The sequence below is a fragment of the Brevibacillus sp. NPDC003359 genome, from assembly GCF_042878995.1.
GTDB lineage: Bacteria > Bacillota > Bacilli > Brevibacillales > Brevibacillaceae > Brevibacillus.
The window spans coordinates 1-115,343 of sequence record NZ_JBIAOR010000016.1; the positions used below are offsets into that span (position 1 = coordinate 1).

A 115,343-nucleotide genomic window follows, 5' to 3' on the forward strand; every position below is an offset into this window, starting at 1 on the left:
GCTCTCAGATCGAGTATTCAAATGTGTTTGTGGGCTAGAGATAGATAGAGATGTAAACGCTTCTATTAACCTAGCAAAATTAGCGAGCTAACCCCCATAAGTTACCGCTAATCTGTAGGATTCGTTGTATCCGAATATACGCCTGCGGAGTGTCCTATCAAATGCGAGTAGCTTCGGCCAAAGCAGACACAGAGAAGCAGGAAGCAAACAAAAGAGGTGTAGACTTTTACAATCTTTTGGCAACGGGACGAGAATGACAAACCGATTTGAAAAGGTCGTCTCCCTGTCCGAAGCACTCACCCATTTTCACGATGGGATGTCGTTGTTGGCAGGGGGATTCGGTGGAGTAGGCAACCCGCCTACATTGATTCAGGGGATTTTGGATTTGGGAGTACGTGATCTGACGTTGATCAGTAACGATACGGCATTTCCGCATATCGGAATTGGTAAGCTGGTGACCGAAAAGCGCGTGAAAAAAGTTATTGCTTCGCATATTGGCTCAAATCCGAACGCAGGGGCCCAAATGACGGCTGGAGAGCTGGAAGTAGAGTTCTGCCCGCAGGGGATACTTGCAGAGCGTGTACGGGCAGGTGGAGTCGGTCTGGGCGGCATTCTATCGGATGTGGGCATCGGGACGATCGCGGAAAAAGGGAAGCAGAAGGTCGTTCTGGAGGGGAAGGAATACTTGTTGGAAACACCACTGACTGCAGAAGTGGCTATCGTACATGCGAAAAAAGCGGATCGCTTTGGCAATTTGGTGTTTGATACAAGTGCACGCAATTTCAATCCGTTAGTAGCGATGGCGGGCGATATTACCATCGTAGAAGCGGATGAGATTGTCGAGGTAGGCATGCTCGACCCGGAAGAAATCGTCACCCCGGGTGTTTTCGTGAACTTTATTGTCCAAAGTGAAGGGGTGAATTGGCAATGGGCATGGGAGAAGTAAAAGAAACCGAGAGCTATCGTGAACGTATTGTACGCCGCGCAGCATTGGAAGTGGAAGACGGCATGATTATTAACTTGGGTATCGGCATTCCAACGTTAGTGGCGGATTTTATCCCAGCTGACAAACGGGTCATGTTTCATGCGGAGAACGGCATTCTCGGTACAGGACCAAGCCCTGCAAAAGGTGAAGAGAACGCCATGCTTTGCAATGCGGGCGGTTTTCCTGTCACGCTCGCCACAGGGGCCTCCTTTTTCGATAGCGCGACTGCTTTTGCCATCATCCGCCGTGGACTTTTGGACATGACGATATTAGGAGTCTTGGAAGTAAGCCAAAATGGTGACATTGCGAACTGGATCGTTCCAGGCAAACGTGTCCCAGGCATGGGAGGAGCCATGGAGCTGGCACAAAAGGCCAAGAAGGTCATGGTTGTGACTACGCATCTGGATAAAAACGGACGTTCGAAAATCGTTCGGGAATGCTCGCTGCCTTTAACCGCGATTAAAGCTGCTGATCTGATCATCACGGACATGGCAGTAATGGAGGTCATGCCAGATGGTTTGTATCTGCGAGAGGTCATGTATCCATACAGTGTCGCTGACGTGATTGGAGCAACGGAAGCCGAACTCAAGATGCACGGAGAGGTTGGCGTTTTCCGCTAAGCAAAGACAAAAACCATGAACGGGGGAAAAACATGGCAAACTGGCAGGTGCTTATACGGGAGCAGTTGGAAAAGGATCGCGAGGCCGCTGTTCAACTGTTGCAGCAATGGGTAAAAAGCCCGAGTGTTCAAGGAGAAGAGCAAACCATCCAGCAAAGTATTGCAGAGCTTTTGGGGCAGATGGGGCTGGACGTTGACTTATGGGTCATGGAAGGCGAAGAGCTGGTGTCACATCCGTATTTTGTCTCCCCACGAACTGCGTTTGAGGGCAGCCCGAACGTCGTTGGTGTTTGGAAGGGACAAGGAGATGGGCGTTCCATCATACTAAACGGACATGTTGATGTGGTACCTGCAGGTGATTTGTCACAGTGGAGCGAGAATCCGTTTAGCGGGAAGGTGGAAGACGGCAAGCTTTATGGACGCGGAGCAACTGACATGAAGGGTGGAAACTTATCTTCGCTGTTGGCGATCCAGGTTCTACAGAAGTTGGGTGTTCAACTGAAAGGCGACGTCATTTTTCAGAGCGTCGTAGAAGAAGAAAGCGGTGGTGCAGGAACATTGGCGACAATCATTCGCGGTTACAAAGCGGATGCTGCCCTGATTCCAGAGCCGACCAATATGAAAATTTTCCCGAAGCAGCAAGGCTCCATGTGGTTCAGATTGAACGTCAAAGGGCGTTCTGCTCACGGAGGGACCCGCTACGAGGGAGTCAGTGCCATCGAAAAGAGCATGCTCGTGGTGCAAGCCATTGGCCAATTGGAAAAAGAGCGTAACGATCGACTCGACGATCCGCTCTACGCCAAGCTGCCCATTCCGATCCCGATTAATCTGGGGGTGATTGAGGGTGGCAAGTGGCCATCGTCTGTAGCTGACCTCGTCAAACTCGAAGGAAGGATGGGAGTTGCCCCAGGAGAGCAGATGGACGATGCCAAAGCAGAAATGGCAGCAGCCCTCAAAAAGCTGGCAGAGGTCGACACGTGGTTTGCAGAACAGCCTGTCGAGCTGGAGTGGTTCGGTGCTCGCTGGGTTCCAGGAGCAGTGGAGCTCGATCATCCGTTGATGGATATTCTGCAAGCTCAGTTTGAAGCTGTGACAGGAGATCGAGCCATGGTGGAAGCGTCGCCATGGGGAACAGATGGCGGCTTGTTGACTGCTTTGGCCAATACGCCAGCGATTGTTGTCGGACCTGGAGTCACACAGGTTGCACACTACCCGAATGAATACATCGTTCTGGATGAGGTATTCCGTTGTGCGGAGATCTTTGCGCTTACGTTACTGGAATGGTGTGGTGTGGCTGAAAGTGTGAAAGAGTAATCAGATATCCAAATATTTCAAAAAGATGACAGGAAGGCACGCGCATGAGGGAGAATGATTGGAAGGAGAACTCCAATCCATGAGAGTGGGGATATGCCGATGAAAAAAACGTGCTATATCGGGGGAGAGTGGGTGTCAGCCGCTGTTCATGCACCGCTATTCTCTCCATGTACGGGTCAAGAGATTGCACAAATTTCGCAAGCAGACTCAGCATTGGTTGAAAGAGCAATTGCCGCGGCCCACGAAGCAACAGCCGTCATGCGGCGCCTTCCTGCCTATCAACGCGCCTTCCTACTTGAAAAAATCTCGATTCTGATGAATGAACGTTTGGAGGAAGCGGCTCGGATCATCGCAATAGAAGCGGGGAAACCAATCAAAACAGCTCGCGGTGAAGTGATTCGAACCATTCAGACGTATAAATTTGCGGCGGAGGAAGCCAAACGCCTTCACGGAGAAACCGTACCACTCGATGCAGCTATCGGGGGAGAGGGGCGCTTGGCTTATACCGTGCGTGAACCACTGGGAGTCATCGGGGCAATTACACCATTTAATTTTCCGATGAATCTTGTCGCGCATAAGGTCGGACCTGCTCTCGCTGCTGGCAATACCGTTGTTCTCAAGCCTGCATCGCAGACACCGCTTAGCGCATTGTTTCTTGCAGAGCTCGCAGAGCAAGCTGGTGTGCCTGCAGGTGCCTTAAATGTGATCACAGGCAGTGGAGCGAGTGTTGGCGATAAAATCGTGTCTGACCCGAGAGTCAGGGCTGTGACGTTTACAGGGAGCCTAAGTGTTGGGCTGGATATACGCAATCGAGCGGGCATGAAAAGAGTCACGCTCGAGCTGGGATCGAATTCGGCAGTGATCGTTGATCGTGACGTGCAGCTGAATGAAGTGATACCCAGATGCGTTTTTGGCGCCTTTGCCTACTCAGGGCAGGTATGTATCTCTGTGCAAAGAATTTATGTGGCCAAAGAGATCTATCAAGATTTCGTCCAACGTTTTGTTGAACAAACACAAGCACTTCGCGGTGGTGATTCGCTCTCTGAGGACTCGGACTATTCCGCCATGATCAATCCACGCGAAACAGAACGTGCGATGGAGTGGATTCATGAGGCGCTTCAGCAGGGGGCACATTTGGAGTGTGGGGGACAGATCGTGGATCAGATGCTCCAACCTACGGTGTTGACGGGTGTTCCGGCAGATGCAAAAGTATCTTGTCAGGAAGTATTCGGCCCTGTCGTTCTGATTAATCCAGTAGAGTCCGTCCGGCATGGCATTACGTTGGTCAACGATTCACGCTACGGATTGCAGGCTGGTGTCTATACCAACAATCTGTCGTTGGCTCTGGAAGCGGCAGAAGAGCTGCGCGTGGGTGGTGTGATGGTGAATGATATTCCGACTTTTCGCGCGGATCATATGCCCTACGGTGGCGTAAAGGAAAGCGGGCTTGGTCGGGAAGGGGTCAAATACGCGATAGAAGAAATGACGGAATTGAAACTCGTTGCCATCAAGCGATAAAGGAAATGGATACAGGGCTCTTGCAAAAAATAAGAGAACTATGATATAGTAGATATTGTTGAAATACGGAGGGATACCGAAGTGGTCATAACGGGGCGGTCTTGAAAACCGTTAGAGTGCAAGCTCACGCGGGTTCGAATCCTGCTCCCTCCGCCATATCTTGCTCAGTCTCGTCATATCAACGTTTGTTTAACGGTTGGTGTCACGCTAGGATAGCGTAGTAATGGAAACGTATGTAGCGTATTCGGCGGATATCGACCGAACACGTAAAACGAAAATAAGCGAACGAACTCGTCAACCTCACGTTATAAAACGGAGGTTGTTTTTATTATGCGCAAAGGTCACAGGTGAAGCCCAAATTTAGTTGGACTAAACTAATCTGGCCTAATAAAGAGTGAGACGATAGTCCACCGTAAACACGCGATATTTATGGTATAATTAGGAAATTAATGTGGGTGGGGGGCGAAATGAAACGGTCATTGTACATAATCGCATCACTCGCGATACTAGCGGGATGTAGCGAGTTTAAGGACACGAACGGAAACTTGGAATCTATACCGGACAGTGTTAAGAAGAGTATAGAGGCAGGGGACGCTCCTTCAAAGACAGATACGCCTGCGCCGAGTAATGAGTCCTCCTTCGATCTAAAAGCCATCGCAAGTAAGCCGGAAGCCGACGTTACAGCACTCCTCGGCAAGCCTATCGCGACAGAAAACGGAGAGTGGACGTCACTTTCGACGGAAGAGAAGACGCCATTCGTGCGGCATACGTACAAAACGGACATGGGCGAGATGAGCGTCATGTTCATCGAGGGAATCGCGGCTAGGATAGAAGTTAAACCGGCAGGGACGTTCAAGTACCCGGATGACGTTATTAAAGCGATGCGTGCGGCTGGGCTGGCGGTAGAGGACGGACTCGAGCCAAAGAGTAATGCACCACACTTTCTTGACTTCAGCGGGAGTGACGGAGTTTATGCGGTTCGTGTGGTTAAAGACCTAGAAGGAAATCTGGAGAACATCGGGCACGTGAAGATTGTTACGGAGAGTAGGTTCAAATAACACGTAAAAATTAACGGAGAATCTGGCGAAAAGAGTTACATAGGACATACGGAGGTTCCGATAACGGTGGGCATCATACGCAGCTTAACACTGGTGAGCGCATCAGTCAGTCACTACGTTCCTTCAATCGCGTTGTCACTTTATATAAAAGATAGATACACAGGGAAGACAGATAAACGCGACTTAAGTATAGTAAGTACATCTGATCGCATAGGTACTTGAAAGTATATTCGAGGAAGTATGTAAAAGGGGCAACAGTATATTAAGAACTGCCCCTATTTATCTTAGTGTGATTCAGTCTCCTCCGTAAATCTGTTGACAATCTACAAACTCCTCCTCACACCTCTGGTTACACAAGACGTTTTCATAGCCAGTCATGAAGGAACAACGCCTTTGACACCGTTTTCGTTCCGTGACGCATATGTCAAAGTTTGAAAACCAGCGATACGGAAAACGTGGATAAGGTAGGAAATAAGGATCGTATGGATTCGGATACCAGTCGTACTGTACGTGTCGAATGGTTTTCTTATTACCCTTTCGTTTCATGTCTTCACTCCCTCATTAAAGTAACGCATTTTTTATAGTAAATGACTATATGTCCCGTCCTGATTGGACGAATCGACTAGACGTTTCACCCAAATACACCCGCGGCGCCGTCCTGGTACCGCGTGTTTCGATTATCTCAACGAAAGGAGCTCGAACATGCCCGTTTATATCGGAATGCGAATACTCACGAACACACAGGCGGAAGCAGACGCTATCAATACGGAGAATGGCGTTAAGATGTCGGATTTCTCTGCGAAAGTATGGGCGAACTTGGAACGTTAGAGGAGGCATGGGGCGTGGTTCGCGAGATCGATGCGGTTAGAAAGCGGTTTAAACTCGTATGCGATTGGGATGCGCAATGGATTAATGTCGAGGACCTCGGGGCAGTGACGAAGTGATTGCGGATGGTGGCGAGATTATTACCGTTGTAAACACAAGCCTCCGTGATATAATGGTGGCAGCGTATGAATACGCTCTAGGTTGACGAGTTCGCTGCGTATGTTTACGTTTGGTGAACGGTTAGGATGCCGTCAAATTACGCTACATTATACGGAGGGATACCGAAGTGGTCATAACGGGGCGGTCTTGAAAACCGTTAGAGTGCAAGCTCACGCGGGTTCGAATCCTGCTCCCTCCGCCATATATACAAATGAACCGACTCCAGTTGAGAAGCTGGGGTCTTTTTTATGGATCGAGGGTTGTGAGAGTAAGTTGTCGTTCCTTGTTTGTGAAAATATCAGAAAATAAAGAAAGCTATTATATAATGGAGATGAGACTATAAGTGATGGGGGAATTTGCATGCTCGAAGCGCAAAGGGTTAGTAGAAATGCACTTGGCGATATTTTACGAAGAAGTCGTGGGCGAAATCCTGATAAGCCTGCCCTGTACTTTGAGGAAGAAGTATTGACCTATAAGCAGCTTGATCAGCTTGCAAACAAGACGGCTCATACGCTTCTTTCAAAAGGTTTGCAAAAAGGGGAGCGGGTAGCAGTACTATCACGCAACTCGATAGATTTTGCGATTCTGAACTTTGGGCTAGCAAAAGCAGGAGTCATCATGGTGCCGATTAACTTCATGCTGAATAAGGAAGATGTCGCCTATATTTTCGGGCATGCTGAAGTGAGTGCGTGCTTCGTAGCTCCTGAATTCCAACAGCTCGCTCAAGAAGGACTCCAAATAGCTGGAATTTCCCCCAAGCTGCTTTCGCTTATGTCCAAACCAGCAGCACAAGCAGGGGAATGGTTGGCTTTTCGCACGCTGATTGAAGCGGCAGACGACCAAGAGCCTGAAGTAGATATAGAGGACGAAGATGTTGTACAAATTTTGTATACCAGTGGAACGGAATCAAAGCCAAAGGGCGTTATGCTCACGCATAAAAGCATCCTATCTGAATATGTCAGCACGATTATCGAAGGCGGGATGACGCAGGATGATGTGGCTGTTCACGCACTTCCCTTATTCCATAGTGCGCAGCTTCATTGCTTTTTGGGACCATACGTGTACTTAGGTGGGAGCGGTATTATTTTGGAACAGGCAACACCCGCGTTGATGCTTCAGACGGTAGAGGCGTACAAAGCTACTCAGTTGTTTTGCCCGCCAACCGTGTGGATTGCTTTACTACGTTCTCCCGATTTTGCCTCGCGTAATTTGAGTTCTTTGCAAAAGTGCTACTATGGCGCAGCGATCATGCCAGTAGAAGTGTTAAAAGAGCTCGGTCAACGCCTCCCAAACGCACAGTTTTACAATTTTTACGGGCAGACGGAAGTGGCGCCATTGGCGACTGTTTTGCCACCGAAGGATCAAATGAGAAAAGCAGGCTCTGCAGGCAAGCCAGCGTTAAATGTGGAAACGAAAATCGTCGATGATGATGGGAATGAAGTTCCTCGGGGAAGTGTTGGTGAAATTGTTCACAGGACCAGCCATGCGATGCTGGGTTATTTCCGTGATGAGGAAAAGACACAGGCTGCCTTCCAGGGAGGGTGGTTTCACAGTGGGGATTTAGGCATCATGGATGACGAAGGCTATATCACGGTTGTTGATCGGAAGAAGGATATGATTAAATCGGGGGGAGAGAATGTAGCAAGCAGGGAGATTGAAGAGCTTATTTATCAACATCCGAAAGTGTCTGAGGTCGCAGTGATTGGAGTTCCCCATCCGTACTGGATCGAAGCAGTGACGGCTGTCATTGTGCCAAAAACAGGTGAGTTACTGACTGCTGACGAGATGCTTGCTTTTTGCAAAGACCGTCTTTCCTCCTTCAAAGCACCCAAATATGTAGTGATTGCCGACAATCTTCCAAGAAACCCCAGCGGAAAAATTTTGAAAAGAGAGCTGCGCCTCCGATACGAAACGCTGACGACTTAGCCTGTCACAAGATCCGAAGCGCAGAAAAACCCGCTCTGTTATGGAGCGGGCTTTTTGCTGCTGCGATTATTTTACATTGGAAACAGTAGGATGATCGGCTTGAATAACTTCAAAACGATAGCCTTTTTCTTTCAAAAACGAAATGATTTCTGGGAGAGCTTCAGCCGTTGGTGACTTCGTGCTTGAATCATGCATCAAGACGACGATTTCTTTTTGTGACTTGACCTGCTGCTTTATATTTGCCAATGTTTGAGCGGCTGTGTATTTGTTGCTTCTTGCATCACCATTTGTTACATTCCAGTCGATAAACGTATCGCCACGTTGGTTCGCCTCTGCTTTGATCGCATGCATGACTGTATGTTGCTTGTTATAACGTTTGGGATCTTGATATTTTAAGCTGACGGTATTCGTACTGCCACCAGGATAGCGGAACACAGTTGGTTTTACGCCTGTTGCTTTTTCAATCATTTGACTGCCTTTTTCCAGGTCTGCGAAAAAGCCCTCCATGTTTTTATAAACAAGCTGATAATTATGGGAATACGAATGTCCTCCCACCGAATGTCCTTCAGCTACAATCCTTTTGAGAATGGCCTCATGACCAGCTACCTCACGACCAACAATAAAGAAGGTGGCTTTGACCTGATGCTCCTTCAGCGTATCCAAAACGCGTAGCGTCACAGGAGAAGGTCCATCGTCAAAGGTTAAATATGCGATCTTCTCAGAAGTCTTCGGTGTCTGAGGGATCGGTTGTGTTGTTGGTTCAGGTTTCTTCGTTTGATTGGTTGTTCCATCTTTGCTAGGCTTCGGTGGAGTAGGTGTCTTTGGTTTCTCTGGCTTGGATGGAGCAGGCTTGTTGGGCTGTTTTGGCTGTTTCTGTTGAATCGGCTGCAACGGGATAAATGGTTCATCGCCATAGATCAAATATTTTTGCCGCAGCTCTGCAAATTTCTTAAGATCCGCTTCATAGGAAGAAACAATCTCCTGTGGAGATTTGCCTTGTTCCAGAAGCAAACCGATTTTATTGGTACCCATCACCTTGTCAAACATGGCGATTTGTTTACTCGTACTTTTTGGCACGGAGAATGGCTGCAACTGTTTTGCATAGGCCAGCGCATAAATACCTGTTTTCGCTGGGTTAAACTGATGCAGGTCGTTGATCTGAAGTCGTACGCCCCCAGCAGTTCCTTTATTCTCAGGGATAAAGATAACACCAGGTAGAAGGCTCCCATTTAACAGATCGGCGTACTTATATGAATCTAGACCCTCTGCCCCGATCCAAGTGAAATTGTTGCCTTGACGGATGGGTGTACCCTCACCCAATCCAGTTGCCATATACCCGAAAACCGAAGTCAAGTTAGGGATGTGCGGAGAACTCGGGATCCAGGCCAAACCCGTCTGCTGATAAATCATGTTGCGTGTATATCCTTGCATCGGAATGACGGTAAGATCTACACCGATGGTACGATTGAAAAACAATGCCAGCTCTCCGATGGTCATGCCATGTGCAAGCGGGAGGGTATCCACACCGATAAAGGAGCGGTAAGGCATTTCAACGACAGGACCCTCGACAATCGTTCCGCCCAGAGGATTCGGTCGATCCAGTACAAGTACTTCTTTTCCTTGCTCCTTTGCAGCTGTCATGGCGTAATGCAGGGTAGATATGTACGTGTAGGTTCTTGATCCGATATCTTGCAAATCGACAAGAAGGATATCAATGTCTTTGAACATTTCTGGTGTCGGCTTGCGAGTTGATCCAGACAAGCCGTAGACCGGTATAGCGTAGACGGGATGGACAAAGCTGGTTACTTGTTTTCCTGCGACCGTTTTTCCGTCGAGGCCGTGTTCAGGTGCATACAGAGTGGTTAAATGGACGGAGCGATCGCGTCGTAACACATCGATCGTGCTAACCATTTGACTGTTCATACCTGTTTGATTCGTAATCAACCCAACTTTTTTGCCTTCAATGAGATGGTGGAACTGATTGAACAGTACATCACTTCCCAATTGGATGGCAGTCGTATTGGCAGAGCTTCCAACTGGAGGAATTAACGTTAAGATAAGTGCCAGGATGAGGAAAGGGAGAAATTTATTCATCAATCATTGCCTCTTTCAAGATAAAATACTGTCGCTTCTTGTCTATTGTAACGGTTTTGGAAAGCAAGATGGTTGCATTTTTGTAACAATTTGAAATTAGGTCAAAAGGAGGAGGGAAAAGTAACGTGATGGAGGACAACTACTAGGAAAGAACGATCTTTTGAAAGGGAGTTTGCAGGAAATTCTTGAAACAGTCTTCATCCTATAGTAGATTAGGAAACGTGTGAACCTTTTTGGAAATGGAGTGAATGTTTTGCTGAAAAAAGTAACATCATTACTGCTAGCGATCGCCCTGGTACCCATGGCAGCATTTTCTGCAGCGGCAGCGCCTGCAACTGTTGCACCTAAAGCAGCACAGACTGCTGTTAAAGTCGAGTACAATAAAAAACAAATTGCGTTTCCTGACCAAGCACCTATTATCAGCCAGGGGCGTACACTGGTTCCGATTCGTCCTATTGCAGAGAGCCTTGGATTTGAAGTGAACTGGAATGAAAAAACCCGTACCGTTACCATCAACAAAGGGAAAGATAATATCAGACTGGTCGTTACTCAAAAAATTGCCAACAAAAATGGACAAACCATCAATTTGGACGTACCCGCACAGATTGTGAACAAGCGTACTGTAGTACCTGTTCGTTTCATTGCAGAAGCGCTGAGTTACAAAGTGGATTGGGATCCGAAAACACAGACCGTATTGATTGCGGATAATGTAAACGGCAACGAAGTTGGACAACAGGAGAAGCCAAAAGATCCGGTGAAACCTGGTACAGATGAGAAAAAGCCTGAGCAGGTAGCTTTGATTGATAAAGAAAGCATTGAGGGAAAAACAGTCAGTGTCTTAACAATTGGACTGTACGGTGTAACAGGAAAGGTTGACCCTCAAGCATCGCTCGTAGTCGTTATGGAAGATCAGACGTATGAAGTTGATGTAAATTCAGATGGAACTTTCAATTTTGAAATGCACACCAATGATGGTATCCGTACATATACACTAAAAGCTGAAAAAGCTGGTAAACAAGATGTATTCGAAGGCGAATTTATTTCCAATAATCTAGGGGTTTAATGTATGAGTAAGAACACCTCCTGCACAACACACTAAGTGCATGGAGGTGTTTTTGTTGTGAGACGAATGAGTAGGAGTATCATCGCTGTGATCCTGTTTGCCGGTTTGCTGACAGGGTGTTCGCCTAACAAAGAACAGGGCACCGAAGATCAGAACGGAAACCAGGCCAAATTTGAATCTCTCGGAATTAACTTCCAGAATGATAACGTCGGTAGGGACAAAGGACCGGCAGCCATGATTAGCCAAAAGATGGTTCATCAGCGAGAGCCGCAGCTCGTGGCACACTTGGAAAATCATGCGGAAAAGCTTCCCGGTGTAGCCAACATCAAGGTGTTAGCGTACAAGGATAACCTGATTGTAGGTGTGCTGCCAGTAGATACGCCAAAGCCTGATGAGGTCAATCCGCGGACTTCGATTCCTTATACGCCTGGAAAAATTGTGCGAGTCGATAATGGACATCCAGATTCCCTGCATAAACGTGTTGTGGATCGGATGAGGACACGCTTGCAGTCAGAAACACGCTTCAACATTTTGTACGTGACTACCAATCGAGCTATTTATGACCGAATTGCAGATTTACATTCACGAATTACGAACGGAGAGCACGTCAGCGACGAAGAATTCCAAGTCCTGTTAAATGATATTGGATATACAGTCACTGGCTATAATTTAGTTGACTGAAAAAGCACCACCTGGACTCCCGGGTGGGCTTTTTGTCGATTAAGGGGCAAATGGCAGGAGAATAGTTAGAAATGGGGAAATAGTCAAAGAAGCGCAGGAGAACGGTAAGGAGTGCACATTTTATGATTCCAATCCACATCCCTATATCCAAAATAACTCCTCCAGGACAGAAGCCTTATGTCTTACGGCGACCTGCTTTGGCAAAAAAATTACGCCTGTTGAAATATACGCAGCTTTGTCTCATTCATGCAGGCACAGGCTATGGCAAAACGACTTCTTTTGCTACATTTCTGCATGATGAAGCACTGGCTGCGTCCTGGTATACCATCCAGGATGGAGACGATTCCCTTCTTGCGTTTGTCATCTGTCTAGTCGAAAGCGTTCGTCAGGTTCATTCTGATTTTGGGCAGTTACTGCGAGAGCAGCTCATACGTATCACAGAGCAAAGTCCAGTGCCCTCCATAGATAGTAAGGTACTCGTCGACTGGTTCATCGAAGAGTGTGTCCAGCTTCCGGCAGACCACATACTTGTTTTGGACCAATACCAACGAATTGATAATGGTAGTGCCGTCGATCGATTTGTTCAACTGTTGGCTGAAGCTCTCCCACAAAAAGTCAAACTGGTGTTATTAACGCGCTCTCGACCGAAATGGTCCAATCTCGACTTGTTGTCCGCAAGAGGAGAGTGTCTGGAACTCGCAACAAATGACCTGTCTTTTACGCTGGAGGAGAGCGAAGCCTTTTATTCCGATCAATACGACATCACGCTTTCCGAAGACGATTGGGGCCGAGTGGAAGAAGTGGCACGAGGCTGGGTGATGGCACTTCGGACTTTTGGTGAAATGGTAACGAGAGGGCAGACGGTTTCTGACAGTCTGCGTGAGCTATCGCGATTGCTGCATTTGCTGGAAGTGGAAGTCTGGACGCAGCTGAATGCGGGTATGCAGCAATTCTTGATGGAGGCAGCGGTTCTCGAACAATTCGATCTGGAGGATTGTAAGCAAATACTCGGGGAAGGATGCATGGAGCACCTGCTGGAAGCACAGCGTTGTAATCTTTTTATTCATGTCCATACAGGATCTCATCATACCTTTCACCCGCTTTTCCAGCGTCTCTTGTCTAGCAAGCTGGCTGCCAATCAAGCGACGTACGTGCATGTCAATCAAAAGGCGGCAGGATGGTACAGACGTAAAGGAGACGAGGCAAAAGCTTTTGGGCGTTTGCGTCTCGTCGAGCAGTGGGAGGTGCTGGGTGAATGGCTGTGCCAAGCCTCGGAAAGGTTGTTGCAAGCAGGGAAGCTGGACTTTTTATACGAGTGGATAACGCAGTTACCAGAGCCCATCAAGAGCGAACAGCATTGGCTGTTGTTTTATCAGGGAGAAGTAGAACGCTATCGGTGTCTATATGCGAAGGCATTTTCTTCGTATGAGCAGTTTTTGAAACAATGTGAACAAAAGCAAGATCAAATCGGATTGTGCCGCGGGTTGGAAGGGCAAGCACGCGTCCATCTCGACAGCGTACAAGGCGTCCGGGCAGAAGAACTGCTCAAGAGGGCGATTCAACTTTTGCCCCCATTGGAGCAAGAGCATGAAATGGCGCCGAGGCTATACCGCTTACTGGCGGAAATTTATACGAATCGCGGGGATGCCAAGCAGGCGGCAAACTGGTATGAACGGAGTCAGGAATTAGAGCAGCAGACGGAGGTTGAGCTGGAATCGCGTCTTTTGTTCCGTACGGGCCGATTGCAGTCCTCCATACAGCTCTTGGAAAGTAAGTGGCAGGTCGAACAGATGAAGCATCCTCCGCTGACCAGATCGTATCGGGAAACCTCTTTGCTGTTATCTTTTGTCTATGCATTGAATGGCGAATGGGAGCGAGGGTGGGAATCTGCAGAAACTGCCATACAACTCGGACGTGCAGCACATTCACCTTTTGTAGAAGCAAATGGCTATGTCCGAAAAGCCCATGCAGCCCTCATCAGCCAAACATTACCTACGGAGGAGATTCGCCAGCTTTATGAAAAAGGTTTACAAATCATGGAGGAGCTCCAGTCGACACGTGGAAAGTCAGAAACGCTTCTTGGACTAACCTTGCTTCACGCAAAAGAAAAGGCACTCGAACAAGCCCTTCTGTATGGCAACAGGGGGATACAAGAGACAGAGGCAATGCGCGACGACTGGTTAGGCAGCCTGGTACGCATGGCTATCGGGATTGCTTACGCCAAATGCGGTAAAGAAGAGGAAGCGTGGGCTACCTTTGTCGATTGTGCCGATCAGCTTAGTCACTGCGGGGACAGCTACAGTGTTGTCATTTGCCAATTATGGCTGAGCTTCTTGGCCTATCGAAAAAAACAATGGGATTTGTTCGTTCCTGCGGTGACGCAAGCTCTGTCCTTGATGAAGTCCGGTGAATATCAATTCCTTCTGCAGCGGCCTACCCTGCTTACACCGCATGATGTCCAGCAGCTTATGCCGATTCTGATTGAGGCAGAGCGTCGAAAGGTATCGCCGGATTACGTCTCTCAGCTGTTAAATGATTTGGGCTTGCAAAACGTGACGTTCCACCCCGGGTATACCCTTCGCATTCAGACGCTGGGTGCATTCCGTGTATGGCTGGGAGAGCGGGAGTTGAGCGAAAAGGCATGGCAGCGTGGGACAGCCAAGCTGTTGTTTCAGCTTTTATTAACAAAGAGACATCATTTGTTAGCGCGGGAAGAAATCATGAACCGACTCTGGCCAGACAATATCGAAGAAGCGGCAATCCGCGATTTTAAAGTGTCACTGAATGCGTTGAACAAAGCCCTCGAACCAGATCGTGCTGCCAGAACAGATACTTTCTTCATTCAGCGCCACGGCAGCTCTTACGGTTTCAATCTGGCATCGGGCTACCATATGGACGTTGAGGAGTTCGAGAAGCTCGTCACACTGGGCTTGGCAGAATCAGACCGGCGTCAGGGGGCCATCCTTTTGGAAAAAGGGCTCGCGTATTACTTGGGCGATTACATGCCGGAATGTCGTTATGAGGATTGGTGTGTAGAAGAGCGTGAGAGAGTGCAGGCGCTGTTTTTACGCGGAGCAGAGAGGGTAGCCAAAATTATGCTAGAGGATGGGCAATTGGAAAAAACGATTCGTTGGTGCGAAGCTATTCTGCGGGTGGACGATTGCTGGGAGGAGTCATATCGGTTACTCATGACTGCGTATTATCAGCAAAATAATCGGACACAGGCTATCCGTTGGTACGAAAAATGTGTAGCAAAACTGAGGGAAAATCTCGGTGTTGCGCCAATGCCTGCAACCATGGAGACCTACCTTCAAATTATAGAGAAGTAAAAGATCGCCCACAAAGCGATCTTTTTTTGTACATAGAAGCAATGGCTGCTTGACAAAACTAGGAAGTATTCGTAATATAATCTTTGTACTGACCAGTCAGTTCAAAAAAATCGAAAGGGGACAGGAGTGATGGCACCATCAAAAAAAGATCAAATTGCGAATGGAGCTTTAACCGCATTTGCCCAACTGGGATATAGCGAAACGACCATGGATGCAATCGCGGAAATGGCGCAGGTGGCAAAAGGAACACTCTATTATCACTTTTCCACAAAGGAAGAGCTGTTTTTGTACGTGATAGAAAAAGGCGTGAAGATGCTGATTTACCATGTAGATAGTGTCATGCAAAATGAAGAGCTTTCCTTGGAGGATCGCATTCTGAATGTGCTGGATGAGCATCTTCGCTTCTTTTCCGAGAATCAAGATTTGTGTTTCCTATTGCTGAGTGCGTTCTCCGGAGATGGACAGCGTGACAGGATGGTTGGCAATCTGCTGGGTGGCTATTTCAGCACGATGGAGTCACACTTGCTGGAACTGCAGCAGCAAGGGTATATCCGAGCAGATATTGATATTCGCACACTCGCTTCCGCGTTGTTTGGCATGGTTGGCTTTACCGTGCTTCGCAAGCAATTTCGCAAAGAGCCAGTAAACAGTGCAGCAGATAAACAGACACTTCGTTATATGCTTTCAGGAATGTTTCAAACCAATTAATTTCTAGAGATACGTAAACAAGAGGAGAAGACAGATGAATAAACGTGCATGGATCGGTGTAGGTAGCTTTGTAGTCAGCATTGCAGTACTTGGAACCATATTGTTTGGTTCAAATGTAAGTAGCATGGCTGGTCAGAATAAAGCGAAATTAGCAGGTGTGATCGAGGGAACAGAGGTAGACCTCTCTTTTAAAATGGGCGGTTCAATCGAACAGCTCGCGCTAATAGAAGGAGACGAAGTAAAAGCAGGGCAAGTGGTTGCCACGTTAAACAGCGCGGAGATTCTCGCGAAGAAAGAGCAGGCTGAAGCAGCTTACAAGCTCTCTACCGTCAAACTTGATCAGGCGAAAAAAGGAGTATCAGTGACCGATAACTCCAGCAATGCCCAAGTCGACCAAGCAAAAGCAGCAGTCAGCTCGGCGCAAGCGCAGCTTGACGCGAACAAAAATGGAGCGCGTTCAGAAGAAATTACGCAGCTCAAAGCGAAATTACAAGCAGCACAAACTTCGAATCAAATTGCCGCGACGAATCTAGAGCGAATGAAAAAATTAATGGCAGAAGGTGCTGTTCCACAAGTGAAAGTGGAAGAGGCGCAGATGCAAGCAGAGAAGGCGCAAGCTGAGTTTAAAGCAGCAGAAGAACAGTTGAAAATGGCTCAAACTGGCTCACGCAAAGAACAGGTCGATGCCGCACAAGCCCAACTGGATCAAGCAAAAGCTGCATACAACCAAGCTGTAGCTGGGAGAGGTCAAGTAGGCTTGAAGGAGCTGGATGTTAAATCCGCAGAAGCGAACGTCATGCAGGCAAAAGGTGCGCTGGCAGAAATGGAAGCCTATGTGAACAACACCAAGCTGACAGCTCCAGTAGACGGTATTGTAAAATCCGTTGCGGTTCAAAAGGGAGAGCTGGTTTCGCAAGGCTTCACCGTTTTGACGATCCAAACGAAATCAGACAACTATGTCAAATTTTATGTGAATGAATATATGCTCGCGAATGTGAAAACGGGCGATCAGGTGAAATTGTTTGTTCCAGCCCTGAACAGAGAAGTAGACGCCAAAGTGGTTACTGTAGCTCCTGCTGCTGACTTTGCCGTGAAAAAAGCGACACAAGAACTCGGCGATCGTGACATTCGATCCTTCCAAGTGAAGCTGCTCGTGTCCGATCCGGAATTGCGTCCAGGCCTGACGGTTGAGTGGCAACTTGAAGGAGCTGGTAATGGTGAATAATTTCTCTCACCTGTTCTGGAGCGAATGGAAAAATATTTTTGCCAACAAAACCATTCGTAATATTCTCTTCCTTGTTCCACTCATTTATCTGACGATGTTCGGTTTTCTGTACAGTGAGAAAAAAGTGATGGAGATCCCTACTGTGATGGTGGATGCCGATCAAACCGAATTGAGTCGTGAGCTCTATCGTGCCTTTGAGGTCGATCATACATTTCGGATCACGTCAATTGTAGGAACAGAAGAAGAAGCAATGAAATTGGTTGACAAGGGCGAGGCAAATATCGCCCTGATCATTCCAGCTGGATTAGAAAAGGATGTGAAGGCTGGGAGAGAGGCAGAGGTACTGACTGTTATCGACGGCAGTAACATCATGATTTCGAATACGGCAGTTCGAGCAGCGAATACAGCGATTAAGTCAGTTTCAGCAGGAACCACGCTAAAAAAGATGGAAGCACTTGGCGGCTGGGGAGAAGAAGGGAAAAATATGTTTACGGGTATCGACTACCGATACAGAGTGTTGTATAACCCGACCTTCAGCTATCTGTCCTTCATGGTATTTGGACTTGCAGGTACAGTTCTTCAGCAAGTGTTATTCCTCGGAATCGTATTGTCGGTTGCCCAACAAAAAGAAGAGGGGACCTGGAGGGATACGCTATCTCGCCATAGCTTCTTCGCGATCACTGCGAGCAAATTGTTGCCGTACTTTTTAGCTGGAATCCTCAACATGTTCCTGGCGTTTACACTAATGTTAAAAGGTTTTGATATCCCTTATTACGGAAGCACGTTCGACTTGATGCTACTGGCTACCATGTTTAACCTGGCGGTGTTGGCTATTGGTTATGCCATCTCCTTTGTGTCCAGCAGCCAGCTCCAAGCTACTCAGATCGGGATGATGATTGCAGTACCTTCGTTCATGTTATCTGGCTATACATGGCCACTCATGTCGATGCCGACCGGGATTGTCGCGATTGCAAAATCATTGCCGCTGACGTATTTCTTGAACGGTGTCAGAGAAATCTTGACGAAGGGACATGGTCTTTCAGCTGTCAGGAATGACTTTGTAGTTCTTGGCTTCATGACACTCATCGGGTTGTTCGCAGCCTATCTCATTTATTTGTTGCAGATAAGGAAAATTAAGGGAAAAGCAAGTGAGCAAACGGCGGTATAATAAACAATAATTTGGCTGCGCCAAAGCTTTGGCGTAGCCTTATTTGTGCTTATACGATTCTTGTAAAGCACTCTAGTTGTATAAAAATAACCCTTGTGTAATAAATAATCTTTCCTTTATACTTATTATAAAAAAGGCAGATTCTTCAACACTAGGGGGACTTTATGTCAGCGACTCATCTAAAGCAATTGTGCGAGGAGACGTACACCAAGTTGAAAAAGGTCAGCATGGAAGTGGAACGTTTTTTGAATCAGGTTACCCTAGCTGGTCTTGTATCCGCATCAGGTGATCCTGAAGAATTTGAAACGTATTACCGTACCTATCTTTCCGACTTGCGCCACCTTTTGGTTTACTGCGAAAATGCATACGAAAGGCTGGGAGTATCGCTCCGACGCGCACGATTTCATGAGGAGTTTGCCGAGGAAGTATTGTATCAGGTCTACCATACCTGTATAAATAACTTCTATTATCCCAAAGGTGAGGTTTACGAAGAAGATGGGCGATTGGCCTATACGGGTCAGGACTGTATCGTTTTCCGCAAGCAGGTCGTCCCTGAATTGCAGCAGTTGACCTTGTCCCTGTCCAGAGTGTTTGAACAGATGCGTAATGATTTGCAATATTACGAGTCAGACTATATCGCGAAAAAGCAGATGCAAAATGAAAAAGCACAGGTCTAATAAACCTGTGCTTTTTCCATGATTTTCGAATTAGTAAGGAACCCTGTAGGAAGTCCTATTATAATCATTTTTCTCCTCCTCTAAAGAAAGAGGAGCGTTCACGAGAAAAAAACGAATTTCCTCAATAGATATCCCCATTTTGCGTGCAGTAAATATAAGATCAATCCATTCTTTATCCAGGAGATCTTTAGGAGACGGAGTGGTTTTCATGTTAGTTCCCCTTTTACCCTCCTTTTGTAAAAACAAATAAAATGCCCAAAAAACGTTTGGAAAAGATAGGAAAAAAGCTTATATCAGAAATGATACTTAATTCAGTTTCATATGTAAATCTAGTATTTGTGACTTTTGTTTTAAATTATTGCAAAAAATAAAGAGCCAGCACTATACCAGTGCTGGCACTAATTTTATTTATCTCGATTGATTCGCCATTTATTGTACTCCAAAAACTCTCGAAACTGTTCCTTACTTACCCCGGATTTCATAGCCTCTTCGATCAGCTCATACCATTCTTCATCAACATTCTCAATGGAAGGAATCTCTTTATCCTGAAGCAATGTGTCTACCGTCACATTTAATACTAGTGCAATTTTCTCAAGAAATTGAATCGAAGGATTACGCTGAATGCCGCGCTCGATTGAGCTTAGATAAGACTTGGCGACACCAGCGCGCTCAGCTAAATCAGAAAGAGAAAGGCTTTTGTCTATTCTAAGCTGCTGGATACGCGAGCCGATCATGTCATAGCCACCCCTTTAAATCTCTTCGTTTATTATAACGGCAAAATAACTGGAACACAACTTTTTATGGGACTAGTCCTGTGTCGTTTGGCTCATTTATACAGTATAAGTTTACTTGAAATGCCAAAAAATTACTTTTCTACTAGATGAAACTATGGGTCGGTATGGCTTAGTATCTATATCTTTGATTGTTCTTTATAAGAAACGCAATGTTCGCTATTAATGTCGAGAAAACACGAGATATTCAGACGATATTCTACAATAAAGTCGATTTTTGGCTATTTTCGGCCTATTTTTAGAGGAAATTGATATTTTACATTCCGTTGTCCGTACAGGATACTAATCCCAAGATGTTCTTTATATAGAACGAAACACAAGGTTTGTTCTTTATAAAGAAAGGGAGAAGGGCGAAAAAACAAGCCGTAACTACGTTTGTACCTGCCAATTTTACAAGCAACATGGATAGGAATGCACAGAAAAACTTACAAAAAATTGGAGAGGAGAGATCTATTCTGCAAGCCAATTTGTCTGAAGCAGTCGCGGTAATCTGTCTGTTATTTGTAATAATTATACTATTTTTTCTGGCAATCTTGGTGATGAAATCAAGGAACTTGTGGTTGGACAGGAAAACGAACGTTTATGTGGGACAGTTTCAAGACTACTTCACCTATATCCAGTCGCACATGGACTCGCCGGAGAGATTGAACCCGCCTTACTGGCAATTAAATCGCTTGGAATTGCGCGTTCTGCAACAAAAACTCATTGAATGGATCGAATCCCTTACAGGGAGCCACCAAAAGAAAATCATCGCACTTTGTGAGGATACGGGGCTCGTCAATCAAAATATCCAAAGGCTGTACAGTCGCTTCCATTGGATAAGAATTGACGCTGCCTATCATGTAGGAGCCATGCGATCTGGGGAAGCCGTACCAAGATTACTGCAATTGCTGCATACAAAAAAACTCGATCCCACCCATTTTATCATCGCGAGATCTATCTCGAAGTGTGCGAGAAATCTGGACGATGTAAGGAACATGTTATTGCTCCTCGTAAAGCATCGAAAAAGTCATTGCCATCTTGTCGTTGACATCATGAAAGAGACAGAGCTGGATTGTACTCCTTTATTGCTTGATTGTTTGCGAAGTACGGACAAGGATTTGATCAAAATTGCTTTGATTGGATGGACTGCTCCTTTAACTGCGGAGATTGCAGATTTGGTATATCGACAGATCGTTTCGGAAGACAGGGAAGTACGGATCCAGGCAGTAAAGCTGCTATTCAAATATGATCCTGTATTGGCAGCCGAAGTGATCGAGTCCTTGATGAAGGCTAACGATACGGAAGTTTGTCAGAATGCTGAAATTGTTGAGATGTATACCGTGAACCAGGTGCGGTACAAAAAGCGGATGAATGAGGAAGAGCAGTTGAACAAGAAAAATCGTTACGTTCATGCAGTGTAACTATAGCTGAAAGGAGACAAACATGAGGGACTTTTTGCAAGCATACGGGATCTTTGCTATTTATTACGTGATCGTTATTGAGACGCTCTATTTAACGATTCTATCCTTGTCCGTCAAAAATATATTTTCCATCATAAAAAGCTCTATGTATTCTCGCTTTCAGTCACTCTCTGGATCAGAGTATGTTCCGCAGATTTCGATTCTTGTTCCTGCTTATAACGAGGAATTGACTATCATCGAAAACGTTCGTTCCCTTCTTGCTCTGGATTATCCCAAGTACGAGGTCGTTGTTATTAATGACGGTTCAAAAGACGAAACGTTGCAAGTTATGCTAAATGAATTCCAGTTGACGAGAACGGAGCATGCGAAGGGTTCCGGAGTATTGGAAACATCTAAGGTACGAGGCGTTTATTACAATCCGCAGTATCCCAATTTATATATGATTGATAAGGAAAACGGAGGAAAAGCAGACTCGCTAAACGCCGGAATTAATCTTTCCCATTATCCTTTGATTGCTTCCATCGATGCTGATTCGTTATTGGAAAAGGACGCATTGATCCGTATCGCCAAGGTGTACATGGAAAACCCAGATGAAACAGTCGCGATTGGTGGCATCGTCCGAATTGCAAACGGCTGTGAAATTGAAGATGGAATGGTAAAAAAAGTGAACCTCCCCAACAAAATATTGCCCATGTTTCAATGTGTCGAATACTTAAAGGCATTCCTCGGGGGAAGGATCGGTTGGAGTTCGATCAATGGACTGATTATTGTGTCGGGTGCCTTTGGCGTATTTCGAAAAGATTTCGTTGTCCAAGCCGGTGGTTATCGAGGGGGATATCCCGGTGAGGACATGAACATTATCATCAAGCTTCATAAATATATGCTCGAAAAAAAACTTCCGTATCGTGTGGCTTTTTGTCCGGATGCCGTATGCTGGACGCAGGCTCCTGATACGCTGAAAATACTGGGCAGCCAGCGAAGGAGATGGGGACGTGGTAACCTAAAAAACATGCTGGAGTATGGCATTCATATAGTCGGCCGACCCAAGTATAAAGTGATTGGATTGATTACTTTTCCCTATAACATTATCTTCGAAACTTTGAATCCTTATTTCAGGTTTACCGGTTTTTTAGCTCTGCTGGGGTATACAGTCATGGACATGACCCAGTGGAGGCTCCTGGCTATCTATGCGTTGCTGAATCTCTTGTTTGGTGTGTTGCTCGGGATCGGTTCCCTTTTTATCGAAGAGCTGGCCTTCAAACGTTACACAAGAGTTCGCGATAATTTCAAAATGTTGGCCTTTCTCTTCTTCATGTTTTTGGGGTATCAGCAGTTAGGAGTCATTTGGAGATTTTTGGGACATATCGAATTTATGCGTAACAACAACACATGGGGGACCATGACGAGAACAAGCTGGAAAACATAGAGAAAAGGGCATAGGAGGGAGATAGTGTGAGTCAGATTGCAAAAGCATATTCGTTTCCTTTATTTCAAGCCTTTGAACATGTACTTACCTTCTATGAATCGAGTCAGTTGCCGTGCGGGATTATTTTGGCTGTAACGAATGGAAGCAATGAAGAAAAGGTTCAGAATTTGAAAATGTCTTTGGCAAAAGCAGAGGGACTTACCGATATCCATTGTTTTTACGACAAGCAAAGCAGCACGTTGGGAATCCTGTTAGGCGATCAAATGCTAGGTAATACTCACTTTCATTCTCTTTTCATCAAGGAACATTTACAGGCCCGACATATGTTGGCAGGTCCTGTATTCATCGCAAGCTTTCCTGAACAGGGGGAATCAGCAGCACAAATCCTAAGTGGTATGGTACAGGAGATTACTGCTGGTAAGGGAATCGCTGGTGACATTCACATATACGGCAGTAAAAGATCATCTGAAGCAAAGAAAAGTCTTTTGCTTGTTTCGCAAGATGAGACCGTGAATGAGTTTTTGCGCATCTATTTACAAAGAAAAGGTTACTGCATTTATTTGGCTGAAAACGGAAGAGAAGCACTGGAGCAATACCAGCGATTTTTACCAGACGCTGTCATCACCGATTTAAATTTGGCCATTGAGGACGGTTACCAGCTCATCAGCAAAATCAAGAAGAGCAATACGGTTGAGCATAGTACGAAAATCGTGGTGTTAACCCACAAACGGTTGGAAGACGACAAGAAAAGATCATTCGAGCTAGGAGTCTCAGATTATATAGGAAAGCCATTTTCACCCGTAGACTTGGAAGCACGAGTGAGAAATCTATTGTTTTAAACACAGAGAAAAGGGAGGAACAAAAAATGAGCTACTTCACAAAGTTGAAGCAAAAAATGGAATCAAAAACCGTAAAAGTTGGGGTAATCGGGCTAGGATATGTTGGTCTGCCCTTGGCTATGGAAATGGCAAAAAGCGGGTTCTCTGTTTATGGCATTGATTTGGACCAACGGAAGGTGGAAACTTTGCAAGTAGGCAGGTCGTATATTCAGGATGTTCCGGACGATTTGGTCCAATCAAGTCTTTCTGCTCAACGATTCTTCCCGACCACTGATTACCGGGTGCTCAAGGAGCTGGATGCGGTCAGCATATGTGTTCCGACACCACTCAGTGAAAATCAAGACCCGGATACGTCCTTTATTAAGGGAGTCGTCCGAGAAATAATCAAATACAAAAAGAAAAACCTTTTGATCACCTTAGAAAGTACAACGTACCCAGGAACGACAGAAGAATTGATTCAATGGGAGTTCGAAAAGCTGGGCCTAACAGTCGGAAAAGATTTCTTCCTTTGCTTCTCTCCTGAGCGTGTAGATCCAGGTAATCATTCATTCAATACACATAATACGCCAAAAGTAATCGGGGGAACCACACCGAAGTGCTTGGAGCTGGGTGCCCTGCTGTATGGAAATCTGGTTACAAATGTAGTAACGGTTTCTTCACCAAAGGTAGCCGAAATGTCGAAATTATTAGAAAATACATTCCGGAGTGTAAATATTGCCTTTATCAATGAGATGGCTTTAATGTGCGACAAAATGGGGATCAATGTGTGGGAGGTTATTAAAGCGGCTTCTACCAAACCGTTTGGCTATATGCCGTTTTATCCAGGCCCTGGAATTGGTGGACATTGCATTCCTCTTGACCCGATGTATCTCTCCTGGAAAGCAAAAGGATTCCGCTTTCATAGTAAATTCATCGAACTGGCGCAATCGATTAACGACAATATGCCGGACTATGTCATCAACAAGACTGCACAAGTACTGAATCTCTATGCAAAATCGATTAAAAACTCACGAATTCTTATTTTGGGGATGGCTTACAAACCTGATATCGATGATCTTCGTGAATCTCCGGGTTTACATATATACGAGTTGTTCCAGGAAAATGGGGCACATGTAGATTACTACGATCCGTATGCACTAAGCTTTGCGGACAAACGTGGGAATACGGTCCGTTCCATTTCATATGACGTGGATCAAATGAAAAATTACGATTGCATGGTGCTCGTGACGAATCATAAGAGCTTTGATTACCAGAAGTTTGCTGACTTGGGAGTAGCCATCATTGATACACGAAATGCTTTTGACAGCATAACGGGTCAACACATTTACAAGCTGGGGAATCCGGCAAAGATGCACGTCGAGGAAGAACGATTCGTACTTCTGGCTTAACTTGAGAGACTAGCTGAAGATTACGTAACAGGGGAGGCAATCGTATGTGCGGAATTGTTGGATACATTGGTGAGGGGCAAGCCCAAAAAATCCTGACAAATGGTTTGCAGAAGTTGGAGTACCGCGGCTATGACTCGGCTGGTGTCGCGATATTTACCGGTGAAAAAATGAAGATTTGCAAATCGAAAGGACGACTGGCCGTTTTGGAAGAGCGGCTCGACCATTCTCCGATTCAAGGTTCTTTGGGAATTGGACATACGCGATGGGCCACACATGGTCGACCATCAGACGAAAACTCACATCCGCATGCGGATGAATCGGGCAAGTTTTCTGTTGTTCACAACGGTATTATCGAAAACTATCTGGAAATCAAACAAGATCTTTTGGATCATGGGGTCACGTTTACATCGGAGACCGATACAGAAGTCATTGCTCATCTCATTGCTGTATTATACGAAGGCGATCTCGTCACCGCGGTTCGAAATGCAGTACTTCGGATGCGAGGGGCATATGCTCTCGGCGTCGTTTGCGAGTACGAACCAGATAAAATAGTGGCAGTCCGATTAGCAAGTCCATTAATTATCGGGGTAGGCAAAGGAGAAAACTTCATTGGCTCGGATATCTCAGCCGTTCTTGAGCACACGCGTGATATTGTCATCTTGGAAGATGGGGAAATGGCAGTTCTTAAAAAAGACAGCGTTTCTCTCTTGAAAGTGGAAACAAACGAACCGCTTCAACGTGATTTATTCCGTGTAGATTGGAATGTGGAACAGACGGAGAAGGACGGTTTTGAGCACTTCATGCTAAAAGAAATTTACGAACAGCCAAATGCATTCCGAAATACCCTGGTCAACCGGATTGACGAGGACGGAAAGCGTATTGTTTTGAAAGAGTTGCAATTGCAGCCAGAACAAATCAAAGGCTTTGAGAAAATATTCATCGTAGCGTGCGGTACCGCTTATCATGCAGGGCTGATTGGTAAGCATGTGATTGAAGAATTGGCAAGGATACCGGTAGAGGTCGATGTCGCTTCAGAATTCAGATATCGCCGCCCTATATTATCTGAAAAAACGCTGGTCATCGTCGTGAGTCAGTCGGGTGAAACGGCTGATACACTCGCAGCCTTGCGGGAAGGTCAGCGACTAGGAGCAAAGGTTTTGGCTATCACTAATGTTCAGGGCAGCTCTATTGCCCGTGAAGCTGATCATGTGCTTGCTACCTTTGCTGGACCGGAAATTGCTGTCGCTTCGACGAAGGCGTACACCTCACAGGCAATCGTTTTCTATCTGCTTGGATTGTACCTGGCTCAAGTGAAGAAGACTCTTGCGGAAAACGAGAGAGAATTCATGATTGCCCATCTGAGACAGTTGCCGGAACAGGCTGAAAAGGCACTCCTGCATGCGGATGAGATTCGTGTTTATGCCGAATCCATAAAAAATCACACCAGTCTGTTCTTTATCGGTCGAGGCATTGATTATGCTGTGGCGCTGGAAGGGTCCCTAAAGCTGAAGGAAATTTCCTACCTTCACTCAGAGGCATACGCTGCGGGGGAATTGAAGCATGGTACGCTGGCTTTGATTGAAGAAGGGACTCCTGTCATTGCCTTGGTGACACAAAAAGAGCTGGAAGAAAAAATGGTTAGCAATATCACAGAAATCAAAGCACGAGGTGGGCAAGTGTTAGCAATCACGCTGGAAGGGAATGTCGAGCTGCACAGAAATGTAGATGAGGTATGCTTTGTGCCTGCTACCTTGTCAGTGTTTACCCCCATCTTGTCCGTTATTCCGTTGCAATTGATCTCGTATTACACTTCACTGGCATTAGGCAATGATGTTGACAAACCACGGAATCTTGCCAAAAGTGTAACCGTTGAATAAGCAAATCTGATTTGGAAGAATCCCGGAACCGTCTGCTTATAGAGAGGTCGGGATTCTTTCCCCATTTCGACTTGTTGGATCTATATGCATTCCGTAAGGGGCTGAAGTGTCCATGATGGATTCCACTGACCAAATTCTTGATCAAAAAACTTTGATAGAGATCATGCTTCAGGTTTACGAGAAAGGTCAACAGACAACAACAATGGGAACGCGAGATATTGTTCAGGATATTGTTAACAGAGTAAAGCCGTACTTCAATGAAAGCAAATAAGGGGATCGGATGGGAGGATCATATGAGTAGTCGTTATGCAATCGTATTGGCAGCAGGAAAAGGAACACGCATGAAATCTACGCGTTGCAAAGTGCTCCATGAGGTTTGTGGAAAACCGATGATTCAGCATATTGTCGACCGATTACATGCTCTTGGAATCCACGAGATTATTTTGGTTGTCGGTCATGGAGCCGAGCAAGTAGAAAAGCAGATTGGTGCTTCGGTGCGTTATGCATACCAACAAGAGCAATTAGGAACTGCCCACGCAGTGTTGATGGCGGCTGACCTGCTGCATAACAAACAGGGGACAATGATCGTGTTGAGCGGGGATACGCCATTGGTGAGGGAGAAAACGCTGGTGCAACTGCTTGAGCAGCATGAAACCCAACATGCAGCCGCAACTGTAATAACTGCACGAGTAGACGACCCGGCAGGCTATGGACGATTGATCCGCGACGCAAAAGGCTTTGTGAACCGGATTGTGGAGCATAAGGATGCAACGGCAGAAGAACGGCAAGTGTGCGAAATTAATACAGGCATGTATTGTTTCGACAACCAGAAGCTGTTTCAAGCTCTTTCCCGTGTGAAAAATGATAACGCTCAGAAAGAGTACTATTTGCCTGATGTTTTAACCATTTTAAAGGAGCAAAACGAACGCATTGCCGCTTACATGACAGATGATGCGGCAGAGGGAAGCGGCGTAAATGACAGAATCCAGTTAGCTGCTGCTGAGAGAGTGCTCCGTATGCGAATCAATGAGCATCATATGCAAAACGGGGTGACGATCATTGATCCAGCCACTACCTATATTGATGCAGATGTGAGTATCGAACCTGATACGGTTCTTCATCCGGGAACGTACCTCCGCGGGAAAACAATAATTGGACACGCTTGTGTCATCGGACCGAATGCAGACTTAAGTGATTGCGCCGTAGGATGTAAGGTAGAATTTCGTTACTCAAATGCATGTAATAGCACGATTCGTGACGGTGCAACGGTTGGTCCTTATGCCTATATTCGTCCGGGTTCAGATGTAGGTGAGGAGGCGAAGGTTGGAGATTTTGTCGAACTGAAAAATTCGCGTCTCGGGAAAGGCTCAAAGGTTGCTCATCTCTCGTATATTGGTGATTCTGATATTGGTGAACATGTAAATGTAGGGTGCGGAACAATCACTGTCAACTATGATGGCGTCCGTAAGCATAAAACGACCGTTGGAAATCACGCTTTTATTGGTTGCAATGCAAATTTGATAGCTCCGGTTACTATCGGAGAGGGCGCCTATGTAGCCGCAGGCTCTACGATTACAGATGATGTTCCGAACAACGCTTTGGCCATCGCCAGAGAACGCCAGAGTATTAAAGAGCAGTATGCCAAACGGTTGATGGCAACCCGCATATAATCTCAGTCAGTAGGGGGATGTCTTATTTTTACAGCTAGCTCAGAACCAGAACAACATCGATCAAGCAAAAAAAAGCTGCTGCTTGGTTTTTTGATCATCATCATCCCAGTCATTGCAATCATTGCTTATTTGTATAGAACTCCGCCGATGATAGCTACCTGGATTTGGAATACACAGCTTATTGTTACAGAAAGAGAAGAAATCATTGCGTTTGCCAAACAACATGATGTCAATCTCATTTACTTGCATATTGATCAACAAAATGTCGTCGATCAAGATTATCGTTCCTTTATTAAGGAAGCAAAGGCATCCGGCATTCGCGTAGATGCACTTGCAGGTGATCCGGTATGGTCCCTCGTTTCCAATCGGAAAAGTATTACCTCCTTTTTAAACTGGGTTCAGGCCTATAACAAATCAGTTGGAGAAGAAGAAAGATTTAGCGGTGTCCATCTCGATATAGAACCTCATGTATTACCTGAATGGAATGATAATAAGGAAGAAATTAAAAACGAATGGGTAGCCAACATCGAATACTTGTCCACGGAAATCAACAAGGACCCTGCTTTGGAGCTAAGTGTTGATATTCCGTTTTGGATGTACGAACTGTCGCTGGCAGACAAATCGGAAAGCGTCAGCAAATGGCTGGTCAGAACGCTCGATCATGTTACATTAATGGCCTATCGCGACATGGTAGAAGGACCGAACGGGGTATTGGAAATTGTGATCCCGATCATGAACGAAGCGAGCCAATACAAGAACAAAGTGGTTGTAGGGGTGAACCTACTGCAAAGCGCAGAAGGGGAAAACACAACCTTTTATGAAGAAGGGCATGGCGGATTGGAGGAACAACTGGCTATTCTCGAAAATAACCTGGGAAAATTTTCGGGCTATGCAGGATACGCCGTCCATGATTACGAGAAGTGGAAGGAACTCGTCGAAAAAAGCAAAGTCCAAAAGGGCGCAAGCAAAAATGCAAAACCCATGCCTGTATTCGAGGACGGTGGCAAGAAGCTAGTTGCCAAAGTAGACGGTGGGGATATTGCCCTCTATAACGGACAAGTATGGGACCCTGTGTTTTGGGCGGGAATAAACCTGGGGGCAACGACACCAGGGCACTATCCAGGCGAACTCTCCCCGACACGAGAGGATTACTTGCGTTGGTTTTCACAAATGAAGGAAATGAATAACAAAGTGGTTCGCATTTATACGATCCTACCTCCAATTTTTTATGAAGCCTTATACGAGTTTAACGAAAAGCAGGAAGAGCCTCTACTTCTCTTGCAAGGCATCTGGTCACCGGATGAAGCCTTGGCGGGTGAAGATCGAAAAGGCCGGGATGCGTTCACTCCCGAGATCACGAGTGATTTTCGCCAAGAGATTAAAGACGCTGTTCAAGCCGTCCATGGAGACTTGACTCTCCAAGAGCGATACGGTCGTGCCAGTGGTGCATATCGAACTGATGTATCGCCATACTTGGTGGGGTGGATACTCGGTACAGAGTGGCATCCGTATACGGTACAGGTGACGAATGCATTACATCCAAACATGCCCCCTTACCAGGGAAAATATATCATGGCAACGGAAAAAGCTTCTCCTTTCGAAAATTGGCTTGCCTTTATGCTTGATTATTTGGCCGAGGAAGAGATGAGATACGGCTGGCAGCATCCGGTATCGTTCACAAACTGGCTGACGACGGATCCGCTGTCGCATCCCAATGAGCCACTTGCGCAAGAGGATATGGTTTCTATAGATCCGATGAATCTGAAATCATCAGCGGAATGGACAGCTGGTTACTTTGCGGCTTATCATATCTACCCGTACTACCCGGACTTCTTGCGATATGAGGAGAAGTACCAAACGTATCGGGATTCTAGTGGCAAAATAGACCCGTATGCAGGATACTTGCGTGATCTGCGAGCCCACCATAAAGGAATCCCGTTGTTGGTTGCCGAATATGGTGTACCCAGTTCACGAGGGATGACTCATTATGGACCTTCTGGACGGAATCAGGGAATGCATACGGAAAAAGAACAAGGCGAGATCAATGCCGATATGCTGCGCAATATTTATGAAGAAGGCTACGATGGAGCACTTTTGTTTGCGTGGCAGGATGAGTGGTTCAAATTTACCTGGAATACGATTGACCTAGAACTGCCTTGGGAGCGGAGGGCAATGTGGAACAATCCGTTGACGAACGAGGAAAAATTCGGCGTCATCGCTGTGGAACCAGGTAATTATGCCTCTGATCAGATCATGCTCGATGGGAAAACAAATGATTGGGAAAAAAGATTTCAGCGCGTCAAACGTTCTTATCCGGGATTCGATCTCTCTGTTTCACACGATGAGGCGTATTTGTTTCTTATGCTTAAGAAGAATGAAGGAGATTGGGATTTTTCGAAGGATAGGCTCGATATTGGCTTCGATACGTTGAGTGGTGGGAGCAGGACTGCTGATAAAGCGCCAGGTATTACGTTTTCTCAAGAGATCGAATTTTTGCTGCAAATGCAAGGGGAAAGCAATTCTCGTATTTTTGTCAATAGTGCCTATGATCAGCATATGTGGCTTTATGGGTACATCAAAGGGATGTTCCCTTGGGACGAACGGTACAATCAAGCGAATAAAGGGCTGTTCTTGCCTTGGAAGCTGACGCTTAACAAAGCGTTGTATTTGCCGCAAAGCAAGAAAACAGTCCCTTTTGAAGAGCTAGAAGTAGGCATCATGAAGCCTGGGATTTCTGATCCAGAAGATCCGGCGTTCAACTCGCTAGCCGATTGGTATGCAAAAGGCAATGTATTGGAAATACGTATTCCGTGGATGCTTTTGGGTTTTACTGACCCGAGCAGTAAACAAGTTTGGAAATATCCGTATGAAGAGAATGGTATCGTGCCAACAGAAAGTCAAGGCGTCGGAGTGGAAGTATTTGCACACTCTAGCCACAAGCCATACTCGACGGAAGCTCCAAAACCTCTATTGTATCAATGGAAGCAATGGGATCTGCCGACGTACCATGAACGAAAAAAGCAAAGCTTTGAGATTATGCGCAAGGCTTATGAAGCGTATGGTAAACCAAAGTCTGATTAACAAAAAAAGGTGGTCAATGCCACCTTTTTTCTGTTTCTTGCGACCTTGATGGTACCGAAAAAATTATTGTCCACCAAAACGCAGACGTTGAAAAAACTTATTAAGCAAGCCGCCGATTGTTTTTGGCGGTTGTTCTGTTTTGACTCGCTCGACCGGCTGGGCTTGGCGAAGGGCCTGGTTCACATTGATCATACCGTACCCGTATAACTGATCGTGACCAGGAGCACCGAGGTCAGTCGCGGATTGTTTAATGAGATTCATTACATCTTTGGTATTCATATTGGGATGAATGGAACGAATGAGCGAAGCGAGTGCAGCGACATGAGGGCACGCCATCGAAGTACCTGATAGCGAGGCATAGTCGCTATAAATGTAAGTGCTCGGGATATCAACCCCGGGGGCTGATACATCCACATAATCACCGAAGTTGGAAAAATCGGCGCGTTCTTTTCGGTGATCGACAGCGGCAACGGCAAGAACTTCATCATAGGCAGCAGGATAGCTAGGCTGATCACTTGAATCGTTTCCGGAAGCCGCGACTAACACGACATTTTTATCAAAGGCATAACGACAAGCTTCCCGCAGAGCAGCAGAGGAGGTATAGTTACCTACACTCAAGTTGATGACATCCGCTCCGTTATCTGTCGCCCAATAAATACCTTGGGCGATATCCACGGCCGAGCCTGAACCGTCTGCGCCAATGGCTTTGATCGGCATGAGCTTGCTATTCCAGGACATCCCGGCAATACCATCTGCGTTGTTCGTTTTCGCGGCAATGACGCCCGAAACGTGGGTTCCATGACCATTATCATCCTGAGGTGTGTTACTGCCATTCAAAACGTTGTGGCCTTTGACAAGCTTACCAGCAAATTCTGGATGCTTCATATCCACACCTGTATCGACGACTGCAACGATGACATCACCGCTGCCTTCGCTGACGTCCCAACTTTGCTCCATGCCAATCAGAGGAAGATTCCACTGATATTCCTTGTAGTACGTATCGTTCGGCTTCACATTGGGGAGTAGGAGATAATTCGGCTCGGCAAATACCGAGTCAGGGTGTTCAGCCAGTTTTTTCATGAGCTGCTTGGTGGTCAAGCTCTTTGATTTGATAATGAGAAATTTGTCAAAATCACGTTTGATCTTGGCATCCAACGAAGAAACGAGTTGATCAATTTTTTCTTGTTTAGGGTGAGGTGAAAAGCGTACGACGACTTCATTTTCTACATAATGACTGCGATCACGTTGGTTATGATGAAGCGTTTGAATATGACTTTTGTTCTCCAGGTCACGACGAATGTCTTTCACCTGTTCAATGTAGTTAATACGAGGAATTCTCGCTTGAACCGATGTCACGCGGGGATGAGGTTCGCGCATTTCTTGTTCTGCATTCTGATTCATCCGATACGGGACAACGACGAGACCGACCAAGGCAACAGCGGCAACAAAAGGCCAGACGCGCAAAAAAACTCACTCCCTCCAGTGCTGTTGTCTATAGCGTGCACATGAAGGGAGTGATTATGAAGGAAATAGCTTACAGTTAGAGTGACTAAATTAAACCAAGCGTAACTAAGCCATGGTGGATGCCATTGTCGTTTACGTGTCGTGTAATTATGTTAGCGAACGGCTTCAATTCTTCATGAGCGTTCCCCATCGCTACTCCCATGCCAACATAGGAGAGCATCTCTTTGTCGTTCAATCCGTCTCCGAAGGCTACAGCATCCGCAGGAGTTAGTCCAAAATGTTTTAAGACTGCTTCAATTCCTTTTGCCTTGGAGCCATTTGGGGGCAAAATATCCATGCAGTGTTCATGCCACCGAATGTAAGAGACGTCATGGAATTCACCCGTATACCTCGATTCATCAGCGCCACAGTAGAGAAACGCTTGATAAATCGGCGTTTCTTCCCAGTAACGATGGCGATACGTCGGGGATTCCAGTCGCAACCAATCAAAAGACTCGATGATATGTGGGTGGTCCGTGGCATTGGCGTAACAGTGATCTGCGCTCAAAAATACCATAGGATGGGAATGACCCTCTGCCATTTGTTCGAGCTTTGCCAATGTATCTGTAGCAATTGGCGTGTGATGGATGATCTTTCCTTCGCTCTTCACATACGACCCGTTAAAGCCCACGAATGTCTCAATGCCCAGTTGTTCAGCAATTGGCATCAAATGATAAGGAGCTCGGCCTGTTGCGATCGCGACATGGACACCGTTTTGTTTTAATTTTTGTACGGCGTCCACCGTTGTTTGTGGAATGATGTGATCGGTGTTCAGTAAGGTTCCGTCAATGTCAAAAAAGACGATTTGATAAGCCACTTCTTATCCGCTCCTCTCCACGCTATCTCTCTAGGTGTTCTCTCTATAAAGGTTTTGCACAAAAAAATAGGAAAAGGAATGCCGGATGGGACACTCCTTCTCACGTCGCTATTAGAATACAGCTACTTCTGTCTCGCTGTCAAATACATGACATTTGGCAAGATCCATCGCTAGTTTTACCTTCATCTTTGGTTTTAGTGCTTCACGAGAATCCACGCGCGCTACCATTTGGGTATCCCCGATATTGTGGAAATAGACGAACAATTCGGAGCCCATGTTTTCTACGACTTCAACTTCGGCTGTAAGCGTGCTCTCAAATGGATTTGCTTCCATAAAAGAGGCGTCGCTATAAATATCCTCAGGGCGAATACCAAAAATAACCTGCTTGTTTACATAACCTTTTTCCCGTAAAGTCTTGGCTTTATCTTCTGGGAAGCGTACATGAATATTTTGCGCATCAAAAAGAAGTACGCCGTCTTTCTCGGAAAGATTGCCTTTCACAAAGTTCATCGCAGGCGAGCCGATGAAGCTCGCTACAAACAGATTGACTGGATGATTGTAGATTTCAGTTGGGGTTGCTACCTGTTGGATAAGGCCGTCCTTCATGACAACGATCCGGTCTCCCATGGTCATGGCTTCCGTTTGATCGTGTGTCACATAAATGATGGTGGTATTCAAGCGTTGATGTAGTTTCAAAATTTCCGTGCGCATCTGTACACGCAGTTTCGCGTCGAGGTTGGACAACGGCTCATCCATCAAAAATACTTGCGGCTCACGCACGATCGCGCGACCCAAAGCGACACGTTGTCTTTGTCCCCCGGACAGAGCTTTTGGCTTGCGGTCTAGCAAATGCGAAATATCGAGGATTCGAGCTGCATCTTGAATTCGCTTATCAATATCAGATTTGGAGAATTTGCGCAATTTCAGTCCGAATGCCATATTCTCATATACGTTCATATGCGGATAGAGTGCATAGCTTTGGAAAACCATGGCGATGTCGCGATCTTTGGGAGCCACATCGTTGACACGGCGATCACCTATGTATAAATCACCTTCCGAAATCTCTTCCAGACCTGCAATCATGCGCAGTGTGGTAGATTTTCCACAACCAGATGGTCCGACGAGTACAAGGAATTCCCGATCTTGAATTTCCAAGTGAAAATCGTCAACTGCCGTTACGTTATTTCCATATCGTTTATAAATGTGGGAAAGACTTACCTTTGCCATGAAAAAGGCACCTCCTCGGGTTTGTGAAGAGCGCAAATTCTTGGATGACTGTAATGGTAGGGTATCAATTCACAGGCAAGATGGATACGGACAGTATATACGAAATGTTTTGTTAATTTTGACGAAAGAGAAGGTAGAGTTGCAGCATGACGGCATCAGGAAACAATCGCGGGTCTAATCCGGTTTGTTCTGTCAGCTTGTCCAATCGATACAAGAGTGTATTCCGGTGAAGGAAGAGCTGCCGTGCTGTATCACTTACATTCAATTGTCTGGCGAACAATGTATCTAATGTTTCTAGCTGTTCATCTGTCATGTGCGGCATGGTTATGACAGCAGCCAGTTCGTTGGCGATTGCATCTACTATTTCTTTGGGAAGAGAAGCTGCCCATCGTTCTAACGGATAAGACCAGTCTCCAGCAACCATCATTTGTGGTCGATAGGATTGAAGGGCACTGGCAAGTGATAATTGTCGTAAAAGAGTATCGCTCAATGCAATTGGACTCATGATAGGCGATCCGACAACGAGGCGAACGGGTTCCATCCATTCTATCGAGATCAGATCATACAGGCCAGATGCCCACTCCAAAAGCTCTGAAGCCGTTTTTTGATGATCGAGCATGGAGACAGGGACGATGAGAAGGGCATGTGTTTGAGTCAACGGAATGAAATCGGGTACTCCTTCAAAGAAATCATGTAACAAGGGCTGTAGGGAATCCCATTCTCCCGTACGATCTGGTCTGCATCGCTCTAATAAAAAGGAAACGCGCGGTTCTTTCCACGGCCATTTTACTTCCAACTGTGCAGGGATTGCAACAGGGGAGCCAGTGACAATGCCTGAAAGCCAACTGGATATCTGTTTGGGGAGGGGGAGCGTTGCTGGGTCATCCACGTGAGGAAAAATCAGATCCAACAACGCTCGGGCTGAAGAATGCCAAGAGGCAGTTTCGATAAGGATCACTGTCATCACACCATTACTCGAATGGAGGGCAGCTTGCTCCCAGCCTATTTGTACCCATTCTTGCTGGGCTTGTGCTGATTCTGTTTGTGAGACTTGTACATATTCGATAGGTAAATTTGTCGCTTGTCGGATGTGCTCGACATCTCTCTTCCATTTTTCCACAAGGTGACCCCCATCTCGACACGAAAGTAAGGCTATTATACCTTAGTCGAGGGCGAGCGTGGCAGCTGTTTCTTGTAGAGCAACAGCAGGAGCGGTCATCTCGTTAAATGGAGCATCACTACCTAGTACATGCAGAGTGATCTCGGGACGGGAACGCAGACGAATGTTTACCCCTGTTTGCCCCAGACCCTCACTGATGTAAAAGAGTCGACCATCCATCTCGTGAAGACCTTTTACCATGTTCAGCTTAGGCAGCTTCCCCATCGTTGCGAGATGAAAGGGGCGAGGCCAATGGATCTGCCCGCCGTGAAAATGCCCTGACAACAAATAATCGTAAGCATACTCTTTCATATGCAAAACGATATTAGGATCATGGGTTAAGACAAGCCTTGCTCCCGTTTCGGGTACACCGAAGAATGAATTTTCCAAGTTGCTATGGCGTGTGCTGAAATTATCCACACCAATAATGTGCAAGGGCTGCCCCTTGTGATAGATCGTTTCATTTTCGTTGATGAGAACACGACAGCCAATGCGCGTAAGTTCTGATTTTAACTGCGCGAGCTTGAAAGGGCTAAGCACGTAATCATGATTGCCAAACACCACGTAAGTTCCGAGTGCTGGCTTCAATTGCTGGAGGCATTGCACAAAAGAAACAGCCTTCGGAATATTGATTTCGCGGTCGAGCAAGTCGCCGGTAATGGCAATCAGGTCCACCTGACGCTGCGAGAAGTCATCGACAATGCGCTGGGGCAGTACAGATAAGTTTTCCATGTGCAAATCAGACAAATGCAAGATCGAAACCGGCTCAAGCTCATGCGGATGTTGAAGGTGCCGGGATTTTTGCAAGGATATAGATACTTCTTTTATTTGAACATCAAATGTATTGCGATAGGCTCGAAAAAGCAACAAGGCGATAGCCCCAAGTAAAATAAGCCAGATCATCATGGTCAGCCATCTCCTTTGCGGTAAGAATACCGTCATTATACAGGAAAATGTTCGCGATCGAATAAGTAGGTTCTGGCAGGAGGAATTACTCAAAAAATGTAGAAATATTATGAATGTTGTGTAGTGAGAAAAAAGATGTAGAGTGGGAGAGTGAAGACATGAACGTGGAGAAAATTCCAGCAACGGAAGGCTCTTATAATCTGGAAAATTATGACGAAGCATATGCGAATTTTGATTGGGCGGATGTTGAAAAGCAGTTTTCTTGGTATGAGACAGGGAAAGTGAACATGGCGTATGAAGCCATTGATCGACATCTCGCTACAGATCGGAAAGACAAAGTCGCTTTGATGTACAGTAATGCGACGAGAGACGAGACTTATACGTTCGCGCAATTAAGCGAGCTATCTAATAAATTCGGAAATGTTTTGCGGGATTTGGGTATTGTAAAAGGCGACCGCGTGTTCGTCTTTATGCCGCGTTCGCCGGAGCTTTATGTAAGCGTTTTAGGGACGATCAAGGTTGGGGCAATCGTAGGACCACTGTTTGAAGCGTTCATGGAAGCGGCTGTGCGTGATCGCTTGGAAAATAGCGAAGCAGTTGCGATCGTCACGACACCAGCACTCTTGCCACGCATTCCCGTAAGTGAACTTCCTGCTTTGAAGCACGTGATTGTCGTGGGAGCAGAAGAGGTAAACGAAGGACATATTAGCTTTGAAAAAGCGATGGAAGAAGCCTCCTCCGAGCTGGAAATCGAATGGGTTGATCGGGAGGATGGATTGATCCTTCACTATACATCAGGTTCAACGGGCAAGCCAAAGGGTGTTCTGCATGTGCATAACGCCATGATCCAGCATTACCAGACTGGAAAATGGATTCTCGACTTGCAAGAGGATGACATTTATTGGTGTACGGCAGACCCAGGTTGGGTAACGGGCACTTCTTATGGCATTTTTGCTCCTTGGTTGAATGGAGCGAGCATTGTTGTTCGAGGAGGGCGTTTTACTCCCGAAGAATGGTACAAAGTGATTGAAAAAAATAAAGTAACGATCTGGTTCAGTGCTCCAACGACGTTCCGCATGTTCATGGGGGCAGGGGACGAACTCGTGAAGCAGTTTGACTTATCCAGTCTGCGCCACGTACTTAGCGTAGGTGAACCGCTGAACCCTGAAGTCGTTCATTGGGGAATGCGCGTGTTCAATCAGCGCATTCACGACAACTGGTGGATGACGGAAACAGGTGCTCAACTGATTTCTAACTATCGTTGTATGGCAATCAAGCCTGGATCGATGGGCAAGCCGTTCCCAGGTATTTATGCCGCGATTATCGATGACCGTGGCAACGAATTGCCGCCGAATCGTATGGGGAATCTGGCAATCCGTGTGGGCTGGCCGTCCATGATGAGACAAATCTGGAACAACCCAGCGAAGTACGAAGAATACTTCAGCATCCCAGGATGGTACGTATCCGGGGATTCCGCATACAAGGATGAAGAAGGCTACTTCTGGTTCCAAGGCCGTATTGATGATGTGATCAATACTTCTGGTGAGCGAGTCGGTCCGTTTGAAGTAGAGAGCAAGCTCGTGGAGCATCCAGCAGTAGCGGAAGCGGGTGTCATCGGTAAACCAGATCCGGTTCGTGGTGAAATTATCAAAGCGTTCATCTCGCTGCGAGCTGGCTATGAGCCAAGTGAAGCGTTGATGGATGAAATTCGCAAGTTTGTGAAAGAAGGACTGGCTGCACATGCTGCTCCTCGTGAAATCGAATTCCGCGACAAGCTGCCAAAAACACGTTCCGGAAAAATCATGCGCCGCGTCTTGAAAGCGTGGGAATTAGGTCTACCGACTGGTGACCTGTCTACCATGGAAGATTAATCACAAGAAAAACCATCTCTCGAAAATGTCGGGAGATGGTTTTCTTTTGTTAGGAATGGCTATGTTGTTTATGATCATGCGCATGGTCATGATCGTGGGAATCGGCTGTTGCCTGGCAATGTAAGTCACCGTGTGTAGTAGACGAGTTCTCAATCTGGATAGTAGCGTGTGTCATGCCGAATTCTTTTTCCAAGAGGGCCAGCGCGTCATTTAACACAGGGTAGCTAGGCAAATCATCCTCAACAACCAGATGGCATGTCAGGGAATCAAAGCCGGAAGTAACTGTCCAAATGTGGAGGTCATGCACTTTGATAACTCCCGGTAGCTGACTGAGTCGCTCTTCTACTTTTGTCGTATCCAGCCTTGAAGGAGCACCTTCTAGCAAAATATTGATGGATTCTTTTGTTACGCGCCATGCGCTCAGCATGATCAAGATAGCAACGACGATACTAATGATCGGATCGGCAATGTACCAGCCAAAAGCCCACATCAGGATACCACCAATAATTGCACCTACGGAACCGAGAAGATCGCCGAGTACATGGAGATACGCGCTACGTACATTGACGTTGTTTTTGGTATCGCCACGCATGAGTACAATGGCTGCAGCAATATTTGCCAAGAGACCTACAGTGGCGATAATGATCATGGAGCCGCTGGCAACCTCAGGCGGATTCCACATACGTTGGAATCCTTCCCAGAAAATGAACAAGGAAATCAGTACAAGCGTCACGCCATTGGTCAGTGCTGCCAAGATTTCAAAGCGCTTCATCCCGAATGTTCTCTTGGCAGATGGCGGTCGTGCTGCGAAATGAACGGCGATCAAGCTCAACAAAAGGGCTAATGCATCGCTTAACATATGTCCAGCATCAGAGAGCAATGCCAAGCTATTGGTGAGGAAGCCCCCAATGGTTTCTATAACCAAAAATACAGCAATGATGAGGAAAGAGATGAAAAGAGCCCGTTTGCTGGCTCCTTTTCCATGGTGATGGTGATCGTGATCGTGCCCATCTCCATGATCGTGATGATGAAAGCCCATGATTGTGTCCTCCTTATCAAAAGTACGATTTATAGATGCTCTGCTAAATAAAGCGCGTCATTCCCTACACCGCCAATAAGCGCTGATCCTCGTGTATGCTGCCAGGGCAGCCCGAGAAAGGAGAGGCCAGGAACTCTTGTTATCCCTCGATGATGAATCGGTCGGCTATGGGAATCGAGCACATTGGGAACGCGTAGCCAATCGTAGTTCGGTCGAAAACCGGTAGCCCACAATATGTTGTTGACCGTTGCTTGTGTTCCATCTGCAAAAGTAGCAGTATTCCCATTCACCTGTAGTGCTCGGGATACCAATCGCAGTGCTCCGGTTCTAGACAGGTCGCGGACCTGCTTTTTGTAACCGAATATCGGATCGGGTGATTGACTCATTTTTTGTCCAAGCCAGGTGGAGCGGGGGACATCCAGTAACCCGAGTGCCTTCATGTAATCAAATATAGGTTTTCCAAAAATGAAGAGCGGCAAGTAAGAACGTGATTCTCCCTGTGAAAAAACAACGGATCGATGAGCCGCAAGCTCTACTGCAATTTGTGCACCAGAATTGCCACTGCCCACGACAAGGACAGGACCGTCGATGAGCTGGCTTTCATTTTTGTATTCCACGGTGTGCAATTGACGAATGGTTGGGTCCAAGTTGTTTGCGATAGCCGGGACATAGGGTGTATGAAAGGGACCCGTAGCAATAACCACCTGATTCGAGAAGAGCAAGCTATCTTGAGTCCGAACCTGAAATCTAGTTCCGACCTGGCTAAGTTCCAAAACGGTTGTACCTAGCATGACTGGCAATTCGAAATGTTTCGCGTACAATTCCAGGTAGTTTGCTGCATCTTCCTTGTTTGGGAGTGTATACGGCTCTCCTGGGAAATCGAGACCAGGTAGATGATTATATTTGCGTGGCGTAAATAGTACGAGTGAATCGTACCGCTGCCGCCAACTATCACCGATCCGTTTGTTTTGCTCCAAGATGCCAAAGCGGCGATTTTTTCGCTTGAGTGCATATCCGAGAGCAAGTCCTGCCTGCCCTCCGCCAATTACAATGACGTCATAGTCGTTCATGATCCGGTCCTTCTTTCCGGTAAGGATTAACTAAATCATACCATATACATTATTATATTCAAGTAATTGTTTGAATGTTTTTTTGATCATCAGCAAAAAAAGGCCGCCACACTTGGTGACGGACCTGTATAAAAGCCAGTGGATTTACGATTTTGATTGCTTCAATTCGGCAGCATGCTCAATTCCACACATGATAAGATGGCGGACATGATCATCATCGAGCGAGTAATAGACGAGCTTGCCGTTTTTGCGGTACCGAGCGAGGCCCATGTTTTTTAGCAACCGCAGATGGTGAGAGGTATTGGGGATCGAACTATTGATGGTTGCTGCGACATCACAAACGCATAGCTCGCCTTCAAGTGCAAGCGCGTAAATGATTTTTGCCCGCGTATCGTCTGCGAGAGCCTTGAAGAGAGAGGCGACGCCTTCTGTCTCGATCATTCTGGGCCGAAGCCTGTTTACTTTTACTTCATCGATCGTCTGTACTTCACAAACCTCTAGATCAGTGGGAATGCGCTGAATTTCTTCGCTCACTTCATTCACCCCGAACCGTTCCATTTTTCATCATTATAAGACGGATACAGGGGGAAGGGAAGGCTGTACAACCTGTTCATCTTGTAAAAAAAATCAAATGACGAGAAGGAATATTAGATACTAATATCTAAATAGGAATGATACCTATTTGTGAGTGGAAAGGAGAGAACTCCCAATTGATTCTGAAGATTCGCCAATTCCTAGTTGAAATAATCGGGGCACTCCTGTTGGGTCTAAGTGTCGTTTGGTTAACAATGGGCAAAGACAGCAGCTTGTTTTCCGGTTGGAGCATAGAGTGGTCCCCTTTGTGGCTAGATGTGAAAACCTTTTTCCTAAGTATTTGGTTGGAAGCAATCCCGTTTGTCCTCTTGGGTGTATTCTTTTCTGCGTTTATCCAGACGTTTGTGACAGAAGAGCAGGTGAGGCGTTGGACACCGAAGCATCCACTCGTGGCCCTGCCGTTCGCCGGGTTGCTCGGGTTTTTGTTCCCTGTATGTGAATGTGCCATTATTCCTGTGGTTCGTCGCTTGATCCAAAAAGGGATGCCGCTGTCAGTGGGGATTGTTTTCTTATTAGCGGGACCGATTGTGAATCCCGTTGTATTGTCATCGACCTATGTCGCTTTCACCCGTCAGCCGGAAATGGCTCTATACCGGGGGATTGCGGGATTCGTGGTTGCCCTTATTGTTGGCATGCTTGTCTTCCTGTTTGTCAAAAAAAATCCGTTACGGCTCGGCATGGAATCGCAAATCAGTCACGAAGCCGACCATGTAAAAGCGACGAGTGGAAAGCTATCTTCGACGTTTGCCCACGCGGTGGACGAATTTTTTGACATGGGAAAATATTTGTTGTTTGGTGCGTTTATCAGTGCGCTTTTACAGGTGTACATCAGCCGGGATACGCTTATGGATATCGGTCAAACGCCGCTCACCTCCAATTTGGTCATGATGGGGATGGCGTATTTGTTTTCGCTTTGTTCAGAGGCTGATGCGTTTATCGCTGCTTCCTTTGCCAATACGTTTTCAAGCAGCTCGTTGCTAGCTTTTCTGGTTTTCGGTCCCATGCTCGATTTAAAAACGACGTTGATGCTATTTGGAACATTCCGCTTTGGTTTTGTTATCAAGCTGGTCGTGGCTATTACGCTTTTGGTGATTGGCGTCACCATGATCATACCGATGTAAGGAGGAAAATATGGATCAGAACAATTTGAAGCGTCATCACTTCATGCGCAGTCTGATATTGGCTGGCATTACGGTGTTGTTAGCCTATTTGATCCTGTCGGAAAGGCTCAGTCACTATCTCGCACCGCGTTTGCACATGTTCAGCTATGTCACGCTTGTCATCTTGGCCTTGCTGACAATTGTCAGCATACGGCAAATTTTTGTGGGTAGTAGCGTTTATGATTGCGATTGTGAGGAGCAGCACAAAGTTCCGCGTACACCGATGGGCTCCCTTTTGGTTTATGGGTTGTTCGTGCTCCCAATCGTGATGGGATTTGTCATGCCGGATAAAATTCTTGGCAGTGATGTAGCAGAAAAGAGGGGAATCACGCTTCTCAGCAATGATGTACGAAAGCTGGCAGATGTTACGGCGAATGCGAATGCAACTGAAAAAGCAACTGAAAATGCGAAACAAACAGCAGAGGCCGCTAAAGAAGAGGCCGAGTCAAACGTTGAAGCAAATTCAGAAACTACTAGTCAGGCTGCAACACCCCCGGTGCAAGCGACAGACGACGAGCAATTGAGGCAACGGTTTTCGAATGGAGGATTTGGTGACTTTTACACGGATATTGCTGTCTTTTTACATAAACAGCCAGTGATTGAACTGAATGACAAAGTGTTCCTGGACGGACTCACCACAATGGAGCTATATGCAAAAGAATTTGCTGGAAAAGAGCTTGAGACGATGGGGTTTGTCTATCGGCAGCCTGATTTTACCAAGCAGCAATTTGTCGTGGCGCGTTTTTCTGTCACCTGCTGTACAGCAGATTCCAGTGTTTATGGCGTTTTAGTAGAAAAGGAAGACGCGAACAAATGGGCAAAAGATAGCTGGGTAAAAGTTCGCGGAAAGCTTGAGCTGCGTCAGGTGGACGGATACGACATGCTTGTTCTCAAAGCATCCCAGGTTGAAACCGTCTCTGCTCCAAAAGATCCTTATGTGTACTATAGCTTTGAAACAGCACCAGACAGTTAATTGCGGGGGAAAACGAAATGATCATGCGACTAGATTTACAGGATGAACAAACGGTACAAAAACTTTGGAGCATGCAGCAAAGAGCGTATCGTGTAGAGGCGGAGATCATTGGAACGGAGGATATTCCTCCCCTACAAGAATCAGTAGAACAACTGCGGACATGTGAAGAAACGTTTTACGGCTACATAGTGGAAGGTGAGCTGGCAGGGGCAGTTTCTTTTTTGATCGAAGGAGAAACGTTAGATATTCATCGGATGATTGTCGATCCTGTTCATTTTCGCAAGGGAATCGCGAGTCAATTGCTTGCCTCTGTCCACGAGCATGGCAGCAGCAAGATAGTCGTCGCGACTGGTTCCTTGAATGAACCGGCCGTTCGATTGTATGGAAGACATGGATTTACCTTGACGGATCAAAAAGAAATAAAGCCTGGTCTGTGGCTATCTTTTTTCGAGAAAAACATTCGTCCACGATTATAGGTACGTCTCTCTACACAAAACAACCCGGAGGACAGGCACTTTTTCAAGTGTCTGTTTCCGGGTTTTCATTCTTTTTAAAGCATACGCTTATTTGGTATCATCTGTTTCTTTCTGTTGGTCTTCATAAAACCAGAGAGGATCATCGCAATCCTCATCACCGTTGTAGTTGATTAAAATTTCTTCACCCGCTTGAATGTCCGTATACGCATAAAAATCAAACGTGTGGTTGTCAAAATTAATCTCATACGTGGCATTTGGCGTGTAGGAGTGATTAAATAGCATGCCATAGCCTAACAAGAAGGCTGTGTGATTGGCTCCGTATTCAAATGCATAATCCGCGAGCAAGGTTTTCTCGATATGCTCATGCTCTTCGTTCAAATAGGGCAGAACTGGCGCTTCATGAATCAGGACGCCTTTTCGGATATCTTGCGTTGCAAATACGCCTCTATTTAATTCTCCATTACTCAGTTTGGAGGTCTTGACTTCGATCATGCGGTTCACCTGCATTTCTTATGTCTGTGTAAAACGTATCTCTCTAAGGATGACAGTTGATCGAGAGGAAAGCAATGTTTTTTGTTTTATCTTATAACCAAATGATGGCGAACCGCATAAGCAGCGAGCTGGACGCGATTAGCCAATTGCAGCTTTTCAAGAATGTTTTTTAGGTGGTTTTTCACAGTGTTTTCTGCGATGATTAGCGCCTCGCTTATTTCCCGATTCGTTTTTCCGGCTCCCACATACATGACAATCTCTCGCTCTCGTGGGGTCAAAACAGCTGGTACCATTTCATCCGTCGCTTCTTCTTGACGGAAGCGGTACATGAGCCGGTTTGCCATTTCGCGAGTCAACTCACTGTCCTCTCCGAGCAAGGCGTGCAAGTAGTTAATCCAGTCGTCAGGCTCTAAATTTTTCAGCAAGTATCCTTGGGCGCCGAACTGAATAGCCGTGATCAGGTCAGCAACGTCATCTGAGACACTGAGAATGACAACCTTAATATGCGGGTATGCTTTTTTGACCTCGCGGGTCGCTTCGAGTCCGCTCCATTTCGGCATGTTGATGTCCATGAGCACAAGGTCCGGCTGTATTTGTCCGCATAAGAGAAAAGCTTCCTCGCCATTTTGTGCTTCTCCGATGACTTCAAAAGAGGGATCGGGATCAAGCAGGCTGCGAATGGCCATACGAGCCATCGGGTGGTCGTCGGCGATCAATACACGGTAAGCGTTCATAGTATTTTTCCTCCTGATTGAGAAGATAAGCGGATGATCGTACCGCCTGCCGGTCGTAACTGAATGTCGATGGCTGCATTCAACTGGCGTGCTCGTTCGCGCATCATGGACAAACCGTATTTTTTCGTATCGGGAGAAGGGTTAGAAAGCCCAATGCCATCGTCCTCAACGGCGAGAACCCAGCCAGTTGCTTCATCCGTCGTGAGGTGAATCCACGAATGCTTGGCCTGAGAATGCTTGCGAATGTTGGCAAATGCTTCCTGGATAATCCCAAACAGTTGGACTTCTGCTGTGGGAGTAAAAAAGCCGTCTTTGACATGTAATTCGCTCACGACATCGATTCCAGATAAAGCACTCCATTGGGCTAGCCATTTCTCAAGGCGTTGATCCAGATTGCCTTCTTCAGGCAATGAGCGCAAGTTAAAGATGGCTTGGCGTACATGATTGTCGATGGCAGAAACAGCGACCCGGGCATCGTCCAATTGTCCCTGCTTCAGCTTTACGTTGAGGAAGAACAGAGACTGTGCAATCCCGTCATGTAATTCGCGGGCAAGGCGTTCACGTTCTTCATAAACAGCACGCCGAGCTTGTTCCTCGACAATTCGTGCATTCATTTGTTTAAGGGTGTGAAACATCCAAGTGGCGAATAAAAAAGAGAGAAAGAGCGTCAAGAGGGTAATGTACACATTTCCGGCTTCCATAGACATATAGGGCAGCAGAAAGTCGTGACGGATGAATTCAAAACCCCCGATGATGATGGTTGGTATCAAAAAGGTCAACCAATAAAAGATCCGATATGACAAGCATATGCCTCCTTGCATGACAGTTGGCAAACATTCCTTTAGTATACCGAATGGGACGGGCGGATGGTATACTCAGGTGAGAAAAGGTGGGAAAGCAGGAGGGAATGTCATGAGCACGATTGCGAAAGCATTGACGATAGCGGGTTCAGATAGTGGTGGGGGAGCTGGGATTCAGGCAGACCTGAAAACCTTTCATCAACTTGGTGTGTACGGAATGAGTGCGATCACAGCAATCACTGCACAAAATACATTAGGCGTAGCAGGCGTTTATCCGTTGCCGACAGAGGCGGTTGCACAGCAAATGCATGAGGTGCTACGTGATCTTGGTGCTGACGCGGCGAAAACGGGAATGCTGTTTAACGCTGATATCATTCGTGCTGTAGCGGAAGAGGTCAAAGCATTTGGCCTGAAAAAGCTAGTGGTAGACCCGGTGATGATTGCCAAGGGAGGGTCAAAACTACTTCTGGATGAGGCGATCGTTGCATTGAAAAGAGAATTGTTGCCTTTGGCGGAAGTCGTCACACCTAATTTGCCGGAAGCAGAATGTTTGACTGGCATGAGAATCGAGACGACAGATGAGATGCGCGAAGGAGCAAAAGCAATACATGCATTAGGCGCCCGCAATGTCCTGATGAAGGGTGGACATATGCAAGGGGATGTTGTCGTTGATATTTTGTTCGATGGTACGGCATTCCATGAAATGGCCCATGAGCGTATTCATACACGCCATACACACGGCACAGGTTGCACGTTTTCAGCGGCTCTTACCGCAGAACTAGCAAAAAATACACCGCTCATCACTGCGGTTGAAAAAGCAAATCGCTTTATCTTCGAAGCGATTAAGACAGCTCCGCAATTGGGTGGCGGGCATGGGCCGACCAATCATTGGGCGGTCGTAGACTAAGCTTATGAAATAAAGAATGCCCCACAGCGATGCCGTACAAGCAATCACTGATGGGGCATTTTTTATTTGACTTCAATAGAATTTATTTGACTTCAATAGAAAAAGTACCTTGAAGTCGCTCAGGATAGCTGGACAGAGGAAAGGAATAGGTAGTAGGTGTGCCTTTGTTTGTTTTTCGTTTGTACAGCATGGAATAGTTTTGAATGGATGCATCATCTGTGGAGTAGGAGCTCCCTTGCACATAATCATATTCATTTCCCAGGTCGTCAGTTAGGTCATACCCCAAGGAGATATGAGAGTGGTTATCTTGTGGCGGAACCTTCAAGGAAAAGTCCATGCCGACAACATCATCGACTTGACGCAACGCCTTTAATTGCAGGCGATCATTCGGTACTTTTTTTAATGTACCTGTCTTCGCATCAATCACGATTTGCAATTGATCTTTGTCCAAGGCACGAATACCATCTGTTTTCAGGTAGAGCTTTTCGGGCTCCACAAAATAAATACTCTCCAGATGGTATACCCTCCCATTCTCACCGTTTTCCCGAACAGGAACACCATTTCCCCAAAAAGCGAACGTTTCCCCTTTTTCATCTTCGAGCCTCAGCTTATCAAAATCAAATATATGCTTTTTGTTAGCCGGATCAAAGCGAATGCTCACTTCAGTTTGAGTGGGGAAGACTGCGATTTGTTCAATCGTGAAACGCTGCCCGTCAATTGTGACTTCCTTCATCACGGGGTACACTTTTTTCTCAAGCGTCTTGTACTTGTTTTTGTCAACCGTAAAGTCGATCAACAGGGGAGTCTCTTGCTTGATATGATCAATCTCCAGTGTGACTTGTGCTGTCAGAGCATCCGGTATAGCCGTGCCTTCGCTGATGATGATATCAATACGGTTTTGAATCACAGGGTCTTCGCTGCCCATGCCTGACCAAGAAACACCATGCTCCCATTCCTTTCCTGTTTGGTCAGACAACTCGATCCTGTGCAGGGCTACTTTTTTATCCGTAAAAGGATGCTTCAGTGTGTAGAAGAGGACCATCCGTTTTTCGTCGGCCAAAACTTGATCGATGGTAAAAGTCACATCCTCTACGGAACCACTGGCTCCAATATTTTGAACAAGGTTGTGTTCCGCAGCCAATTGTAAGCCTTTATCATCACGAATGAACTCTACGATCTTCTCCATCCCGGGAATCGAGCTGACATATGCGGCAACAGCGGGCGAAACGCGAACGGAAAAAATAAACACGAAAATGAATAAGCAAGCAACCAGACTAGAACCAATACGTATCCAACGATTGCGGTTCCGATTTTGACGCTGTTCTTTTGCTTGTTCCATCCCTCTTCGAATGTATTGATCGATTTCAGCGGGAACCATGTATGGACTCGCATTGTTATTTTCATTTTCACGCATGAAGCTCACCAGCCTTTCCCGAGATCTTTGCGAAGTGCACCCAAAGCCTTGTGCAGCCAGGTTTTGATGGTACCTTCCGGATGACCGAGTACCTGTGCAATATCGCGTATAGTCCGATCTTCAAAATATTTCAAAATAATGATGTCGCGATATATCGGACTCAGACGATCGAGAGCCTCTTCGATTTGAATACGCTCGACATTTTGGTCGTCGATAGGAATACTGGCATGGTTTGCGATGTCATCTTCCATGGGATCCAAGACGATACGTTTTCGGCGCTTTTGCTCATCGAGACAAATATGCATAAGGATGCGTGTCAGCCATGTACGAAAATACGCAGGCTGTTTCAAGCGTGCCAGCTTGAGATAGGAACGGCATGTCGCTTCCTGAATGGCCTCTAATGCATCTGTCTCATTACGGAGAAAGGCGTAGGCGATTTTATACAGTTGTTCTTTATGTAGGCTGACGAGCTGAAAAAAGGCGTCATCATCCCCGTTTTTTGCGCGCGAAACGAGCTGTTCAAGATTCACTTTTTCCCCCTCCTATACCATTAGACGGTGCAGATGCCAAAACGGTTTTACTAAAATGTCAGCAACTTGCTTTTGTTTTGAACCAATCGCCCGTCCTCTGCTTACTGTAAAAGAAAGAGTGTGTAAGGGTGGGGTGCAGGTGCATGTGGATCAAATGGGTTACGATTCATGAATCGTATGGCCTCCCGCGGATTGCTCAGGAATATCGGCGTTATTTAGAAATGAAAGGAATTCCTGTCAGGCTTTTGTCCAGACAGACCAAAAAAGCAGGGCATGTCTATACACTGCAAGTACCGCTAGCTCATCAGGAGCAAGCAAAGGCGCTGCTACACGATTTTAAGAACACTCTGAAATAACGGTTACAGCCATACTTCCCCTTACGTCCAGTCGAATGGCTCGGGCATACTAGGTGAAGGGGGATTGATGGCGAATGGGAATGACCCTTTTGGAGAGACCTGAAAAGACGGAGCAGAAAGACAGCAAGCTGTTTGTTCCGGATTATATTTTTGTCGAGCCAAATGCATTGAATTATCCACTCGGTCAAGAGCTGTATCGCCGTTTCCAAACAGAAGGGATTCCGATGCAGATGACGACCAGTCATAATCAGGTACGCGGCATCCCCGGGGACACAGAAGTGGAGAAATATCGCAATGCGAAGCGGACACTGGTCATTGGTGTACGCAAAACACTGAAGTTCGAGACCTCGAAGCCTTCCGCAGAATATGCCATTCCACTAGCTACAGGATGTGCTGCCCACTGTCACTATTGCTACTTGAACACCAATATCGGGACCAAACCGTATGTTCGGGTGTACGTCAATACGGATGAGATTCTCGCGCAGGCCGAGAAGTATATCGGGGAACGCCCGGGTGAAATCACTCGTTTTGAGGCAGCCTGTACATCCGATCCGGTTAGCATTGAGCATATTACGGGCAATCTGAAACGGGCGATTGAGTTTATGGGCCAGCAGGAGTTTGGGCGGTTGCGTTTCGTGACCAAGTTTCACCACGTGGATTCCTTGTTGGATGCCAAACACAACAAGCATACCCGATTTCGCTTCAGTATGAATGCTGACTATGTCATCAAAAATTTTGAGCCAGGCACCTCTAGCTTTCATCAGCGACTGGAGGCAGCAGAGAAGGTAGCCAAAGCCGGTTATCCGCTCGGCTTTATTTTAGCGCCTTTGTATTGGTTTGACGGATGGGAAGCGGGGTATACCGATTTGCTGGAAAGGCTGCGTTCGCAGTTGGTTCCCGAAGCGATGGAGGATTTGACGTTTGAGCTCATCCAGCACCGTTTTACCAAGATCGCCAAAAGCTTGATCCTCCAGCGCTATCCGAAAACGAAGCTTGCGATGAAGGAAGAAGAGCGCAAGTACAAATGGGGGAAATACGGGAAAGGGAAGTATGTCTATCCTGACATCCAAGCCAAGGCTTTACAGGCCCATTTAGAAAGTGAAATTACCCGACTGTTTCCGCAGGCACGCGTTGAATATTTTACCTAAGAATTGAACTGCTCTCGATGAAGAGCAGTTTTTCTTTTGGCAAAAGAGATGCCATATGATAACAGACGACACAATGCGAATGTTTTCGACAAACACTTATACACATGCTACAATATGGAGTGCTCTCATTTTCTTGAAAGGAATCGAAGCATACATGAAGTCCATATTGATTACCGTTGAGGGACCTATTGGTATTGGGAAAACCTCTTTATCGCGGGAACTAAGCCGTGCTTGCAATTTGCAACTACTGGAAGAAATCGTCTACGAAAACCCATTCCTTGGCAAATTTTATGAAAATATTGCCGAATGGAGCTTTCAGCTCGAGATGTTTTTCCTCTGTAATCGTTACAAGCAGCTGCAAGATATTCATTCACAGTTCCTGAATCAAGGTATTTCCGTTGTTTCTGATTACAATATTTTCAAAAATACGATTTTTGCCAAACGGACGTTACAAGGAGATAACCTGCCAAAGTACCTCAAAATTTATGATATCCTGACAGAGGATTTGCCTCAGGCACATTTGGTGATCTACATGACAGCTTCGATTGAAACCGTGATGAAGCGGATTGCGATGCGAGATCGCGAAATGGAGCGCAGCATGGATGTCACCTATATGGAGAACCTGATTGCTGACTACAACGAGTTTATGGAAGCGTTTGAAAAGCATCATCCAGATACGCCTATCATCAAATTTAATTGTGACGATTTAGATTTTGTACATAGACCAGAAGATTTGAAGGTTGTTCTGGATCGAATTGCGCCACGGATTCAAGAGTTGATGGGCCAAGAATTATAGGGAACGAAGGAAAAGTAAGCATGGGGATAAGGAGTTGCGTACATGTCGAGGTTTCAGAACAGCACGCTTCGTGAAAAATACGGGATACCGAACAACGCAGTAATTACGATCGGGGGAACAGTAGGGGTAGGAAAATCCACCTTTACACATGCCTTGGCAGATCAACTCGGATTTCGTGTGTCCGTAGAGAAGGTAGACAATAACCCATATTTGGGCCGTTACTATAACGATTTATCGCGTTGGGGCTTCCATTTGCAAATTTTCTTTTTGGCAGAACGCTTCAAGGAACAAAAACGGATGTTTGATTATGGCGGAGGTTTTGTCCAAGATCGTTCCATCTATGAAGATACTGGGATTTTTGCTCGCATGCTGTACGAGCAAGGCAACATGACAGAAGAGGATTACCGCACTTATACAGAACTTTTTGAAGCGATGGTCATGACGCCTTACTTCCCGCACCCGGATATTTTGATCTATTTGGAGGGAAGCTTCGATGATATTGTTGGCCGCGTAAAAGAGCGCGGGCGTCCGATGGAGCAACAAACTCCGGTGGATTACTGGCAGGACTTGTTTGGTCGCTATGATAGCTGGATTGCCTCCTTTACTTCCTGTCCGATTTTGCGGGTCAATATCAACGAATATGACGTTGTAGAGGACCCATCTTCCGTAGAGAATATTATTGCTCGGGCTGCTGAAAAAATTCGGATTGGACGAGCTACCCGATTTTCATCATAAAAATCCTTTACAATATCAGAGCACCCCTGCATTTTGCCGACAAGAGACGGAAGCAGGGGTGCTTTGCTTTTATTTTGTGCGATATCCTTCTAAGAGAAGGGTCATCGCTGCTGAAATTTCCTTGAGGGACTTCTCATGATCAGGCGTCTCCGAAATCCAGAGTACGGCTTCGTTCATCGCACCAGACAGCAAATGCGTCAGAGCATCTATGGAAACGGGACGTAGGTATCCTTGTTCCTGCATCGTTTGAAGTTGCTCCTTGAGATGCCGCATGGAGTTTTCCTCGTCCATCCGGCGCCACGTTTCCCACCCGATGACAGAAGGGCCATCGATAAGTAAAATCCGCTTGTTGCGATGTTCGACGGCCGAAGAGACAAAGGCCAAGCAACCCAAGATCAATTGTTGCCAAGGATCCTCACTTTTCGCAGCCTCAGCTTCTACGCGATCTCCGATTTCTTGTTGGACAGAAGCCAATACTGCCTGAAATAATCCTTCTTTGCTGCCAAAATGATGGTACAGTGCGCCCCGGGTCACCCCGGCTTGCTTAACGATGTCTTCCATGGCGGCATCCGCGTAGCCTTGCTTGGAGAACATCTCTCTTGCCACTTCTATCAGCTTTTGCATCGTCTGCTGTTTTTGCTCTGCTTTGGACATCTTCACGTTGTACGATCTCCTTACTTATTTCATGCTAGATTAGACGGGATCAACATAGCTGTCAACAAAGGCTTCAGAAGGTGGGATTACTTTTATGATATCGAGCAAAATGCCATTCGGATCGGATGTAATAAAATGCCGCTGACCGAAATCCTCGTCTCTGATGTCGAGATGGAGTGGAAGACCTGCTTTCATAATAAGTCTCTCGTACTCAGCATCAACATCATCGACTTCGAAATTAAGGATAAGACCACCGTTTACTGGCTTTCGGAATCCTTGTGGAATCGTGGTGTGAGAGGGATCTAGGATGGCTAGCTCAAATGCTGGAGTGCTGCTCTGATTTTGCAGGCTCACATACCAGTCTGCTTCGAAAACCATTTCAAATCCGAAGTGTTCACGATAAAACTTCGAGCTAGCCTCAACTTGTTCCGTCAAGATGACAGGATAAAAACTGTTTACCTTCATGACAAATCTCTCCTTCACGAGTGGATGAGGTAAATTTAACATACATACAGAATGTATGTAAAGTGATTCGTTTAATAAAGTCTTCGTACACTTTGCCGCACGCAAATCGGCTACGGATAAACCCCGCTGTGGTATAATGAGAACATCTTGGAATTAAAGGGGCTCAGACATGGCAGAAGAATGGTTTGAACGAAGCTTTCGCGAAGATTACGTGCTTGTGTATCGTCATAGGGACGACTCGGCAGCAGATGGAGAGATCGCTAATCTGTTGGAAAGATTGCCGGTAAAGGACACAGGACGCGTACTTGATCTTTGCTGCGGGAGCGGGCGTCATTCGCGTGCGCTGGCTCGCCGGGGGTATGAAGTAGTTGGGGTGGATTTGTCACCTGTTCTCTTACAATTGGCCGAGGAACAAAACACCTATCCACAGCTAAGTTTTGCCCGCTGTGACATGCGCGACATTCCGTTTCGCGAAGAATTTGATATCGTGGTGAATTTGTTTACCAGCTTTGGTTATTTCTCCACAGATGAAGAAAATGCGAATGTTATTCGTAACATGGCGCAAGCGCTCAAAACAAAAGGTGAAGTGGTCATCGATTTCTTAAATGCAGCGTACGTTATGGATAATCTCGTATCGCACTCTACGAAGGAAGTCAGTGAGATGTTGATTCAGGAAAAACGCTGGATCCAGGATGGATTTGTCAAAAAGCGGATACTGATTTCTGACGAGTCGTCGAATGAACCGCGTGAGTATATGGAGCAGGTTCGCTTGTTTTCAGTTGAGCAAATGATGGCGATGCTTACAGAGGCGGGATTTGAACAAATTCAAGTATTTGGAAATTATCACTTTGATGAATATGTCGCGCAAGAATCACCTCGTATGATTTTTTATGCAGTAAAGCAATAGGGTGCGGATAACCTGTACGTCTCGTGAATATGATGGTGTAACAACCATTTATCGGGTAAAAGGGGGCATTGCTAAAATGAGCAAGCTGTCTTTGGAACAGGTCAAATTGTATCTGAGCAAGGTACCAGGCTGGAAGCTAGTAGAAGACCGAATGACACTATCACGCACGTACCACTGTCGTGACTTTTCCACTGCGATTAGTTTCGTAAACCGTGTGGCAGAGATGCTCGAGCATGACAATCAGCACGTGGAAATTCATCTGGCAGGTGGAACGGTCACATTTACGTTAGCAACCCGCGAGGCAAAAGGTTTAACCGGCAAAGATTTTGCGTTAGCTCAGACGATTAGCAAAGTAAGCTAACAGGCAGAAGAGAAATAGCCGCTTCCCTCAGGCGAAGCGGTATTTCTTTTTGGCTTTTTAAGAGTTACTTTGTTATGATGGGCTGTATGAACCAATTCGGAGGGATTACAAGATGGACATTCAGCAACACGAGCAATTGATTCAACAGTTGGCAGAGTATAAAAATCAAAAGGTTTCCGTGACGTTTACCCAATGGGATACAGAGAGTGAAGAAGAGGAAGAGGTTACACAGTTTCAAGCGCAGCTCCTCGAAATCAAGCTGACTGACAATGAATTTGAAGAAAAAGATCTCATGCTCGTGTTTACGGCAGAAGACGGCGAAGAAATGGAAATCCTGATGGAGATTCCGGGTGATGAAGTGGATTTGGCTAGCTATGAGGAAGACCATTTGCGTATTTTTGGAACAGAAGCGGAGATTGTTTTGCAAAAATGAAAACGAAGCGAGCTTTTCGTTATGTAGGTACGCCCGATCCCATGTCTGAAAAAGAGGCGTACCACTGCGAAAAATATATAAAGAAAAACAAGCATTCCTTGGTGAGAGCGGGACAATATTTGGTTGATGTACCAGCACTCAATACCTTGTTTCACTTGGACTGTTGGAATTGCAGGACGGTTCATCGCGAGACTTGCTGTGAGGGTGGGCAACCTTACGCCGTAGAAGACTGGCAGATTCCGATCATGGAGGGGGAAATCCCCTCTATCTCTGCTGGACTCCAGGAAGAGTCTGAACGCAATCATTGGCTTCTTCATGGGGTTTGGGATCGCAATGAGTCTCCAGGAACCATTCGCATGCGGCATGGCAATTGTCTTTTTTATCAAGAAAACAATGGGCGTTACGGCTGCGCGATCCATGCTTATGCCGAGCAGGCGGGGCGTGAAGTTGAGCCTCTCAAGCCATTTAGCTGTCAACTGTATCCGATCGATTTGATTGATATAGGGGAGGGGATTCTGTTAACGGCGGTTACCAAAGAAACGTCCTCCTTTTCCAGATGGGGTACAGATTATTTGGAGCAGTTTTACTGTGCCAGTCCAGCTCGTCGAAAGCTTGCCACGCATATAGATGACAAGCTGTTTGCTTTAGACGGCTATCGCCCAGCCTATGAGTGGAATCTTCCTTTGTTACGTTACATTTTGCAAGAAGAGGCAGATAGAATGGAAGGCATACTGAAGAGCAGCTACCAATTGGAACGTTGAATGCCTTGTGATATGATGATGTATGCATCAAGTAGATTGATAAAGGAGCAACAGCGATGAACGTCAAGACAACTCAAGAATCTCGTACAATTCAGGCATCACTGGTTCAGCCATCTGATACGAATTACCATGGGACTATTTTTGGTGGTACGATGATGGCTTATATAGATGAGGTAGCTGCAATCGCTGCGATGCGACATTCGCGTCGCCCTGTTGTGACAGCATCGATTGACTCGATTGACTTTCTTGCTCCCGTCAAAATGGGACATTCCATCTGCCTGGAAGCGTTTGTTTCCTCAACAGGCAGAACGTCCATGGAGGTTTTCGTAAAAGTCATCTCGGAAAATCTCCAGACCGGTAAGCGCATTTTGACCGCGACATCTTTTCTCACTTTTGTTGCGCTGGATGAGGAAGGGAATCCGACTGATGTGCCAGCTATTGCCCCAGAGACAGAGGAAGAAGAGAGATTGATGGCAACTGCGGACGAGCGCAAGAAAATGCGCAAGGAACGAAAAGGGAATCTGCAAGATTTTGTGAGCCTATTGAACATCGAGAAAAGCATATAATTTTTTTAGTCTTCACCCTGAGCGAACATTCGTTCAGGGAATTCTCGTTTATTCATGATGAGGAGGAATCGGGCAATGAAGTACCGCAGATTAGGAAAAACCGATCTGAACGTATCCGTAATCGGTGTAGGTACCTGGCAATTTGGTGGGGAGTGGGGAATGGATTTCTCCCAAGAGGCGGTTGACCAGATTCTCGACAGAGCAAAAGATCTCGGCATCAACTTGATTGATACAGCAGAATGCTACGGAGATCATCTGTCCGAACAGCTTATCGGAGGATATTTGAAAAAGAATCGCCGGGAAGACTGGATCGTGGCGACGAAATTCGGGCATCATTTTCATGACAAATTTTCTCGAACCAATCATTATGGAGCAAGTGAAGTTCAGCAACAATTGGAAAAATCACTGCAAGCCTTGCAGACCGACTATATTGATTTGTATCAATTCCACTCTGGACCAGACGAGGCATTTGACAATGACGTCTTGTGGACGTACCTCGATAAACAGGTGCAGGCAGGAACGATCCGTCATCTGGGACTCTCGATTGCCAAAAATGACAACATGCATCAAACCTCTGCCGCTACTTCGGTGAATGCAAAAGCAATCCAAGTGGTGTACAATCGTCTGGATCAAAAGCCGGAAGAAGGTGTTTTTACTTCCTGCCAGCAGCAAGACCTGGGTGTGTTGGCTCGCGTTCCGTTGGCGAGTGGCTATTTGAGCGGAAAGTATAAGCCGGGTTCTATATTCGGTGGAAACGATGTGCGGCATCGTCACGATCAGGAGCATGTCAACAAGCTGTTGCTCCAAGTAGAAGAAATCAAGCAAAAGGAAGTCCCAGAAGGAATGGATATGGCGCAATGGGCATTGGCATGGTGCCTCAAGCATCCGGCTGTCTCGACAGTGATCCCAGGCAGCAAGAGCCTAGCACAAGTAGAGGCAAATGCCAAAGCGGCTGATTATGTGAGCGATGAGCATCCTCAAGCGACGTCGAAATAAAAGGATACATGCTATGACTTTGGAACAGCTCGCAAGCTACAGCGAAAAAGAGATCCTGAAATTTCATGGGATGGGGCCAGCATCTTTACCGAAACTTCGGACTGCATTGAAGGAAAAGGGATTGTCATTCAAGAACGAATGATTACGCACAGCAAATGAAAAAGGAGGAGCCGCGACATGACTGCGGCTTCTCCTTTTTCTATTCATCCAAAAAGCGGGATCTGATCTGCGGAGTAGGTAGCATGCATTGTTCTGCTTTACCCATCCACCGATAGCGATTTCTCGCCACCCAATCATAAATCGGATCACGGACAGGCCTAGGGATGAGCCGAGCTACGCTGGATAACAGAGGCCATCCACCTTGAAGCTTGCGGCCGACGTGCAAGATCGCATCAGATTTTGTATATAGCTGTCCGTTGGCGATAAAAACCACGGATGACAGGTCTTTTTCCTGGTAGTTGAAATGAGACAAAATTTCCTGTGCTCTCTGTGACTGCAAGGAAGCAAAATGAATGTGCCCATGCGGATCACGCTTCAAAATAAACTGAACAGCACCGTGGCACAGATGACAAACCCCATCAAAAAGCAACAGGTACTCAGGATGGTCCAGTTCTCTGCCTGCTTTCATGAGACAGCCCTCCATACTTCAAGTGGTTTGGTCTAAATGCGTATCCTTAGCTCCATCATAGCAGAGAAAGAGGAAGGTTCCTATACGCGAACGATCATTCCGTCAAAAAGGCGAGTGTCCCTTGCTGGATGAGTTCTTCTGCCTTCACGAGATCAGGATGCATTTCGCGGTCTTCATGCAAGCGCGGAATCACCCGGCGCAATTGCTCATAGGCTCTCGCTGTACCTGTCCCGAGATCTCCCGAGCCAAATTCGATAGCTTGTGCTGCGGCCAAATATTCTATGGCAAGTACCTTGGTGACATTCGATACGATCGTGCGAAGCTTGCGAGCAGAAGTCGTTCCCATGCTGACATGGTCCTCCTGATTGGCAGATGACGGAATCGAATCGACCGATGCTGGATGGCAGAGCACTTTGTTTTCAGAAACAATGGAAGCGGCTACATATTGCGTAATCATAAATCCAGAATGGAGTCCGCCATTTTCGGTCAAGAATCCGGGAAGACCACTTAACTGTGGATTGACGAGACGCTCTGTGCGTCTTTCTGAAATATTTGCTAGCTCTGCTATCGCAATTGCCAGAAAATCAGCTGCGAAAGCCATTGGCTGACCATGGAAATTTCCCCCGGAGATGACGTCGCCTGTTTCTGTAAAAAGAATAGGGTTATCGGTAACGCTATTGCATTCACGAGTAACCGTGGTCCATACATACTCGAGCGTATCACGAGTTGCACCGTGCACTTGTGGGAGGCAACGAAGGCTGTATGGATCTTGTACACGTAGCTCGCCCTGCCCGGTCGTTCGTTTGCTCCCGGATAAATGCTGAAGCAAGCGCTTCGCTGATTCCTGCTGTCCTGGATGCGGGCGGACGAGATGGAGCTGGGGATCAAAAGCTTTTGGAATTCCACGTAGCGCTTCAATCGTCATCGCTGCAATCAATTCGGCGCTTTCTAACAGGATTCGCGAATCATACAAGGCGAGGCAAAGCTGTGCAGTCATTGCTTGTGTGCCGTTAATCAGGGCCAGACCTTCTTTTGCCTCAAGTCGAATAGGGGACAGACCCACTTCGCTCAGTGCTTCTTTGCCAGATAATCGCTTGCCATTGACGAGCGCTTCACCTTTGCCGAGCATGACCAGTACCATATGAGCGAGAGGGGCTAGGTCGCCGCTTGCACCAAGGGAACCTTGTTGAGGAATAATGGGATGAACCCCACGATTGCATAGTTCTACTAGCTGAAGCAATGATTCTTCCCGAATACCCGAATAACCCTTTGCCAGGGCATTGATACGCAATGCCATCATGGCACGGACAACTTCAACAGCATAAGGGTCCCCCATCCCGCAGGCATGACTCATAATCAAATTTTCTTGCAGCTTGCTTACGTCCTCATCGTGGATCATGACATCGGAGAATTTTCCGAAGCCAGTGGTGATTCCGTATACGACCTCCTGCTGCGATACCATTCTCTCCACCATGGCACGTGAAGCACGGACACGATTCAGTGCATCATCGGTCAATTGAATGTGGGTGGCACTTCTTGCAATGGAAACAATATTTTCGATACGCAATTGGTCCCCGTCTACTTTTACAACGTTTGCTTGCTGATTCATCTGTAATTTCCTCCTTTAGCAGAGCAGAGAACGAAAAGAGCGAGGGATTAGGATATCATATCCTAACCCCTCGCTCGAGAGTGTGTATGTGATTGGATGAAAACGTGTAAGCCTGATTTGTGGCGGCATACGTTCTTCCTCACTTTCGTCCATGTGCAACTGTCTGATTATTTTATTTATTGTTATCATTGTATCAAATGTCTACGTGCAGTCAAGACGATCTTGTCACGGCGACTTCCCTAGAGAGCAAAAAACGGGCTTAGTCCTTTTTTTTAAACTGGGCGAGAGTCGTCTCTCGAGTTGGATAAATGTCATACCATGTACTGTGTTATTTCATCCGAAAGGACGTGTGTAGATTCCGTGGAAAAGCGACGTAAGATGCCACCTATGCCTACCGCACTTCCAAGGCGTCCTAAAGAAATGCCGAAGCCGCCTTCTTCAGCGATGCCATTGCCGTCTCCATCGATGCCGTCACCTATGAAGCCTTCTCCTGAAAAGCCCAAGTCGGAAAGTCCGATCAATCCGAATCACTCCATTCCTGCGCGCCCGATGCCGCAAAAACCGATCATGCCTGCTCCCAATCTGGCTAACCCGAATGTGCCAAACGTGATGCCGCCAAATCGGATGCCAGCGAATCCTATGCCTCCTAATCCAATGCCACCAAATCTCAAACCGTCCAATCCAATGCCAAACCTTAAACCGTCTAATCCAATGCCAATGCCGCCGAACCGGATGCCAGCAAACCCTATGCCTAACGCTTCACCAAATGTAAGGCCAAATGAGAGCCCGAACTTGAGACCAAATGTAAGGCCAAACGAGAGCCCGAACTTGAGGCCAAATGTAAGGCCAAATGAGAGCCCGAATTTGAGGCCAAATGTAAGACCCAATGTCAGACCAAACGTGCGACCGAATGAAAGTCCAAACATGAGACCGAATGTCAGACCGAACGTAAGGCCAAATGAAAGTCCAAACATGAGGCCAAATGTCAGACCGAACGTAAGGCCGAATGTCAGACCCAATGTGCGGCCGAATGAAAGTCCAAATATGTTGCCAAATCTGAGGCCAAATATCAGACCGAACATCAGACCGAACATCAGACCGAATATTAGACCAAATGTCAGGCCGAATGCGAGACCGAATGAGAACATAGCAAGGGATCTGGAGCTGTACCTGTTCAAATTCCAGTTCCATATGGACCGGATGCAGTATTTCCGCCACAAATGCGATGAACATCGTGAAAATCGCCGCAAATACATGGAATACCGCAGACATTACAAGCATCATGAGCGGAGAATGCATCATTATCATGACCGTTGCCAATTATGGAATGACGGTAGCAGTTCCTTTGGTCGAGGCTCATCATCTTCGGGTGGCAGTAGCTCCTCCTCTGGATACAGTAACCGCCATAGACGGGGGCATAGACGAGGGCGTGGGTGTGACTGCGGATGCTCATTTTAAAGCGCACGAGGAAGGACGCCAGCTGATTAAGCGGCGTCCTTTTCCATACTCAATTCGCAAATGCTTCAACTGCGACTCCTTTTTTCTTTAACTCGCGCCTTAAAGTCAACAGGGCATCATCTTTGTTTTTGCATTCCAATATGATGTCCACATTGTAATCCGCAAGCGCAGTGACAAATGCAAGGAACGCCTCTGGGTCAATATTGTCCGCATGAGCGCGAAAGTCATTTGCTGATTTTGGCGAGGACATATGCATCTTCGGTGTGCGCTTTCCCCAGGTTTGAATAATGCGTGGAAGGTATTCCGTCCAATCTTCGCCGTCAGAATGGCAGTTGTGATGATGAATATCGAGTACCATCGGCACACCGATCCGTTCGCAAAGCTCCAATACCTCTCGCATGGTAAAAGACATGTCATCGTTTTCCACGACTAAACGACGTTTGACGTTGTCAGGAAGCAGCTCGAAGTGGGATGCAAAACGATCGAGGGAAGTGGCTTTGTCTTCGTATACACCTCCCACATGAGTTACCAGGACGGAATTGTCGTCAAGTCCCAGTAAATCAAACACTTTTGCATGGTAAGAAAAATCGGCGATCGTCGATTCCAACACAGAAGACTTGTCACTGTTCAAAATACTGTAATGGCCGGGATGAGCTGTCAAACGAATGCCATGATTGCGGATATAATCACCTGCCTTCTGGAAGTCCCATGCGAATTCTTTTGCCCAATCCCATTCAGATGCTACTGGATGAGTAGCCAGCGGAACAAACTCGGAAGGAAGTCGATACAAAAAGATGTGATTTTCTACGTTATAGGCAAGCAAATCCATTAAATTGAAAAAGTTTGCCTGCATAACTTGCCGCAGTTTTTTTAACCGGGCTTGTGGTTCTAATTTATTTACTTGGGCAACGGTCGTTTTTTTGTTTGGATTGTTTTTCGTCTTTACACTGATGCAGGCATAGCCCATACGGATCAAGGAATTCTCCCTCCTTTGCAGCAGCATTCCTTTGTAGTATCTCCAAAACGGGAACGTCGTCGGCTTCTTGCCAGGGAATTATAAAACGGATAAGATGGGAGAATGTCACAGGTACGCGCTTATAGACTTTCCGTGAAAGCACTGACGGTTCTTGTGAGTGGACTTCGGTAAGGTTTTTTAAGGAGAATGCAATGAATAGTCTTGACCAATCCTATAGTATGACTCTGGTTTTTCTCTCCTATTTTATTTCAGCAATGGCGTCATACACAGCATTAGATCTAGGCGCACGTCTCCATTATGCAAAAGGCAGAGGACGTGTGTTTTGGTTATGTGCTGGAGCCGTCTCCATGGGGCTAGGTATTTGGGCCATGCATTTTGTTGCCATGCTTGCCTTGCATCTGCCGATTGCCGTCCAGTATGATAACCTGATTGTATTTTTCTCGATTGTTTTGGCTGTTTTATCATCAGCGATTACATTATGGATCGTGAGCGAGCAGTCCATGTCCAAAAAGAGGGTAGTAACAGGATCGGTTGTCATTGGGGCTAGTATCGCCGGCATGCATTATACAGGGATGGCAGCGATGATGATGAACGCCATTATCATGTACGATTGGCTATGGTTTACCGTATCCATTTTCGTTGCCATCCTGGTTTCGATGGTTGCGTTGATTCTTACGTTTCAACTGCGTGCCGTGGACCCTGTGAAAGGTCTCTGGCGAAAAATTATTGCAGGGCTGTTGATGGGGGCAGCCATCACCGGAATGCATTACACCGGTATGTACGCCACCACATTCGTCGCTCACGAGCATATGACAATCGCAGTGATCTCACATGATGATTCGGAGTTGATCGCTACCATGATTGGCATTGTCATCGTGTTGATTCTGCTCGTGACCTTGGCTTCTGTATACGTGGACAAGCAATTGGCAGGAAAGACCTTGCGCGTACTTGAAAGTGATCAACGCTATAAATCGTTATTTGAGCACAATTACGACGGGGTGATCTTTTACTCCATCGATGGTAGCCAAAGCGACATGAATCCTGCTGCGATGCGATTGACAAAGGAGCAGAGCTTGCCTCTAGAAAAATTAATGACGATGTGTGCTTCTTCAGATGCCGAGCTCATATCGACACATTTTATACATGCGGTAAAAGGTGAAGCGCGCAACTACGAGATTACCTTGATTACGAACGAGGGTCGTCAGCTGCATCTGAACATGACCCATACCCCGGTATTTGTCGATCAGCAGATTACGGGTGTATTTATGATTGTAAGAGACATTACCAATAAGAAAGAATACGAGTCAAAAATCAATTATCTCGCTTTTCACGATTCTTTGACTGGTTTGCCGAATCGCCGTTTTGTCGAACAGCAACTGGATCAGGTGATCATGGAGGCACAAAAAACGGATCGGCAAGTATACGTGTTATTTCTTGATCTCGATCATTTCAAGCTAGTAAATGATTCCTTGGGGCATGATTTTGGTGACCTGTTATTACAGGAAGCCTCCTTGCGTTTGCAGGATTGTGTGGGTGAAAAAGGAACGGTGAGCAGGCTTGGTGGAGACGAATTCATGGTGATTCTTACGGATGTCTCAGAAAAAGAAGCATCTTCCATGGCGAATGAAATCAACCAAAGGATTGAACAGGCATTTTTTATCCATGGGCACGAGCTGTACATCACAACGAGTATCGGGATTTCTCGATATCCAGAGGATGGGCAAGACAGAAGTGTCTTGATGCGTAACGCAGATGCGGCGATGTATGCAGCCAAAGACAAAGGGAAAAACAGTTTTCACCTGTATGTACCGAATCTGGAGCAAATAGTAAATGACAAAATGACTATTCAAAATGAATTGAATCGTGCTTTGACCAGGCAAGAATTTTTATTGCACTACCAACCACAGGTAAGTGCCAAATCAGGCGCAATCGTTGGCGTAGAAGCGTTGATTCGTTGGGATCATCCTAAACGTGGATTGCTTTTGCCGGACCAGTTCCTCTCTGTAGCTGAAGAGACCGGGCTGATCGTACCGATTGGTGAGTGGGTGCTGCGGACGGCTTGCAAACAGAACAAGCAGTGGCAAGAACAGGGACTCATGCCGCTTCGGGTAGCCGTTAATCTCTCTGCACGTCAATTCCTCAAGCAAGACTTTACCCAGATGGTCGCTGGGATCCTGAACCAGACAGGGTTAGCACCGGAGTATTTGGAGCTAGAAATCACAGAAAGCAGCATGATCGACGTCCAACGCGCCACACAGGCACTTAAGGAACTGAAGCAATTAGGGGTACACGTTGCGATTGATGATTTTGGAACGGGCTACAGTTCTCTCTACTATCTGAAAGAATTTCCTTTGAATCGTTTGAAAATAGATCGCTCGTTTGTGCGCGATATGCTCGAACAGCCTTCCAATCAGGCAATCGTGTCGACAATTATTTCTATGGCCCACCATTTGCAATTGCATGTGATTGCGGAAGGGGTAGAGACAAAGGAGGAGCTTGCGTTTTTGCAGGAGCATCTGTGTGAAGAAGTTCAAGGCTATTTATTCAGCAGACCGTTGCCGAGTGAAGATGTAGCATTTTATTTGCAAGCCCAAAAAGGTGCTAGTTAAGCAAGAGGAGCAGCTCTCATGAGTTGCTCTTTTGTTTTGCATCTGCCAGGCAAATGAGGTGGTATAGCTGTCAAATTGGCACGTAAAATGTACTATTCCTGCTGCCTTGTCAAGGAATTGCATCTAGGAGGAAAGGAGGGAGAGTATGCTGGCTCTAGGTGTCATCTTATTGCTGTTTACCATTGGAGTTGCGATTGCCATTGGATATCGGGCAAATGAAAGCGTCCGGCAATTTGATGAAAGCGCGCATGAGAGCTTTATCGGTTCTCAATCAGAAAAGGGAAGGGAGGGGTAACAAATGCGGCAGGAAAAAGAACAGCAATTACTTGAGGACAAGAGAGACCTGAACAAGTTTGGTTATGCGCAGGAATTACTAAGGGATATGGGTGGCTTTTCGAACTTTGCGATCTCATTTTCGATCATCTCTATTTTGACAGGTGCGGTATCCTTGTACGGTCACGGTTTATTGTATGGCGGTTCTGGCATGATGGGCTTCGGATGGACCTTAGTAGCGTTATTCGTCATCCTGATTGCAGCATCCATGTCCGAACTCGCATCTGCGATCCCTACAGCCGGAGCGTTGTATCACTGGGCAGCTATTTTAGGAAGCAAACGGTGGGGCTGGTACACAGCGTGGATCAATCTCATTGGCCAAATCGGGATTGTCGCCGGCATTGACTATTCGTTCTCTTTGTTTGCGGATCCGCTTCTCGCCAGTGCGTTTGGGTATACCTCAATAGATACGACCACGTTAATCCTGTTCGGGATCACACTGCTTTTGCACGGTACGTTTAACCACATTGGAATTCGACTCGTTGCCCGGTTAAATGACTTTTCCGCTTGGTATCATATTGGCGTCGTCATCATACTCGTTGGAAGCCTCGTATTTTTCTCCCGTCATGATCTACAACCACTTGATTACCTCTTTCAAGTCGGTCAAACCTTTTCAGACAAACCGTACGCCATTGCTTTTTTGATTGGGTTGTTACAAGCCCAGTGGACGTTTACGGGCTATGATGCATCGGCACATACGATTGAAGAAACGATTAACCCGCGGGTTCGTGCTGCTTGGGGGATTTATACGTCTGTGGCCTTTTCCTTTATTTTTGGTTTTATCATGCTTGCTTTTGTCACCTTATCCATCAAAAACGCAGCGGCTGCGAGTGAAGCCGAAAATGCATTTATTTACGTCATTAGCGAGGCATTAGGCGGCACATTTGGTTCGGTTGTGCTGTGGCTGGTCACCTTTGCGATGTGGTTTTGTGGTTTGGCTTCTATTACCTCCTTTTCGCGAATGTTGTATGCGTTTTCACGAGACAAAGGAATGCCGTGGAGCCACCAGTGGGCAGAAATATCGACCAAGTACAGAACGCCGGCAAAAGCAATTTGGCTGGTCATCATTCTGTCCTTTGCGTTGGCCTTGTTCGATTACATCGTGAAAATCATCAATCCTGACACGTCGTATACCACTTTAGCATTTCTTACAGCGGTGAGTGTCGTTGGGCTGTATGTCGCCTATGGCATTCCTCTTTATCTCAAGCTCCGTGCGGAATCGAAAGGACTATTTCAGCGGAAGCATTACGGACCCTGGCATTTGGGGAACTGGAGTAAACCCATCAATGTGTTGAGTCTGATTTGGATCGTCTTCATCTCGATCATGATGGTGATCCCACCCAATCAGACAGCGGGGTATGCCTTGATTGCCATGTTTTTAGTGCTACTGATCATGGATTTGGCTTATTATCGGAAGCATTTCAAGGGCCCGCAAGCTGCGCTGGGCAATTCGGAGGAAGACATTAAACGTCAGGAAGCGAAATTTCGGGACTCCTAAGGGAAAGAAGTTCCGTTTCATGGAAGGTGAAGAGCCTCCCTTATGTCAGTAATGGCATAAGGGCTTTTTTTCGTAGAGGGCGGTTTTGCATAACGAATGGCAGAGGACGAAAAGCTATCAGTAGGAAGGAAATAGAAATACAGATGGGAGGAATATGATGAAAAGGATGAGATGGGTGCTTTTTACGATGGGAATCGCGCTGATGGCTCAATCAACGACTGGCTTGGTTCCACAGGTGAGCGGGTATGACGGATATGTGCGTGAAGGAAATTCCTCAAATCGGTATGAAGTCGCGGGTATTACAAATGCAGGTGCATTCGAAGCTTTTTTTGGCAAACTTCAAGAAGCGGTCGGAAAAAATGACAAGACAGAAGTAGCCAAGCATATGAGGTATCCACTGCGTGTGAACAAAGACGGAAAAAGTCGCTTCATCATAGATGGACAGCAATTTCTGGAAGAGTATGATCGAATCATGACCGACAAGGTAAAGGAAGCGTTTTTACAGCAAAAGGTAACGGATACGTTTGTCAATGATCAAGGAGTGATGGTAGGGAATGGAGAAATGTGGCTGGGGCAATTTTCAAATCGCTTTGTCGTTTTTGCAGTAAATGTAGAATAGTACAAGAGCTTTTCAGTAGAAAAGCTCCCAATCTAGCAGAGTAAATGTTTTTATTGTTCCAACTAGTATATTTTACGTGGACATTATCGATAGAAAATTCTAAAATAACAAATAAATAGACAGCTGAGAGTGTAGATTCGATAAATTTGTCCGTACCGAATGGACATTTGTCATTTTTATCGTTCCGTGATAGAATTCACAAAACGATATTTTTTTTAGCTAAACTTAACTGACTCGGAAAATTTTGAGGAAGAAAGCAAAAAAAGGAGTGATCGTATGAGTCTGGAAACGAAAAAATGGGCGGACGAAGTAGCTGAGCAGGTAGTCTCATGGCGACGCTATCTCCATCAGCATCCGGAATTGTCGTTTGAAGAGGAGAAGACGTCTCAATTTATTTACGAAACGTTGGAATCTTTCGGGAATTTAGAGCTTTCGCGGCCAACCAAAACGAGTGTGGTCGCTCGACTGATCGGATCGCAGCCAGGGAAAGTTCTTGGCATTCGCGCTGACATTGACGCTCTCCCTATCCATGAAGAAAATGAAGTGCCGTACGCATCAGGAAAAGCTGGCGTGATGCACGCGTGTGGACATGACGGTCATACAGCGATGCTGTTGGGAGCAGCAAAAATTTTGTCTCAGTATAAGGATCAAATCAAAGGCGAAGTTCGTTTCTTCTTCCAGCATGCCGAGGAGCTGCCTCCGGGTGGCGCTGTTGAAATCGTGAGAGCTGGTGCAGCAGACGGACTGGATTCGATTATCGGCATTCATTTGGCATCGTACATGCCTGTCGGGAAATTTGGTGTACTTTACGGGGCGCTTACTTCATCGACAGATCGCTTTGATATCAAGATTCAAGGCAAAGGCGGGCACTCCTCACAACCGGAAGCGTCCGTTGACCCGATCGTCATTGGGGCACAGGTTATTACTGGCCTACAACAAATTGTATCCCGCAATGTCAGTGCGTTGGACAAGGTCGTAATTTCCGTGACGATGCTGAATGCAGGGACAGCTTACAACATCATTCCGGATTCGATGACACTGACAGGCTCCACGCGCTGCTTCGATGAGGAGATTCGCAAAAATATTCCGATGTGGATTGAACGAATTGTCAAAGGAATTACGGAAGCGCATGGCGCAAGTTATGAATTGACGTTTTCACATGGCTACACATCGGTTGTCAACGACAAGCAAGTGACGCAGCTGATGGAAGAGACGATTCGTGAGCGTTGGGGAGAAGAAGAAATTATTTATATCGATCCTTTAATGCCGGGTGAAGATTTCTCGGAGTATTTGAAAAAAGCTCTAGGCTGTTTTATTCAATTAGGCGCTGGCAATCCGGAAAAAGGCTTTACGTATCCGCATCACCATCCACGCTTTGATTTTGATGAAGATGCATTGGTTCGCGGCGTGGAATTGTTTGTTCGGGCAGCTCAAAAAGTCGTCATGGAGTAGAGCGAGATAGAATGAGGGGGGTTTTGTATGGCAGGGGTACGCGTCAATGAGTACAAGCTGCATTTTATCGTACTTGTTCTCGTCGCATTGACAGAATTTATCGGGACAAAGAAAATCAGTATTGGCATCGGGGTTATCGCTCTGTTTCCGATGCTCTACGCGCTCGTTTTAGGTGGGGCAATTAGCTGGCCTAAGTTTAAATTTTTGAGCGAAAAAGAAATGAACGTCGCAGCCAATATTTTGGGTGTTTCGTTTTTGATCTTTATTGCGAAGTTGGGAGCCAATATCGGTCCTGAGCTGCCTAAGCTTCTCGGATCTGGTGTGTCCTTGATTGTTCAAGAGATGGGACATATTGTAGGGACAATCGCTTTTGGTCTACCAATCGCATTGTGGCTTGGTCTCAAGCGTGAAGCAATTGGTGCTACTTATTCTCTCGACCGTGAGCCAAACTTGGCGATTATCGTAGAAAAGTTTGGAGCAAACTCTGCTGAAGCTCGCGGCGCGCTGGGCGTATATATTTGCGGAACCTTGTTTGGTGCTATTTATATGTCGATTCTTGCAAGTATTTTAGGAAGCAGCGGGTTGTTCCACCCGATTTCTCTGGCGATGGGAGCCGCAGTTGGATCTGGTAGTATGATGGCAGCAGCAACAGGCTCATTGGCTGTCATTTTCCCGGAAGCGCAAAAAGACATTGCTTTTTATTCTGGAGCGGCAAATTTGATGATGAGTATCGTCGGAACGTACGTATGCATCTTCTTCTCCTTGCCGGTCACACAAAAGCTGTACGCATGGCTTGAGCCTATCATTGGCCGCAAAAGCGCTTCTTCTGCAACAGAAGGGGGGAGAAAAAGCGCATGAATCAAATCTTAACGATTTTTATCATCGGCTTTATTGCTCTCATCGGTAACTGGATCGGTTATAAAGTACCATTGATGGAATCTTTGCCAGGTATTTTGCTCTTGGCGGTCATCACGTTGATCGGAATGGGCTTCACTCGCATTCTTCCGTTCAAATCTCCCGTCATTGTATGGATTTCTTTGTTTGCCATGCTGGCGACATCCCCGTTTTTTCCAGGGAACGAATATACAGCTGCAGCGATTGCCAAGATCAATCTGCTCGCATTGGCTACGCCGATTCTCGCCTATGCAGGTCTGTCACTCGGAAAAGACGTTCATCTATTCAAACAGCTTAGCTGGCGTATCGTAGTTGTGTCGCTCGTAGTCTTTACTGGTACCTTCCTATTCGCTACGTTGTTTGCGGAGATTGTATTCAAGATTCAAGGCAAATTTTAACGAAACTGTTTTTGTGTTATGGCCTCCGTGTGCTTCCATATGCCATGGAGGTTCTTTTCACATACAACTGGGAGAGTCAGGAGTGGATAGAGCATGATCATTGATGTGAAAAAAGTTACCTGGCAAAGAGATGAATCCACCATTCTGCGGGACATTGCCTGGCAAGTGCAAGACAAAGAGCATTGGTGTTTAGTTGGTTTAAATGGCTCTGGTAAAACCAGTCTGTTGAATATCATTTGTGGCTATGTGTGGCCGACAAAGGGAGAGGTTAGTGTATTAGGCAATCTTTACGGAACAGTCGACTTACGCGAGGTGCGTAAATCGATCGGTTGGGTAAGCACGGCGCTGATGGCTCAGCTTCACGAGCATGAAACAGCACTCCGTGTCGTCCTGAGTGGACGAGAGGCAACTATCGGTTTGTATTCCGTTCCAGAGGAGGCGGACGTAGAGAAAGCGTCGGATTTACTCGATACATTTGGATGTCGTACATTAAAAAACAGACGTTTTGCCGCTTTATCGCAAGGGGAGAGACAAAAAGTACTGATTGCTCGTGCATTGATGGCCTCCCCTCGATTGCTCATCCTAGACGAGCCTTGTACTGGACTGGACTTGCTTTCAAGAGAACAGCTGTTGGCAATGATTGAGCAAATCGCCAAGCAGCCGAACGGGCCCACTCTCATTTATGTTACCCATCACATTGAAGAAATTTTGCCTTGCTTCACGCATACCTTGCTGCTGAAAGCGGGGGAAGTAGACCAAGCTGGAAAAACAGATGAGGTCCTAACGGCTGAGCGTCTGACAAGCTTTTTCGGTGTACCTGTTCACATTCAACGTTCGCAAGGAAGGTCTTGGGTAAGCCTAGGGGAAGGGGCGACTGTTTGATCGAGTAGGATAAGTTTGGTCACGATTCAGCACGGTTGTGTATGATTGTGTATAATAGCAGTAAGGAATTGTATCTGGGAGGAGAGGAGAGATGGAGGCATGAACAATGTGATTGCACCAATCACAGACTCCACCTGGGCGATCATCACCTACGAGGAAGCGTGGAATAGCTACGTGAACAGCTATGTGATCAAACAAGGGAATGCCTTTGTATTGATTGATTCTCACCAGCGTAAGCAACGCTCATTTTTTCAACAGGCGTTGGAAGAGATCGGGGCCAAGCCAGATCGAACGGAATATGTCTACTTCACTCATCGACATGCTGATCATATTGGAAATGCCGATATGTTCCCTTCTCGAAACAATTGGATACACCTCGACGATTATTACGAACTGGACGATTTTTCACAGACGCTATTCGGCCATACGTTTACAGGTAGTGGGGGAGATCTGCCTTCACTGCGTTTCCGACTGCTTTCTTTCCATACAGAAGGTTCAGTTGCCTTCTTTGATCCCCAGTCGAAAATATGCTTTGTTGGCGATCATTTATGTTTTGAAAACACAGAGCTCGGCCAAATCGTTGGCGGAGAAGGTACCTGTCGGACGGCTTATCTAGAACAATTGAAGCAGTGGGTAGCTCGTGAACCAGAGCGAGCGGTGGAGTTTACGGAGGGTTTGGAGATTTTGCTGGATTGGCCCATTGAGTATTTAGCAACAGGTCATGGCCCCATTCTACAAGGCGAAATTAAGGCGTTTTTGCAAGAGTTGATTGCCATTGCCCGTCCGTAACGTAAAAAAAGACTTGTGTGCCGCGTACTGCCGGCTTACACAAGTCTTTTTGCTTTACTTGCTAGAAGTTGTTGTTTCTTCTTCTTCCACTTCTTTTTCTCTTTCTAAATCTTTATCCATGATTTGGACGTTATGCTTTTTATACAAATCATCGATCCATTTATCTATATTTTTGCGTTTGTGTCTGTCTTTTACTTTTTCAATCACTTGCGGGCGAACTTCTTCGAGTGTTCCCTCGAACTTATCTTGGTTTTTATCATAGTATTCCTTGATTTGTTCTTCGGTGATCGGATTAGCCTTCTCGAACAGCTTGTCCCGTAGCATGACAGCACGCACGCCTTCACGGAGCTCTTGCTCAGTCATTTGTTTTTCATCCAAATACTGTTGGAATCTCTCTGGTGATCCCATTTTTTCTTTGATTGGGTTCACACGCGCATCGAGTTCTTGATCAGTTACAGTGACTCCTTGTGCAGCGCCTTCCTGCTTGTACAGCTCCAAGGTGATGATATCAGCCATGACACGCTTACCAGCATCTTTTTTCAATTTGTTGTACATTTGCTCCTGAGTGATCGTGACATCACCAATTTTGGCAACAGGGTTATTCGCAGAGAAAGCAGAGTCTTTTCCAGAACTACAGCCTACCACGGCGAGACTTAGTACGAGTGCGGAGGCAGCGAGTATAGATACATTAAATTTTTTCATTAATAACATCCTCACTTTCTTGATAGATATACGACTGTGTATAGTGCAGCGTTACGGGTACCGGAAAATAAAAACCGCACACATAAAGCAATGTGCGGTCGTCAAACAATTAGCTGGCTTGTGTAGAGGCTTTTTTCCACTCTTCCAAGCGTTTTTCCAGTACAGAGTGATTCAGATGCAAAAGGCTTGCGGATTTGTCCATCAATTGCTTGAGATGGGAAAGGGCTCGCTCGTAGTTTCCTTTGGCAGCTTCAATCTCTGCCAAGCAGAAGAGCTTCCAATCTTTTGCCGATCGTTTGCTTGCGATCAACTGGTAAGCTTCTATCGCACTCTCTACTTCACCCAGTCGGGCGTGCGAGCAGGCAATAAGAGCTAAGGAATCAGTCATTCCCTGATCACGCTGGTAAATACGAAAAGCCACTTCCAATGATTCGTTGTATCGTTCGGATGAATAGTAAACGATCGCCAAGTTGTAAAACAAGTAGTGAATCATCGCTTGATTGAATAACGATGGGCGTTCTTTACAGACGGTGATTCCTTGAACGATATATTTTTCGGCCATTTCATAATTGCCAAGCATGATCTCATGTGTTGATTTATCCAGCATAGCGACAGCACGGGAACGATTCTTCCGATAGGAAGCCTCCAGCCAGCGCAATCGAATATCCAAACGGCGTTTGAAAAGATTGGCCATGTACTGAAAGCGGAAGGGCCAGTGCAGACGAAGAAACATAACCAACAGCACAGCCGCAATCCCTGCCAGCGTTGATGTCAAATTAAAACTCAAATACTCCACGTAGTGACACCCTCTCTATTTACGCTGCATCTATTACCCCATCTTAGCACAGAACCTGTCCGCATGACAGAGCATTACCGCTATTTCGTCAATGGCAAGATATTCTCTTTTTTAGGGGTAGAGAGCTGCTGCGTTTTGACATAATCGTCGGAAACGGTATAGAGCGTGTCGCCAATCGTGAGTATTCGTTTGATGTTACTGGAGCTGTCGTACCAGCCTTCGCCAGCCTTCGCGACATCTTCCTTCGACAGATGGGTAATCTGCTCTGTCAGCTGAAAACCTTTTTGCAGATCGAGCTGATATACATAGGCACCCTGGAAAGTAAACTGACCGTATTCGCGCATATCGTTTTTGGCTTTTTGTTCAGCCGTTCGTTCGTGGACTGTTACAGGAAAGGCAAGCAGATTTTTTTCTTTGGAGAAAAGCAGAGCCTTGTGATTGTGTAATAGCTCGGAGTCTGTTCCTCTGTCCCCGATAACAGTCTTGAACTTTTCTTTCGGTTTCGTAACATCACTGACATCAAAGAGGGCAATTTTCATCCCTTGGTAGTACGCCCAGTCTTTATCTGATTCTGCTTCTTTGCCAAAACCGATGATATGATTCTCATCATACGGGTGTAAATAGTCGCTGTAACCTGGAATTTTGAGGGCACCTAATACGCTTGGAGCAGAAGGCTTCTTCAGATCGAGAACAAACAGCGGGTCGACTTTTTTGAAGGTGACCATGTAGGCCCGATCTCCCATGAAACGGACAGAGTAAATGCGTTCTCCTGGAGCGATGCCTTCTAGCTTGCCAAATACCTCAAGTTTGTTGTCCAGTACATACAAGTTATTTTTCGACGTATACTCATCGTCTCGCCACATGTTCCCGCTAGTGGTGGCGATTCGGAAATAACCGTCGTTTTCATCCATGGAAAACTGGTTCAAAATGTGTCCAGGCACAGACCCTTTTCCCGTATATCGTATGTCTCCCTTGTTCATGGCAAAGCGGTAAATGGTTGTATCTGACTCAATAGGAGGTGCAATCAAAGTAGTTGACGCTGCTTTTTGCTTAACGGCTACTGGCTGGACATTGTTCTGGGTGACGGCTACATACAGATTTTGGGTGGATGCGTAGATGTTCTCCCCAGCACCAAGATACGTACTCAGTGACATCTTTTGTTTCGAATCATCCAGATTAACGCCAGCGACGATCAAATACTCTGGACGAAAGTGATCCGGGAAGTAACGAATCTCGCTGTAGGGAATGGTTTGGTATTGGTTATGATGGACGCTGTCTTTATAAGTCGGGCCTGGCACTTCTGTTTTCTCTTGCATAATACGATAAGTATCCATGTAATGGTTGGCTGTCACGTACAAGCTCGCGCCGATTTTGCGGGACGACATGTACTGGCCTTCTAGCTCCAGTTGACGAATGAGCCGAGGCTGATTTTTGTCCGTAATATCGTAGATCATGGTTTTCACTGACTGCATGCCTTGGTAGCGGGAAATGCCTCTTTTGGAAGCAGGGCCAGGAGGATAAGAGATGGTTTCATCCGCTTGCCCGATAACGATGAGTCTACGATCGTCTACGTACATTTCTTGCGGTACGAATTTTCCATTGTCATAGCTGATGCGGCTTGCGACCTTCATCTCGGTGGCTGGATACGCTTTGATGATGCGCACTTCATTTTGTGTGGATTGATAAAGATAAGTCCCGTCTGATTTTACGATATCTGCTTCATCAACGCCCTGCACTTGTGTGTTCGTTGTGGAAAAATCACCGCGAACAGCGCCTCCGGAAGTGTCAGCTACTTTGTTGACAGTTCTAGGTGCGGCTACTGGCAAAGCGGTAGACGTTTCCATGGTGGCGTAATAATAGCTGTCCTGGTTTGATGATTGGATGAGCTTTTTTAGCTCCGCATAGGAACCAACTACGGGCAAATCTTCTCTTGATGCGGCTTGAACGGTTGGCTCCGCGACTGTACCTGTCATCAACAGGAAGGGTATAGCGGTCACCACCATCACGGAGGCGAGAAGCCCGGCAAATGTTCTTTTCATTTTGATCCCCCTCGTATCTGCTTCTTGCCAAAATTTGTTGTCGGTAATAAGACGATGCACTTTTACGGAATGTTTCACACACTCCATGGTTAGCAATCTACGGACAGGTGGGGGAGCGTGTGCTATAATAATAGGCGGTTTATGCTACGATTTACACCACTACGTCAAAAGGGGCGTCATAGATGGAAAACTTGAAGCAAAGCATTCTGGAACTGATCACGGATACTTCTACGAATCTACCACCAGACGTGCGTCGTGCCGTCAATGCAGCTAAAGTGAATGAGGATCTTGGCACGCGTGCAGCGCTGTCTTTGTCTACGATCGCGCAAAACGTCGTCATGGCAGAAGAAAATGTTTCTCCGATCTGTCAAGATACAGGGATGCCTACATTCGAAGTAAAAACTCCGGTTGGAGTCAACCAGTTGATCATTAAACAAGCAATCAAGGAAATGATTGCAGAAGCAACCAAAACAGGTAAGCTGCGTTCCAACTCTGTAGATTCCTTGACGGGTGAAAACACAGGGGACAACCTCGGACCAGGTACGCCAGTCATTCACTTCGAGCAATGGGAAGAGAATGAAATCGAAATCAAGCTGATTCTCAAAGGTGGCGGCTGTGAGAACAAGAACATCCAATACTCCCTGCCCTGTGAGCTCGAAGGCCTGGGCAAAGTGGGCCGTAACCTGGATGGCATTCGCAAGTGCATTCTGCACGCAGTATACCAAGCGCAAGGACAAGGCTGTAGTGCCGGCTTCATCGGTGTAGGAATCGGTGGCGATCGCACATCCGGTTATGCACTGGCGAAGCATCAATTGTTCCGCAAAGTAAATGATGTCAATCCAAATGCTGATTTGGCTGCCTTGGAAGACTACATCATGGAAACTGCAAACCAACTCGGAATCGGAACCATGGGCTTTGGTGGTAACGCGACTCTGCTCGGCTGTAAAATCGGCGTGGAAAACCGCCTGCCAGCAAGCTTTTTCGTATCCGTTGCGTATAACTGCTGGGCATTCCGCCGTCAAGGTGTTCGCCTGAATCCTGAGACTGGTGAAATCCTGCGTTATCTGTATAAAGATGAAGAAGTAGCGATGGACTTGACGCCAGTAGCAGCTTCGGACGAAACAGACGATGAGCCTCGTGAAGTCGTACTGCAGGCGCCGATTACGGAAGAACAAATCCGTAGCCTGAAAGTGGGCGATGTGGTGATCATCAACGGGGAAATGCACACAGGACGCGACGCCCTGCATAGCTACCTGATGGATCATGACTGTCCAGTGGACATGAATGGTGGGATCATCTACCACTGCGGTCCTGTTATGCTGAAGGATAAAGAGGGCGAGTGGCATGTAAAAGCGGCTGGTCCGACAACTTCCATCCGCGAGGAGCCATACCAAGGCGAAATCATCAAGAAATTCGGAATCCGTGCCGTTATCGGAAAAGGCGGAATGGGTGCGAAAACACTGAAAGCATTGAATGAGCATGGCGCTGTATACTTGAATGCAATTGGTGGAGCTGCGCAATACTATGCACGTTGCATCAAAAAAGTAAATGGTGTTGACTTCATGGAATTCGGTATTCCAGAAGCAATGTGGCATTTGCAAGTGGAAGGCTTCGCTGCAATCGTAACAATGGATGCACATGGCAACAGCTTGCATGCGGATGTAGAGAAAACGTCCGCAGAAAGACTGGCTCAATTTGCTGCACCCGTATTTAAATAAGATATAAATGGAAAACCTCTGGCGCACTCAGGTGTGTGGCCGGAGGTTTTTTATTTTTCACGAGGCCAAGAAACAAGAAGGAAATAGTTGGATGCATGATGAACTTTCGAGGGACTAACCAGGATTGCGGGCAGATGGATTTTCATTTTTGACAGGGGGGACAGGAATGAAGTGGTTGATTGCTGATCGCGTCATTATCGGAGATGGAGAGCATGTAATCGAACAAGGTGCTGTTGGGATTGATGAGCGAGGAAAGATTGTAGCAGTGGGGACAGAATCGGAGCTTACGGATTCCATTTCGGAAGGAGAGGTAAAGCGGTACAGCGGATGCTCCATTTTACCAGGTTTGATCGATTTACATGTTCATATCGGGTATTGGTGGAGTAAACCAGACTCCGCTGAGTACCGCAACAACGATGGACTTGTGGCTTTACTTGCAACAGCGAATTTGAAAGAGGTACTTTCCTTGGGGGTCACGACGATCCGCGATGTAGCAGCACCAGATGGATTGTGCAGTACGCTGAAGCTGGCAGCCAAGAACAAGTTCATTGTTTCTCCTCGTCTTTTTCAGGTCAACCAAGGGATTATTATGACCGGGGGGCACGGTTGGCAATTAGAGGGTGCCTTGCGAGAAGCAAATGGTCCGTGGGAAGTGCGCACAGCCGTGCGTGAACAAGTGAGAGCAGGAGCAGACTGGATCAAGGTCATGACGAGTCACCGTACACCAACGCCGGAGTTCACACAAGAGGAGCTGGATGCGGCGGTTGATGAATCTCATCGTTTGGGACGGAAATGCTGTGTGCATGCCTCGCTCCAACCTGCGATTCAGATGGCGATTGATGCGGGATTTGATACGATCGAGCATGCGACGTTTATGACCGTCGAACAGGCAGAACAGATGAAACAAAAAGGACTGGTATGGGTACCGACCATGGTCACCTTTTTCCAAATTGCTGATTATTACAAACGTATTTGGAATGAGCAACAACAGGCGAATCAAGGCATATTGAGCGAAGGGCTTGTCGAACAGGGAGCCTTTTTCATCGAATCGGAAAAGGCGTACCGCGAGAACTTCGTACAATTGATAAATACAGGCGTAAAGATCGCTACGGGTACGGATATCGTATTGGAAGGCTATCCGATTACACCAGTTGCAGAAGAGATCAAGCTGATGGTGGAGCTGGGGATGGAGCCAATTCGTGCGATCCAGGCTGCTACTCAAAACGCTGCTGAGGTGCTGGATCAAGGAAGCAAGATCGGTAAGTTAGCGCCAGGGTATTTCGCTGATCTGCTTGTGGTAAAAGGTGATCCTTTACAAGAAATAGAGTCATTGAAGCAAGTGGAAGAAGTGTTTCTTGAGGGTGTGACAGTCTTTTCAAAGTGTTGATGGGGCTGAGCCTTACTGATTCAGGTTTGTAACGGCGTTTGTACTGGGTGTTTGACTATTCTTTGCCAAAATGGGTATTCGTTTATTGCGCGTGTATCAAGGCGGGCATAGGTTAATAACGAATGATCACAGATAAAAGGAGTGAGATTCGTGAACTATGTAGTCCGTGCCGGAGATACGCTGAACAGCATCGCTGCTCGTTTTGGTGTATCCGTTCAGGAATTGATCCGCGTGAATAATGTCGCATATCCCTACTACATTTACGTTGGACAAAATTTGTACATCCCAATTACCCCAACCCCAACCCCAGCTCCTGGTGGGGATGTCGATCGTCGCTTGGATCGTGTGGAAAGGCGAGTGGATGCGCTTCGGGAAGACTTTCGCAGACTAGATAACCGCGTAGATCGATTGGAAAACCGTGTCACTCGATTGGAGCGAGCCATTACGCCAACACCCCCTCCTCGCCCGCGTCCGCCTGGTACACCCCGTCCAAGCTAAGACGTTGGGATAGAGGTCAGAATAATTTTCCAAACTTCGCAATTTCCTCTTCGCCCGATCCTGCATAAACTGATACGAGAGGATTAAGAGGAGGTGCGGCCATGCTAGGGTTAAATGGAAAAAACGTTCGACACCATTTCATGGGCGTCTATGGAAAAGTGGTGCAGATTCGGGAACTGGTGGATGTCATCGACCAAGTTTTTGACTCTGTCAACAAAGTGGGCGACATAGGAAAAGCGATGCTTGGACCTCGAAAGGCAAGTGCCAAAAAGCTCGACAAGCTCAGATGAATGGCGAGAGGAATGGCATAACAAAAAAACCGCGTCCGTAATGGAGGCGGTTTTTATTTGTGATTTATTAGTGGTTCTTAGGGGCAGACTCTATCATCAGAATAACTCATCAGAAAGAAAAAGTCTACTCTTTTTCTAAAATTTCCCTTATATTTTTGGAGCAGTTATTAACTGACTTCAAAAAGGGAGTGGGATGGAGATGGAAAAGGAAAAGGAAAAGCGCCGCGTAGGATTAGTTACGGGTGGAGTGCTGATGGGGCTAATCTTGTCATCGTTGGATCAGACGATTGTATCAACAGCCATGCCGACAATTACCAAAGAGCTGGGAGGTCTATCTCTTTATAGCTGGGTGTTCGCCATTTATATGCTCACATCGACCACGAGCATGCCCATCTATGGGAAAATGGCGGACTTGTTTGGACCGAGAAAAATGTATTTGATGGGATTGTTTCTGTTTCTCGTGGGATCTCTCCTGTGTGGCATGGCAAATTCCATAACGAGTCTTATTGTAGCGAGAGGAGTTCAAGGGTTGGGCGCTGGGGCATTAATGCCGGTTGCATTCATCATTGTGGGTGAACTGTATCCACCCGAAAAGAGAGGCAAATTTCAAGGCCTTTTCGGAGCCGTCTTTGCCATGACGAGTATACTCGGTCCCTCGTTGGGAGGAATGCTCGTGGAGCATCTGCCATGGGGATGGATCTTCTTTATAAACCTTCCTATCGGTATCGCTGCCTTTTCGATCATTGCTCTAGCCTTTCGTGATCAGCGGCACTACGATAAAAAGCCTGTGATTGATTGGTATGGGGCGACTAGCTTGAGTGCAGCCATCATTCTCATCCTGCTGTCCCTTGTTATGGAGGGGAGGGAATACAAGATCGGGTTAGGGGGAGTGGGTATCTTACTTCTCGGTTTGTTCATCTGGATTGAAACCAAAGCAAAGGAACCCCTGCTTCCGCTTTCCCTATTTCGCATCCCGGCAATTGGATATGGCAATCTCGTAGGATTCTTTGTGAGTGCCGCTTTGTTCGGTGCAATCGCATACATCCCTCTGTTCGTCCAAGGGGTACTCGGTGCGAGCCCTTCAGAAGCTGGATTCCTTTTAGTGCCACTCATGCTGTCCGCAGCGATTTCTTCGACGGTTGGGGGAAGATGGATGGAAAAAGCTTCCTTTCGGGCAATTCTGATTCCCAGCTTACTCATCATGGCGACAGGCTTTTTCCTTCTCACCACGATTAATGTAGAAACAACCAACACACAGCTCGTCATCTACATGATTGTCACAGGTCTAGGCATGGGGGCAATCTATCCGGCACTGGGTACCGCAGCACAATGCGCTGTAAAACCACAAGATCGGGGCGTCGCCATGTCGACATCGCAATTGTTTCGTTCCATTGGGGGGACGATTGGAGTCAGTGTGCTTGGGACCATAGTAGAATGGCGGATGCAGGCAGGAATGGTGTTTAGTGAAGCTTTGCACGGTGTCTTTGTCACTGGTTTGATTCTGATTGGAATCAGCTTGATAGCCAGTTTCCTACTGGGCAATACTCGATTGCTCGACAAAGAACCCCGCCATTCGCATTCAACAAATAGCGGGGTTCCCAAACAATAGGATCACGGTTTTTTATTCATGCCTTCCATCGCCATTCGAACCATCTCTCTGACCATACTGCCGCCCAATCGTCCTCCGATTCGACCGGCATCGTGAGAGGTTAGCTGCCCATTGTAGCCGGGGTGCAACGGAACATGAATTTCTTCTGCGGCCTCGAATTTGGCCTGGGCGGGGTCAGTAACGTGGGCAACCTGTGCTTTTAAGGCGTCCAGTCCTTTCCTCGCCTCGGGAACGAGAGGGCGTTTGCGTCTGCTCATGGTAGATCACCTCACGCCCTAGTGTGCCCAATTAGACGAGTGCTTTGCGCAGAGTGAAATCAGTCTCCTGATAGTAAGTATTAGCAACGAGCAGGTTAGGTCCAGCACATGCAGCAGCAGGGCAGAAGCAATTGATTTTCTGATTCAGCGTGTGTTCTTGCCATTTTTCAAACATCGACTGGAGCTGATTGGTTTGAATATTGCCCAATGGCTCTACATCTCCGAAATCAGTCACGATGACATCGCCTGTAAAAATGTTGATGTTAAGACGATTTCGACCATCTGGATCATTGCGAGTCGTCACATTTTTCGCAGACCGTAGTCTGTTGATCAACTCCCTGTCTGCTGCTTCAGGACTACAAGCGAAAAACGGAAGCGTCCCGAAAAGCATCCACAAATCTTCATTGCGCACATCGAGCATCCGATGAATGGCTTGACGAAGCTCATCGAGTGAAAGCACATCCAGATCACGGGCAAAATCACTCGCATACATTGGGTGCACCTCATGTCGCTTGCTTCCCATCTCCTGAATCTGACGGTGGAGGGCATCGAGCTTTGTCCAGGTGCGATGATTCAGCATCGTTTCGGCTGAGACAAATACACCTGCTTCCGAGAGCTTGCGCGTATTTTCGATCATCTCATGAAACTGTGCTTCCGCTCTTTTCATTGAAACCGGCTGCCGTGCTTTTGCGTAAACAATATCATGGAATTCTTCGGGAGTAGACCAGTTCCACGAAATATGCATGACGTCGAGGTAGGGCAGGACCAACTCATACCGAGAAAACGGCATGGACATGTTGGAGTTGATTTGTGTCCGCAGTCCTCGTTCTGCTGCATATTGTAAAATGGGCCCGATCACAGTTTTCACGGTGCGCTCGCTGTACATCGGTTCTCCGCCTGTTATACTGATAGTAAGCAGATCTTTTGCTTCATCGAGACGACGGAGTATGAGATCGACAGGAAGAGCGGGATCGTCTTTGTATCGCAATGTATCACCAACTGCGCAATGCTCACAGCGGAGATTGCACAGATTCGTTACAGTAAACTCGACGCTGGTAAGTTTATAGGCGGGGGGTGTCGCATTGAACAACGGCTCCCATGGATCGTGTAAAGGTGTTAATGGTGTGTTTGGAACCATGCGGATCAATTGTGGAAACCTCCTTCATTCTGGGTACAACTCAACCTATTATAACGACATTAGGGCGGAAGGAGAATAGTTAACGAGATGATTATGGGGATGTCTTTTGGACGCGGTGTGCTTTTTCATGACCGAAATGTGCTTGCTTGCGCAGAAGTGAAAGACGGCGTGATTCATATGTGGGCGGAAAAAATCACATTGAAAACGATAGGGAAGCTCTGGTATCGAATATTTTTCTCCTTTCCGTGGTACTATCAATTGTTTCACCTCCTGCTTGCTTGTTATGTACTGGCAGCGATCGTGAAACCTGACTGGGCCGTCATTGATCCGATGTGGGTAGCTGTATACATCGCTGGCTTTCACTTCGTTTTTCCGAAAATGATGAAAAAATTTCACGGTGCGGAGCATAAAGTGTTTAGCTATGGGGGTAAGACGTCGTTAGCAGCACTAAAAGAAATTCAACGGGCAAATATCGTGAATGACGGATGCTCGACGAATCTGGTTGTATGGTTTTTTACGGGGTTCATCTTGTCTGTATTCTTTTTACCGTTGGAGTGGAGCGTCGCTTGCGGGGTAGCGGGACTGCTCGTTGGCATGATCGGGGATCGCTACGTGCGGAAATATTTTGGTTTTCTTTACAAGCTATCGGCTTTCTTTCAAAAATACAGCACCACCAAAGAACCAGATCGGCTTCATTTAGAGACAGCGATCCGTTCGTATATGCTTTTTGAGCACATTCGCGAGGTGGATCGTTTGCAGAATGCATCGTAAGGAAAAATCGGTGTTTCCACTATGGATACGCCGATTTTTTTTTGTTCCATGCACAGGTTGGTTGCGTCATTGAAGACTGGAAAGTATTTTGGTAATAAAAAACAGGGAGGATAGAAGGGCATATGCACCCTCGACCTCCCTTTTCCTTTTTTCCTACTCCCGTTCTAGCGGGCTTTCTTCCAGTTGTCGATACGTCTTTCCTTTATCCACATACGATTGGCGAATGCGTACGAATTCTTTCAAGTCTGCCTCGTTGAGTTCGCGTTTTACCTTTGCTGGATTGCCGACAACAAGCGAGCGAGGTGGCACCTTCATGCCTGGAGGAACGAGTGCACCGGCAGCAACCATCGCTTCTTCCCCGATTTCTGCACGATCCAAAACAATCGCGCCCATTCCGATCAATGCGCCGCGACGTACGATGCAGCTATGTAAAACAGCGTTATGTCCAACGGTCACCTCGTCTTCGAGGATTAACGGGTTGTTCGGGCTTTGATGCAGGGTGCTGTTATCTTGCACACTGACGCGTTTTCCAATGACAGTCGGAGCGATGTCCCCACGGATCACTGTGTTGTACCAAATAGAAGAATCCTCGCCGATTTCGACATCGCCAGAAACGACAGAGCCTTTTGCCAGGAAAACAGTAGGGTGAATCTTTGGTTTGATGTTTTCAAATGATAGCAGCAGCATAGTAACCTCCTAATCAATGAGTAAGCGAACAATGTGTTTGCATCGGGCGCGGGTGGAAAATAGAAAAGCGGCCAGTAGCAGGATCGCAGTCGATGACCGTCCCGGAAAGCTTGTCTATCTCATGCGTTTGATAAAAGTAGCGAATCCCACTTATTTCTTGGTCGAGATCCTGTTTTTCCGCTTCTGTGATGGCGATGCTATATGTATAGCTGCCACATCCCGTTGTAGTCGGGACGAGTCTGATACCGAGCTGTTCAGCATCCGATTCTTCCGCGATCATTTGTGCAAGACGCGCTGCCGCAGTTGGAGTAATGGTTATCATAGTCATACCTCCTCGTAGCCATTTCTATTGTACTACAAATAGACCTTCCAAATCCTGCTTGTTGACCATGTATGAGGCATGTGGTAAAGTAAATGTTACTGATTCTGATGTGCAGGAAATGTGGGTAGTCGCTGCCGCAATCGTTTCGGCGATTGGCGGTAGAGGAAAGTCCAGGCTCGCCCAGGCTGAGATGCCTGGAGTGTTCGTACCTGGTGCAAGCCAGGGCAGTGAGGCGTGAGTCTCGCTGACGGCGTGGAAAGGGCTCTCTCTGAGGCCCGAGTACACTGAAAGTGCCACAGAAACGTAGCTTTTCTGGCGACAGAAAAGATGGAACGCGGTAAACCCTGCGAGCGAGAAACCCAAATTAGGTAGGGGAACCGTCCTGAAGGAATCAAACGGAAAGGACGGATGGTATCTTCGGATGCCATAGATAGATGGCTACCGCTCTTGGTGCGAGGGATTGCCCCGCTTGAAGCACGGGAGAGACAGAACCTGGCTTATAGCATTTCCTGCTGGAATGAAACGTAAAACCACCTGAGATCTCAGGTGGTTTTTTTACGTTCTGCGAAATATCGTGAACCCTCTACAAATCAAGGTTTGAAGACCAGTGGAATCATTTACCGTGAACAATCTTTGAAACTTTTTTGAAAATGTTGTCGTCTAAAAAGAGCATTCGGCCGAAGAAAACAGTTCTACTGTGGGCTATTCCATCATTTCTTCAAATGGGAGTGTCTGCTGGAGAGAATGAACTGATAAAACTGCTACATTGATGGAGGGGTTTATTTTGCAAAAAGCAAAGAATCGAGCAAGTAAGGATTTCAAAAAATTATTGGCGACAGCTGTTCTGGCTGGATCGCTTGCGTTGCCGGGTACCGGATTGGCTGCTACGGCACTGCCATTCTCCGACATCGGAGGAAACGTGAATAAAGACGCGATTCTGACATTGAATTACGCGGGTGTGTTAAAAGGGTATACCGATGGCACGTTCAAGCCGAATAAAGAAGTGACGAGAGCGGAGTTCGCCAAAGTTGCTGTGCTGGCACTCGGGTACACAGATGCGCAAGCAAAGCTCTTGCAAGGAAAGACAGTGTTTAAAGACCTGCCTGCAGATCACTGGGCAACAGGTTATATCAATCTGGCTGTATCGCAAGGCATTATCAAGGGATATCCCGATGGCACCTTCAAACCGAACAACAACGTAAAAATTGCGGAAGCACTGACCGTATACGTTCAAGGCTTGAAGATCGACGTCCGTCCATCAGCTTCAAGCGAGTGGTACATCCCGTACTTGCTGGAAGCAGACAGAGCAGGTATCTACGATGCAAAAGAAACACCGACAGCAGCAGCTCCGCGTGATATTGTGGCAAAGTATACAGATAAGTTCATGGAAACGCCTGTATACGCAAACGGTGCTTATTACGACAAAGATGGCAATGCAAAAGGAACCGTTCAGAAGCTGCCAGTAGTAAAAGGAGCAATCGCTTCGTATGACAAGTCCGACAAAAAGCTGAAACTCGTCGGACAAAACAAAGAAATCGAAATAGCTGATTCCGCGCAAGTATACGGCAATCTGGTCGTAGGGGCGCAGGTAGAATACATCGCGAAAAACGGCCGAGTGGCTTTCCTCACCGTTGTTACTTCTGACTCTGAAATCGTCGAAGGGATCGTGAAGACTGGCCTTAATTTTACAACAGCTGTAGGCGATGAAAACAAATTCAAGGCCATCGTCAATGGAAGAGAAGTCGTTTTGGAAGTAGAAGATCACGTAAATGTAAGCCGTTCTCACATCGGCCAAAAGTTCGTGGCAGTCGTTGGCGACAATGGCAAGATCAAGTCCATCACGATTAGCGACAACACGACAAAAGGAATTGTAGAGAAAGTATCTTCCGTGAGCGGCTCCAACTCGAAGAAAGAGCTGAGAGTTGACGGCACGACCTATGTTCTGGATTCCAAAGCAACGATCAAAGGCAAGGCTCATCCAGAGGCGAAAGCAACAAGTGCTTCGTTCTCTGATATCGAAAAAGATGACTTGGTCGAGCTGACACTCGATGTGGACGGCAAAGTATCTGAGCTTGTTTACACGAAGCTGAGCTTCACGGATACGATTACCGTTGATACAAACAAAAACCTGATTCGCGTTGGCAGCGTCAATTACGAGGTGCATGAAGATACCGAGTTGTTCGTAGATGAAGACGAAGTAGATGAGTTGGATGAGTTGACGAGCGGCCAAATTGCAGTCCTTACGTTTGACAAGAATGGAAATCTGATCAAAGTAGAGCAGGGTGTAGGTGCAGCGACTAACAAGCTGATCTCAAACACGACCGCGTATCAAGCAGGAAAACTGGCAACTGTGAAAATCGACGGGAAAACCTACGACATCTTGACCAACGCGAAGCTGACTGTCGATGGCAGCTCCGTATCTCCTACAACGATTAAAACAGATCAGTTTAATGACCACCGTATCCTTACATGGAAATACAACGTTGGCACGAATGATATTGTGGAGCTGACTTTGGAAAAGCAAACCGTAAAAGGATACGTGACGAAAAAATCCGGTTCCAAAATTACCGTGAACGGTAAAGTGTATGAGCTCTTGTCCGGCGTCACGATTGACAGCGATGCAGCATCCAACGACAAAGAATACACACTGACACTCAACAACGCTGGCAAAGTAAAAGCCATCACAGGTGCGCCTAAGAAAGTAAGCGGCGTGGTTGACTCTGTTGAGGTTCGTAACGATGACGGCAAGGTCACTTCTGCGAAAGTAGAGGTGAACGGCAAGACGTACGATGTAACAGATGAGGACGCGATTGAAGACGTCGATCAATTTGAATACGTGACGTTGACCCTTGATCGTGACGGCGATGTCATTGCCGCATCTGTCAGTGGAAAACTTGCGAAGGAAAACGTGAGCTTCATCGGAATTGAATCCCGTGTGAACAAAGATAAGTACGTATTCTTCAATGACGTGTCGACGAGCTTGAAGATGACGGAAGACGCGAAGATCAAATACTACAACGGTAATGACTTGAAAGAAAGAGATCTTTCCTCCAAGGACAAAGTGGATTTGTGGACAAATGATCAAGGCCTTGTCTACGTCATTGTCGTAGCAAAACGATAAGAAAATAGAAAAAGGCGACCTCATGCTCGATGCGAGAAGGGGTCGCCTTTTCATTTGGTGGCATAGTTTTCTGTTTGTATTTAATTGAAAAACATTTTCAATTAAAAGAGGTTGTCTCGTTGATCTAGTAACATAGGTTCAAGAAACATAATTATCACCAAGAATAATTATATCCGTCGACTTCGCGTGAAACTGTGGTAATGAATGGACGTAACGCTTCGTTAGATAAAAGGGAGAGCTAAAGCGTGGCCATCTTAACCTTATTAAGGAAAGTTACTTTCAAAGACACCCAACGAGTGGTAACTGAACTGTTTTTTCGGGGATCTACCAAGAAAAACATGGTGGCCGAGTTCAAAAGTCTGGTGCTAAGCCTGATTTAAATTACCAGAACTATCGATCACCATTAATGCGAGTAATACAGGATGATAGAGTAGACATAGCAAAGTTCTTATTGGATCACGGAGCAAATCCGAATCTTTCGACTCCTTACGGCCCAGATTACCCATCCACTTATATGACTCTGTTGGAGGAAGCAAGAAGGAGGGGAAATCCACAAATGATTGCTTTGCTTGAAAAATATGTCCGTGAACAGAACTCTCGATAATTAAAAAGCCGAATTACCCCACGGTAATCCGGCTTTTTTGCTTATTTAACCTTAGGGTTGAATTTTGCATTTCTCATAGGAAACCGCTCTTAGTCAGGTATACGTCTGTCTTTCCACTCGTCAACGTCTCTTGGATCGATGTTGAGAACTTCGCAAATATGTAGCGCAATCGTCACAGAGGGAACGGTAATCCCGTATTCTATGTTCTGATAATGTTTCAAGGATACGTTTATGATCCTGCTTATTTTTTCCTGGGATAATTTCTTGTCTATTCGCGCATCTTTTAGTTTCAAATCTGGGAAGCTCTCCTTGATTCGTTTACTCATATGTTAAACTGTTCGCGAATTTTTAATCACCCATAATACTTGGCGAATTAAAATACACGTAATATACTTACTATCATTTCCGAGTTTTTACATTTCAATAACCTGATTTGATTGTTTTCTAAAAACTCAAATGAATGTGGAATGAAATTTCATAGAAGGAAGTGAACTGCATGCGTGAGCAATTAAATTGACGGTATCATAAATAAGTTCAAGGGGATTCGATGGTAAATATTTACAAAAACTTATGACAGTTGTAAAATACGGGAAGTTGAGTATTTCTTATGTACTTGACTAAGGGGGATTTCTTTTTGTATGGAAACAATAATAACAACACAAAAATCGATACGCTCTGAAATAGATAGAAATATAAAAGAGAACGGATATACACTTAGTAAACTCGGTGAATTGAGTGGTGTTAATCCCGGACATTTGAGTGAGATCCTAAATAGCAATCCACCTCGTGCTATTACAATTGGTCAGCTTGACACGTTGGCTAAAGTCTTTGAAAAGGCTCCTGGTTGGTTGTACGAGTTGTACCAGGAAGAGTGTATAGCCGAGGAAAAAATCTCACGGCCACGTTTGATCCCTTATTTGGTTCGATGTGCCGAGCTTGGGCGTCAGGATTGTATTGAAGTGGTTGTCTCCAGATTACTAGAGAACCCTAAAAACGTTTCCATTCTCTTCACCGTTGCAGAGCAATTATTCCAAAATGGTGGAAAGGTTATGTCAGTCCCCTTTTATCAGCTAGTGATTGAAACTGAAAAAGATAGTCATTCGGATCACTTTCTGATAAGTCAATATCGGTTATTTCGTGCGTTACAAGGTACAAGTCCTGAAGACAACTGGAAAGCGGTCATACGGTTTGAACCCTATCGGAACAGATTGTCCGAAAATCACCAATTGGACGCGTTGCTACATCTAGCGAATGCGTGCTACATGTTGCAGAAGTGGAAAGATGTTGAAAAATATGCTGACGAATTACGGACCCTAGCTATTGCAGTCTATCAGGATCAACTACGCAAGAAAGAGAGCGGTAAAACGGATGAAATGTTACACACGGAACGTCAACTAGTTGTGTACTATGGCCAAAGCTCCTTGTTAAAAGGAGTTGCTCTGACAATGCAAGAACAATATGAAGAAGCGGAAAAACACGTGATTGAATATACTGATCTTACTTGGTTTGAACTGTTAGATGAGATAGGGCATAAAGAAGTAAAGAAATTCAATGTCTGGGGCAGGGCTAACTTATATGGACTTAGCTTGAAGAAGGGAAACGTGAATATCCTCTCAGAGTATGCCGATTTCTTAACGGAACATCCAAATGAAATTCTCCCCGGCATGTTGACTATCATCGAAGCAGCCAATAAGCATGATTTTTGTATAGATGAACTGTTACATCGTTTTTCTGCTAATCTATCTAGCTTTCATGACCAGCAGAACCCAATAAATTTCAGTCAGAATTTTCACTTTTGGGATCAAAAGACTGAATATGAATTTAGCAAAGGAAACACGACACAAGCGATAGATCAGTTACTCCTGTGCCTTGATTTATCTGACAAAATGACCTATCACCAAGGATTTAAACGTTGTGTCACAAAGTTTTGGAAACACTTACCACACGCAACAAATGAGCAAAAATATCGCTATCAAGCTATTTTAGAAGGGAGAGTGTGAATATGAAGAGATTTTTTGTTTTGTTATCACTGGCTTTGAGTTTTGGGCTATTTTCCAGTGTTGGCCAGGCTTCTATAGGAAGCGAAACGCCATCTATTTCTGCTGTTTCTCCTCCTTCAGTCATTCAATATCATCACGGCGTAGGAGGCTAAATAGAGTTTGATAAAGGATTCGAAAAAGCATCCCAAACAAAAAGGGATGCTTTTGTTATTTTCCCATTTTTCTAAGAACAGTGAATTTGGGAAATTGCAGTATAGTTATAAATGTATTTATTGTAAAAAAAAGGGAGGTGATAAACATAGGAGCATTTGCATATAGAAAGGGCGTTCCACCCATTCGCCAGGTTAATGGAACGCCCGCAGGAGGAGCAGATACAGCTCCTATAAGTAAATGTACCACGCTATCTTTAGATCGGGAAGGAGGAACTTATCACGATGTAGATCATTTGAAAAACATTGTGGAACAATTACGGGAACAACTGGTGCAATTGTTTTTGGAGAAGAATGATTTGTTGGATGATGAAGTCGTGGAATTAAGTCAGCAATTGGATCAGTACATTCTGGTAATTCAATCAAGAATGATGCAAAAATAAGAAAAAAGAGAAAATATGGTTTTATTTGAACCAACAGGAGGATAAAAATGAATATTAAGAAACTTTCTTTCGCAACTCTCTTACTTAGCAGTTTAGTTGTATCTGGAGCTGGTTCTGTCTTCGCAGTATCTCAAGGTGAGACTATTCAAATAGGTAACCTAAAAATCGTTGAACGTGTATATGAGAACCCAGTAGAGTATGATTTTACAGATGCCCTTACAAAGAGTGATTCATCTAAGATTGGTCCCTTAGGCAATGATATGACTGGCAAAGAGTATGAAATGTCTAAGAAGGACCTATACAAATCAAAATCATATGAAGCTGATATTGAGAATGATAGTAGCGAAAACGATTCCTTTATGAGGAAGGTTACAAGAAAAACCTTTTTGACCGGAAAAATAGGTGTGGAAGCCGAGACGAAAGTCAACTGGAGGATCATAGAGGGGAAAGTGGGGATTAATGCAGAAGTTTCATTTGGAGAAGAAGACATTATAGAAACAACCCACAGTTGGGTCATACCAAAGCGTACGATTACAACCGTTGAATACGGATCAAAAGCCGTAAAAACAACTGGAAGCTTAAACGAATATTTTCAAGGCAGAGTAGTAGATTCTAACTACGTAAACGTCAAATACTCGTACAAAGAGTATTCTAGTAAAAAATCAAAAGATCTATGATCCGACCTCTCCATATACTTCTCCTTCTGTTCATAGTCCTTCTTAGTGGCTGTAGCGAGGCAGTAACAGTCCCTAAAGAGAAGTCATATGTAAGCGTCTACGATTATTTCGAAGAAATTCATGGGAAGAATTTGAAAACATCCGTGCTTCAAATAACAAAAAATGGTAATTCAGCAGAACTCACGTTACGAATCTTAATTTCGGACGATTTGAGAGAAAAAATGATGCATACGGAAAAGCCCATTTACTTTTCGTTTGCAGATATGCCGGGTAACGAGACAATTAAAAATTTGCTTGCTGAGACTCCTTCACTCGTTCAAATTGAGTTAAACAGTAAAGAGAGTCGGTATACGATTTCGCAACAGCTAAAGCTAAAAGAAAATTTGTCGGAAGCTGATAACCAGGCGCTATTGTCTCCTGCTAATTACCGATTTCAGGTCATAAACGAAGAAAAGCTCTCTGTTGCTAGTTTTATGGGTTTAGAATATTCGCTACTTCCTGAAGATAATCAGAAGTAATAAATCGCTTGTTACGAATAGTTCCTCTTGTAGCAAACGTGGCCACACCCTAAATGGTATTTTGGGGGTACCGCCAACCAAATGTGACTTGGATGTAATAAAAAACTCGTTTTCCTGTACCCTAAGGAACTCGAGTTTTTCATATTGCCAGTACCCTTGGTAGTAGCAGCCATTGTTCTCTGGAATACAGTGCTTGGCTTGAGCTTGAACAGTATGGTACTTCAGCTGGCGATGGCAGTCTGGAGTTGGTGTGGGCGGTCTGTTGGTCGAACGTATCTCGTAGTCCTCGGTCCCTTGGACTGCCGTCACTGCCATTGCTTTAGCCCTCGGTGCGCCTCAATCCAAAAAATACTATATGTATTTTGACAGAAATGTTATTCCATAACGTTTTTTTGACTTTAACATGGTTCCGTACCAGACGGAGGAACAGATGAGGGGGGCACAGTTGAACGGACCATTAGAATTCGTAATGAGACGATTGGTATATAAAAATCAATCATTTCTCATTCGCGCAGGGGTAGTGCCTTCTTTTTTCAATCGATTATAATAGTCGTATAAAAGCTAGCTACTGTTATGAGAAAGAAGGAACCTCCATGACTTATACGACCCAGGAGAACGGTGTTTTTCCAGCAGTCTGTTCACTTGATTGCCCGGACCAATGTGGACTGCTCCTTCATAAAAAAGAGGGGAAAATCGTCAAAATTGAGGGAGATCCGAACCATCCAGTGACGAAGGGGAATATTTGCAACAAAGTCCGTAACATGACAGAGCGCATCTACGATCCCAAGCGACTCACGCACCCGCTGAAGCGCATTGGCAAAAAGGGGAGCGGAGAGTTTGTCCGAATCAGTTGGGAGGAAGCCATCGCCACTATTACAGAACGCTGGCGTGCCTTGATCGACTCAGACGGTCCCGAGAGCATCCTGCCTTACAGCTTTTACGGAAACATGGGGCGGATTAGTGTGGAAGGAATGGATCGCCGTTTTTTCCATCGTATGGGGGCCAGTCAACTTGACCGTACGATATGCAACAGTGCAGGGGCTGTCGGCTACAACTACACGATGGGCGGAGCCTTTGGAACAGATCCGGAAGACACCATTCATTCCAAGCTGTTCATCATGTGGGGGATTAATACTGTTAGCACGAACATGCATCAAGTGGTGTTTGCGGAACAGGCTCGAAAAAACGGGGCGAAGATCGTCGTGATTGATGTCCATAAAAATCAGACGGGTCGATGGGCTGATTGGTTTATCCCGATTTTACCCGGAACAGACACGGCTTTGGCCTTGGGTATCATGCATGTGCTTTTTGCAGAAGGCTTGGTAGATTCAGCCTTTATAGGAAAATATACGGTAGGTCATGAAGAGCTCAGGGAGCATGTACGCACGTACTATCCTGCTACCGTATCAGCCATAACGGGTGTCCCTGTCGACGATATTTATAAATTGGCGAGAATGTATGGCACCACTTCCCCCTCCTTTATTCGCATTGGAAACGGCATTCAGCATCACGACAATGGGGGAATGTGTGTAAGGACGATTGCTTGTCTTCCGGCCCTTACAGGGCAGTGGCTCGTCAAAGGTGGTGGAGCCAGTAAAGGGAATAAAGGTTTCCTGGAGCACAACAAGCTTGCCGTGCAGCGACCAGATTTGTTGGCAAATAAACAGACGAGAGTCATCAATATGAATGAACTTGGAAAAGCGTTGCTCGATACAGAGCCGCCGGTGAAATCGCTCTTCGTCTATACGAGCAATCCAGCCATTGTTGCACCAGAAGGAAACAAAGTGCGGCAAGGCTTGGCGAGAGAGGACCTGTTCACGGTCGTGCATGACTTGTTTTTGACGGAGACGGCTCTCTATGCCGACATCGTTTTGCCAGCGACGTCTTCTTATGAAAATACGGATTTTTACACGTCGTATTGGCATCATTACATTCAACTGCAACAGCCAGTTATTCCCCCGTATGAGGAGAGTAAATCCAACACAGAAGTGTTTCGCTTGCTGGCCGCTGCAATGGGGTACGATGAGTCAGTTTTTCGAGACAGCGATGTAGAGATGATCAGGCAGGCGTTAGAGGGACACGGCAACCCGCACTTGGAAGGAATCACGATTGAGACTCTGGTAGAAAAAAAATATACCAAAGCAACGAAGACAGAATCCTTCTTTTCGAGACCACTGCCTACACGCAGTGGAAAAATTGAGCTATATTCCCAAGCGATGGCGGAAAAAGGACTTCCTCCGTTACCAACATATATCCCTTTGGTTCCGGATGGTAATTTCCCGTATATGTTTGTCCCCGGGCCAAATCACAATTATTTGAACTCCACATTCTCAAATAATGAGAAACATAAGAAAATGGAGAAAATACCGCGTTTGCATATGAATGTGGCAGATGCGTCTGCATCAGGAATAAGTGACGGAGATACGGTCCGTATATGGAATGAGCGGGGAGAATGCGAGCTGGTTGTATCGATAGGAGAGAATGTTTTACCGGGAGTGGTGGTCAGTCAAGGCTTGTGGGCTGATGCTCCTTACTCAAAGCATTATGTAAATGCGCTGACCCCGGATCGCATCGCGGACATGGGCGGAGGAGCTACCTTTTTTTCTGGACGTGTCGATGTGGAAAAGGTCATACGATAAAAATCAGCGAGGGTCTCGATTGTAGTCGGACACTCGCTGGTTACTTTTATTACCCGATAGGATATGAAGTGTTATAGGTGAGGGAGTTGTCCAATGATCATAGCACCATGGCAATTGACAATTATGACATGGTGGCCGAATTACCCCACGGTAATTCGGCTTTTTTTCTGATTCGAGGGAATGGCTGGCTGCTTATGTTCGATTTCATTGACGAATTACGTACCATGTGTAATGTGCAATAAAGGCTTCCTAAGTGAATGAAGCATAAAATACGTTACGTGTGTTTTCCATCAACTTTCATCAACACGAAAAAAAACGATTGGATGTGTTTTGTATTTTTGGTAGAATTAGTATATTGATGAGCGATTCACAAAGCAACATAATGCACCTTTAGAAATCCTACACTACACAAATATCCGAAGACTCCCTCCATTCAGTGGTGTCTTACGGGCTGGCACAAGGTATTTCTCAACGCAATATTTAGATAAATTCCTAAATATCTAAAAATGATGTATGAAAGTAGGATCGATTGATTATGTCAATGAATTACGCATTTAAGGCACTTTCTGATCCCACAAGAAGAAAGATTCTAGACCTGTTGAGAGAGAAAGATATGACGGCTGGAGAAATAGCGGACCATTTTCAAATGACCAAGCCCAGCATCTCCCACCACCTCAGTTTGTTGAAACAGGCACAAATGGTTTACGACGAACGAAAAGGGCAAAACATCTACTACTCACTTAATACGACCGTTTTTCAAGACTTATTAAAATGGGTTATCCAATTCCGTTAGAAAGTGAGGTAATCACATGAATAAATCCAATTTGTCTATGTTATTTTTTTTCATCAGTGTTGTCTTGGGCGTAATTTGTTATCCCTCCATGCCAGATCAGATGGTAATTCATTGGGGACCAAATGGCGAACCGAATGGTTTTGCGCCTAAGTTTGTGGGTGTATCCTTTATTCCGGTTGTGATGCTGTTTATTTTCGTGGCTGTTCGCAGTCAAAAACAGTATTACCAAAAGTTCCAAAGCAGTCACGATACAATCTTGAATACGTTAATGATCGTACTTCTCGTCATCCATGGCGTGATAATCGCATATGGATATGGATATATGTTAAATATTGGGATATTTGTTACGCTTATTTTAGGAATTCTCTTTGTAACGATAGGGAATTTTATGCCTCGTTTTCGACATAACTATCTGATTGGGATACGCACGCCATGGACACTTGCTTGTGAAGAGGTCTGGAAAAATACCCATCTATTGAGTTCCCGTGTGTTCTTCATCGGAGGAATCCTCATCATGCTCACCTCATTTTTACCAACAACCATTCATTATATCCTGCTGTTGATCATTACATTGGTGACAATTCTGATTTCTATCGGAAGCAGCCACTACTATTACAAAAAAACAGGAAGGGGAAAGTAGAATGAAAAACTTGAAAATAGCATTTCTGTTATCATTGGTGAGCGCTATCGGTTTTATCTCAGCTATTCCCTATATGCTGGCAATTAGCGGGGATGCATTATCCATGATTCCTCTCCCGATACCGGTTGCAATGGCAATTTTCGTCTTGCAGGGAAGCATCATGGCATTTCTGTTTTCGTGGATTGGATTGACCTTCGCAGGCAAGGTTGGGCTGGATGCCCCTGTTCTTCGGAAGTGGTTATATAAAACGGGTGGAGAATCCTTCAACAAAAAGGGAATCATTCAAGCAGTCATCTTTGGATTTGCAGCAACAGCTCTTCTCCTCCTACTGGAACTCGCCGTTTTCCAACCATTGCTACCAATCTTGGCGGAAAAGGCCCAAGACTTAGAAGTGTCGGTTTGGGCAGGTATGCTGACAGCCATTCAAGGTGGAGTATACGAGGAAGTCATGGTTCGTTTGTTCATGATGACAATGATCGTGTGGATTTTGGGCAAGCTATTCGGACGTAAATCATCCCCTAAGCCCTGGATGTACTGGGCAGGCATCATTGGGGCAGCTCTTATATTCGGGCTTGGTCATCTCCCAGCGGCAGCTGTCTATTTTGGTGAGATTACCCCGCTGTTGTTCATTCGCACGATCGCCCTTAACGGGGTGGCTGGAGTATTATTCGGTTACCTCTACTGGAAGCGCGGGCTGGAGTACGCAATGATTGCTCACGCGATAGGGGATATCATCCTTCATGGTTTCATTAAATAAGAGCGCTTCCCAATCTTCACGTAAGCATCAACAAATGAATACGTAACTTCTCCAGCATGTCGTTATGGAGTTGGTTCAGCGTATCGTTTAAATTCGATGCTTTTGATTTGGAGGCGAGATTTCCGAATCATGTACTCGACCACGATTCCGTTGTGTGAAAAAATATACAATTGTTCGACAATTTGAGAGATGTTTCGAGTAAGTAGATCAAAAACCCCGTCGTAAGGTGGTTTTTGGTCTTCTTTTTGTTTTGTAAAAAAACGAAATGAAAAACAAATTTTAATTTTTATGGAAATTTATTGAATACTAAAAAATTGAGGCGTAATATAGAGAATGGAATTTATTAGGAATAAGGGGGGCATGCCTTGCGTTTTCTAACGAATTTTTCTCTCAGAAACTCAACAGCTATTATTATTATGAGCCTGCTTGTCGTAGTCAGTGGAATCATTGCCGCCATGTCTCTCAAGGTAGAGAACATGCCGGATGTCACTTTCCCTGTGCTTCTAGTCAATACTACTTATCCGGATGCATCACCAGAAGATGTTCTCGATGATGTAACGAAGCCATTGGAACGTGAAATTGGGCATGTAACAGGCGTTAAGGCAGTAGAGTCATACTCAAGTAACAATAGTTCCACGCTACAGGTCTACTTGGAGACTGGTTCAGATGTACAAGCTGTCAGGGACGAGCTGGAAAGAAAAATCTCCAGTATCGCGCTTCCTAGCAAAGTAGGTAGACCGCAAGTGATGATTCAGGGCTTCAGCAATCAACCCGTCTATTATCTGTTTGTGACAGGACAGGATAAGGAGAGTGGACTAGATCATTTTGACAACGATGTGAAAGAAACAGTGCTCAAAGAGTTAGAAGGTATTGAAAGTGTTGATAAAGTATCAACAATAGGCGGACAATTCAAAGAAATGAAAATTCTACCAAAGGTAGATGCGCTAAACTACTACGGAATCTCTCCGTTGCAGTTGAAACAGCTTTTACTTGACAATCACGTAGCGCTACCAATCGGTGCGATCACCGAGAATGGGGAAGAACGCATCATTCGCGTGGTGAGCCGTTACCTCAATGTGGAAGATATTCGTAACACCAAGATATTTCTCCCAAGTGACCCCAAAAATGGGCTTACCTACGTCAGGCTTGGCGAGATCGCAGAAGTCAATTTTGATCGGGTTATTAATTCGATCAGCCGCTTTAACGGCAAGAATGGAATTAACATCAATATTTACAAAACACGTGACGCCAATGCGGTAGAAACCGGTGATGCCATCAATGAAAAACTATCCCTTTTAAAAGCAGAGTACCCAGACTTAACCTTTACCACGATTTATGACACTTCTGTCGATATCAAGAATTCGATTAACGGCATGCTCAAGGAAGGCTTGCTCGGAGCTATTATGGCTTCTATAGTCATCTTGCTGTTTTTGCGTCATGTAAAGGCAACCCTCATCGTCCTAGTCTCTATCCCAACATCCATCCTAGTAAGTCTGATCTTCATGTCCTGGATGGGCATAACTCTTAATATGATCACACTGTTTGGGATGGCAGTGGCTGTAGGACGAGTTGTGGATGACAGTATCGTCGTCATCGAGAATATTTTCCGCCACTTGCAATTGAACAAAGAACGCAAGGAAAACTTGATTCAAATTGCCACCCACGAAATGCTACATGCAATTACCTCATCGACTTTTACGACAACTGCCGTATTTTTACCCATCGTGTTTGTTGGAGGGATGATCGGAGAAGTATTCCGCCCATTTGCACTAACCGTCGTCTGCTCCTTGTTTGCCTCACTATTAGTAGCCGTGACGATTGTTCCACTGTTAGCCAAGCTGATGATCCTAAAAGACCACAATATCAGGGAATTTGAACATGGAAAAGGGTCTGACACGTACAGGAAGTTACTTCACTGGTCACTCAACCGCAAGCCCGCTATCGGATTTCTGTCACTCGTTCTATTTGTCGCAAGTCTAGCGCTACTCCCGCATATGAAATACGGATTGTTTCCTGATCCGGAAGCAAAGTACATATTTGCGCAAGTAACTATGCCAAAAGGTACACAACTAGATGTTCTCGATCAAACGGTTGCCCAGGTTGAAAGTAAATTGATGGAGCAGCCTGAAGTAGAGTACATAGAAATCAATCTTGGCTCTGAAAATGAAGCGGAAATACGCCAATCGAACCAAGCCCTCTTACTAATCAAAATAGGGCCAGATGTGAATCTCGATCAAACCATCAAGAAATTTGAGGGAATCGTCAAACCAATGATTCCACTAGGATCTGAAATGGCCTTGACTAAACCTGGTAGCAGCGAGACCAACAAGTTCAAGGTGATCCTGTACGGGCCAGATCTGGATCGATTGAAAGAGGCAAGCGAAATTGTCAAATCAAACTTGAAAGAAAGTCCTCTGTTGACCAACGTGAAGGACAATTTGAACGATTTCAAAAATGAAGTTGTCATCAAAGTCGATAGAGACAAAGCCTCGGAACTGGGAATTTCCCCTGTACAGGTGGCTCAAGAGGTCAACCTCCTAGTTTCGGATACCCAAATTGGCAAGATCAAAGTCGACGACAAAGACTATAGTCTTTTCTTTGGACTCAGTGAAAATCATGCGAAATCGCTAGAGGAACTGAACAATATCTACATTCAAACGCCAAGTAAGCAACAAGTGCGTTTGGTGGACTTTGCCGAGATTGACCAAGAAAAAGTTCAATCTCAAATCATGCGCAAGGACGAAAAACAATTCGTACAAATTACAGCAGATATCACGAGCGATAACAAAGGAGGAGCGAGTAACTTCCTATTTGCGATGTTGCAAGCGGAAAAATTGCCTGCTGGAGTTACCTTGTCATCTGAAGGTGTCTCAAGCGACATGGAAAAAAGCTTTAAAGATATGCTCTTAGCCATTGGTGCAGCGATTTTTATCGTATACATTGTCATGCTCATCACTTTTGGCAATGCTACGGCTCCGCTCGCGATTCTACTGTCCCTGCCACTTGCTGCGATCGGCGGATTATTTGGCCTGTTCATTTCGGATACCGTACTCGATATAACGGCACTTATCGGCTTTTTGATGCTGGTCGGAATCGTTGTTACTAATGCAATCGTGTATGTGGACAATATCCAGCATCGAAGACTGGAAGGGACTTCTATGCGTGAGGCAGTTGTCGAAGCTGGCATTACCCGACTACGCCCCATTATTATGACGGCAGTTGCGACAGTCAGCGCTCTCTTGCCGCTTTACCTCGGCTTTTCTGAAGGAGCCTTGATGACCAAAAGCTTGGCGATTGTGGTCATTGGTGGACTCGTTACTTCGACGATCCTGACCTTAATCGTGGTTCCTATCGGGTATGAATTATTGTATCGGATCAAAAAAGATTTTTTTGCCCCTGATACCAAAGAAGCGGAGATGGAGCCAAGCGAGGATATGTTTATTTCCGTGCTGAGAAGTTTACGCGATATGAAAAAGTCTGGGTAAGGCAGAGGGAGGAAGTATACAAAAAATGAAGAAGACGAAGCTAATCAACTCAGGTGTGGCATGTCTTATAAGCTTGACGATCATCTCGGGATGCAATTCACAATCCGCAGAAAAGACCAATTCTAATGAAGGAAGAACACAAATCGAAGGCCAGTCCAGTCCTGAGATTGAAACCATTAAAGTGGAGAATTCCGTTGATGTTCAAGTAGAGGAAGCAATAGATGGAGAACTCAAAGAATCCGACAAGTTGCTGGCGGAGGTATTCGCTAACACGGATGTGAGTATTTACGGCAAAACTACAGGGACCGTCTCGCAAATCCTAGTGAAAAAAGGGGACACAGTAAAAAAAGGGCAAGTCATTGGAAAGCTGGATCAAACCGAAGCGCAATTGAAACTGCGTCATGCTGAGGCGACATTAGCAGTCGCCAACGCAAATCTAGAGCATTCCAACAAAATGGGGACGTCCAGCGAATTGGCAAACAGCCAGCTGAAGCAGGCGGAGCAAACCTATGCGAATGCCAAGCGTACGATTGCACAAGGATTGACGTTGGCGCAAGCAAATTACGACCGCGCTAAAAAGCTGTTTGAAGAGAAAGCTTCGTCCAAAAGTGAGCTTGAGAATGCAGAAAACGCATATCTGCAAGCAAAAAACCAGTATCAAAGCCAGCTGGATCAGGCGCAAACCGCTTTAATTAATGCGCGGACGCAAGTGAATACAGCCGATAAAAATGGACGAGTCACGCAAGCAAATGTGCAACAAGGACAGGTTGAAGTGGATATTTCCAGAAACGCGTTGGAAAACACACTGATCAAATCAACAGTAGACGGCATTGTCACCGATATCCAAGTCCAAGAAGGCGATACGATTAACCTGCAAAAGCCTATTGCAACGGTAATTAACCTTGACCCGATGATTGTGAAGGTGAATGTGTCAGAAAAAGCGTTGGCAAGCTTCCAAAAAGGAACACAACTAGATTTGCAGGTTCCATCTCAAAATATCAAGGTCAAAGGCAGTATTGCCTACGTGGGACTAAAGGCTTCTGACCAATCGAAGCTTTTCCCCGTGGAAATAGAAGTGCCAAATCCAAAAGGTACGCTACTTCCCGGAATGAAGGCGGAAGTGTCTTCAATCAAAGGACAAGCAGGTATTCTCATACCGACAGATGCCATCCTTGAGCGAAATGGGAAATCGGTAGCCTATGTCGTGAATGGAGAAAGAGTAGCTGAGAAGGAAATCTCGATCGCTTCGAAAGGAACGGAGAAGACGCTTATCGGCTCCGGAGTGAAATCAGGAGACAAGGTAGTTATCAAAGGACAATCACAATTAAAAGATGGTGCAAAAATTCGCATTGTTCCCTAAGTAATATCGAGGAGGATACCTATGCAAAAGATGTACGTTTCCCAGAACCGATGGCTACTCTCTGCAAAAATGACTGCGGAGGCAGAAGTGCTATTATTTTGCTTTCACTATGCTGGTGGTCATGCTGGTATTTATCGGGATTGGCAAAAAAAGCTGCCCGTTCAGATTGGCGTTTGTCCGGTGCAGCTGCCAGGCAGAAGTAATCGCTTTTTAGAGCCTTGCTACACGGATTTGTCTATAATGATTCGTGATCTGGCAGAAGCGCTACTTCCCTATCTGAATCGACCGTTTGCCTTTTTTGGACATAGCATGGGAACGCTGGTCAGCTTTGAGCTGGCCAGATATTTACGCAAACATTACAACCTCAAGCCGCAGCACATGTTTGCATCCGGATACCATGCCCCGCATCTGCCAGATCCGGGTGAAGCCATCCATCATCTCCCAGATCAAGAGTTTCTGGAGGGCGTACGAACGATGAATGGCACGCCAAAGGAAGTCTTTGAGGACAAGGAGATTCTGAACATGCTTCTCCCTACGCTGCGGGCCGATTTCACGATATGCGAAACGTATCGCTATCAAGACGAGGAACCGCTGGAGTTCGGACTGACGGCTATTGGCGGTTGGCAGGACCCGGATTTTACCGGAACACATATCGAAGCCTGGAGAGATCACACGAACGCTTCTTTTCAAACGTATATGCTGGAAGGGGACCATTTTTTCATCCATTCTCAACAGGACCAAGTCCTTACTATTGTCGGGTCAACTCTTCAAAATTATCTTGCCGGGTACAGGGGGATAGGATGATGACAGGAAAAGCAACAAGAGAGGGGACACAGCGCCTAGCACAGGCCAATACCCATCTTTTCTATAAGCAATTTGGTAGCTTCGATGTGTGGATCAGTCAGGTTGGATTCGGAACGTACCGGATTGATGAACAGGATGAGCAGTACCACGAGGCACTCCGTAAGGCACTGCTCGAAGGAATTAACCTGATTGATACTAGTAGTATGTATACAAATGGTAGCGCTGAGAAAGTCATCGGTCATGTGCTGAAGCAGCTGATAAGTGAAGAAAAAATAAAGCGGGAAGAGCTTGTAATCGTGTCCAAGGCCGGTATCGTCCAAGGCGAGGATTCCGAAGAGACGATGAAGAGGACAGCGGAAGGCAAACCGTATCAAGACTTCACGACGGTACATGATGGAATGTCGATATGTATCCACCCAGAATACCTTCAAGACCAGCTGACACGCAGCCTGCAGCGCTTGCAGGTGGACACGATTGATTGCTACATGCTGCACAATCCAGAATGGTATTTGCTATGGGCAAAAATGAAAAAGATCAAACAACAGGAAGCGTATGTTGAATTATTAGAGCGAATTGAGAAGGCTTTTCGACATCTGGAGAAAGAAGTAGAATCAGGTCGGATTCAATGCTATGGAGTCAGTGCCAATTCGTTCGTCAGCAATGTCAAGGAATTTGATTTTGTTGCGCTGGATATCCTCTGGGAAATTGCAGAAAAGATTACGCCGAATCACCATTTTCGCGTCATCCAGCTTCCAATGAACATGTACGAATCCGGTGCCATGCTGGAAAAAAGCCATGCGCAAGGCAAGAGTGCCTTGTTATTTGCCAAGGAAAAAGGACTTGGTGTAATGACCAACCGGACGCTAGATGTGACAGCGAAGGAAAAAATCTTCCGCCTGACGAACATCCAACTAGATCTGAGCACGGTCATTGACGAAAAAGAAGCCACTCGTCGAATCAAGGATTGTCTGAATCGTGTAGATGATGTAGAGGAACAGATCGTCTATCGCGTCTTGCCATTACTTAAAATGGAGAAAGAAGATGTGAAAGAGCTGAAGAAAAAAATATCATCTGGGGCTACACTCCGCAAATACTGGAAAAAGCTATTCTCTTCCACAAATGTGCAAAATGTGAGAAGCTTTTTGATTGAGCCAGTCATCGAAGATATTCGCAATACGATTAAAAAACATGGGGGCTTGGACGACCAGACGCAGCAATGGCTGGATACCTACAAGGCAGCTCTCATGGAGACAGCTGAAGCTTTGCAGAGCTATTACGCCCCCAAAGACTACCAGCGTTCACTGGATATCTCGAATGAGCTGACGAGGGTGAAACCGCATTTAATGACAACAGATAACCTCAGCCAAGCAGCGATTAGAACGATGCGTGCCACTCCAGAGGTACACAGCGTCCTCGTGGGGATGAGACGTGAGCATTATGTAGATGATGTACTAATGGAATTAAAGAGACCTTTGGATACGATCATGCAAGAAGAAGACTGGCACGCAATGACCCAAACCCTTAAAGCGGTTATTGGCTAAAAACAATACCCAAATAGTAAAACCACCTTATGGAATCGTGTGACAACAACGATTTCATAAGGTGGTTATTTTTAATACTTTCGGTTATTTCCACTTGCTGATGATATGCTCGCGATCAAAGAGCTTAATACTAATCTGGAACAAGATCAGGGCAACCACCGCAAAAATCGTGACCAATCCCAGATAGATTACCGGATTGCTCATCATTGAGAGGAAGATGACCTGACTGACAGCAAGTCCGATGATCGGCAGAACCAGTAAGGCACCAAATTGTTGGGCTGCTGCGACGTTGTCAACTTTTGAGGAAACAATGACGCTCAGGGATACGCTGATGATCGAAATAAATGGGACCAGCAGGATCATCGCGAGAATAAATACAATGGAAAAATACTCGCTAGCATTGTCAAAGCTTGTAAAGATGAACCCTAGAAAGATTAGCTGGACAACCCAGGTCAGAGCGATGGAAGGCAAGGAGTAAGCTAGGACCTTACCAAACAAAAACTCCTTGGTGGAAATCGGGGTGACCAATACGCTTTCCAATGTTCCTGTCATTTTTTCCATGATGATGCTCGTCGTGGCAAATGTTAAGGGGATCATCGCCGGTACGATCAAGAACAAGAGGAAATAGAAGCGGGCAATGGCAATGTGACCATCTGCACCTGCCATGTTAAGGAGGGGATTGGTCAATTTCATCAGGTTAAGGATGAACTCCATCTTACCGTTTTGGGCAAATACAGTTGTGATCAGAGCGACAACCAATATAACGAATGGCGCAGCAAGATTCGTAATCAATACAGAGCGGTTAGCGAAAAGCTCTTTCCATTCTCGGAGAATAACAAATCCCGGCATCCTAGATCGCCTCCTTTTCTTGATTCAACAAGCTGAGATAGGAGTCCTCCAGTGACACGGAGATGGGTGTTATGTAATTGACGGTAATATCGGCTGCGACCAGCTTTTTGATCAGCTGTGGGTTCGAGGTCTTCGGATTGGCTACCCTCAGGTGGAACTGATCTTCGGTGCGCTTATACTCCTCAACTTCCTCGGAGGCTTTTATTATCTGTTCCGACTTTTGTGAATCCGATCCTACGTCAAGAAGCACATTGTAGGTGGTCCACTCTTCACGGAACTTCTGTGGGGTAGTTAAACGAATCACCTCACCCTTAATGATGGCGAATTCATGACATAACTCATCAATTTCTGCCAGGACATGTGAACAAAAGATGATCGTTTTTCCAGATGCAGCCCAATCGCGAATCAGATCTTTCAGCTTCCGGGTGCTGACAGGATCGAGATTGGCTGTGACCTCGTCTAAGAAAAGCACTTCTGGGTCGTGTAAAATCGCGCAAACAATCGAAAGTTTTTGTTTCATTCCTTTTGACAATCTGCCGGCAGGATCGTTTCTTCTCTCCCACAAATCGAACTGGCGAAGCAAATACTCGATACGTGAAGCACGCTTGGCTTTGGGAATCTGGTAGCAGGAGGCGAAGAACTCCAGGTTGTCCATCAGAGAAAGCTTGTCATACACCCCGGGAGATTCTGTTACACAACCAATTTTTTTGCGAATCTCTTCTTTATTCTTGCTGATTTGATGACCGAGGATGGTGACTTCTCCTGACGTAGGCTCAATGAGGCAGGACAGGATTCGTAGGGAGGTTGTTTTTCCAGCTCCATTAGGTCCAAGTAGACCAAAAATTGTACCTTTGGGAATCGTGAGGGAGATGCCATCGAGAACTTTTTTGTCTCCGAACGATTTTTTGAGATCCTTAATTACGATTGCAGGTTCCATAAAAAATCCCCTTTTCTAGACTTTTCTGTGACTTCGACTGAGTGTGTAGCTCCAAATCTATCAACTTTTTCCCCAATTCAGAATATTGAAAGCTTGTAAATACGGATGAATTTATTACAAAAATGGGCAGAAACAACTGGAGATTGAGAAGGAAATTCCTTGTCTGGTGAGGTGAGATACTGAGATGAGGACATAACTTTCCCTTACCCAATACACAGAGACAATTTCATATCAGAACGAAATGTCATGTTGAACGAAGTGCAGCATTGAAAATTGGAGTTGTCTAAAATTGTAAATTTTTGCCAGTGACATATTTAGCAAGTATAACCTGCATTTCCTCAATCTAACCTCCTTTCATCCATCAGAACTAGCAGAGAAATGCCTTTTGGCATTCTTTACTCTAATTGTTGAGAACGAAAAAATAAAAAATTTACATACAACCACTTGCAAAAAACCGTAATTTTGAGTTAAATGTAAAATCATGTAACAAAAAGTAAAAATGTGGCATAAATTCCATATAAAACGATTTTCAATCGAAGTCAACTTTTTGTCAACGAAATTATGAGAAATGCTGGTGATGTTTTTTTGAGAATATTATTCCTAACAACATTCATGAGCAAAGAAAACAAGATTGTGCAGTACTTGGAATCAAGGAACCACGAAGTCATTGTGTGCAATAAAAGATGGGAGGAACAAACAGAATATTTTAAACAAATTGACTATATAGTCAGTTACGCGTACGGCTATATTCTGGGTAAGGAAATCGTTTCCTGTTTCATAGGGCGCATTATCAATCTACATACATCCCTCTTGCCCTGGAACAAGGGAAGAGACCCTGTTTTCTGGAGTATTTGGGATGAAACACCAAAAGGGGTTACGCTACACCTCATAGACGAGAACGTAGATACAGGCAATATCCTTGTCCAGGAAGAGATTGCTTTTGATGACGAAGATACACTGATCGATTGTTACAACAAAGCCAATCAGGTGATTGAAGATCTGTTCATCCGAGAATGGGAGAATATTGTAAGTGGGCGGATCACACCATTTCCACAACCATCTGGTGGAACGATTCACTACAAAAAAGACCGTGATTTCTACAAAAACCTGAATATGACCACCGTAAAAGAGCTGCTGGCATTAAAGCGTTTTTGTGGAGAACGAACACAAGTAGAGATCCGCAGCGATAAAACCTACCATCAGTTGTTTGAACGACAAGTCGAAGTGTCACCAGACAGTCTAGCAGCTGTATGTCAAGACCAGTCTCTGACATACAAACAACTTAATGAGCGAGCCAATCAGTTAGCCCATAACCTTCGTGCCAAAGGAGTTAAGCCTGACGATCAAGTGGCGCTCATGATGGATAGATCACTGGACATGCTGGTGAGTATTATCGCTGTTCTAAAGGCCGGGGGAGCATATCTCCCTATCGATCTGGATTATCCGGATGAACGAATTGCTTATATGCTAAACGATAGTGGCGCTTCCGTTTTATTGACACAGACTCCCCTTATAGAGAAGGCCAAAAGTATCTGCGAAGTAGAAGTGATCGACGTGTGTGACCCTGGTAGCTTCAGCGACAGAAAAGAAAATCTACCGCACGTCAATCGATCTACAGATCTCGTCTATGTCATGTATACATCGGGATCGACAGGTTTGGCCAAAGGCGTGATGATCGAGCATCGCAACTTGGTAAATTTTTGCGAATGGCATCGCCAGTACTTTGAAGTGAGCCCTGAAGACAAAACCCTTGTCTATTCCAGTTTTTCATTTGATGGGTCTGCATTGGATATATTTTCATACCTGCTCACGGGCGCATCATTAAACATCGTGCCTTCTGCACTGAAGTATGATCTGATTGCCTTGAATGATTATTGCAACCAAGAAGGCATTACGATCAGCTTTTTTCCGACAGGAGCAGCTGAACAGTTCATGCAGATGGATAATCGGTCTTTTCGAGCGATGCTCACAGGCGGGGATGTGCTAAAAAAGGTTGATCGGCGCGGTGCTTACAAGCTTTACAACATGTATGGACCGACAGAGTGCACGATTGTTGCTACTATTTTTGAGGTGGACAAGCAATACCAGAGCATTCCGATTGGCAAGCCTATCGCTCATACCTACATCTTCATTTTGGACGAAAAGCTAGCATTACAACCGATTGGGGTAGCAGGCGAGGTATTTATCCTCGGTGAAGGGTTGGGACGAGGATATGTGAACCGACCAGATTTGACCGCTGAGAAATACATCATTCATCCACAGACGGGCGAGCGCATGTACCGCACGGGAGACAGAGCACGCTGGTTGCCTGACGGGAACATCGAGTTTTTGGGCCGCCTCGACAATTTGGTAAAAATTCGCGGATATCGGATTGAGCCAGGAGAAATTGAACCTTTCCTCATGAATCATCCAATGGTCGAAATGGCAACGGTTATCGCCAAAGAACGGGAGGATGGCCGCAAATACTTAGTTAGCTATTATGTTGCTCCTGATGAAATCCCTTTTCACGAGCTGAGGGAATGGCTCGGAAATGATCTTCCTGAATACATGATCCCGACGCACTTTGTTCACATGGAGACTTTACCGCTCACCACGAATGGAAAGGTAGACAAGCGGGCATTGCCAGATGTTCAGGAAGATGAGGAGCTGCTGAGGGAATATTATGTCGCGCCCACTGATGAGCTTGAACAACAATTGGCACAGGTGTGGAGTAGCGTGCTAGGAAATTTGCAGGTGGGAATCGACGACCATTTTCTTGAATGCGGTGGGGACTCGATCAAGGCCATGCAGCTCATTTCCCAGTTCAAGAATATCGGGTTCGATTTGAGATATGACCAGCTTTTCAAGCATCCAACGATTCGCCAATTGAAACGTTTGTTCACAGAGCAAGAGCAGACGAACATACAACCATTGCAGGAGCTGATCGTACAACAGGAATACGAAACATCCGCGGTGGAGAAACGAATGTACATCATCCAGCAGCAGGATGTCGAGTCGATCGCATACAATGTGACATTCACGATTGACTTTCCCAAATCCGTCGATGTGGAGCATATCCAGATGGCCTTGCAGCAGCTGGTGATGCGCCACGAAGGATTACGAAGCACGTATCACATGCATCATGACGAAATCGTAAAACGAATGGTTCCGTTCGCCGAGCTATCATTTGTCTGTCAAACGGGTGCAGAAGAGGTGCTACACGGCCTACTTGCAGAGCACATCAAGCCATTCGATTTGGCAAAAGCGCCATTGCTCCGGGCTGGAATAATTGAAACTCCTGACAAACAGGTTCTCTGGCTCGATTCCCATCACATCCTCATGGATGGCTTATCCAAGTCGATTTTGTTACGGGAATTACAGACTTTACTCGAAGGACAGCAGCTTCTCCCTTTAAAGAATACCTATAAATCGTTTGCGCGATGGCAAAATGAGTGGCAGTCAAGCGACGAATATAAACAGCAAGCTGCTTACTGGAAGCCCCTTCTAGAGGGCGAGCTTCCCGTCGTCCAACTTCCTACACGAAAACGTCCGCCGCAACTGACATTTGATGGAGCGACTATCACGTATCGCGCAAACAAAGAACTCACTAGAAAGCTCAAGACCACGGCAACAAAACATGATGTAACCCTCTATATGCTGATGCTCACCATCGTATCTGTCTGGCTATCCAAAATGAATAACGACAGCAAGCAAGTCATACTAGGTACCGTAACAGATGGAAGACAGCATCCAGATACGCGAGAGATACTTGGGATGTTCGTTAATACCTTGCCACTTCTACTCTCGATTGACCATGAAGAAAGCTTTATACATAACCTGCAACAGGTTAAGCAAGAGCTTTTGTATGCTTTGCAAAACCAGTACGTTCCCTTTGATAAAATTCTCGAAGGCTCTGGAGCAAAACGCGACGGGAATCGTCATCCCCTGTTTGATGTGATGTTCATGATGCAAAGCTCACCGGAGACAGAGCTGGAAAACCACATGCGTCATATCAACAACAGGATTAGCAAGTTCGACCTGACACTAGAAACAGTGGAGCGGGAGAACGAGCTGCACATTGTTTTTGAATACAACACGCTGTTGTTTGATGAAAGCATGATCCACCGTATGATTGCGCAGTTTGAACATCTCCTTTTGCAAGCTGTTCACGGTTTGGAGGAGCAAGTTAAAGCGTTTGAGCTAATGACCCAAGCGCAACGCCTCGATTTGTTTCTAGGGGTAAACGATACATCCAAAACATACCCCAGCAAATTGATCATGCAGCTGTTAGAAGAATGGGCTACTGCTACTCCTGACAAGATCGCATTGGTACTCCGCGAACAGTGTATGACGTATCGAGAGCTGAACGAACGAGCAAATCAACTGGCACATACCCTCGGTACAAAAGGGGTGAAACCAGACGATCTGGTGATGCTTATATCGGAACGATCCTTCGAGATGATAGTGGCAATTTTCGCCGTGTTGAAAGCAGGTGGGGCCTATCTGCCGATCGATCCGAACAGTCCAACTGACCGAATTTCCTACATATTCACAGATAGCGGCGCCAAGATGGTGGTAGCACAGTCCTGTTTCGTTGAAAAAGCAAGCTTTACAGCGGATGTTATTGATTTGAACAGCGAGAGTAGCTTTTCCCCAAATACAAGCAATCTACCGCTGGTTAACAAGCCGGATGACCTCGTGTATGTCATGTACACATCGGGCTCAACCGGGAAGCCAAAAGGCGTGATGATTGAACACGGTGGGCTGCTCAATGTACTCCATGCCATGCAGGATGAATATCCGCTTATGCCTGAAGATGCATTCCTGCTGAAGACGACCTACATTTTTGATATCTCTGTAGCGGAAATTTTCGGGTGGATTCCTGGGAATGGCAGATTGGTGATTCTCGAGCCAGAGGCGGAAAAGAATCCCAAAGAAATATGGCAAGCGGTAGTCCAAGAAGGGATAACCCACATCAATTTTGTGCCATCTATGCTGATTCCGTTCGTCGAATATCTGGAGGGGCGAAACGAAGCCAACCGATTGCGGTACATCCTTGCTTGCGGGGAAGCGATGCCGGATGATCTCGTGCCAAAAGTATATGAAGTACTGCCGGAGGTGAAATTGGAAAACATCTACGGGCCAACAGAAGCGACAATATATACTTCCCGCTATTCGCTCGCAAAAGACTCACTGGAGAATCCTGTCCCCATCGGAAAGCCACTGCCCAACTATCGAATGCATATCGTCAATCAGTACGGGCAATTGCAGCCAATAGGCGTTCCGGGCGAACTATGTATTGCCGGGATCAGCTTGGCGAGAGGATATTTGAATAACGAAGAGCTGACAGCGGAAAAATTTGTTGCCCATCCATTAGAGGCTGGTAAGCGTATCTATCGCACAGGCGACCTGGCACGCTATCGTGAAGATGGCAATATCGAGTATCTCGGGCGGATGGACCATCAGGTAAAAATTCGTGGATACCGCATCGAGTTGGATGAAATCCGTAGCAAACTGATTCAGGAAGAGTCCATTTATGATGCGGTGGTTATGGCCCGAACCGACCAGAACAATCAGTCATACTTGTGCGCCTATCTGCTTTCCGTGAAGGAATGGACAATCAGTCAATTGCGCGATCTGCTTCGCCGTGAATTGCCAGAATATATGATACCTGCCCATTTCGTTCTCATGAAGGAGTTTCCGCTTACATCCAACGGTAAGTTGGATCGCAAGGCCCTGCCCGAACCGGATGGAAGTGTGAGAAGCGAAGTGGAATACGTAGCACCGCGCTCTGAAATGGAAGAGATTCTTGCCGGAATTTGGGGAGAAGTACTTGGCATCGAGAGGGTAGGGATTGAAGACAGCTTTTTCGAGCTTGGTGGAGATTCGATCAAGGGTTTGCAGATCGCGTCTCGTCTGCAACGGATGAATCTCATGATGGCAGTCAATCATCTGTTTAAATATCCGACGATCGAACGAATTGCACCGTTTGTCATTTCCGAGAGTATTACTATCCATCAGGGACTGGTAACAGGGCCTGTCATACTTACACCAATCCAGCACTACTTCTTTGAACGGATTACATCAAGCAGACATCACTGGAATCAAGCAATGATGATTTTCAGCCAAGAGGGCTTCCATATCGAACTACTGATGGAGTCTCTAAATGCGATTGTGCTTCATCATGATGCCCTGCGCATGAGTTTTACGGAATCGGATGAGGGATTTGTCCAGTTTAATCGGGGCGACGATGGTAATCTGTTCGTATTCCATGTGTTTGATTTTACAGAAGAGCTGGACGCTCGAAACAAAGTGGAAGAAGAAGCAAACCGCCTGCAAGCCAGTATGAATTTACAGGAGGGACCGCTGGTTCAAGTAGCGCTCTTCAAGACAAGAGTAGGTGACCATCTGCTTTTTGCGATTCACCATCTGGTTGTTGACGGTGTTTCCTGGCGCATCATTCTGGAAGACTTCCGAATCGCCTATCAACAAGTAGCCTCAGGCAATCCAATTGCTTTACCGGAAAAAACACATTCTTATCAAAAATGGGCGAAAGAGCTAAAAAACGTAGCCAATAGCAAGAAGCTTGTAAACGAACTAGCTTATTGGAAAAAAGTCGAATCCATTCCGACCCGTCCATTGCCAAAGGATCAGGAGACCATTTACCACACCGAAATTGAGACGATAACAGCGTCTGTTCGTTTCTCCAAAATTGAGACTGAAAAATTATTGGGCTATGCAAATCACGCCTACCAAACGGAAACGCAAGAGATCCTGTTGACTGCCTTGGGAATGGCGATGCAGGGATGGACAGGGGCAAACGATGTTAGGGTCTTTTTGGAAGGACATGGACGTGAAGAGATTGTCAAAGGCTTGAATATCTCCCGTACGGTAGGGTGGTTCACTTCACTTTTCCCAGTCGTCCTGCCTGCTACCAAATCGGGCCAATTGGCGGAGCAGATCAAGTTGGTCAAAGAAATGATGCGTGCTATTCCTAATAAAGGAATCGGGTATTCCATCTTAAAGCATCTTACAGAGACCGAGCACAAACGAGACATCCATTTCACACGCCAGCCCGAGGTTGTGTTCAATTATCTGGGACAGTACGATGCCGATCTGGACAATGATCTGTTCAAGCCATCGAATCTACCAGAGGGTAGAGTGCTAGGACCTCATGCCGAACGCATGCACCCGTTAGATATCTATGCCAAGATTATCGGTGGAGAGTTGGTTATCTATGTGAATTACAATCGCCATGAGTATCACAAAACGACGATAGACAAGCTCATGGGACTCTATCAATTTCATTTGAACGCTATTATTGTACATTGTATACAAAAGAAAGATTCTGAGTTAACACCGAGTGATTTTGTGGACAAGAAGCTCTCTCTGGAAGAACTCGATGACATTATGGACTTGATAGGCGATTTGTAAGTAAATGTAGCTCAGGAGGAGAGTAGACGTGTCAAGTAAAAAGATCGCCAATATATATCCGTTATCTCCAATGCAAGAGGGAATGTTATTTCATTCCCTCCTGGACGAAGGAACAGAGTCCTATTTTGAACAATTGCGCTTTACCATTAGAGGACTCATCGATCCAGCTATTCTCGAACGAAGCTTAAACGCGCTGATCGAGCGACACGATATTCTCCGAACTGTCTTTATCCTTGAGAAGGTTCAAAAGCCGCGACAAATTGTACTTAAGGAAAGAAAGACAAACGTTCAGGTGATAGATATCACGCACCTCTCTGAAGAAGAGCAAGCCGTCTTTTTGGAGGACTTTGCTAAAAGAGAACGTCAGAAAAACTTTGATTTGGCAAAAGATGTGCTCATTCGCCTCACTCTTGTCCAAACCTCTTCTGATGCATACACACTGATCTGGAGTCACCATCACATTTTGCTCGATGGCTGGTGCATTCCGATTGTGTTACATGACTTTTTCCAAATCTATCAACAAGTAAAAGACGAACGACCAGGAATTCTCGGCCAAGTTTATCCGTACAGCAAGTACATAAGCTGGTTAGAGGAACAGGATGCAGAAGAGGCAAAAGTCAACTGGTCACGGTATTTAAGTGGCTATGAGCCGAGCACATTTATTCAAAAGCAGGGTACCGGAATCAAATACAATCAAGCAGAGCTGGTCTTCACGATTGGTCAGACGTTGACGAGCCACTTAAATAAAATCGCAAGACAATTGCAAGTAACGGTAAACAATCTCTTTCGTACAATCTGGGGTCTCATGTTGCAGCGCCAAAGCAATATCGATGACGTTGTATTCGGATCGGTTGTCTCTGGCCGTCCAAGCGATATCCCGAACGTAGAGCAGATGGTTGGACTTTTCATCAATACCGTACCTGTCCGTGTTCAGATGAGAGACAACCAAACGTTTTCTGATCTGGTGAAACAAGTACAAGAAGAGTCGAGCTCGCTGGAAAAATATCATTATCTTTCCCTAGCGGACATTCAGAAAAATCAACAACTGATCGATCATATTATTCTGTTCCAAAACTATCCGATGGGCGCAGAGCTTTTGACCCGTCTGAACCAATATAACCAAGAATTCACTCTCACAAATCTGCATGCTTTTGAACAAACCAACTACGACCTGAACATAATGGTCACCTCAGACGATACCCTCACTGTTACGTATTTATACAATGCATCCGTATTTACGGAAGATCAACTCCAAGACCTCAATCAACAACTCACAACTATCATGGACCAAGTGACAAATACACCGGATATCCTTCTGAAAAATCTAGAAGTGGTAAATTCCGAAGAGAAGCACCTTCAGCTCCATACTTTTAATGATACATATCGCAATTATCCTGTTGATTATTTGATTCACCAGATTTTTGAAGAGCGTGCAGAGAAACAACCACACCTTATTGCGCTGGTCATGGGAGAGCAAAAGCTTTCTTATCGTGAGCTAAACGAAAAGGCAAATCAACTTGCTACATTTTTACGTGCAAAAGGGGTAGGACCTGAAAGTATTGTCAGCTTGCTCACAGAACGCTCAACGGAGATGATCATTGCAATTCTTGCGATTTTGAAAGCAGGCGGAGCCTATTTACCAATCGACCCGGCTCATCCGAAGGAACGCATCGAATACATTTTACAGGATAGCGGCAGTGTGCTACTTCTTACCCAAAAACGCTATGTAGAGACAATTGAATTTGCTGATCGGATATTTGATTTAGAGGCGGATGAGCTTTATCAGGGAGTACCGGGTAATCTTGCAAATGTAGCCCAAACTAGTAATCTTGCATACGTCATCTATACATCGGGTTCGACAGGCAAACCGAAAGGCGTCATGATCGAACATGCGAGTCTATTGAATCAAATCTTCGCACTGCAAGAGAAATATCCGCTACAAGAAAAAGATGCGTATTTGTTAAAAACGACCTATACCTTCGACGTATCTGTCGCAGAAATCTTCGGTTGGATTCCCGGCAACGGCAGCCTGGTAATTCTCGAACCTGGCGCGGAGAAAGAACCTGCTCAAATTTGGGAAACGATTGTAAATGATGACGTAACGCATGTCAATTTTGTTCCATCTATGCTCATTCCGTTTGTCGAGTATCTCGAGGGGCGAAAAGAGGGAAACCGACTGCGATACATCATGGCTGCCGGGGAAGCAATGCCGAATGATCTTGCGCCAAAAGTATATAAAGTATTGCCAGAAGTGAAAGTGGAGAACATCTATGGTCCGACAGAAGCTACCATTTATGCTTCCTGCTACTCACTCACGGTAGATTTAATAGAAAATCCTGTGCCCATTGGAAAGCCATTGGCCAACTATCAAATGCATATCGTCAATCAATATGGACAATTACAGCCGACCGGTGTTCCTGGTGAATTATGCATTGCCGGAGCTGGATTGGCGAGAGGATATCTAAATAATGAAGAATTGACGAACGAAAATTTTGTTCCCCATCCGTTTGAAGCAGGCAAACGTATGTACCGTACAGGCGACCTGGCTCGTTATCGCAAGGATGGAAACATCGAATACCT

At 45.9% G+C, this 115,343-nt stretch carries 104 protein-coding genes, 2 tRNA genes, 1 other RNA gene and 1 pseudogene (1 of these 108 running past the window's edge); 75 read left to right on the top strand and 33 right to left on the bottom strand.

The annotated features are described in order from the left end of the window. The 10 genes from ACFYU8_RS26060 to ACFYU8_RS26105 form a co-directional block, all read left to right on the top strand. The coding region (locus ACFYU8_RS26060; protein ID WP_390305254.1) for a zinc ribbon domain-containing protein at nt 1-91 on the top strand (91 nt) is incomplete at its 5' end. Between the two features lie 162 nt (nt 92-253). Then, nucleotides 254-946: a 3-oxoacid CoA-transferase subunit A gene (locus tag ACFYU8_RS26065; RefSeq protein ID WP_390305469.1), complete on the top strand. Its 693-nt coding sequence runs from the start codon at nt 254-256 to the stop codon at nt 944-946. Next, on the top strand, nt 928-1,605 hold the full coding sequence (locus ACFYU8_RS26070) for a 3-oxoacid CoA-transferase subunit B (protein WP_390305467.1): 678 nt from the start codon (nt 928-930) through the stop codon (nt 1,603-1,605). Before ACFYU8_RS26065 ends, ACFYU8_RS26070 begins: the two co-directional genes overlap by 19 nt. 32 nt (nt 1,606-1,637) lie before the next feature. Next, complete coding sequence (locus ACFYU8_RS26075) at nt 1,638-2,918, top strand: peptidase (RefSeq protein ID WP_390305465.1); 1,281 nt, start codon at nt 1,638-1,640, stop codon at nt 2,916-2,918. Between the two features lie 99 nt (nt 2,919-3,017). After that, entirely contained in the window at nt 3,018-4,436 is a 1,419-nt protein-coding gene (locus ACFYU8_RS26080) for an aldehyde dehydrogenase family protein (protein WP_390305463.1), read from the top strand. 67 nt (nt 4,437-4,503) lie between these two features. Further along, nucleotides 4,504-4,592 (top strand) — tRNA-Ser (locus tag ACFYU8_RS26085). Between the two features lie 311 nt (nt 4,593-4,903). After that, complete coding sequence (locus ACFYU8_RS26090; protein WP_390305461.1) at nt 4,904-5,494, top strand: hypothetical protein; 591 nt, start codon at nt 4,904-4,906, stop codon at nt 5,492-5,494. A gap of 702 nt (nt 5,495-6,196) precedes the next feature. Continuing rightward, nucleotides 6,197-6,322 (top strand): hypothetical protein, encoded by a 126-nt coding sequence (locus tag ACFYU8_RS26095; RefSeq protein WP_390305458.1) that lies wholly within the window; start codon nt 6,197-6,199, stop codon nt 6,320-6,322. Between the two features lie 269 nt (nt 6,323-6,591). After that, nucleotides 6,592-6,680 (top strand) — tRNA-Ser (locus ACFYU8_RS26100). 158 nt (nt 6,681-6,838) lie between these two features. Then, nucleotides 6,839-8,404, top strand: a complete 1,566-nt coding sequence (locus ACFYU8_RS26105) for an acyl-CoA synthetase (protein WP_390305455.1) — start codon at nt 6,839-6,841, stop codon at nt 8,402-8,404. Between the two features lie 66 nt (nt 8,405-8,470). Here ACFYU8_RS26105 and ACFYU8_RS26110 read toward each other — a convergent pair whose 3' ends face one another. Continuing rightward, nucleotides 8,471-10,498, bottom strand: a complete 2,028-nt coding sequence (locus ACFYU8_RS26110) for an exo-beta-N-acetylmuramidase NamZ domain-containing protein (protein WP_390305453.1) — start codon at nt 10,496-10,498, stop codon at nt 8,471-8,473. 223 nt (nt 10,499-10,721) lie between these two features. Here ACFYU8_RS26110 and ACFYU8_RS26115 point away from each other — a divergent pair, with 223 nt between their 5' ends. The 7 genes from ACFYU8_RS26115 (at nt 10,722) to ACFYU8_RS26145 (ending at nt 19,349) form a co-directional block, all read left to right on the top strand. Continuing rightward, complete coding sequence (locus ACFYU8_RS26115; RefSeq protein ID WP_390305451.1) at nt 10,722-11,561, top strand: copper amine oxidase N-terminal domain-containing protein; 840 nt, start codon at nt 10,722-10,724, stop codon at nt 11,559-11,561. A gap of 66 nt (nt 11,562-11,627) precedes the next feature. Then, nucleotides 11,628-12,242, top strand: a complete 615-nt coding sequence (locus ACFYU8_RS26120; protein WP_390305482.1) for a sporulation protein — start codon at nt 11,628-11,630, stop codon at nt 12,240-12,242. Between the two features lie 122 nt (nt 12,243-12,364). Next, nucleotides 12,365-15,571 carry an AfsR/SARP family transcriptional regulator gene (locus tag ACFYU8_RS26125; RefSeq protein WP_390305449.1) on the top strand — a complete coding sequence of 1,069 codons (3,207 nt, stop codon included), beginning with the start codon at nt 12,365-12,367 and terminating at the stop codon, nt 15,569-15,571. Nucleotides 15,572-15,700: 129 nt separating this feature from the next. Beyond that, a complete protein-coding gene (locus tag ACFYU8_RS26130) occupies nt 15,701-16,279 on the top strand; it encodes a TetR/AcrR family transcriptional regulator (protein ID WP_390305447.1) in 579 nt (192 codons plus the stop codon). Between the two features lie 34 nt (nt 16,280-16,313). Beyond that, complete coding sequence (locus tag ACFYU8_RS26135; protein ID WP_390305445.1) at nt 16,314-17,504, top strand: HlyD family secretion protein; 1,191 nt, start codon at nt 16,314-16,316, stop codon at nt 17,502-17,504. Next, entirely contained in the window at nt 17,494-18,672 is a 1,179-nt protein-coding gene (locus tag ACFYU8_RS26140; RefSeq protein ID WP_390305443.1) for an ABC transporter permease, read from the top strand. Before ACFYU8_RS26135 ends, ACFYU8_RS26140 begins: the two co-directional genes overlap by 11 nt. A 164-nt stretch (nt 18,673-18,836) precedes the next feature. Continuing rightward, nucleotides 18,837-19,349, top strand: a complete 513-nt coding sequence (locus ACFYU8_RS26145; protein WP_390305441.1) for a DUF3907 family protein — start codon at nt 18,837-18,839, stop codon at nt 19,347-19,349. Between the two features lie 30 nt (nt 19,350-19,379). On the opposite strand, the gene ACFYU8_RS26150 is transcribed toward ACFYU8_RS26145, so the two are convergent. Next, nucleotides 19,380-19,559, bottom strand: coding sequence for an anti-repressor SinI family protein (locus ACFYU8_RS26150; protein WP_390305438.1), 180 nt, complete (start codon nt 19,557-19,559; stop codon nt 19,380-19,382). Nucleotides 19,560-19,753: 194 nt separating this feature from the next. Continuing rightward, on the bottom strand, nt 19,754-20,083 hold the full coding sequence (locus ACFYU8_RS26155) for a helix-turn-helix domain-containing protein (RefSeq protein ID WP_017247782.1): 330 nt from the start codon (nt 20,081-20,083) through the stop codon (nt 19,754-19,756). A 617-nt stretch (nt 20,084-20,700) separates the two neighbouring features. Between ACFYU8_RS26155 and ACFYU8_RS26160 the strand changes: the two genes are divergently transcribed. The 8 genes from ACFYU8_RS26160 to ACFYU8_RS26190 all read left to right on the top strand — a co-directional run bounded on the left by ACFYU8_RS26160 (nt 20,701) and on the right by ACFYU8_RS26190 (nt 31,824). Then, entirely contained in the window at nt 20,701-21,543 is an 843-nt protein-coding gene (locus tag ACFYU8_RS26160) for a hypothetical protein (protein ID WP_390305436.1), read from the top strand. Between the two features lie 22 nt (nt 21,544-21,565). Beyond that, entirely contained in the window at nt 21,566-22,969 is a 1,404-nt protein-coding gene (locus tag ACFYU8_RS26165) for a glycosyltransferase family 2 protein (protein ID WP_390305434.1), read from the top strand. 26 nt (nt 22,970-22,995) lie between these two features. After that, nucleotides 22,996-23,808 (top strand): response regulator transcription factor, encoded by an 813-nt coding sequence (locus ACFYU8_RS26170; protein WP_390305432.1) that lies wholly within the window; start codon nt 22,996-22,998, stop codon nt 23,806-23,808. A gap of 26 nt (nt 23,809-23,834) precedes the next feature. Continuing rightward, a complete protein-coding gene (locus tag ACFYU8_RS26175; protein WP_390305430.1) occupies nt 23,835-25,196 on the top strand; it encodes a nucleotide sugar dehydrogenase in 1,362 nt (453 codons plus the stop codon). A 44-nt stretch (nt 25,197-25,240) separates the two neighbouring features. Then, nucleotides 25,241-27,073 (top strand): glutamine--fructose-6-phosphate transaminase (isomerizing), encoded by a 1,833-nt coding sequence (gene glmS, locus ACFYU8_RS26180; RefSeq protein WP_390305428.1) that lies wholly within the window; start codon nt 25,241-25,243, stop codon nt 27,071-27,073. A gap of 115 nt (nt 27,074-27,188) precedes the next feature. After that, the gene (locus ACFYU8_RS31530; RefSeq protein WP_483862307.1) at nt 27,189-27,344 is read left to right on the top strand and encodes a YwzD family small protein; all 156 of its coding nucleotides are present in this window, start codon (nt 27,189-27,191) and stop codon (nt 27,342-27,344) included. A 22-nt stretch (nt 27,345-27,366) separates the two neighbouring features. Further along, entirely contained in the window at nt 27,367-28,743 is a 1,377-nt protein-coding gene (gene glmU / locus ACFYU8_RS26185; protein WP_390305426.1) for a bifunctional UDP-N-acetylglucosamine diphosphorylase/glucosamine-1-phosphate N-acetyltransferase GlmU, read from the top strand. A 90-nt stretch (nt 28,744-28,833) separates the two neighbouring features. Beyond that, a complete protein-coding gene (locus tag ACFYU8_RS26190) occupies nt 28,834-31,824 on the top strand; it encodes a hypothetical protein (protein WP_390305424.1) in 2,991 nt (996 codons plus the stop codon). 63 nt (nt 31,825-31,887) lie between these two features. Here the strand turns inward: ACFYU8_RS26190 and ACFYU8_RS26195 are convergent, their stop codons facing one another. The 5 genes from ACFYU8_RS26195 to ACFYU8_RS26215 form a co-directional block, all read right to left on the bottom strand. Beyond that, nucleotides 31,888-33,288 (bottom strand): S8 family peptidase, encoded by a 1,401-nt coding sequence (locus tag ACFYU8_RS26195; protein ID WP_390305421.1) that lies wholly within the window; start codon nt 33,286-33,288, stop codon nt 31,888-31,890. Between the two features lie 85 nt (nt 33,289-33,373). Beyond that, the gene (locus ACFYU8_RS26200) at nt 33,374-34,144 is read right to left on the bottom strand and encodes a Cof-type HAD-IIB family hydrolase (protein WP_390305419.1); all 771 of its coding nucleotides are present in this window, start codon (nt 34,142-34,144) and stop codon (nt 33,374-33,376) included. A gap of 111 nt (nt 34,145-34,255) precedes the next feature. Next, complete coding sequence (locus ACFYU8_RS26205; protein WP_390305416.1) at nt 34,256-35,371, bottom strand: ABC transporter ATP-binding protein; 1,116 nt, start codon at nt 35,369-35,371, stop codon at nt 34,256-34,258. Nucleotides 35,372-35,483: 112 nt separating this feature from the next. After that, complete coding sequence (locus ACFYU8_RS26210) at nt 35,484-36,491, bottom strand: PucR family transcriptional regulator (protein WP_390305414.1); 1,008 nt, start codon at nt 36,489-36,491, stop codon at nt 35,484-35,486. Between the two features lie 42 nt (nt 36,492-36,533). Next, entirely contained in the window at nt 36,534-37,433 is a 900-nt protein-coding gene (locus ACFYU8_RS26215; RefSeq protein WP_390305480.1) for a metallophosphoesterase, read from the bottom strand. A gap of 161 nt (nt 37,434-37,594) precedes the next feature. On the opposite strand from ACFYU8_RS26215, the gene acsA reads away from it, so the two are divergent. Continuing rightward, nucleotides 37,595-39,307, top strand: a complete 1,713-nt coding sequence (acsA, locus tag ACFYU8_RS26220; RefSeq protein WP_390305412.1) for an acetate--CoA ligase — start codon at nt 37,595-37,597, stop codon at nt 39,305-39,307. Nucleotides 39,308-39,356: 49 nt separating this feature from the next. Here acsA and ACFYU8_RS26225 read toward each other — a convergent pair whose 3' ends face one another. From ACFYU8_RS26225 to ACFYU8_RS26235, 3 genes are all read right to left on the bottom strand, one after another. Continuing rightward, on the bottom strand, nt 39,357-40,346 hold the full coding sequence (locus ACFYU8_RS26225; RefSeq protein ID WP_390305410.1) for a cation diffusion facilitator family transporter: 990 nt from the start codon (nt 40,344-40,346) through the stop codon (nt 39,357-39,359). A 29-nt stretch (nt 40,347-40,375) separates the two neighbouring features. After that, nucleotides 40,376-41,416, bottom strand: coding sequence for a flavin-containing monooxygenase (locus tag ACFYU8_RS26230; protein ID WP_390305408.1), 1,041 nt, complete (start codon nt 41,414-41,416; stop codon nt 40,376-40,378). A gap of 144 nt (nt 41,417-41,560) precedes the next feature. Beyond that, a complete protein-coding gene (locus ACFYU8_RS26235) occupies nt 41,561-41,950 on the bottom strand; it encodes an ArsR/SmtB family transcription factor (RefSeq protein WP_390305406.1) in 390 nt (129 codons plus the stop codon). Nucleotides 41,951-42,204: 254 nt separating this feature from the next. Here ACFYU8_RS26235 and ACFYU8_RS26240 point away from each other — a divergent pair, with 254 nt between their 5' ends. Genes ACFYU8_RS26240 through ACFYU8_RS26250 form a run of 3 tightly spaced genes read left to right on the top strand, consistent with a single transcriptional unit; the run spans nt 42,205 to nt 44,619 of the window. Continuing rightward, a complete protein-coding gene (locus tag ACFYU8_RS26240) occupies nt 42,205-43,131 on the top strand; it encodes a permease (protein WP_390305478.1) in 927 nt (308 codons plus the stop codon). Between the two features lie 10 nt (nt 43,132-43,141). Next, complete coding sequence (locus ACFYU8_RS26245; protein WP_390305404.1) at nt 43,142-44,143, top strand: TIGR03943 family putative permease subunit; 1,002 nt, start codon at nt 43,142-43,144, stop codon at nt 44,141-44,143. Nucleotides 44,144-44,160: 17 nt separating this feature from the next. Beyond that, nucleotides 44,161-44,619: a GNAT family N-acetyltransferase gene (locus ACFYU8_RS26250; RefSeq protein WP_390305402.1), complete on the top strand. Its 459-nt coding sequence runs from the start codon at nt 44,161-44,163 to the stop codon at nt 44,617-44,619. 87 nt (nt 44,620-44,706) lie between these two features. Here the strand turns inward: ACFYU8_RS26250 and ACFYU8_RS26255 are convergent, their stop codons facing one another. From ACFYU8_RS26255 to ACFYU8_RS26265, 3 genes are all read right to left on the bottom strand, one after another. After that, nucleotides 44,707-45,111, bottom strand: a complete 405-nt coding sequence (locus tag ACFYU8_RS26255) for an SET domain-containing protein (RefSeq protein ID WP_390305400.1) — start codon at nt 45,109-45,111, stop codon at nt 44,707-44,709. A gap of 86 nt (nt 45,112-45,197) precedes the next feature. Then, nucleotides 45,198-45,845, bottom strand: a complete 648-nt coding sequence (locus ACFYU8_RS26260; protein ID WP_390305398.1) for a response regulator — start codon at nt 45,843-45,845, stop codon at nt 45,198-45,200. Next, on the bottom strand, nt 45,842-46,648 hold the full coding sequence (locus ACFYU8_RS26265) for a sensor histidine kinase (protein WP_390305396.1): 807 nt from the start codon (nt 46,646-46,648) through the stop codon (nt 45,842-45,844). The genes ACFYU8_RS26260 and ACFYU8_RS26265 overlap by 4 nt, the downstream gene beginning before the upstream one ends. Nucleotides 46,649-46,757: 109 nt before the next feature. Between ACFYU8_RS26265 and thiD the strand changes: the two genes are divergently transcribed. Beyond that, complete coding sequence (thiD, locus tag ACFYU8_RS26270; protein ID WP_390305394.1) at nt 46,758-47,552, top strand: bifunctional hydroxymethylpyrimidine kinase/phosphomethylpyrimidine kinase; 795 nt, start codon at nt 46,758-46,760, stop codon at nt 47,550-47,552. An 82-nt stretch (nt 47,553-47,634) separates the two neighbouring features. Here thiD and ACFYU8_RS26275 read toward each other — a convergent pair whose 3' ends face one another. Both ACFYU8_RS26275 and ACFYU8_RS26280 read right to left on the bottom strand, forming a co-directional pair. Beyond that, nucleotides 47,635-48,966: a DUF4179 domain-containing protein gene (locus tag ACFYU8_RS26275; RefSeq protein WP_390305392.1), complete on the bottom strand. Its 1,332-nt coding sequence runs from the start codon at nt 48,964-48,966 to the stop codon at nt 47,635-47,637. A gap of 5 nt (nt 48,967-48,971) precedes the next feature. Then, on the bottom strand, nt 48,972-49,496 hold the full coding sequence (locus tag ACFYU8_RS26280) for a sigma-70 family RNA polymerase sigma factor (RefSeq protein WP_390305390.1): 525 nt from the start codon (nt 49,494-49,496) through the stop codon (nt 48,972-48,974). A 143-nt stretch (nt 49,497-49,639) separates the two neighbouring features. Here ACFYU8_RS26280 and ACFYU8_RS26285 point away from each other — a divergent pair, with 143 nt between their 5' ends. The 4 genes from ACFYU8_RS26285 (at nt 49,640) to ACFYU8_RS26300 (ending at nt 52,531) form a co-directional block, all read left to right on the top strand. Next, on the top strand, nt 49,640-49,852 hold the full coding sequence (locus ACFYU8_RS26285) for an SPOR domain-containing protein (protein ID WP_390305388.1): 213 nt from the start codon (nt 49,640-49,642) through the stop codon (nt 49,850-49,852). Nucleotides 49,853-49,926: 74 nt separating this feature from the next. Next, nucleotides 49,927-51,000, top strand: a complete 1,074-nt coding sequence (splB, locus tag ACFYU8_RS26290; RefSeq protein ID WP_390305386.1) for a spore photoproduct lyase — start codon at nt 49,927-49,929, stop codon at nt 50,998-51,000. A gap of 154 nt (nt 51,001-51,154) precedes the next feature. Further along, nucleotides 51,155-51,796 carry a deoxynucleoside kinase gene (locus ACFYU8_RS26295; protein WP_390305384.1) on the top strand — a complete coding sequence of 214 codons (642 nt, stop codon included), beginning with the start codon at nt 51,155-51,157 and terminating at the stop codon, nt 51,794-51,796. A gap of 42 nt (nt 51,797-51,838) precedes the next feature. Next, the gene (locus tag ACFYU8_RS26300; RefSeq protein ID WP_390305381.1) at nt 51,839-52,531 is read left to right on the top strand and encodes a deoxynucleoside kinase; all 693 of its coding nucleotides are present in this window, start codon (nt 51,839-51,841) and stop codon (nt 52,529-52,531) included. A gap of 69 nt (nt 52,532-52,600) precedes the next feature. Here the strand turns inward: ACFYU8_RS26300 and ACFYU8_RS26305 are convergent, their stop codons facing one another. Together ACFYU8_RS26305 and ACFYU8_RS26310 are read right to left on the bottom strand one after the other, a co-directional pair. After that, on the bottom strand, nt 52,601-53,191 hold the full coding sequence (locus ACFYU8_RS26305) for a TetR/AcrR family transcriptional regulator (RefSeq protein WP_390305379.1): 591 nt from the start codon (nt 53,189-53,191) through the stop codon (nt 52,601-52,603). Between the two features lie 33 nt (nt 53,192-53,224). Then, nucleotides 53,225-53,650 carry a VOC family protein gene (locus tag ACFYU8_RS26310; protein ID WP_390305376.1) on the bottom strand — a complete coding sequence of 142 codons (426 nt, stop codon included), beginning with the start codon at nt 53,648-53,650 and terminating at the stop codon, nt 53,225-53,227. 169 nt (nt 53,651-53,819) lie between these two features. Between ACFYU8_RS26310 and ACFYU8_RS26315 the strand changes: the two genes are divergently transcribed. The 7 genes and pseudogenes from ACFYU8_RS26315 to ACFYU8_RS31535 all read left to right on the top strand — a co-directional run. Continuing rightward, entirely contained in the window at nt 53,820-54,557 is a 738-nt protein-coding gene (locus ACFYU8_RS26315; RefSeq protein WP_390305374.1) for a class I SAM-dependent methyltransferase, read from the top strand. A 76-nt stretch (nt 54,558-54,633) separates the two neighbouring features. Beyond that, nucleotides 54,634-54,918: a 4a-hydroxytetrahydrobiopterin dehydratase gene (locus ACFYU8_RS26320; protein ID WP_390305372.1), complete on the top strand. Its 285-nt coding sequence runs from the start codon at nt 54,634-54,636 to the stop codon at nt 54,916-54,918. Nucleotides 54,919-55,030: 112 nt separating this feature from the next. Then, nucleotides 55,031-55,351, top strand: a complete 321-nt coding sequence (locus tag ACFYU8_RS26325; RefSeq protein ID WP_390305370.1) for a hypothetical protein — start codon at nt 55,031-55,033, stop codon at nt 55,349-55,351. After that, nucleotides 55,348-56,112 carry a DUF3109 family protein gene (locus ACFYU8_RS26330; RefSeq protein ID WP_390305368.1) on the top strand — a complete coding sequence of 255 codons (765 nt, stop codon included), beginning with the start codon at nt 55,348-55,350 and terminating at the stop codon, nt 56,110-56,112. The genes ACFYU8_RS26325 and ACFYU8_RS26330 overlap by 4 nt, the downstream gene beginning before the upstream one ends. A gap of 56 nt (nt 56,113-56,168) precedes the next feature. Further along, nucleotides 56,169-56,678, top strand: a complete 510-nt coding sequence (locus tag ACFYU8_RS26335) for an acyl-CoA thioesterase (RefSeq protein ID WP_390305366.1) — start codon at nt 56,169-56,171, stop codon at nt 56,676-56,678. Between the two features lie 75 nt (nt 56,679-56,753). Further along, the gene (locus ACFYU8_RS26340; protein ID WP_390305364.1) at nt 56,754-57,674 is read left to right on the top strand and encodes an aldo/keto reductase; all 921 of its coding nucleotides are present in this window, start codon (nt 56,754-56,756) and stop codon (nt 57,672-57,674) included. Nucleotides 57,675-57,690: 16 nt separating this feature from the next. Continuing rightward, nucleotides 57,691-57,816 (top strand): annotated as a pseudogene (locus ACFYU8_RS31535) (helix-hairpin-helix domain-containing protein); the annotation flags it as partial. Nucleotides 57,817-57,873: 57 nt separating this feature from the next. Here ACFYU8_RS31535 and ACFYU8_RS26345 read toward each other — a convergent pair. The 4 genes from ACFYU8_RS26345 to ACFYU8_RS26360 form a co-directional block, all read right to left on the bottom strand. Next, nucleotides 57,874-58,317: a thiol-disulfide oxidoreductase DCC family protein gene (locus tag ACFYU8_RS26345; RefSeq protein WP_390305361.1), complete on the bottom strand. Its 444-nt coding sequence runs from the start codon at nt 58,315-58,317 to the stop codon at nt 57,874-57,876. A 79-nt stretch (nt 58,318-58,396) separates the two neighbouring features. Next, nucleotides 58,397-59,911: a histidine ammonia-lyase gene (hutH, locus tag ACFYU8_RS26350; protein WP_390305358.1), complete on the bottom strand. Its 1,515-nt coding sequence runs from the start codon at nt 59,909-59,911 to the stop codon at nt 58,397-58,399. A gap of 311 nt (nt 59,912-60,222) precedes the next feature. Next, nucleotides 60,223-60,432, bottom strand: coding sequence for a hypothetical protein (locus tag ACFYU8_RS26355; RefSeq protein ID WP_390305356.1), 210 nt, complete (start codon nt 60,430-60,432; stop codon nt 60,223-60,225). A gap of 6 nt (nt 60,433-60,438) precedes the next feature. Further along, nucleotides 60,439-61,089, bottom strand: a complete 651-nt coding sequence (locus tag ACFYU8_RS26360; RefSeq protein ID WP_390305354.1) for a hypothetical protein — start codon at nt 61,087-61,089, stop codon at nt 60,439-60,441. Between the two features lie 47 nt (nt 61,090-61,136). Here ACFYU8_RS26360 and ACFYU8_RS26365 point away from each other — a divergent pair, with 47 nt between their 5' ends. Continuing rightward, nucleotides 61,137-61,460 carry a hypothetical protein gene (locus tag ACFYU8_RS26365; protein WP_391365913.1) on the top strand — a complete coding sequence of 108 codons (324 nt, stop codon included), beginning with the start codon at nt 61,137-61,139 and terminating at the stop codon, nt 61,458-61,460. Here the strand turns inward: ACFYU8_RS26365 and uvsE are convergent. Beyond that, nucleotides 61,419-62,345, bottom strand: coding sequence for a UV DNA damage repair endonuclease UvsE (gene uvsE / locus ACFYU8_RS26370; protein WP_390305349.1), 927 nt, complete (start codon nt 62,343-62,345; stop codon nt 61,419-61,421). The genes ACFYU8_RS26365 and uvsE overlap by 42 nt on opposite strands. A gap of 191 nt (nt 62,346-62,536) precedes the next feature. On the opposite strand from uvsE, the gene ACFYU8_RS26375 reads away from it, so the two are divergent. From ACFYU8_RS26375 to ACFYU8_RS26415, 9 genes are all read left to right on the top strand, one after another. Beyond that, nucleotides 62,537-64,954: a bifunctional diguanylate cyclase/phosphodiesterase gene (locus ACFYU8_RS26375; protein ID WP_390305347.1), complete on the top strand. Its 2,418-nt coding sequence runs from the start codon at nt 62,537-62,539 to the stop codon at nt 64,952-64,954. Nucleotides 64,955-65,099: 145 nt separating this feature from the next. Further along, nucleotides 65,100-65,249 carry a hypothetical protein gene (locus ACFYU8_RS26380; protein ID WP_390305345.1) on the top strand — a complete coding sequence of 50 codons (150 nt, stop codon included), beginning with the start codon at nt 65,100-65,102 and terminating at the stop codon, nt 65,247-65,249. Between the two features lie 3 nt (nt 65,250-65,252). Beyond that, on the top strand, nt 65,253-66,785 hold the full coding sequence (locus ACFYU8_RS26385; protein WP_390305343.1) for an amino acid permease: 1,533 nt from the start codon (nt 65,253-65,255) through the stop codon (nt 66,783-66,785). Nucleotides 66,786-66,939: 154 nt separating this feature from the next. Next, nucleotides 66,940-67,404 carry a hypothetical protein gene (locus ACFYU8_RS26390; RefSeq protein WP_390305341.1) on the top strand — a complete coding sequence of 155 codons (465 nt, stop codon included), beginning with the start codon at nt 66,940-66,942 and terminating at the stop codon, nt 67,402-67,404. 276 nt (nt 67,405-67,680) lie between these two features. Beyond that, complete coding sequence (locus ACFYU8_RS26395) at nt 67,681-68,856, top strand: amidohydrolase (protein WP_390305339.1); 1,176 nt, start codon at nt 67,681-67,683, stop codon at nt 68,854-68,856. A gap of 27 nt (nt 68,857-68,883) precedes the next feature. Further along, nucleotides 68,884-69,714, top strand: a complete 831-nt coding sequence (locus ACFYU8_RS26400; RefSeq protein ID WP_390305337.1) for a DUF3100 domain-containing protein — start codon at nt 68,884-68,886, stop codon at nt 69,712-69,714. Further along, nucleotides 69,711-70,148, top strand: coding sequence for a hypothetical protein (locus ACFYU8_RS26405; RefSeq protein ID WP_007724287.1), 438 nt, complete (start codon nt 69,711-69,713; stop codon nt 70,146-70,148). The genes ACFYU8_RS26400 and ACFYU8_RS26405 overlap by 4 nt, the downstream gene beginning before the upstream one ends. 93 nt (nt 70,149-70,241) lie before the next feature. Continuing rightward, nucleotides 70,242-71,030 (top strand): ABC transporter ATP-binding protein, encoded by a 789-nt coding sequence (locus ACFYU8_RS26410; RefSeq protein ID WP_390305334.1) that lies wholly within the window; start codon nt 70,242-70,244, stop codon nt 71,028-71,030. A gap of 99 nt (nt 71,031-71,129) precedes the next feature. Next, nucleotides 71,130-71,819 carry an MBL fold metallo-hydrolase gene (locus tag ACFYU8_RS26415; RefSeq protein WP_390305331.1) on the top strand — a complete coding sequence of 230 codons (690 nt, stop codon included), beginning with the start codon at nt 71,130-71,132 and terminating at the stop codon, nt 71,817-71,819. A gap of 54 nt (nt 71,820-71,873) precedes the next feature. On the opposite strand, the gene ACFYU8_RS26420 is transcribed toward ACFYU8_RS26415, so the two are convergent. The 3 genes from ACFYU8_RS26420 to ACFYU8_RS26430 form a co-directional block, all read right to left on the bottom strand. Continuing rightward, the gene (locus tag ACFYU8_RS26420) at nt 71,874-72,521 is read right to left on the bottom strand and encodes a SurA N-terminal domain-containing protein (protein ID WP_390305329.1); all 648 of its coding nucleotides are present in this window, start codon (nt 72,519-72,521) and stop codon (nt 71,874-71,876) included. Nucleotides 72,522-72,630: 109 nt separating this feature from the next. Beyond that, the gene (locus tag ACFYU8_RS26425) at nt 72,631-73,317 is read right to left on the bottom strand and encodes a tetratricopeptide repeat protein (protein ID WP_390305326.1); all 687 of its coding nucleotides are present in this window, start codon (nt 73,315-73,317) and stop codon (nt 72,631-72,633) included. A gap of 80 nt (nt 73,318-73,397) precedes the next feature. Next, complete coding sequence (locus ACFYU8_RS26430) at nt 73,398-75,356, bottom strand: beta-propeller domain-containing protein (RefSeq protein ID WP_390305324.1); 1,959 nt, start codon at nt 75,354-75,356, stop codon at nt 73,398-73,400. 182 nt (nt 75,357-75,538) lie between these two features. On the opposite strand from ACFYU8_RS26430, the gene ACFYU8_RS26435 reads away from it, so the two are divergent. From ACFYU8_RS26435 to ACFYU8_RS26455, 5 genes are all read left to right on the top strand, one after another. After that, nucleotides 75,539-77,074 (top strand): fumarate hydratase, encoded by a 1,536-nt coding sequence (locus tag ACFYU8_RS26435; protein WP_390305321.1) that lies wholly within the window; start codon nt 75,539-75,541, stop codon nt 77,072-77,074. Between the two features lie 166 nt (nt 77,075-77,240). Beyond that, nucleotides 77,241-78,461, top strand: coding sequence for a metal-dependent hydrolase family protein (locus ACFYU8_RS26440; RefSeq protein WP_390305318.1), 1,221 nt, complete (start codon nt 77,241-77,243; stop codon nt 78,459-78,461). A 150-nt stretch (nt 78,462-78,611) separates the two neighbouring features. After that, the gene (locus tag ACFYU8_RS26445) at nt 78,612-78,959 is read left to right on the top strand and encodes a LysM peptidoglycan-binding domain-containing protein (RefSeq protein WP_390305316.1); all 348 of its coding nucleotides are present in this window, start codon (nt 78,612-78,614) and stop codon (nt 78,957-78,959) included. 101 nt (nt 78,960-79,060) lie between these two features. Further along, nucleotides 79,061-79,249 (top strand): hypothetical protein, encoded by a 189-nt coding sequence (locus tag ACFYU8_RS26450; protein WP_007724315.1) that lies wholly within the window; start codon nt 79,061-79,063, stop codon nt 79,247-79,249. A gap of 199 nt (nt 79,250-79,448) precedes the next feature. Further along, nucleotides 79,449-80,858, top strand: coding sequence for an MDR family MFS transporter (locus tag ACFYU8_RS26455; protein WP_390305314.1), 1,410 nt, complete (start codon nt 79,449-79,451; stop codon nt 80,856-80,858). A gap of 2 nt (nt 80,859-80,860) precedes the next feature. Here ACFYU8_RS26455 and ACFYU8_RS26460 read toward each other — a convergent pair whose 3' ends face one another. Both ACFYU8_RS26460 and yfkAB read right to left on the bottom strand, forming a co-directional pair. Continuing rightward, nucleotides 80,861-81,115: an alpha/beta-type small acid-soluble spore protein gene (locus ACFYU8_RS26460; protein WP_390305312.1), complete on the bottom strand. Its 255-nt coding sequence runs from the start codon at nt 81,113-81,115 to the stop codon at nt 80,861-80,863. A 31-nt stretch (nt 81,116-81,146) separates the two neighbouring features. After that, a complete protein-coding gene (gene yfkAB, locus ACFYU8_RS26465; protein WP_390305310.1) occupies nt 81,147-82,262 on the bottom strand; it encodes a radical SAM/CxCxxxxC motif protein YfkAB in 1,116 nt (371 codons plus the stop codon). A gap of 78 nt (nt 82,263-82,340) precedes the next feature. Here yfkAB and ACFYU8_RS26470 point away from each other — a divergent pair, with 78 nt between their 5' ends. Further along, nucleotides 82,341-83,024, top strand: coding sequence for a DUF1385 domain-containing protein (locus tag ACFYU8_RS26470; protein WP_390305307.1), 684 nt, complete (start codon nt 82,341-82,343; stop codon nt 83,022-83,024). A gap of 153 nt (nt 83,025-83,177) precedes the next feature. On the opposite strand, the gene ACFYU8_RS26475 is transcribed toward ACFYU8_RS26470, so the two are convergent. Both ACFYU8_RS26475 and ACFYU8_RS26480 read right to left on the bottom strand, forming a co-directional pair. Next, a complete protein-coding gene (locus ACFYU8_RS26475; RefSeq protein WP_390305305.1) occupies nt 83,178-83,711 on the bottom strand; it encodes a gamma carbonic anhydrase in 534 nt (177 codons plus the stop codon). A gap of 13 nt (nt 83,712-83,724) precedes the next feature. After that, entirely contained in the window at nt 83,725-84,033 is a 309-nt protein-coding gene (locus tag ACFYU8_RS26480; protein WP_390305303.1) for an iron-sulfur cluster biosynthesis family protein, read from the bottom strand. A gap of 116 nt (nt 84,034-84,149) precedes the next feature. Between ACFYU8_RS26480 and rnpB the strand changes: the two genes are divergently transcribed. The 3 genes from rnpB (at nt 84,150) to ACFYU8_RS26495 (ending at nt 87,758) form a co-directional block, all read left to right on the top strand. After that, nucleotides 84,150-84,538: RNase P RNA component class B (gene rnpB, locus ACFYU8_RS26485), an RNA gene on the top strand. Nucleotides 84,539-84,817: 279 nt separating this feature from the next. Continuing rightward, nucleotides 84,818-87,154, top strand: coding sequence for an S-layer homology domain-containing protein (locus ACFYU8_RS26490; RefSeq protein WP_390305301.1), 2,337 nt, complete (start codon nt 84,818-84,820; stop codon nt 87,152-87,154). 322 nt (nt 87,155-87,476) lie between these two features. Beyond that, nucleotides 87,477-87,758 (top strand): ankyrin repeat domain-containing protein, encoded by a 282-nt coding sequence (locus ACFYU8_RS26495; RefSeq protein ID WP_390305476.1) that lies wholly within the window; start codon nt 87,477-87,479, stop codon nt 87,756-87,758. 89 nt (nt 87,759-87,847) lie between these two features. Here the strand turns inward: ACFYU8_RS26495 and ACFYU8_RS26500 are convergent, their stop codons facing one another. Then, nucleotides 87,848-88,051, bottom strand: coding sequence for a helix-turn-helix transcriptional regulator (locus tag ACFYU8_RS26500; RefSeq protein WP_390305299.1), 204 nt, complete (start codon nt 88,049-88,051; stop codon nt 87,848-87,850). A 345-nt stretch (nt 88,052-88,396) separates the two neighbouring features. Here ACFYU8_RS26500 and ACFYU8_RS26505 point away from each other — a divergent pair, with 345 nt between their 5' ends. The 13 genes from ACFYU8_RS26505 (at nt 88,397) to ACFYU8_RS26565 (ending at nt 103,564) form a co-directional block, all read left to right on the top strand. Then, nucleotides 88,397-89,758 (top strand): helix-turn-helix domain-containing protein, encoded by a 1,362-nt coding sequence (locus tag ACFYU8_RS26505; RefSeq protein ID WP_390305296.1) that lies wholly within the window; start codon nt 88,397-88,399, stop codon nt 89,756-89,758. Nucleotides 89,759-89,760: 2 nt separating this feature from the next. Further along, a complete protein-coding gene (locus tag ACFYU8_RS26510; protein ID WP_390305293.1) occupies nt 89,761-89,910 on the top strand; it encodes a hypothetical protein in 150 nt (49 codons plus the stop codon). 293 nt (nt 89,911-90,203) lie between these two features. Further along, complete coding sequence (locus tag ACFYU8_RS26515; protein ID WP_390305290.1) at nt 90,204-90,350, top strand: aspartyl-phosphate phosphatase Spo0E family protein; 147 nt, start codon at nt 90,204-90,206, stop codon at nt 90,348-90,350. 47 nt (nt 90,351-90,397) lie between these two features. Further along, nucleotides 90,398-91,027, top strand: coding sequence for a hypothetical protein (locus tag ACFYU8_RS26520; protein ID WP_390305288.1), 630 nt, complete (start codon nt 90,398-90,400; stop codon nt 91,025-91,027). A gap of 131 nt (nt 91,028-91,158) precedes the next feature. Beyond that, nucleotides 91,159-91,545: a hypothetical protein gene (locus ACFYU8_RS26525; RefSeq protein ID WP_390305285.1), complete on the top strand. Its 387-nt coding sequence runs from the start codon at nt 91,159-91,161 to the stop codon at nt 91,543-91,545. 593 nt (nt 91,546-92,138) lie between these two features. Further along, nucleotides 92,139-94,184 carry a molybdopterin-containing oxidoreductase family protein gene (locus ACFYU8_RS26530; RefSeq protein WP_390305283.1) on the top strand — a complete coding sequence of 682 codons (2,046 nt, stop codon included), beginning with the start codon at nt 92,139-92,141 and terminating at the stop codon, nt 94,182-94,184. 535 nt (nt 94,185-94,719) lie between these two features. Then, nucleotides 94,720-94,977: an autorepressor SdpR family transcription factor gene (locus ACFYU8_RS26535; protein ID WP_390305281.1), complete on the top strand. Its 258-nt coding sequence runs from the start codon at nt 94,720-94,722 to the stop codon at nt 94,975-94,977. A 16-nt stretch (nt 94,978-94,993) separates the two neighbouring features. Beyond that, a complete protein-coding gene (locus ACFYU8_RS26540; RefSeq protein ID WP_390305278.1) occupies nt 94,994-95,617 on the top strand; it encodes an SdpI family protein in 624 nt (207 codons plus the stop codon). A gap of 1 nt (nt 95,618) precedes the next feature. Then, nucleotides 95,619-96,374 carry a CPBP family intramembrane glutamic endopeptidase gene (locus ACFYU8_RS26545; protein WP_390305276.1) on the top strand — a complete coding sequence of 252 codons (756 nt, stop codon included), beginning with the start codon at nt 95,619-95,621 and terminating at the stop codon, nt 96,372-96,374. Between the two features lie 365 nt (nt 96,375-96,739). Beyond that, nucleotides 96,740-99,859 carry an efflux RND transporter permease subunit gene (locus ACFYU8_RS26550; protein WP_390305274.1) on the top strand — a complete coding sequence of 1,040 codons (3,120 nt, stop codon included), beginning with the start codon at nt 96,740-96,742 and terminating at the stop codon, nt 99,857-99,859. 25 nt (nt 99,860-99,884) lie between these two features. Continuing rightward, nucleotides 99,885-101,219 (top strand): efflux RND transporter periplasmic adaptor subunit, encoded by a 1,335-nt coding sequence (locus tag ACFYU8_RS26555; protein ID WP_390305273.1) that lies wholly within the window; start codon nt 99,885-99,887, stop codon nt 101,217-101,219. Between the two features lie 21 nt (nt 101,220-101,240). After that, entirely contained in the window at nt 101,241-102,023 is a 783-nt protein-coding gene (gene lgrE, locus ACFYU8_RS26560) for a linear gramicidin aldoreductase LgrE (protein WP_390305272.1), read from the top strand. After that, nucleotides 102,020-103,564 (top strand): aldo/keto reductase, encoded by a 1,545-nt coding sequence (locus ACFYU8_RS26565; protein ID WP_390305270.1) that lies wholly within the window; start codon nt 102,020-102,022, stop codon nt 103,562-103,564. The genes lgrE and ACFYU8_RS26565 overlap by 4 nt, the downstream gene beginning before the upstream one ends. An 84-nt stretch (nt 103,565-103,648) precedes the next feature. Here ACFYU8_RS26565 and ACFYU8_RS26570 read toward each other — a convergent pair whose 3' ends face one another. Then, nucleotides 103,649-104,413 carry an ABC transporter permease gene (locus ACFYU8_RS26570; RefSeq protein WP_390305267.1) on the bottom strand — a complete coding sequence of 255 codons (765 nt, stop codon included), beginning with the start codon at nt 104,411-104,413 and terminating at the stop codon, nt 103,649-103,651. A gap of 1 nt (nt 104,414) precedes the next feature. After that, complete coding sequence (locus ACFYU8_RS26575) at nt 104,415-105,350, bottom strand: ABC transporter ATP-binding protein (protein ID WP_106838973.1); 936 nt, start codon at nt 105,348-105,350, stop codon at nt 104,415-104,417. 585 nt (nt 105,351-105,935) lie between these two features. Here ACFYU8_RS26575 and ACFYU8_RS26580 point away from each other — a divergent pair. Together ACFYU8_RS26580 and ACFYU8_RS26585 are read left to right on the top strand one after the other, a co-directional pair. Next, nucleotides 105,936-112,763 carry an amino acid adenylation domain-containing protein gene (locus ACFYU8_RS26580; protein ID WP_390305264.1) on the top strand — a complete coding sequence of 2,276 codons (6,828 nt, stop codon included), beginning with the start codon at nt 105,936-105,938 and terminating at the stop codon, nt 112,761-112,763. Nucleotides 112,764-112,833: 70 nt separating this feature from the next. Next, the coding region annotated (locus tag ACFYU8_RS26585) for an amino acid adenylation domain-containing protein (RefSeq protein WP_391365914.1) crosses the window boundary (this coding region is incomplete at its 3' end): on the top strand, nt 112,834-115,343 show 2,510 of its 10,868 nt. Its footprint extends 8,358 nt past the window's final position.

What these genes read in the sequence shown, in the direction of transcription:
- ACFYU8_RS26065 (WP_390305469.1), top strand. Translation starts at nt 254, where the DNA reads ATGACAAACCGATTTGAAAAGGTCGTCTCCCTGTCCGAAGCACTCACC.
- ACFYU8_RS26070 (WP_390305467.1), top strand. Translation starts at nt 928, where the DNA reads ATGGGCATGGGAGAAGTAAAAGAAACCGAGAGCTATCGTGAACGTATT.
- ACFYU8_RS26075 (WP_390305465.1), top strand. Translation starts at nt 1,638, where the DNA reads ATGGCAAACTGGCAGGTGCTTATACGGGAGCAGTTGGAAAAGGATCGC.
- ACFYU8_RS26080 (WP_390305463.1), top strand. Translation starts at nt 3,018, where the DNA reads ATGAAAAAAACGTGCTATATCGGGGGAGAGTGGGTGTCAGCCGCTGTT.
- ACFYU8_RS26090 (WP_390305461.1), top strand. Translation starts at nt 4,904, where the DNA reads ATGAAACGGTCATTGTACATAATCGCATCACTCGCGATACTAGCGGGA.
- ACFYU8_RS26095 (WP_390305458.1), top strand. Translation starts at nt 6,197, where the DNA reads ATGCCCGTTTATATCGGAATGCGAATACTCACGAACACACAGGCGGAA.
- ACFYU8_RS26105 (WP_390305455.1), top strand. Translation starts at nt 6,839, where the DNA reads ATGCTCGAAGCGCAAAGGGTTAGTAGAAATGCACTTGGCGATATTTTA.
- ACFYU8_RS26110 (WP_390305453.1), bottom strand. Translation starts at nt 10,498, where the DNA reads ATGAATAAATTTCTCCCTTTCCTCATCCTGGCACTTATCTTAACGTTA.
- ACFYU8_RS26120 (WP_390305482.1), top strand. Translation starts at nt 11,628, where the DNA reads ATGAGTAGGAGTATCATCGCTGTGATCCTGTTTGCCGGTTTGCTGACA.
- ACFYU8_RS26125 (WP_390305449.1), top strand. Translation starts at nt 12,365, where the DNA reads ATGATTCCAATCCACATCCCTATATCCAAAATAACTCCTCCAGGACAG.
- ACFYU8_RS26130 (WP_390305447.1), top strand. Translation starts at nt 15,701, where the DNA reads ATGGCACCATCAAAAAAAGATCAAATTGCGAATGGAGCTTTAACCGCA.
- ACFYU8_RS26135 (WP_390305445.1), top strand. Translation starts at nt 16,314, where the DNA reads ATGAATAAACGTGCATGGATCGGTGTAGGTAGCTTTGTAGTCAGCATT.
- ACFYU8_RS26140 (WP_390305443.1), top strand. Translation starts at nt 17,494, where the DNA reads ATGGTGAATAATTTCTCTCACCTGTTCTGGAGCGAATGGAAAAATATT.
- ACFYU8_RS26145 (WP_390305441.1), top strand. Translation starts at nt 18,837, where the DNA reads ATGTCAGCGACTCATCTAAAGCAATTGTGCGAGGAGACGTACACCAAG.
- ACFYU8_RS26150 (WP_390305438.1), bottom strand. Translation starts at nt 19,559, where the DNA reads ATGAAAACCACTCCGTCTCCTAAAGATCTCCTGGATAAAGAATGGATT.
- ACFYU8_RS26155 (WP_017247782.1), bottom strand. Translation starts at nt 20,083, where the DNA reads ATGATCGGCTCGCGTATCCAGCAGCTTAGAATAGACAAAAGCCTTTCT.
- ACFYU8_RS26165 (WP_390305434.1), top strand. Translation starts at nt 21,566, where the DNA reads ATGAGGGACTTTTTGCAAGCATACGGGATCTTTGCTATTTATTACGTG.
- ACFYU8_RS26175 (WP_390305430.1), top strand. Translation starts at nt 23,835, where the DNA reads ATGAGCTACTTCACAAAGTTGAAGCAAAAAATGGAATCAAAAACCGTA.
- glmS (WP_390305428.1), top strand. Translation starts at nt 25,241, where the DNA reads ATGTGCGGAATTGTTGGATACATTGGTGAGGGGCAAGCCCAAAAAATC.
- ACFYU8_RS31530 (WP_483862307.1), top strand. Translation starts at nt 27,189, where the DNA reads ATGGATTCCACTGACCAAATTCTTGATCAAAAAACTTTGATAGAGATC.
- glmU (WP_390305426.1), top strand. Translation starts at nt 27,367, where the DNA reads ATGAGTAGTCGTTATGCAATCGTATTGGCAGCAGGAAAAGGAACACGC.
- ACFYU8_RS26205 (WP_390305416.1), bottom strand. Translation starts at nt 35,371, where the DNA reads ATGGCAAAGGTAAGTCTTTCCCACATTTATAAACGATATGGAAATAAC.
- ACFYU8_RS26215 (WP_390305480.1), bottom strand. Translation starts at nt 37,433, where the DNA reads ATGATCTGGCTTATTTTACTTGGGGCTATCGCCTTGTTGCTTTTTCGA.
- acsA (WP_390305412.1), top strand. Translation starts at nt 37,595, where the DNA reads ATGAACGTGGAGAAAATTCCAGCAACGGAAGGCTCTTATAATCTGGAA.
- ACFYU8_RS26225 (WP_390305410.1), bottom strand. Translation starts at nt 40,346, where the DNA reads ATGGGCTTTCATCATCACGATCATGGAGATGGGCACGATCACGATCAC.
- ACFYU8_RS26230 (WP_390305408.1), bottom strand. Translation starts at nt 41,416, where the DNA reads ATGAACGACTATGACGTCATTGTAATTGGCGGAGGGCAGGCAGGACTT.
- ACFYU8_RS26240 (WP_390305478.1), top strand. Translation starts at nt 42,205, where the DNA reads ATGGGCAAAGACAGCAGCTTGTTTTCCGGTTGGAGCATAGAGTGGTCC.
- ACFYU8_RS26245 (WP_390305404.1), top strand. Translation starts at nt 43,142, where the DNA reads ATGGATCAGAACAATTTGAAGCGTCATCACTTCATGCGCAGTCTGATA.
- ACFYU8_RS26250 (WP_390305402.1), top strand. Translation starts at nt 44,161, where the DNA reads ATGATCATGCGACTAGATTTACAGGATGAACAAACGGTACAAAAACTT.
- ACFYU8_RS26255 (WP_390305400.1), bottom strand. Translation starts at nt 45,111, where the DNA reads ATGATCGAAGTCAAGACCTCCAAACTGAGTAATGGAGAATTAAATAGA.
- ACFYU8_RS26260 (WP_390305398.1), bottom strand. Translation starts at nt 45,845, where the DNA reads ATGAACGCTTACCGTGTATTGATCGCCGACGACCACCCGATGGCTCGT.
- thiD (WP_390305394.1), top strand. Translation starts at nt 46,758, where the DNA reads ATGAGCACGATTGCGAAAGCATTGACGATAGCGGGTTCAGATAGTGGT.
- ACFYU8_RS26275 (WP_390305392.1), bottom strand. Translation starts at nt 48,966, where the DNA reads ATGCGTGAAAATGAAAATAACAATGCGAGTCCATACATGGTTCCCGCT.
- ACFYU8_RS26285 (WP_390305388.1), top strand. Translation starts at nt 49,640, where the DNA reads ATGTGGATCAAATGGGTTACGATTCATGAATCGTATGGCCTCCCGCGG.
- splB (WP_390305386.1), top strand. Translation starts at nt 49,927, where the DNA reads ATGGGAATGACCCTTTTGGAGAGACCTGAAAAGACGGAGCAGAAAGAC.
- ACFYU8_RS26295 (WP_390305384.1), top strand. Translation starts at nt 51,155, where the DNA reads ATGAAGTCCATATTGATTACCGTTGAGGGACCTATTGGTATTGGGAAA.
- ACFYU8_RS26300 (WP_390305381.1), top strand. Translation starts at nt 51,839, where the DNA reads ATGTCGAGGTTTCAGAACAGCACGCTTCGTGAAAAATACGGGATACCG.
- ACFYU8_RS26310 (WP_390305376.1), bottom strand. Translation starts at nt 53,650, where the DNA reads ATGAAGGTAAACAGTTTTTATCCTGTCATCTTGACGGAACAAGTTGAG.
- ACFYU8_RS26315 (WP_390305374.1), top strand. Translation starts at nt 53,820, where the DNA reads ATGGCAGAAGAATGGTTTGAACGAAGCTTTCGCGAAGATTACGTGCTT.
- ACFYU8_RS26320 (WP_390305372.1), top strand. Translation starts at nt 54,634, where the DNA reads ATGAGCAAGCTGTCTTTGGAACAGGTCAAATTGTATCTGAGCAAGGTA.
- ACFYU8_RS26325 (WP_390305370.1), top strand. Translation starts at nt 55,031, where the DNA reads ATGGACATTCAGCAACACGAGCAATTGATTCAACAGTTGGCAGAGTAT.
- ACFYU8_RS26330 (WP_390305368.1), top strand. Translation starts at nt 55,348, where the DNA reads ATGAAAACGAAGCGAGCTTTTCGTTATGTAGGTACGCCCGATCCCATG.
- ACFYU8_RS26335 (WP_390305366.1), top strand. Translation starts at nt 56,169, where the DNA reads ATGAACGTCAAGACAACTCAAGAATCTCGTACAATTCAGGCATCACTG.
- ACFYU8_RS26340 (WP_390305364.1), top strand. Translation starts at nt 56,754, where the DNA reads ATGAAGTACCGCAGATTAGGAAAAACCGATCTGAACGTATCCGTAATC.
- ACFYU8_RS26345 (WP_390305361.1), bottom strand. Translation starts at nt 58,317, where the DNA reads ATGGAGGGCTGTCTCATGAAAGCAGGCAGAGAACTGGACCATCCTGAG.
- hutH (WP_390305358.1), bottom strand. Translation starts at nt 59,911, where the DNA reads ATGAATCAGCAAGCAAACGTTGTAAAAGTAGACGGGGACCAATTGCGT.
- ACFYU8_RS26365 (WP_391365913.1), top strand. Translation starts at nt 61,137, where the DNA reads ATGAACATCGTGAAAATCGCCGCAAATACATGGAATACCGCAGACATT.
- ACFYU8_RS26375 (WP_390305347.1), top strand. Translation starts at nt 62,537, where the DNA reads ATGAATAGTCTTGACCAATCCTATAGTATGACTCTGGTTTTTCTCTCC.
- ACFYU8_RS26380 (WP_390305345.1), top strand. Translation starts at nt 65,100, where the DNA reads ATGCTGGCTCTAGGTGTCATCTTATTGCTGTTTACCATTGGAGTTGCG.
- ACFYU8_RS26385 (WP_390305343.1), top strand. Translation starts at nt 65,253, where the DNA reads ATGCGGCAGGAAAAAGAACAGCAATTACTTGAGGACAAGAGAGACCTG.
- ACFYU8_RS26390 (WP_390305341.1), top strand. Translation starts at nt 66,940, where the DNA reads ATGATGAAAAGGATGAGATGGGTGCTTTTTACGATGGGAATCGCGCTG.
- ACFYU8_RS26395 (WP_390305339.1), top strand. Translation starts at nt 67,681, where the DNA reads ATGAGTCTGGAAACGAAAAAATGGGCGGACGAAGTAGCTGAGCAGGTA.
- ACFYU8_RS26400 (WP_390305337.1), top strand. Translation starts at nt 68,884, where the DNA reads ATGGCAGGGGTACGCGTCAATGAGTACAAGCTGCATTTTATCGTACTT.
- ACFYU8_RS26405 (WP_007724287.1), top strand. Translation starts at nt 69,711, where the DNA reads ATGAATCAAATCTTAACGATTTTTATCATCGGCTTTATTGCTCTCATC.
- ACFYU8_RS26410 (WP_390305334.1), top strand. Translation starts at nt 70,242, where the DNA reads ATGATCATTGATGTGAAAAAAGTTACCTGGCAAAGAGATGAATCCACC.
- ACFYU8_RS26415 (WP_390305331.1), top strand. Translation starts at nt 71,130, where the DNA reads ATGAACAATGTGATTGCACCAATCACAGACTCCACCTGGGCGATCATC.
- ACFYU8_RS26420 (WP_390305329.1), bottom strand. Translation starts at nt 72,521, where the DNA reads ATGAAAAAATTTAATGTATCTATACTCGCTGCCTCCGCACTCGTACTA.
- ACFYU8_RS26430 (WP_390305324.1), bottom strand. Translation starts at nt 75,356, where the DNA reads ATGAAAAGAACATTTGCCGGGCTTCTCGCCTCCGTGATGGTGGTGACC.
- ACFYU8_RS26435 (WP_390305321.1), top strand. Translation starts at nt 75,539, where the DNA reads ATGGAAAACTTGAAGCAAAGCATTCTGGAACTGATCACGGATACTTCT.
- ACFYU8_RS26440 (WP_390305318.1), top strand. Translation starts at nt 77,241, where the DNA reads ATGAAGTGGTTGATTGCTGATCGCGTCATTATCGGAGATGGAGAGCAT.
- ACFYU8_RS26450 (WP_007724315.1), top strand. Translation starts at nt 79,061, where the DNA reads ATGCTAGGGTTAAATGGAAAAAACGTTCGACACCATTTCATGGGCGTC.
- ACFYU8_RS26455 (WP_390305314.1), top strand. Translation starts at nt 79,449, where the DNA reads ATGGAAAAGGAAAAGGAAAAGCGCCGCGTAGGATTAGTTACGGGTGGA.
- ACFYU8_RS26460 (WP_390305312.1), bottom strand. Translation starts at nt 81,115, where the DNA reads ATGAGCAGACGCAAACGCCCTCTCGTTCCCGAGGCGAGGAAAGGACTG.
- ACFYU8_RS26470 (WP_390305307.1), top strand. Translation starts at nt 82,341, where the DNA reads ATGATTATGGGGATGTCTTTTGGACGCGGTGTGCTTTTTCATGACCGA.
- ACFYU8_RS26475 (WP_390305305.1), bottom strand. Translation starts at nt 83,711, where the DNA reads ATGCTGCTGCTATCATTTGAAAACATCAAACCAAAGATTCACCCTACT.
- ACFYU8_RS26480 (WP_390305303.1), bottom strand. Translation starts at nt 84,033, where the DNA reads ATGATAACCATTACTCCAACTGCGGCAGCGCGTCTTGCACAAATGATC.
- ACFYU8_RS26505 (WP_390305296.1), top strand. Translation starts at nt 88,397, where the DNA reads ATGGAAACAATAATAACAACACAAAAATCGATACGCTCTGAAATAGAT.
- ACFYU8_RS26510 (WP_390305293.1), top strand. Translation starts at nt 89,761, where the DNA reads ATGAAGAGATTTTTTGTTTTGTTATCACTGGCTTTGAGTTTTGGGCTA.
- ACFYU8_RS26520 (WP_390305288.1), top strand. Translation starts at nt 90,398, where the DNA reads ATGAATATTAAGAAACTTTCTTTCGCAACTCTCTTACTTAGCAGTTTA.
- ACFYU8_RS26530 (WP_390305283.1), top strand. Translation starts at nt 92,139, where the DNA reads ATGACTTATACGACCCAGGAGAACGGTGTTTTTCCAGCAGTCTGTTCA.
- ACFYU8_RS26535 (WP_390305281.1), top strand. Translation starts at nt 94,720, where the DNA reads ATGTCAATGAATTACGCATTTAAGGCACTTTCTGATCCCACAAGAAGA.
- ACFYU8_RS26540 (WP_390305278.1), top strand. Translation starts at nt 94,994, where the DNA reads ATGAATAAATCCAATTTGTCTATGTTATTTTTTTTCATCAGTGTTGTC.
- ACFYU8_RS26545 (WP_390305276.1), top strand. Translation starts at nt 95,619, where the DNA reads ATGAAAAACTTGAAAATAGCATTTCTGTTATCATTGGTGAGCGCTATC.
- ACFYU8_RS26555 (WP_390305273.1), top strand. Translation starts at nt 99,885, where the DNA reads ATGAAGAAGACGAAGCTAATCAACTCAGGTGTGGCATGTCTTATAAGC.
- lgrE (WP_390305272.1), top strand. Translation starts at nt 101,241, where the DNA reads ATGCAAAAGATGTACGTTTCCCAGAACCGATGGCTACTCTCTGCAAAA.
- ACFYU8_RS26565 (WP_390305270.1), top strand. Translation starts at nt 102,020, where the DNA reads ATGATGACAGGAAAAGCAACAAGAGAGGGGACACAGCGCCTAGCACAG.
- ACFYU8_RS26570 (WP_390305267.1), bottom strand. Translation starts at nt 104,413, where the DNA reads ATGCCGGGATTTGTTATTCTCCGAGAATGGAAAGAGCTTTTCGCTAAC.
- ACFYU8_RS26575 (WP_106838973.1), bottom strand. Translation starts at nt 105,350, where the DNA reads ATGGAACCTGCAATCGTAATTAAGGATCTCAAAAAATCGTTCGGAGAC.